This is a genomic window from Sulfitobacter sp. W074 (assembly GCF_025142275.1).
GTDB classification, from domain to species: Bacteria; Pseudomonadota; Alphaproteobacteria; order Rhodobacterales; family Rhodobacteraceae; genus Sulfitobacter; species Sulfitobacter profundi.
Genome location: NZ_CP081130.1, coordinates 2,694,709 through 2,808,974, shown reverse-complemented (window position 1 = coordinate 2,808,974; position 114,266 = coordinate 2,694,709). Strand labels below are relative to the sequence as shown.

The following is a 114,266-nucleotide window of genomic DNA, read 5'->3' as shown; positions in this document are numbered from 1 at the left end:
AACCTGTTCAGCGGGTCCAGCGGGTCGCTGCAAAACAATGAGGTCAGCTATTCCGAATTCGTCACCTCCGTACAGGATGGTGATGTCCGTAATGTGACATTGGATGGCGAGCAGGTTCGGTTCCGCAAGGCGGATGGCGCCGACTACCTGACGATCAAACCCGGCGATGCCGAGTTGACCCAGCTTTTGATCTCCAACGATATTCCGGTCAAAGCGCGTCCGCAGCAACAGTCTGGTTTCCAGACTTTCCTGATGTCGCTTCTGCCCATCGCGCTGCTGATCGGTGTGTGGATCTACTTCATGAACCGCATGCAGGGCGGCGGCAAAGGCGGGGCGATGGGCTTTGGCAAATCCAAGGCCAAGATGCTGACCGAAAAGCAGGGCCGCGTGACCTTTGACGACGTGGCGGGCATCGATGAGGCCAAGGAAGAGCTTGAGGAAATCGTCGAATTCCTGCGCAACCCGCAGAAATTCTCGCGCCTTGGCGGCAAGATCCCCAAAGGCGCGTTGCTGGTGGGCCCTCCGGGCACCGGTAAGACGCTGCTGGCCCGCGCCATCGCGGGTGAGGCGGGCGTGCCCTTCTTCACTATCTCCGGCTCCGACTTTGTCGAGATGTTCGTCGGTGTCGGTGCATCCCGTGTGCGCGACATGTTCGAACAGGCCAAGAAAAACGCCCCCTGTATCGTCTTCATCGACGAGATTGACGCCGTCGGTCGTCACAGGGGTGCAGGCTATGGCGGCGGCAATGACGAGCGTGAGCAGACCTTGAACCAGCTTCTGGTCGAGATGGACGGTTTTGAGAGCAACGAAGGTGTCATCATCCTCGCCGCGACCAACCGCCGTGACGTGCTTGACCCGGCGCTGCTGCGTCCGGGCCGTTTTGACCGTCAGGTCACGGTGCCCAACCCCGACATCAAAGGTCGCGAAAAGATCCTCTCGGTTCACGCGCGCAAGACCCCGCTGGGGCCGGATGTTGACCTGCGCATTATCGCGCGCGGCACGCCGGGCTTTTCGGGCGCGGACTTGGCGAACCTCGTGAACGAGGCAGCACTTATGGCTGCCCGTGTCGGTCGCCGTTTCGTCACCATGGTCGATTTCGAACAGGCCAAGGACAAGGTGATGATGGGCCCAGAGCGCCGCTCGATGGTGATGACCGCCGAGCAGAAGGAAATGACCGCTTACCACGAAGCTGGTCACGCGCTGGTCGGCATGACGCTGCCCAAATGCGACCCGGTCTACAAAGCCACGATCATCCCGCGCGGCGGCGCGCTTGGCATGGTGATGAGCCTGCCTGAGATCGACCGGCTGAACATGTTCAAGGACGAATGCCACCAGCGTTTGGCCATGGCCATGGCCGGCAAGGCGGCGGAAATCCACAAGTACGGCCCCGATTCCGTGTCCAACGGCCCGGCGGGCGACATCCAGCAGGCCTCTGCGCTGGCGCGCGCGATGGTGCTGCAATGGGGCATGTCCGATAAGGTCGGCAACATCGACTATTCCGAAGCCGCGCAGGGCTATCAGGGCAATACCGCTGGGTTCTCCGTCTCGGCCAACACCAAGGAGTTGGTTGAAAAAGAGGTGCAGCAGTTCATCCAAGACGGCTATGACCACGCGATGAAGATCATCTCAGAGAAAGAGGTGGAGTTCGAGCGTCTGGCCCAAGGTCTGCTGGAATATGAGACCCTCACCGGCGATGAGATCAAACGTGTCATGGATGGTCTGCCGCCAGCCGAAGACTCCGACGACGACAACTCCGACGCGGGCAGCGCACCCAGCGTCACCGCGATCCCCAAGGCGAAGGGCAAGAAAACCCCGCCGAAGGATGGCGGAATGGAGCCTGAACCTTCGGTGTGATCCGGCCTGCGACCCTATGAAAGACCCCGCTTCGGCGGGGTTTTTTCGTTTTGGGCTGACCCTTGGGCAATGGGCGGAAATTCCCCTATCGCTTCACAGCCGCTACCGCGTTAGACAGGGGTGGAATTCCTAACCTGCCGGGGTATTATGCGCCGCATCCTCTCTGCCCTTGCCGTTCTCTTTGCGCTTACCGGCGGTCCGGCTTGGGCCGATCCGCAGACCTACACCGTGGCATTGGGCGGGCGTCAGTTGGGCACGTTGCAGTTCAACGGCCAAAGCCGGAACGCCGCGTTCTTGCTGTCTCTCAACAACGCCCCTTTCGGCATCAAGAACGGCAGCTTCAACGCGGTCACCCAGTCTAACGGGAACACGGCCAGCTATCTGGGTGCGAACCGGGGGAGCGAGACGCGCGATATCGCGATTGACCGGACGGCGGGGCGGGTCACTTCGGTTGAAATTACGCCGTCTTCGGAAATGACGGAAATGTCGGATGCCAAAGCGGTGCCGCCCGGCGTCCTTTTCCCGCCTGAGCTTTTTGCCGCCCTTGCCACTGGCAATAGCTGCCCCTCTCCGCTGGCGCTCTACGATGGCCGCCGCGTGGTCCAAGTCGCGACCCAAGAGGTCCGTGAGGAAGGCCCTGCCGTGCATTGCGATATGTCTTACCGCGTTGTCATGGGGCCGGGCTATGTCTCTCCCTTTTATCTAAAATCCTTCGGGATGGCGCTTGTCTATACCGCGGGCACCCTCACCAAGGCCTCATTGAGCGGTGGCGGATTTAAGGTGCATTTGATCCGACAGTGAGCCTAGGGTTCAGCAGTCACCCAAACCACCCCGAAGGACCGCATGATGCCCGAGCTACGCAAGACAGACCATGTCGCCGAAATCACTTGGCTGGGTATGGTCCCTCAGGATCGCGAAAACATCCGCTCGGTCGCGATGGATCAGGCGCGTGCGACCTATGCAGGCTTCGAGGGGGATTTCCACGCCGGGCTGACCCGTCCGGCCTGCGTCCGCGTGCGCAACCTGCATCCTAAGGGCACGGAAATTCGCAATACCCGCCAGTTGTCTATCCTCTCGGCCGAAGAGATGGCGCAGATTGCCGCCGCCATGGACCTGCCTGAGCTTGACCCGACCCTGCTGGGCGCGTCGATTATCCTCAAAGGCATCCCGGACTTTACGCTCGTCCCGCCCGGATCGCGGCTGCAAAACGCACATGGCGCCACCTTGGTGGTGGATATTGAAAATGGCCCCTGCAATCTGCCCGCGCGTGAGATTGAGGTTGACGCCCCCGGCCATGGCAAGGGCTTCAAACCCGCCGCGCAGGGCAAACGCGGCGTGACCGCTTGGGTCGAGCGGGAAGGGCCGCTGGCCGTGGGCAACAGGTTGACGCTTTTCGTGCCGAACCAGCCCGTCTGGCCGCACCTCGGCTGACCGCGCGCCGTTTCGCGATGCTTGAGTGTCGGAAACACGGCCCCCCGTCGGGGTCTTGTCGCGCTATGGCTAAGGAATAAAAATCGCCACCAACGGCAACAGGGGAATCTCATGGCTTTCAAAACCGACATTCAAATCGCCCGCGAAGCGGCGAAACGCCCTATCCAAGAGATCGGCGAAAAGCTGGGCATCTCCAGCGACGACCTGCTGCCCTATGGCCATGACAAGGCAAAGGTAAGCCAGACGTTCATCGATTCCGTCCAAGACCGGCCGAACGGCAAGTTGATCCTCGTCACCGCGATCAACCCCACGCCAGCGGGAGAGGGCAAGACCACCACCACTGTTGGGCTTGGTGATGGATTGAACCGGATCGGCAAGAAGGCAGCGGTCTGCATCCGCGAAGCCTCCCTCGGGCCGAACTTTGGGATGAAGGGCGGGGCGGCAGGCGGCGGCTATGCCCAGATCGTGCCGATGGAAGAGATGAACCTGCATTTCACCGGCGACTTTCATGCCATCACCAGCGCTCATAACCTGCTGGCGGCGATGATCGACAACCACATCTACTGGGGCAACGAGCTTGAGATCGACACCCGCCGCGTCGTTTGGCGGCGCGTGGTCGACATGAACGACCGCGCCCTGCGCCAGATCACCGCATCCTTGGGCGGCGTGCCCAACGGTTTCCCGCGCGAGACGGGGTTCGACATCACCGTCGCCTCCGAGGTCATGGCGATCCTCTGCCTTTCCAAGAACCTCAGCGATCTGCAAGAGCGCCTTGGCGCGATGATCGTGGCCTACCGCCGCGACCGCAGCCCGGTCTATGCCCGCGACCTCAAGGCGGATGGGGCCATGACGGTGCTCTTGAAAGATGCGATGCAGCCCAACCTCGTCCAAACGCTGGAGAACAACCCGGCCTTCGTGCATGGCGGCCCATTTGCCAATATCGCGCACGGCTGCAACTCGGTCATCGCCACGACCACAGCGCTGAAACTGGCGGATTACGTGGTGACAGAGGCGGGCTTTGGTGCCGATCTCGGGGCCGAAAAATTCATGAACATCAAGTGCCGCAAGGCGGGGCTCGCGCCATCGGTGGTCGTGGTTGTGGCCACGGTGCGGGCGATGAAGATGAACGGCGGCGTGGCGAAAGCGGACCTTGGGGCGGAAAATGTAGAGGCGGTGCAAAAAGGCTGCGCCAACCTCGGCCGCCATATCGAGAACGTAAAATCCTTTGGCGTGCCCGTGGTCGTGGCGATCAACCATTTCGTCACCGACACCGACGCCGAAGTCGCCACGGTCAAGGACTATGTCGCGGCCCAAGGGGCGGAGGCGATCCTGTCGCGCCATTGGGAGTTGGGTTCCGAAGGCTCTGCCGATCTTGCCACCCGCGTGGCCGAGATTGCCGATGGTGATCACGCGAACTTTGCCCCGCTCTATGCCGACGAGATGCCGCTTTTCGAAAAGATCGAGACCATCGCCAAACGCATCTACCGCGCCGACGAGGTGCTGGCCGATCAAAAGGTGCGCAATCAGTTAAAAGACTGGGAGGCACAGGGCTATGGCGATCTGCCGGTCTGTATGGCCAAGACCCAGTACAGCTTCTCGACCGATCCCGACCTGCGCGGCGCGCCCACAGGCTTCAGCGTGCCAATCCGCGAGGTGCGGCTTTCGGCGGGGGCGGGGTTCGTCGTCGTGATCTGCGGAGAGATCATGACCATGCCGGGCCTGCCTCGGGTGCCTTCTGCGGAGGCAATTAAGCTCAACGCCGATGGCGATGTGGAGGGATTGTTCTAAGGCGGGTTGCAATGCCCCGCCGTCGCGGTGATGTAGGGCGTGTTCAACGTGCAGCGAGCGAAAGTGAGACGGATATGACAGCGACAATCATCGACGGCAAAGCCTTTGCAGCAACGGTGCGTGACAAGGTGGCGGGCCATGTCGCCCGGCTGACGACGGATCACGGCATCACGCCGGGCCTTGCCGTGGTGCTGGTGGGGGAAGACCCGGCAAGCCAAGTCTACGTCCGCTCCAAGGGCAAAATGACCCGCGAGGTCGGCATGAAATCGGTCGAACACAAGCTGCCCGCGACTGTGGATCAGGACGACCTGCTCAAGCTGATCGACGCGCTGAACAACGACCCCGAGATACACGGCATTCTCGTACAACTTCCGCTTCCGGATCATCTTGATGAAGCCCGCGTGGTCAACGCCGTCTCGCCCGCCAAGGACGTGGACGGTTTCCACATCTCCAACGTCGGGCTGCTGGGCACGGGGCAGAAAAGCATGGTGCCCTGCACCCCGCTTGGCTGCCTGATGATGCTCCGGGACCACCATGGCGATCTGTCGGGGATGAACGCGGTGGTTGTCGGCCGCTCAAACATCGTGGGCAAACCGATGGCGCAGTTGCTCTTGGGGGATAGCTGCACCGTGACCATCGCGCACAGCCGCACCCGCGACTTGCCAGAAGTGGTGCGCCGCGCCGATATCGTCGTCGCCGCCGTTGGCCGCCCCGAGATGGTGCCGGGCGATTGGATCAAAGAGGGCGCCACGGTGATCGACGTGGGCATCAACCGGATTGAGACTGGCGAAAAGACCAAACTGGTCGGCGACGTGGATTTCGACAGTGCCAGCCAACGCGCCGGGGCCATCACACCCGTGCCGGGTGGCGTTGGGCCGATGACCATCGCCTGCCTGTTGGCCAATACGGTCACCGCCTGCTGCCGCGCCAACGGGTTGGAAGAACCTGAAGGGCTGACCGCCTAAGAGGCAGACACAGGCACGATGGTGCCCTGCAGGATGGCGATGAGCTTGGCCGCGCCATCCGTCTCCGCATGCACCTCTGCGGTTACGACACAAAGCCGCCGGCCCGGTTTTACCACCCGGCCCGTGGCAATCAGCCGGTCCCCACGGGCGGGGGCCAGCAGGTTGATCTTGATCTCAGACGTGACAACATCAACCTCCTGCGGCAGCATGCTCAACGCTGCATAACCGGCGGCGGAATCGCCGATGGAAAATGTCAGCCCCGCATGGCCAAAACCCTGCTGCTGCATCGCGCCGGGCAGGACCGGTGCCGTGACCCGGACCAAACCGGGCTGCACGTCGATAATCTCCGCCCCCAAGGTTTGCATCATGGTCTGCTTGGCAAAGCTCTCCCGCACCCGGCGTTCAATCTGGTCCATCATCGCGCCTTTCCGGGCATGGGGATCGCCACTGGTTGCGCGCCTGTCAGCACCGCGCAGGCTTCCGGCCCCATCAAATCACAAAGCACCCGCGACTGGCTGCGCAGCCCGCCGGTATAGGTGCCATATGCAGGCAGGATCAGCCGCTTGCTGTCAAACAGAAAGGCCGGACGCGAGATGCTGCGGCCCCGCGCACGGATCGATGCCTTAGGATGATAATGCCCCGACACCTCGCCCCGGACCTCGCTCGCGGCGATATGCCGAAAGGTCAGCGGGCCGAGCGCTATCTCTCCCAAATGCGTGCCGCCCAAGCCTACGGGGCCGGGATCATGATTGCCCTCAATCCAATCCCACCGCCGTCCGGCTTGCAGGCCCAGTATCCACAACCGCTCTTCCTCTGGCAGCGCTCGCGCCGCGCCAAGGTCGTCGAAACTATCGCCAAGGCAGATCACATGCCGCGCCTGCGTAAAGGACAGATCCGCCGCCAGTCGTTTCAACGTATCGCGGGTCTCATAAGGCGGCAGGGCCGACCCGCCGCGCCGCGCGATCCGCTCAGACTTGCCCAGATGCAGGTCGCTTACGCATAGCAAATCCCGGTCGCGCCACAAAAGCGCGCCAGAGCCAAGCGCGGTCAGCGCCGCGCCGGCGAATGAAAAATCAAGGCTGTTCATCCTTTGTTCATCTGAGATCGCCGCCGATTTGGCAAGGGGATAAACGCGATTGTCAGAAGACCGGAAACGGCAGCGCAGCGGTATTTAAGAAAGGATGAAAGGTAGAAAACGCGCCTCGCAGCCGGGCGTTAACCTGACCGGAGACGCGCCTTCATCCTTTGCGGTCATCGGCTCAGCAGCCTGTACCGCGGGATCAAGATGCGCCGCGTGGGTTAAAGAACTCTTAATATCTTCATCCTTTTTCAAATACCTTGCAGAACCTTTCCGCCTGCGGCACCTCGGTGTTCAACGCCCATCTCGCCAAGGCGGCTGATCCGAGGGCGGCGGAGTGAGCTGCGCGAGGCCGGAGGCTTCCATCAGTCTTTCGGCCTCTTCCGCCAGCATGCGTTCCTGTCCGGCGCCTTCGACAGGCACACGGCCCATTTCCAGAAACAGCGGTGCGGCGAGCGGGCTTACGCGAGTCAGTTTGCGGTGCGTGATGCGCCCGGCGATGCGGCCCAGCATCTCTTCGATCCTGCCAAAATCCACCAGACCGCTCAAGGCTTCCTCACGGGTGATGTCGAGCATCAGATGGTCCGGTTCATAGCGTTGTAATGTGTCGTAGAGGATGTCGCTGGAGAAGGTCGTCTGTCGCCCGGATTTGCGTGCTTGGGGGCTGTTGCGTTCGATCAGCCCGGCGATGGTCGCCGCGGCCCGGAAGGTACGTTTCATCACGGCATTGCCCGCAAGCCAACTGTCGAGACCCTCGTGCAGCACGCTGGGGTCGAGCAGCGGCGCGGGGTCGTCGACGGGGGAGAGGCCCCAGATGAGCGTGGCATAGTCTGTTGCTACAAAGCCCAAGGGGCGCAGGCCAAGGTCTTCCATGCGTTTGGTCAGCAGGAGGCCTAGCGTTTGCTGACCGTTGCGGCCGGCAAAACCGTAGAAGACCGTTTGTTCGGCAAAGTCATGGGGGAAGCTTTCGACCAGCAGCGTGCCGGGTTGTGGTAATTGGCTGACCTCACGTTGCAAGGTCAGCCATTCGGCGGTGTGGCGCGGCAATTCGGGCCAACTGTCTTGCGTGAACATCTGTTGCACGCGGGCCGAAAGCTGGGTGGAGGTGGCGAATTTCGTGCCGCCGAAGGTGGCCACCTTGGGCTTTTTTGCGGCGTTGCGGCTGACTTCGACAACGGTTTCGCGCAGGCCTTCGTAGCGCACGATTTGGCCGCCGATCAGAAAGGTGTCGCCTTTGGTGAGCGTTGCGGCAAAGCCTTCTTCGATCTCGCCCAGCGGTTTGCCGCCGCGGTTGCGTTTCATGCGAACCTTCAGCTTATCGGTATCTTGAATCGTGCCGATGTTCATGCGGATGCGTTGGGCGGCGCGCGGGTCACGCAGTTGCCACTGGCCATCGGAGCGTTGCAGCAGACGTTGCCAGCGGTCGTAGGCGCGCAGGGCATAGCCGCCGGTGGCACAGAAATCGAGGCAGGCGTCGAAGTCGGCGCGGGACAGGGCGGCGTAGGCCCCGGCGGAGCGGACCTGCGCGAAGAGGTCGTCAGCGTCAAAGGGGCCTGCGCAGGCGGCGATGAGAATATGTTGGCACAGCACATCGCGCGGGCCGGGGCCGCGCGGGTGGCCGTCGAGCGCGCCTTCGAGGACAGCCTCTAGCGCGGCCACGCATTCGACCACTTCAAAGCGGTTGGCAGGCACCAAAAGTGCCTTGGAGGGCGCGTTGTAGCGGTGGTTGGCGCGGCCGATGCGTTGGACCAGCCGCTTTACGTTTTTGGGGGCGCCGATCTGGATGATGAGGTCGACGTCGCCCCAGTCGATGCCAAGATCAAGCGTGCCGGTGCAGACGATGGCGCGCAGATCGCCGCGCACCATGGCGGCTTCGACCTTTTCGCGTTGGGCGCGATCCAAGCTCCCGTGGTGGATCGCGATCGGCAGGGCGTCTTCATTGGCGAGCCAGAGTTTGTGAAAGAAAAGCTCGGCCTGCGCGCGGGTGTTGTGGAAGATCAGCGTGGTCTTGTGTTGGCGCACTTGCTCAAGCACCGCTGGAATTGAATAGGCAGCACCGCCCCCGGCCCAAGGCGGGGCTTCCTCGGTGTGTAGCATCTGGATGTCGGGGGCGGGGCCCGGATCGGCCAGCAGCACTTCGCAAGGGTCCGGGTGGCGGGCCATGAGATGGGCGATGGCCGAAGGGTCTTCGACCGTGGCCGAGAGGCCCACCCGTTTGAGGCCGGGGCAGAGGGCTTGAAGACGGGTCAGTGCCAGCATCAACTGGTCGCCGCGTTTGCTTTCGGCGAGGGCGTGGATTTCATCGATCACCACGCGTTTGAGACCGCGAAAGGTGCGGGCGGCGTCCTCGTAGGAAGTCAGCAGAGCGAGGCTTTCGGGGGTGGTCAGCAGGATATGCGGCGGGTCGGCGCGCTGGCGGCGGCGGCGCGATTGCGGGGTGTCGCCGGTGCGATCCTCGATGCGGATGGGCAGGCGCATCTCGTCCACCGGGCGGGTCAGGTTGCGTTTGATATCCGCAGCCAGCGCTTTGAGGGGGGAGATGTAGAGCGTGTGCATCCCCTCGTGCTCTTGCTCGGCCAGATCAACGAGGGTGGGCAGAAAACCGGCCAGCGTTTTACCGCCGCCTGTGGGGGCGATGAGCAGCAGGGCGGGGGCCGCGGCACGGTCCAGCATTTCCTGCTGGTGCGGGTGCAGGGACCAGCCGTTCTGGGCGAACCAATCGGCGAATTTGGGGGGTAGGGCGCGCATGAATGCCAATGTAGTATCGGCAGGCCGTGGGGCCAGCGGCCAGGGCTATTTAACGATCACCTCATCGCGGACGAACATATTGGCCCATGCACGGTCCACCAGATCGGGGTTCATCTGATAGGGGATGCCTTCGAAATCGCAAATGGCGATCATCTGGTCGATCAGGAAGTTCGGCTGATAGTTCGCATAGACGTTGTCGATGGTCGGGTATTTCACCTTGAGTAGATGGATCAGCGTCGCTTCATCCAGTGGCATGCCGCGTTTGCGGGCGACCATGGCAAAGATCTTGAGGAAGTTCTCTTGGTCCGGCCCGTCGATTTTGATCTTGAAGAAAATACGCCGTAGGGCCGCTTGATCAAAAATCTCATTCGGGTGGAAGTTGGTTGAGAAAATCACCAGCGTGTCGAAGGGCACCTCGAATTTCTCACCCGATTGCAGGGCGAGGATGTCTTTGCTTTCCTCAAGCGGCACGATCCAGCGGTTGATGATGCTTTGCGGTGGCTCTTGCTGACGGCCAAGGTCATCGACGATAAAGATGCCGCCGGTGGCTTTGAGTTGCAGAGGGGCCTGATAGGTTCGGGCCGTGGGGTTGTAGACCAGATCGAGCATGTCGAGCGTCAGCTCACCGCCGGTGATGACCGTCGGGCGTTCGCAGCAGACATAGCGAGCGTCATAGCGGGTGATGCGGCGCAGGGAGGTGGGGTCTTGGACCTCTGCCTCGGCGGAAGAATGCACGATCGGATCATAGACGGTGATGACCTGGCCCGCGTATTCAATGGCGCGGGGGACATAGACCTTATCACCAAGCGCGTCGCGGATCCCGTTGGAAATGCTTGATTTTCCGTTTCCCGGCGGGCCGTACATCAGGATCGACCGCCCGGCAGAGACGGCGGGGCCAAGGTGGTCCAGCAGGCTGTCGGGCAGCACCAGATGGCCCATGGCCCCGGTGAGCTGATCGCGGGTGATTTGCAGGTTGCGCACGGATTGGCGTTTGACCTGCTCGCGGTAAACCTCAAGCGGGACGGGCATGGCACCGAAATATTCCGATTGCGCCAGCGCATCCAAGGCGCGCGCTTTGCCAGCGTCGGTCAGTTGATAGCCCATTTCATTGCCGCTGGTGGCGCTGAGCGTGCCTGTCGCCTCTAGCAGGCGCTGTCCGCGGGCTTGGTCGACCATTTCTTGCGTGACTTGGGTCGGCAGGCAGAGCGCTTGGGCCAGATCGCTGACCATTTCGACGTTCTTGCGAAAGATCGTTTTCAGAAGGATGTCGCGCATCATCACGATGGGCAGTTTCATATCCTCCAACCGCTTGGGGGGCGGCGGGGCAAGCACTGTGCTGGTCGGGGCGTTCATCAATGGCTTCCTTGGCAAAGCATGCGGCGGTGCGGCTTGTCGGTCAGACTGCAGGGTAAATCTTGAATATGGCGTGAATGTGGACGCTTATTCCGCAATAAAAGAAAGTTGCGGCGGGCAGGGCGCGTTCAGACCCCGTAGCGCGCCCCCAGAATGAGATAGAGCCCCAGCGTGGTGCCAAGGGCGAGGCCCATGGGGAATTTCTTGGTTTCCTGCCAGCTTTGCCAATCGGGCGCGAGGCGGCGCAGGGGGGTGTATTTCACCCCGCGGTGCGTGGCAGCGGCGGCCAGAAGGGTGGCCATGAAAAGCATCATCAGCAGGCGCAGATCACCCATGGCGATAAAGGGCGCGGCAGCCGCGGCGAATTTGGCATCTCCGGCGCCCATGACGCCAGCGGCGTTCAGCACGATGCCAATGACCAAGACGATCACGAGGCTCAGCAAGCGCCAGAGATAGGTTTCAAAGGGCAGCAGGAACAGACCCAACACCACGAAGATCGCGATGAGCACCAAGACCGCCTGATTGGTAATGCGCATCTGCTTCATGTCGGTGAAGGCGACATAGAGGCAGATCGGCAGGACGAAGGGCAGAAACCACAGGGCCGCCGTGGCAGAGATCGCCATGGCTCAGCCGTTTTCCAACGCGCGCAAAGACCGGACGGCGGCTTCGAAGTGCTGGGGATGGGTGTCGATCGCTTCGCGCAGCAGGCCCTTGCCTGTCTCCACATCGCCGCGTTTGATCGCCGACAGGGCCATCGTGTGCAAAAGCTGGGCGCGTTCGGACTGCTCCATCGGCATGACGGGCAGGGTGTAATCGCGCTGTGCGGCGCGGGCCATGATGAGGTTGTTCTTGGCGGTGAAAAGCGTGTTGTCCTGACGGATCGCCTCGCCAAACAGACGCTCGGCTTCGGGGTAATCGCCGCGGGTCAGTTTGGAGTAGCCCCAGTTGTTCATCACGGCGGCAGGGGTCGTGGTCAGGCCAACGGCGATTTCATAGAAACTGTCGGCGCGGCTCCACTGTTCTTTGCTGTCGGCAACCATGGCTTCGAGCCGGTAGCGGGCGAATGTCTCATGGGTGGGGGGGATGCTGTTGAGGACCGTCTCAGCCCGCGCCCAGTTGCCCGAGCGGATCAGCGCATCGGCCAATTGCACACTGTCTTCGGGCGTGGCGCCCTTCATCTTGGTGACCTTGTCCCATGCGCCCACAGCTTCGGTGGAGCGTTTGGCCCGCACGAGCGATGCGGCAAGCCCGCGCTGGTGGTCGATCCGGTCGGGGCTTTCCTTGACGGAACGCGCAAAGTAACTCACCGCCTCATTGGGGTCGGCCACGGTAAGCATCACGTCGGAGAGGTTGGTTTCATCCACCACATTGACGTCCTTGAAGGCCCGCTCAACGGTGGCGTTCGCATCTTTTTCACCGCAGCCAGCAAGGGCGGTGACGCCTGCCATGCAGACGGCCAGAATGATTGGATGGCGCATTTTGCGTCCTTTTACTGCTCTGCCGGGTCATGGTGTCGGACGGATCAGGTAATCCCCGCTGCCGCGCCGCACCAATTTGTAATTATCTTCATTGACTTCTGTTATAACAGATTTTTCCGTTTTTGCGAGCGCCAAGCGCAGATTGTCCCGGATTGCGTCACTTTCGCCATTATCGAGGGCATAGGCTTTGCGGAAAATCTGCTCGGCCTCGGCGGTCTGGCCGCTTTCCATCAGCACAACGCCAAGGTTGTTCCAGACTTCCGGCTCGGCAGCGTCCTTCTCAACCGCGCGGCGCAGCAAGGTTTCGGCCTGACCCAAACGCCCCAGCCCGAGGTTGGCACTGCCCAAAGCCGAGAGGACTTCCCCCGTTAGCCCGTGATCCAGCGCGGCGCGGTTGAAGGATTTGATGGCCAGTTCATACTGTCCCGCCGCGATAAGCCTGTGGCCCACTTCGATGCCGTCGACGGCCTCTGCGCGCGGGTTCACGCCGGGCGCATAGAGGCTTTCGGGCTTCTGATCCCCGCGCAACGCGGAAAAGCCGCCTGTTGAACAGGCGGCCAGAGCAAGGCCCAAGATCGGCCCGATGAAAACGGCGCGGGCGAGGCTGCGCCGAATTTTCTCCGTCATTAATTCCCCATCTGACCCAATTTCGAGATGCCATGCGCCGAGGGGCCGACCAGAATGATCAACAGCGGCGGTACGGTAAGGCCCATAGTGGCAAGGGTCATCTTGGTTGGCAACTTGTTTGCCGCTTCCTCGGCCCGCATCACACGTTTGTCGCGCATCTCTTCGGCATAGACGCGCAGGGCGTCTGCGATGGAGGTGCCAAAGGCCGCCGATTGGATCAGCACGGTCACGAAAGAAGAGACATCCTGCACGCCGCAACGCTCGCCCATGTCGTGGAGCACCGACACCTTGTCCTTGCCGGCCTTCATCTCATAGGCGACCATCTCGAACTCTTCAGACAGGGCCCGGTAGGAGGCGCGCAGTTCACGGGCGACGCGGACGATACATTGATCCAGCGATTGCCCCGCCTCGACGCAGACCAGCATCATATCCAGCGCGTCGGGAAAGCCGCGGGTGATCTCTTCTTTGCGGGAATCGACACGGCGTTTGACCCAGTATTTGGGCAGGTAATACCCAATCGCACCGGGGCCGATGGCCCACATCATGGTCTGCTGCGTGGTCATCCCTTCGCCGCCGCCCAAGACATTGGTGTAGATCAGGCCGCCCACCAGCCCGAGCATCCCAAGGGCAAACTGCGCGAAGTAGTAGAGCCGCACCGCATCGCGCGACCGATAACCCGCCTGACGCAGCATCAATTGTTTGGCGCTGAGTTCGGCCACGTCTTCGGGCTCAAGAAACTTGGCGAACTTTTGCAACTGCGCGTTCTGGTCGGACTGGCGCAGCTTCTCGCGCGCGCTATCGCCCGTGGGGGCCGTGCTGGTGCGTTTGAGCTTGGTCAGCGGGTCTTCGGGCTGGCGCAGCATCAGCATTAGCGTGATCGCCACCAAGGTGACGCCCAAAGTACCGACGATGATGATCAGGCCCATCGGCCCCAAGGCTTGGTTGATCTGATCGTTAAGCTGATTGAGAAATTCCATCATCGGCCTCTCAGACTTTGATATTGGTAAGGATGCGCATCACGAAGAGGTTCAGCACAAGGAAGATGCCCACAAGGAAACAGGCAGGAATGAAGTAGGGGTGATCGCGCACTTCGTCGTAGTAATGCGGATCGCCAAGGTTGATCACCACCAGCGCGGCCAGCGGGAAGCCTGAGAGGAACTTGCCCGACCATTTCGCCTCGGCCGTGATCGCTTTGACACGGCGGAACAGACGGAAGCGGGCGCGGATCACCTTGGCCAGACCGGCGAGGATCTCGGCCAAGTTGCCGCCCGATTGCTGTTGAATGGTCACCGCCACGGCCAGAAAGCGCAAATCCTGCATGTCGAGCCGTTCGGCCATATCCTTGAGCGCCTCGCCCAGATCACGGCCATAGGCGGCTTCATCCGCGATCACCCCGAATTCGGAGGCGAGCGGGTCTTGGATTTCCTTCGACACGATCGAGATCGCGTTGGAGAACGGGTGGCCCACCCGCAGGCTGCGGACCATCAGCTCAACCGCATCGGGAAGCTGCTCTTCGATCATCGCCATGCGTTTGCCCGCTTTATGGGACACCCAAAAGAACACCGCGCCGACGCCCATGCCGACGGACATCATGGCCCGCACCGGCACCGATGTATCGGTGCCGATGGTCAGCCCCAGAAAGGCCAAGACGGCCAAACCGGCCATAATCATCAAAAGTTGCTGCGGCGTGAAGGCAATCGCGGCCTTCTGCGCACGTTCTGACAGCAGGGAATAGAGCGGGATCGACTTGGCGTTCATATGCTGCTGCATTTCCTTGCGCAGCTTGTCGAGCACCTCTTCGCGGCGGGCCCCTTTCTCGAGCATTTCCAACCGTCGGTTCACGCGGCTGTTAAGGCTGATGGATTTGCCGAATGCGACAAGGTACAGCCCTTCGACCAGCACCAAGACGCCAATAAAGATCAGACCATAGATGATTGGTTCGGCACTCATTGCATCAATCCTTACTGGGCCGCCACGGGTTCATAGATGGAGGCGGGCAGGTCATAGCCCCACATGCGGAACCGCTCGGAGAAGTGGCTGCGCACGCCGGTGGCGGTGAAATGGCCGATGATCTTGTTCTCGGGCGTCAGGCCCACGCGCTGGAACCGGAAAATCTCTTGCATCGAGATCACCTCGCCTTCCATGCCCGTGATCTCGGTGATCGAGGTCATACGGCGCGAGCCGTCTTGCAAGCGGCTGGCCTGCACGATCAGGTTCACAGCCGAGGAAATCTGGCTGCGCATGGCTTTGAGCGGCATTTCGATCCCGGCCATGGCGATCATGTTTTCCAAACGGCTGACGCCATCGCGGGCCGAGTTGGCGTGGATCGTGGTCATGGAACCGTCGTGGCCGGTGTTCATCGCCTGTAGCATGTCGATCACCTCCTCGCCGCGCGTCTCGCCAACGATGATCCGGTCTGGACGCATCCGAAGGGCGTTTTTCAGACAGTCGCGGGGAGAGACTTCGCCCTTGCCTTCGACGTTGGGCGGGCGGCTTTCCATCCGGCCCACATGGGTCTGCTGGAGTTGGAGTTCGGCGGTGTCTTCGATGGTCAGGATGCGTTCGTCGTTGGCAATGAACGACGACAGCGCGTTGAGCGTGGTGGTTTTACCCGAACCCGTACCGCCCGAAACGATGATGTTCAGGCGTGTCGCCACGGCGGCCTGCAAATAGGCGGCCATCTCTTCCGAGAAGGCCCCGAAATTCACCAGATCGTCGATGCCCAGCTTGTCTTTCTTGAACTTACGAATGGATACCAAGGAGCCGTCTACCGCGACGGGGGGCACCATGGCGTTGAAACGCGAGCCGTCTTTCAGACGCGCATCGACGTAGGGGTTGCTTTCATCCACGCGCCGACCCACTGCCGAGACGATCTTGTCGATGATCCGCAGCAGGTGCTTTTCATCCTTGAACGTCACGTCGGTCAACTGCAGCTTGCCGTCCCGCTCGACGAAAATCTGCTGCGGGCCGTTCACCAGAATATCGTTGACGCTTTCGTCTTTCAGCAGCGTCTCAAGGGGGCCAAGGCCGGTCACCTCGTCATAAAGCTCGGAGTTCAGCGTCATGCGGTCTTCGCGGTTGAGCACGATGCTCTTTTCCGAGAGAACCTCGACGGCGATATCGTTGATTTCCTGCCGCAAATCGGCCTCGGAGGCATGTTCCAGCGCGGCGAGGTTGAGGTTGTCTAACAGGGCGCGGTGCAGTTCGAGCTTGATCTCACTCATCCGCTGCTTGCGCTTGACCTCGCGATCCTCGGGCGAAGCGGCGGCGGGTTTGACGGCCCGGCGCATCGAAACCGGTTTGGCCGCCTCGGCAGGGGCGGGTGTGGCGGGGGCCGCAGGGGCGGGCTCGACCTTTTTGACAGGCTTGGCCTCTCGGACCGGAGCAGCGGCTTTCGGGGTCGCGGGGGCTGGTTTTTTGTATTTGGAGAACATCGGTACGCTCTTTCGCTAGGGGCTTAGGCCGCTTTGGCCTGCTCGCCCTTGAGATCGTGGATGGAGCTTGCCAGCTTGGCGATTTCGCGCCGCAGGGGGCTTTTCGGGGCTGAGTTGGCCAGCGGCAGCCCGTGGTCATTGGCCTGCGTCACCGCTTTGCCGCCATCGGGCAGCTGCACGTCAATTGAGATGCTGAGCGATTCGGCCATCCGCTTGACCCGGCTCTTGGCGCTGAGATCGGTGAATTTGGGCGCGCGGTTCATCACATAGCGCAGCTTTTCAAAGGGCAGTTCCTCGGATTGCAGCGCCCGTTTGAAACGCAGGGCGTTCTGGGCCGAGCGCATGTCGAGTTCCAGCATCGCAAAGTAGACATGCGCGCTGGTCAGCACGGTCTCGGACCACTGCACCAGCGTCGAAGGCATGTCGACGATGACATAGTCGAACTGGTTGCGGGCCATGTTGAGGATGCGGTCGATGTCTTCGTTGGTGACGATATCAAGCGGCAGCATCTCAGCCGGGGCGGTCAGCACATGCAGCTTGTCCTCGAAGGTTTGCAACGCTTGGCCAAAGATTTCCTCGTCCATGGATTCCGTGTCGGACATCATCTCATAGACGGCTTCGCGCCGTTGCAGATCAAGGAAGGTCGCGACAGAGCCGTATTGCAGGTCGAAATCCAGCAGGCAGACCGAGGGCGGATTTTTCTTGTCCGCATTGGCCAGTTCCCACGCAAGGTTCACGGCTAGGGTCGTGGCCCCGGTGCCACCAGCCAGCCCATGCACCACGATCAGGGCGCCATCCCTTTGCGCGCCGGCCTTCAGTTGCGGGGCGCTGGCCTCGGCTGCGGGGGCAGGGGCCGCGTTCTCTCCGGCGCGGACGCGGGCGATGGCCTGGGCCAACTCGCCTTCGGGCAGCGGATAGGGAACGAATTCATCCGCACCCTGACGCAGCAGCGAATGCAGCGCGGCGGGAGTCATGTCTTCGGCGATCAGAATCACCCGGATGTCGCGGGCCTTGGCCTGCGTGATGATCTCAGTCATCAAAACGAGGTTGTCTTCGTCGGTCTCATCCATGGCGAGGGCGACAAATTCCATCGCCTCAGCCTCGGGCTGGCCAAAGAACGCCAGCGCTTCGGCGAATCCCAGATCGCCCCAGCTTTCGCCCAGAGTGGCCTCCATGTCTTCGATCAAGAGGTCGAAGTTCTGTACATCGCGGCTGATTGTGCAGGCAACGATCGGCGCTGCTTCGGGGTGGGGCATAGTGCTGCTCATGACCTTTTGTCCTTTACATCAACGGTTTGGCCGGAGGGCGGCGATATTCTGTCGCCGCGATCGCTCTGACCTCTGCCTCATGCGCGGCCCTTGAGCCGGGCACATTTATCCTTCTGTGTCGAATATCACCCCCAACTGGGGCGAGATTGGGGCCAAAAAGCCTCTATTGTTGGGTATCTTGAAACGATCTGCCCATTCACGCCCGATTGACCATGGACGGGCTGGGACGAAAACCCCCCGCGGCCCGAAGGTGCGGGGGGATATTCTCATGTCGAAAGAGGGGCTTGCCCTACTCTCCGCCACCACCTGCGACGGTGGCACTGGCGCTCAGTTGCGAGGGGGGCACGGCGCTGGCCACATACTCGCGGTAGATGATCTGCGCATATTTGCCATCCAGCAGCATCGGGTGGCCGTGCACAAAGCCGCTGACCTCGGTCACGGTGCGGCGATTGCGGCGCTCGCGGCCTTGGGTCACGATCAGAGGCTGCGTTTCACCAAAGGAAACAACGGCTTCCAACCGGCTGGGGTTGATTCCCAAAGTCGAGAGATAGCGCACTACGGCCTGCGCGCGGCGCAGCCCCAAAGCGCGGTTATAGGCCTGCGAGCCGACCAGATCGGTGTGGCCGTAAACGCGGAAGCGAATCTCGGGGAACTGGCGAATCCATCCAGCCTGTTGGCGCAGGATCGCCTGCGCATTGGCGTCCAACCGGTCGGAGTTAAAGGCGAAAGTCACGGTAGAGCGGACCTCGCTGGCAAAGCGGTTCGCCAGATCAAAGGTTACACGCTTTTCGCCTGTCATGACCTGACGGTTGTGCAGCGTGGCATTGCCGAACTGACCGGTGTCCACGATCGACCCTGCCTCGCGGTAGAACTGCGTATAGACCGGATCATTGCTGGGGGAGCAGGCGGCGAGCCCGGCGAGGGCCGCGGTGCTAGCGATCAACGTGATATGTCTGCGTGTCATCGGATCAATCCAGTACATAACCGTAGGAGCCGCGGAAGTCCTGTTTGGCGACCTCGCCCGCAGCGCCTCGGCTCGGGGTGCGGGTGCCGTCCGCCGTGCGCCCGTGAAAGAACAGGTCTTTCTCGGACGGCGGTTTGATGCGGTCCGTGGGCAGCACCAGCGCCTCGCCACGGGTTGGCGTGACCAAATGCGCAGTGACGATGATGACCAGTTCCGTCTGGCTGCGCTGATAATCCGCTGACCGGAACAGCGCGCCCAGCACCGGCACATCGCCGATCCACGGCAGTTGCCGCGTGCTGTCGGTGAAGTCGTCGGTCAGAAGGCCCGCGATGGCAAAGCTCTCACCGTCGCGCATCTCGACCGTGGTCGAGGTTTCGCGGCGGGTGAAGGCGGAAATCTCAATGCCGTTGCCCAATGAGATGCTGTTACTCGCGTCGATGGCCGAAACGGCGGCGTTCATTTCAAGGTTGATGATATCCTTGTCCACGACGCGCGGGATAAAGGCGAGCTCTACGCCGAAGGGTTTGAATTCCACCGAAACGGTATCACTGGTCTGGGCCACGGGGATGGGATATTCGCCCCCGGCGAGGAACTTGGCCTCTTGCCCCGAAAGCGCCACGAGGTTCGGCTCGGCCAGGAACCGCACGACGCCCTTTTCTTCCAGTGCTTCCAACAGGATGCCCACTTGGGTCGAGCCTGCGTTGAAGCCGAAAAGCACCGCGCCCGCGTTCTGGTTCGCCGATGGGATCGACCCGCCGAGCGAGGTCGCGACCCCGCCCGAAGTATTCGTGCCGCCTGTGCCCGCACTGAAGTTGGACCCGCCATTGATGGCCAGCGAAGAGCCGAGCGATTTCGACACGTTGCGCTGCATCTCTGCAAAGCGGACTTTCATCATGACCTGCTGAATCCCGCCGACGCTCATCAGATTGCTGACCCGCTCGGGTGCATAGCGTTCGGCCAGATCGAGCGCGCGTTGCAGCCGCTGGGTCGACGAAACGATGCCCGAGAGCACGATGCCGTCATTGGCGGTGCGCACTTCGATCTTCTCACCCGGTAGGATTTGGCGCAGACGTTCTTTGAATTCAGACACATCCGCTGCGACGCGGACATCGACATTGGTGATCAACTGCCCCCCGGCGTCGAGCAGCGTCAGCGTGGTCAGACCCGGAGATTTGCCCAGCACATAGATCGTGCGGTCAGACAAAGATGAGATATCCGCGATGCCGGGGTTGGCAATGCTAAGCTCCGCGAAGGGGATGTCGCTTTCCACCACCACAGCGCGGTTCATCGGAACGTCGAGGCTGGAATTGGTGCCGCGTTTCACGACGCGCAGCGTGTCGGCGCCAGCTGAACTGGGCAGGGTCAATGCCATCGGCATCACGCCCAGTGTCAGCCCCAACAGGGCCGCTTTTAGAAATCTATCGATTTTCATGTGACCTGCCTTTTTGATCACGCCTCGGGATGGGTCTTTTCGCCCTCGTTTGGCAGCACTCTGCGGCAATTCAAATTTTATTGCAAGAATCAAGCTCTTCGCGGGCGCTGTGCATGTGGGCTATTCGCAACATAACAGAGAATGGAAAAGACGCCGCAGGGGGACTGCGGCGTCTTTTTTAGCTTAGCAAGAGGTTGTTATCGGATCAGTTTGTGCAGGGGATCGGCAGTTCGACCACTTCGGCCCCGCGGCGGGTGCGGATCGTGCAAACCTTTTCTTTGGCAACCTCTGCGATGGTTTCCTGCGCTTCGATGCCCAGAAGCGAGCGTTGGTCGACTTCGATAGCCTCGGCCACGGTGTCGTCATTCGTACCGACCAGAGCAAGGGACAGACGGCCGGTTGATTGCGCTTGGGCAAGGGCGGCGACCTGTTGGGGGTTCACGGCCACGGTCACGGTCTTGGCGATTGAGGCTTCGCCCATCACCAGCGCATCTGCGCTTTGGTCGATGGCGATCAGCTGCACGGCCGATTCGATCAGTTTGGTTACATCGCCGTTGCTGGATTGGTTGCCCACGTTCACGCGGCCTGTCCAATAGACATCCACCCGGTCGCCGGGACGCAGGAAGCCCGACACGCCGCTGGAAACGTCGACTTTGAGGGCAAAGGCGCGCATGCCACGTGCCAGACGCGAGGTCAGACCGGAATCTTCGCCCGGCTCGGTCACCTTCACGGCCATGATCGCTTCATCTTTCTCAATGTTGCGCAGCACGATGCGTTGATCTTTGGTGTTTTCCGGAAACAGCACGGTTTCCTCAAAGAATGTGCCCTCGGGGATGGCATTCTCGGGCCATTTGACGGCGCGCACATCTTCGCGGGTGAGGGGCTGACCGTATTTCAGGGGCTTGTCGGCCACCCAAACGGTTTTGGTTGGCACCACTTGCGCCAGCGCAGCTTGGGCCTGCGCATTCGCGGTTTGATACTGTGAAATCCGGTCTTTCGCCAGATAAACGGCCCCGCCGGCAAGCGCTATGCCTACCAAAAGAACCAATCCGAATACGGCTCGCATGTCATCACCTCTTTGCTATGGAAGCGAGTCTCGGCCCGCTTTGATCACCTCGGCAGATTAGCCGCCGAATATGGCGAGATTTGGTCGCCACGGCGGCGATGCGATGACGCTTGCCGTGGTGCGTCTTTGCGGCGCCGTTGTCTTAAGCGGTCAGCTGGACCCGGATGTATTCGACAAGCCCGTCAAGGCTGTCGGAGAATATGCCCAGCACCAAGATTGCTAGGCCCACCAGTCCGGCGGTCAGGACAACCCAATCAACGCTGACAGCGCCGTTTTGGTCACAGAAGAATTTCTTGAATTGGCTGCGCATGCGTATCTCCGCTTGCTGAGCGTTAGGTATGCAAAAGGACCGCCTCCCAGGTTGGGAGGCGGTCCCAATTGTTCGTAGAGCCGGCTAGCTCTGATCCGCTTAGTTGGCCGCTGGTGTGCGATCAGAGGTGGTTTCAAAGGCAGTGATATCTGCAGCGATATTGCCCGACATTGTCTCTACGTTGTCACCGATTGTGTTGAAAGCAACCACGGCCAGGCCAACGATCGCTGCGGTCAGAACGACCCAGTCAACTGTCACGGCACCGTCTTCGTCTTTGCGGAAGTTTTTGATAAAGTTCATCATGTCATGTCCCTCCAAGGATCACTGAGTAAAAGGTCTTAACCTCGCCGTCCGGTTTGCCTCGTTCTCTCATTGAGGCTGTCCGACTTGGTATGACCCTATATAGCCGTCTGATTGGGGCGCGAATTTGGCAGCAACTGCGCCTTTTTCAGACCGTTCGCTTTTTTCTTGCAAAAACTTCCTAACTCTCTGTTTAAATGGAGTTTAATTCTTCTACCTGACCTTCTTGCTCCGCTTTCCCGTCGCCTGAAAGGGCAATTGCGGCGAAATCGCCATGATCCCCGCCTCAAACGCTGGTCCGATTCCACGATTCGTGAGATATTGCCGAACAAAGGCGCGTCAGACGCAAGGTAGAGCAGGCATGTATCGTATATTGGCATTCTCGCTGGCCACGGCCCTTATGGCCCCTGCCGTTGCGGCAGAGGGCCCGAAATCCTTTCCTGAGTTTTCCGCCAAACGGGTCGGCCCGCCCAAGACGGGGGCCAAACGCATCACCGTGCAAATTGACCCGGCCGCACGCGCAGCCGCTGCGGCAAAGGTCGACACAGGCCCCGCAGTGGCCGCCACGCCAAGCGGCGCGATTGCGCCTTTGAGTGCGGGGCAGTTTGATTGGTTCTGGGATAAGGTCTCTCCCGCGGCGGACCGCGGCGGGGCGGGGCGGTTGGCGCCTGCGATGGCGGCGCTTTCAACGGGCAAGGTGCCCGCGCCGCGCCTGCAGCACCTGCAAGATATCGCACGCAGCAATGGGGTGGACATCCTGCGCGCCACGGTCGGCACGAATGTCTCTCCGGCGCTGGTATTGGCGGTGATCAGCGTGGAATCGGCGGGACGTACCGATGCGGTAAGCCGGGCCGGGGCGGCTGGACTGATGCAATTGATGCCCGATACCGCTGCCCGCTTTGGCGTGGGCGACAGTATGGTCGCGGCCGAGAATATCTCAGGCGGGGTCAAATACCTTAATTGGCTGATGGGGGAGTTCGACCGCGATCCGATTCTCGTACTGGCGGGCTATAACGCGGGGGAGGGGTCGGTGCGCAAACATGCGGGCGTGCCGCCTTTTGCTGAGACGCGCGACTACGTGCCCAAGGTGCTGGCCGCTTTTCAAGTCGCGCAGGGGCTTTGCCTGACACCGCCGGAACTGATCAGCGATGGCTGCGTCTTTGCCGCGATGAACTGATCGCGAAAGCCGTGCCCCCGGCGGATGCCGCCGAGGGGTGCCGCCGGGGTGGTTGTTAAACGATGGTCGCTTGGGTCGCGGCGCGCAGCTCGTCCTCGGTCACGCCATCGGCGCATTCGACGATCTTCAGACCGCCTTCGACCACGTCGAGCACGCCAAGGTTGGTGATGATCCGGTCGACCACGCCCTTGCCGGTCAGCGGCAGGGTGCATTCCTTCAGCACCTTTGACTCGCCCGCTTTGTTCTGGTGGTCCATCACCACGATGACCCGTTTGACGCCGGCGACAAGGTCCATCGCGCCGCCCATGCCTTTGACCAGTTTGCCGGGGATCATCCAGTTCGCCAGATCGCCGTTCTCGGCCACTTCCATGGCACCGAGGATCGCCGCCGCGATCTTGCCGCCGCGGATCATGCCAAAGGACATGGCGCTGTCGAAATAGGCGGTGCGGCTGAGCTCGGTGATGGTCTGTTTCCCAGCGTTGATAAGGTCGGGGTCTTCTTCGCCCTCAAAAGGGAAAGGGCCCATGCCCAGCATGCCATTTTCCGACTGCAGGGTGATGTCCTTGTCGCCAACGTAGTTCGCCACCAGCGTCGGAATCCCGATGCCGAGGTTCACATACATGCCGTCTTCGAGTTCCTCTGCGGCCCGCGCCGCCATCTGATCTCTATCCCAAGGCATTATGCTTCCTCCCGCTTGCGTGTCGTGACCTTTTCGATGCGCTTTTCGTGATCGCCTTGGATGATGCGATGCACGTAGATGCCCGGCAGGTGGATTTTATCGGGGTCGAGGCTGCCACGCGGGACGATCTCTTCGACCTCGACGATGCAGACCTTACCGCACATGGCGGCAGGCGGGTTAAAGTTGCGCGCGGTCTTGCGGAACATCAGGTTGCCAGTGTCGTCGGCTTTCCAAGCCTTCACGATCGACAGATCGGCAAAGATGCCCTCTTCGAGGATGTAATCCTCACCCCGGAATTGTTTGACCTCTTTGCCCTCGGCGATCTGGGTGCCGACACCGGTCTTGGTGTAAAAGCCCGGGATGCCCGCGCCACCGGCGCGCATGCGCTCGGCCAAGGTGCCTTGGGGGTTGAACTCCAACTCCAACTCACCGGAGAGGTACTGGCGCATGAACTCGGCGTTCTCGCCCACGTAGGAGGAGATCATCTTTTTCACCTGCCGCGATTGCAGCAAAATGCCGATGCCGAAATCATCGACGCCCGCGTTGTTAGACGCAAAGGTGAGGTCTTTGGCCCCGTTTTCCTTGATCGCCTGCAACAGCAATTCCGGAATGCCGCAGAGGCCAAAGCCCCCCGCGGCGATCAGCATGCCGTCCGATAGAACGCCTTCCAGCGCTTCGGCGGCGGATCCATAGATTTTGTTCACGGGCGACCTCCCTCTGGTTTCGTTGCGCCATATGTGACCCTGCGTTGTCGCAGTGTCAATTACGTGGTGCTACGCAGGGAGGCCGCCCAGAAGGGTCAGATGATACGCACTTGCGTGCCGACGGGGCACATGCCGAAAAGCTCTTCGATCTTCTCGTTATAGAGACCAATACAACCGTCCGAGGACCGTCGCCCGATCTTGCGCGTGTCATGGGTGCCGTGGATGATATAGGCGGGCCAGCTGAGATACATCGCATGGGTGCCAAGCGGGTTATCGGGGCCGGGCGGCATGTATTTGTAGTGCGGGAAGCGTTCCATCATCGACGCGGTCGGGGTCCAATCCGGGCCCTCTTTCTTGCGCACGATCTCGGTGTAGCCGCGCTTTGTGAGCTCTTCGGTGGCGGGCACGGAAGTAGGGTAAACCTTATAGGTCTGGCCGTCGGCGCTCCAATAATGCAGGGCGCGGCTGATGGTATCGGCCACGATAGCGCCTTTGCCGAGGCTGTCGAAATGGTCTTGCCAGCGCTGCGTGGCAAAGCTCGACGCGTTGCGTGAAACAGGGGCTTCGTTGGAAAATTCGCGGGCCGCTTGGCCGAATTCCTGCGCGCGCAGGATCTGCGGGGTGAGCAACGCGGCACCGCTTGCGGCGATCACGCCACGTCGGCTGAATTTAATGCCTGACATCTATCTGCCTTTCATATTGGTCTTGCCGGCTCCCTGATCGGAAAATCGAAGGGAGATGGCAAATCACATATTCATGATGTTGGATGTAAACGCCGCCCACAGGCGGAACCGCGCCGATCCCCGGCGCGGCCGCTGTGGTCTGGCGGCGTAATTACGCGCTGTCGGCCTTTTTCGCCGCCGGCTTCTTCGCGGCGGGTTTCTTGGCCGGAGCCTTTTTGGCGGGCGCTTTCTTGGCTGCCGCCTTCTTTGCCGCGGGTTTTTTGGCCGCGGCTTTCTTCGCCGGTGCCTTCTTGGTCGCCGCCTTGCGTTTGGCGGGGGACTTGGCGAGCTTCTCTTCGATCAACTCGACCGCGCGTTCCATGGTCAGGTCTGCCGGTTCGATCTCTTTCGGGATCGTCGCGTTGACCTTTTCCCACTTCACGTAAGGCCCGTATTTGCCTTCCATGACATTGACCGCGCCGCCCATATCCGGGTGCTCGCCCATCTCGCGGATCGGTTTTGCGGCCTTGCCACGGCCACCACGGCTGGCAACCTTCTCGGCCAAAAGCTGCACCGCGCGGTTCATGCCGACGGTCCAAACCTCATCGATGCCCTCAAGGTTGGCATTGGTGCCGCCCCGGTCCGAGGTGCTTTCGGCATGTTTGATGTAAGGCCCGTAGCGGCCAATGTTGGCCCAGACCATCACGCCGTCCTCGGGGTGGGGGCCGATCTCCCGCGGGAGGGAGAGCAGCATCACGCCCTGTTCCAAAGTCAAATCCTCGGGCACCCAATCCTTGGGGATCGACTGGCGCGGCGGTTTTTTGTTTTCTTCGGTCACCGGCCCGCGCTGGACGTAAGGCCCGAAACGGCCCTTGAAAACGCGGATTTCGTCGCCCTGATCCTCACCCAAAAGCTTGCCATCAGGCGGAATGGCCGAGGCTTCGGCCTCCGGATCGGGCGGGCCAAAGGGGCGTGTGTAACGGCATTCGGGGTAGTTCGAGCAGCCGATAAAGGCGCCGCCCGAACGGGCCGTGCGCATCGACAGGCGGCCAATTTCGCAATTGGGGCAAAGCCGGGGGTCGCCACCGTCTTCGGTCGGCGGGAAAAGATGGGGCTCGAGCACCTCATTGATCTTTTCCAAGACCTCGGTGATGCGCAACTCGGATGTTTCTGCAATCGCCGCCGAGAAATCACGCCAGAAGCGACGCAGCACTTCCTTATAGGCGGCATCGCCCGCGCTGACCTTATCAAGCTGGTCTTCGAGATCGGCGGTGAAATCATAGCCGATGTAGCGGCGGAAGTAGTTTTCGAGAAATGCGGTGACCAGCCGGCCCTTATCCTCGGGGATCAGACGGTTGCCGTCCTTGCGAACATATTCGCGGTCCTGAATCGTGGTGACGATGCTGGCATAGGTCGAGGGGCGGCCGATGCCGAGCTCTTCCATGCGTTTAACCAGCGTGGCTTCGGTATAGCGCGGCGGCGGCTGGGTGAAATGCTGCTCCGGGGTGACGGCGCGTTTGTCCATCGCGTCGCCTTGGCTGATCTGCGGCAGACGCTTGTCGTCCTCGTCGACCACATCATCACGGCCTTCTTCATAGACCCGCAAGAACCCGTCGAACAGCACGACCTGACCATTGGCGCGCAGGCCAACCTGACCGTCATCGCTGCCGACCTCAACCGTGGTGCGCTCCAGCCGGGCGCTTTCCATCTGGCAGGCCAGCGTGCGTTTCCAAATCAGGTCATAAAGCTTCGCCTGATCGGCATCGAGCTTCAGTGTCTTCGCGTCTTTGGTCATATCCGTGGGGCGGATACATTCGTGCGCTTCCTGAGCGTTTTTCGCTTTGTTTTTATAGATGCGCGGCTCTTTCGGCACGTAATCCGCGCCGAAACGGTCAGCGATCGCATCACGCGCCATGCTCACCGCTTCGGGCGCCATGTCGATGCCGTCGGTCCGCATGTAGGTGATGTGCCCGGCCTCATAGAGGCGCTGCGCGGTCGACATGGTCTGGCGCGCGCCCATGGAGAATTTGCGGCTGGCTTCCTGCTGCAAGGTCGAGGTCATAAATGGTGCCGAGGGGTTGCGGCTGGCCGGTTTCGCCTCGACGTTCATCACTTTCAGCGCGCGGCTGGTGATCGCCTGCACGGCCATCTCGGCCTGCGTGGCATCGGCCAGATCGAAGCGATCCAGCTTTTTGCCCGCAAGAGAAACGAGGCGCGTTTCGAATTCTTGGCCGCGCGGCGTGGCGAGCAGGGCCTTCACCGACCAGTATTCACGGGCGCGGAAGGCTTCGATCTCCATCTCGCGCTCAACGATCAGGCGCAGGGTGACCGATTGCACACGTCCGGCGGACTTCGCACCGGGCAGTTTGCGCCAAAGCACGGGAGAGAGGTTGAACCCTACCAGATAGTCCAGCGCGCGGCGCGCGAGATAGGCCTCGACCAGCGGCATATCGACCTGACGCGGGTTCTGCATCGCCTCGGTCACGGCCTTTTTAGTGATCTGGTTAAAGACGACGCGGCTAACGGGCGTGTCTTTCTTGATCGACTTGCGCTTGGTCAGCGCCTCTTGCAGGTGCCAGCTGATCGCCTCGCCTTCGCGGTCGGGGTCAGTCGCGAGGATCAGTGCGTTGTCTTTGGCCAGCGCGTCGGCGATGGCTTTGACGTGTTTCTTGCTGTCAGAGGCGACTTCCCATTTCATGTCGAAATCGGCGTCGGTGTCGACCGATCCGTCCTTTGGCGGCAAGTCCCGGACGTGGCCGTAAGAGGCGAGAACGGTGTAATCGTCGCCCAGATATTTGTTGATCGTTTTGGCCTTGGCTGGGGATTCGACAACGACGACGGGCATAAATACAGGCACCTTAGATCAAAAATGAGGGCGGCTTTGCGCTGTCTCATGTGGGATGGCGGGGGTGTTTGTCAATGCGGCTGCTGCGGATGAGGGGTTTGGCGCGCAGCGGTTTGGCAGGGCAGATGGGCCGTATTGCCGCTATTAGCGGGCGGCTTTCGGCAGCGCCTTGGTCGGGGGCGTTGCTCGCGAGGTGCCACGGCGCAACTCTGCTCAGGCCGGGACGAAATGTGCGACGCCGTCAGGCGGAACGGCTTAGCAACCGCCCGGCTGACGCTGAATTTCCCCCTCCATCTCAAGATCAAGCAGGGCAGGGGCCACGTCACTGCTGGGCACTTGCAGATCGCGGATCAACTGATCCTCTGCGACCGGGCGGGGCCGAGGCGGGCGAGGATTTGCGCATGGAGCTTTGCGACGGGGCCGCGGTTTGGCGGAGGCGTTTTTGCCCGAAGTGGGGGCGGGCGGGCTTGCGTCGGGGTATTTCGGAGCCCGGTGTGGCCAGCTCCGGCAAAAACCTCCAACACGTCAGCGGCGGAGCGGACCAGCACTGCGCCGTCGCGGATCAGCATGTTGCAGCCCGCCGCGCGCGCGTCCATCGGGTGGCCGGGCACCGCCAGCACGTCGCGCCCCTGATCCAATGCATCGCGTGCGGTGATCAAGCTGCCCGAGCGGGCCGCTGCCTCAACCACCACGGTTGCCCGGCTCAGGCCAGAGATGATGCGGTTGCGGCGTGGGAAATGCCGCGCCATCGGTTGCAGCCCCATTGGTTTGCTCTGACAGGCGCAGCCCCTGCGCTGCGATCTGTTCCGCCAGTTCTGCATTCTCGCTTGGGTATATAATGTCGACCCCGCCCGCCTGCACGGCGATGGTGCCATGGGCAAGCGCGGCGGAATGGGCAGCGGCGTCGATGCCCCGCGCAAGGCCGGAGACGACGACAAACCCAGCCTCCCCAAGCTCCGCCGCGAGGGTGCGTGCCATGCGAAGCCCAAGCGAAGAGGCATTCCGCGCACCGACCAATGAAATCATAGGCCGGTTGAGGAGGGATGGGTCACCGATCACCCCAAAAAAGGGCGGGCATCGTCGAGATCATTCAATAGGTCGGGTAGGGCGCCTGTCCATGAACCAGCAGCCGCGCCCCGGCGGTGCGGGCGGCATTGAGTTCGGCCTGAACAACCCCTTCGGGGCAAATGCGATAGTTCGAAATGCCTGCGGCCTGCGCCACTTCGGGCAAGGCGTTCAGCGCATTGATCGCAGAGCCATGTTCATCCAGCAGACGCCGGTAGGTGGAAATGCCCACCCTGCGTGAGCGCAACAGACGAAGCCGGGCAAACTGTTCATCTTCCTGGGTGGGTGGGAGTGGGGGGTGAGTGGAAGAAGGATGTAGGTCCTTGTCAGTCATCCCGAAGCTCCGTCCGTTGCAGAATCAGGTATAGGATTTAGTGCTTAACAACCTATGAATTTTCTCCAACCCATTCGATTCAACTCAGACGTGTCGTCAGGTCGCGGCCCCGCCCACGGTCAGCCCGCCGATCATCAGGGTCGGCTGGCCCACGCCCACCGGCACCCATTGGCCCTGCTTGCCGCAGTTGCCCATTCCGGGGTCCAGCGTCGGGTCATTGCCAATGGCGCGGATCTGCTGCAGCGCCGTGGCTCCGTCGCCGATCAGCGTGGCCCCTTTGACCGGCGCGCCGAATCTTGCCGTTTTGCACGCGGTAGGCCTCGGTGCAGGAAAATACGAACTTGCCGTTGGTGATATCGACCTGACCGGCCGCCAAATCCGATGGCATAAATCCCATCTTTGAGGTCGGCCACGATGTCCTCCGGTGCCGCATCGCCGCCTAGCATATAGGTGTTGGTCATGCGCGGCATCGGGATATGGGCATAGGATTGCCGCCGTCCGTTCCCGGTTGAGGCTCCGCCCATCAGCCGCCCGTTCTGACGGTCCTGCATATAGCCCACCAGCACGCCATCCTCGATCAACACATTGCGCGCCGAGGGGGTGCCTCGTCATCGACCGAGATCGAGCCGCGCCGGTCGGGGATCGTGCATCGTCCAGCACGGTCACGCCCTTTGCCGCGATCTGTTGGCCCATCAGCCCGGCAAAGGCGCTGGAGCCCTTGCGGTTAAAATCGCCCTCAAGCCCGTGTCCGTGGCTTCGTGCAGCAGGATGCCGGGCCAAGCCGGGGCCAAGCACCACGTCCATCACGCCACGCCGGAGCAGGGACGGCCTCTAGGTTCACGCAGGCGATGCGCAGAGGGCTTCGCGGACCTTGGCCTGCCAGTCGTCGGGCGCGAGCATGCCATCAAAGCCCAATCCGCCCGCAGCCGCCGACACCGCCACTTTCCGCGGCGACCGTCTTGCTCCACGATGACCGAGACATTGACCCGTGTCATCGGGCGCACGTCGCGCACTGAATGCCCTCAGGGCGGAGGATCTCGACACTCCTGAATGCTGGGCCGCGATTGTCGCACTACACCTGCACCACGCGGGAATCGAGGCTGCGGGCATAGGCGTCGATCTCGCGCAGGGTATCGACCTTGACCGGAAAGGCATGGCCCGCGATCGGGTCTTCGTCCGTATAAACCGCTTGTTGCTGGCCTGCGGGGCATCGCCCACGTGCCGCCGCCATCGCCCACCGCCAGCCGCGCCGTCTCCGCCGCGCGGCGCAGGGACGCCTCGCTGAGTTCGGTGGAATGGGCGTAGCCTGCCACCTCACCGCGCACGGCGCGCAGGCCAAAAGCCCTCGGCGGCATCGTAGCTGGCGGTTTTGAGGCGTCCGTCGTCGAACACCAGCGCCTCTGAGCGGCGGCGTTCGAGGAAACAATTCCCCGTCATCGGCACCGGCCACGGCCTCGCGCAGCACGCTCAGAGCGGTTTCTCGGTCCAGATCGGCTCGAAGGGGGTGAAATGCGCGCGGCTCATTGGGGGTATCCTTGCTTGCTGTCACAAAAACTGTCTCGCGCGGCTCTATGACGCAAGCATGTGACTTTATCTTGTAGGCAGAATATGATTGTAAGCATCCAGGATTACAACGGCACCGGGTCGCAGCAGCGGTTTTGGGGTGCCTTATCGGCTTCTTAATGGTCACAAGATCAGGACGACATATGAAAACATCTACTCCCCCTTTCCGGTCTTTGACCAGCCTTGCCGCCCTGCCTGCATTGGCACAGGACAGCCTGCGCATTGACGGGCTTGATGTCATCGGCAGACCTGTTGACGGCGAGACAGGCTTTCAACCCGCTGTGACGCGGGTGGCGCAGGATATTCACGATCTGGATTACCTGATTCTCGTGATCATCACGCTGATCACCATTTTCGTGACCGGTCTGATCATCTGGGTCATGATCCGTTACAACAAAAAGCGGAACCCGAACCCCTCGTCCTTCACGCACCACACCCCGATCGAGATCGCTTGGACGATCCTGCCGATTCTGGTCCTTGTGCTGATCGGTGCCTATTCGCTGCCGATCCTGTTCCGCCAGCAGGAAATCCCCGAAGCTGACATCACCATCAAGGCCATCGGCAACCAGTGGTACTGGACCTATGAATATGTCGACGAAGAGATTGCCTTTGACAGCTACATGATCGGTGCTCCGGCCACGCTGGGTGACGGCGACGAAGATGTGACCCCCTTCGTGTTGAACGACGCGATGGTCGCCAAGCTCGAAGACGAAGGCTATGCCCGCGAAGACTTCCTGCTGGCCACCGACACATCGGTGGTGATCCCCGTGGGCAAGACCATCGTCGTGCAGGTCACGGCAAGCGACGTGATCCACTCTTGGACCATTCCCGCTTTCGGCGTGAAACAGGACGGCGTGCCGGGCCGTTTGGCGGAACTGTGGTTCACCGCCGAACAGGAAGGCGTCTACTTCGGTCAGTGTTCCGAGCTTTGCGGTCAGGCCCACGCCTATATGCCGATCACCGTCAAAGTCGTCTCGGAAGAGGCCTATGCGGAATGGCTTGGCAACGCCAAGGCGGAATATGCTGGCATCGAGCAGCCGCTGACCGTCGCCTCTAAGTAAGCCAGTGCCACGGGGCAGGGCGCAGGCCCGTGTTTACCCTTGGAAGGTTCGGGATGACTGACATCACCAATACGCCAACACGTGAATACGACGCGCAGCTGGGGGATTACTTCGCCCTGCTGAAACCGCGCGTCATGTCGCTTGTCGTCTTCACGGCCTTCGTGGGGCTGTTGGCCGCACCGGTCTCGGTCAATCCCGTCATCGGCTTTTGCGCGATCTTGTTCATTGCCATCGGCGGCGGCGCCTCGGGCGCGCTCAACATGTGGTGGGATGCCGATATCGACGCGGTGATGCGCCGCACGCGCGGGCGTCCGATCCCGTCGGGCCGGGTCCAACCCGGAGAGGCGCTGACCCTCGGTGTGGCGCTGTCGGGTCTGTCGGTGATGATGCTGGGTCTGGCGACCAACCTTCTGGCGGGGGGGATGCTGCTCTTTACCATCCTGTTCTACGCCGTGTTCTACACCATGTGGCTCAAGCGCTTGACGCCGCAGAACATTGTCATCGGCGGTGCCGCCGGGGCCTTCCCGCCGGTGATCGGCTGGGTCGCCGCCACGGGCAGCTTCTCGGTCGAGGCATGGTTGATGTTCGCACTGATCTTCATGTGGACCCCGCCGCATTTCTGGGCGCTGGCGCTCTTCATGCGCTCTGACTACGACGATGCCAAAGTGCCCATGCTGACCGTGACCCACGGCCGTCCGGCGACGCGGCTGCACATCTTCGTCTACACGGTTCTGCTGGCCGCGTTGGCCATTGGCACAGCCTTCACCGCCATCGGTGGCATCTTCTACTTCGCCGTGGCGCTGATCTTGAACGCCGCCTTCCTGCTGGGCGCTTACCGCATCTGGAAGCGGGACGAGGTTATGGCTGAGGGGGACGATTATGCCGAAGAGCGCAAGTTCTTCCGCCTGTCGCTGGCCTATCTCTTTTTGCACTTCGGGGCGATTCTGGGCGAAGCGGCCCTGCGCACCTTTGGATTGGGGGGCTGGTAATGGGCATCCGACCAGAACACGAGCTTCACGAACGCCGCCGGGGCCGCAACATCGGCGTGGGCCTGATGCTGGGTGCCTTCGTGGTGCTGATCATGGCGCTGACCTACGTCAAGATCACGCAAACGGATTTTGAACTGCCGGCCAATCAGCGTGAGGTGACCCAGTAATGGCGCTTTCCGGTCCTCAAAAAACAGTAATGCAAACCGTGAGTGTCGTGGTGCTGATGGGCGGTTTGGCTTGGGCATCTGTCCCTTTCTACGATTGGTTCTGCCGCGTGACAGGCTTCGGCGGGACGCCGGGGCAGGTATCGGAAGGCAGCGCGGATGTGCTCGACCAGACCGTCAAGGTCCGCTTTGACGGCTCGCTCAACGATGGCATGCCGTGGGAGTTCAAACCCGTGGTGCGTGAAATGGAAGTGCGGATCGGCGAGACCGGACTGGCCTTCTACGAAGCCTATAACCCCACCGACCACGCCGTCGCGGGGCAGGCCAGCTACAACGTGACCCCCTATACCGCCGGGCCGTTTTTCGAAAAGATCGACTGCTTTTGCTTTACCGAACAGGTGCTGGCACCGGGCGAGCGCGTGCAGATGCCGGTAAGCTTCTTCGTCGATCCGGAAATGGTCGAAGACCGCGATGGGAAGTTTGTACATACCATCACTCTGTCCTATACATTCTACGAAATTGACCTGCCCGAGGGCTATGCCGCCCTCGATCAGGACAGCGCCACAACAACGAATTAACGACCTGATTAAACAAAGGTGAGGGACCCGCAACCATGGCCCATGCAAAAAACCACGACTACCATATTCTCCCCCCCTCGACCTGGCCGCTTTTGGGGTCGGTAGGCGGATTTGCCATGCTGGCGGGCGCCGTCCTGTGGATGCACGGAATGACGCCCTTCGTCTTCTTGGGCGGGCTGGTCGCCACACTTTACGTCATGTTCGCATGGTGGTCCGAAGTGGTCTCTGAAAGCGAAGTGGGCGATCACACCGGTGTGGTGCGGATCGGCCTGCGCTATGGCTTCATCCTGTTCATCATGTCCGAAGTCATGTTCTTCGTCGCGTGGTTCTGGTCCTTCTTCAAACAGGCCCTTTACCCGATGTATGAGTATGTCGGCTCAGAGTACGTCCAGCCCGAAATCCACGCGGTTGACGCCTTTCACCTGCCGCTGATCAACACGCTGGTGCTGCTGCTGTCGGGCTGTGCCGTGACATGGGCCCACCACGCGCTGGCGCATGAGAACAACCGCAAGGACCTGATCTCGGGCCTGACCATCGCCGTGATCCTCGGCGTGCTCTTCACCGCGTTGCAGGCTTACGAATACTACGAACTGCTGGTCCATGACGATTGGACCTTCGGCGGCGATATGTATTTCTCCAGCTTCTTCATGGCGACCGGCTTCCACGGCTTCCACGTTGTGATCGGCACGATCTTCCTCTTCGTCTGCCTGCTGCGCGCCATGCGCGGCCACTTCACCCCCGAACGCCACGTCGGCTTCGAGGCGGCGGCGTGGTACTGGCACTTCGTTGACGTGGTCTGGCTGTTCCTCTTCTTTGCCGTCTACATGTGGGGCCAGCCCTAAACATAAGGCGGGGTTGCATCCGCGCCCCACACCCGTAAAACCCAAACGCGCGAAGCCCTCTTCGCGCGTTTGTCGTTTCAGCCAGAGAGATTCGAATGCGGCGCAGCCTGTTCTTCATCATCGTCGGCCTTGGCGGGGCAGCCATCCTCGTCGCACTCGGGGTCTGGCAGGTGCAGCGGCTGGCATGGAAAGAGGCGATCATCGCCGATATCAACGCCCGGATCACCGCCGCTCCGGTGGCCTTGCCCCGCGATCCTGACCCACAAGCCGACGCCTATCTGCCCGTCACGGTCAGCGGAGAGATCGGGGCCGAGGCGCTGCATGTGCTGGTCAGCCAGAAGCAGAAAGGCGCAGGCTACCGTGTCATCGCGCCCATGACCTTGGAGGGTAGCCGCCGCATCCTCGTCGACCTCGGCTTTACCGCCACAGCGAACAAAGACGCCATCGCCCCCGCGGGCAGCGCCACCCTGACCGGCAACTTGCAATGGCCCCAAGAGGTCGACAGTTTCACGCCCGAAGCCGACACCGAAAGCAACATCTGGTTCGCCCGGGATGTGGAGGTCATGGCTGACACGCTCAACACCGAGCCGCTCCTCGTCGTGGTCCGCGACGGCAGCGGGCCGGACCTCAAGATCACGCCGCTGCCCGTGGATACCGCCCGTATCCCCAACGATCACTTGCAATATGCGATCACCTGGTTTTCCCTCGCCGCCATCTGGCTGGCGATGACCGTTCTTTTCCTGCGCCGCCGCCGCGCCCCTGCAACGCCGAAAGTCGACTGACCCTATGCGCTATATCTCTACCCGTGGCACCGCCCCTGTCCTGTCCTTCGAAGAGGCGATGCTGACCGGCCTTGCCCGTGACGGCGGGCTCTATGTGCCCGAAACCATCCCGACGCTTACGCCTGAGCAAATCAACGCCATGCAGGGCCAAAGCTACGAAGAGGTCGCCTTTACGGTTATGCGCCCCTTCATCGGCGACACGTTTACCGACGACGAATTCCGCGCCATCATCGCCCGCGCCTACGAGGGTTTCGGCCACACCGCCCGCGCACCCCTGGTGCAACTGGCTCCGAACCACTTCCTGCTGGAACTCTTCCACGGCCCGACATTGGCGTTCAAAGACTTCGCCATGCAGTTGATCGGCCAGATGTTTCAGGCCGCTCTGGGTCGCAAGGGCGAGCGGGTGACCATCGTCGGCGCGACCTCGGGCGACACCGGCTCGGCCGCGATCGAAGCCTTCAAGGGGCTTGATAACGTCGATGTTTTCATCCTCTACCCGCATGGTCGGGTGTCTGACGTGCAGCGCCGCCAGATGACCACGCCAGCGGAGTCCAACGTCCACGCGCTGGCCATCGATGGCGATTTCGACGACTGCCAAGCGCGCCTGAAAGACATGTTCAACGATTTCGACTTCCGCGATTCCGTGCGGCTGGCAGGGGTGAACTCGATCAACTGGGGCAGGGTGCTGGCGCAGGTGGTTTACTACTTCACAGCCGCTACCAGCCTCGGCGCACCGGGCCGCGAAATCAGCTTCACCGTGCCCACCGGCAACTTCGGTGACATCTTTGCTGGCTACATCGCCAAACGCATGGGCCTGCCCATTGCCGATCTGGTCGTCGCCACCAACCAAAACGACATCCTGCACCGCTGTCTCTCAGGCCAAGGCTACCACAAAGGCGGCGTAACCCCCTCAATCAGCCCCTCGATGGACATCCAAGTCTCGTCCAATTTCGAACGCGCCCTTTTTGATGCATACGACCGCGACGCCGGGGCCGTGGCGCAACTGATGGACGAATTGGGGCAGGGCGGTTTCGATGTCTCCCAAGGCGCCATGCAGGCGCTGCAAGACACCTACCGCTCGGGCCGCGCCTCGGAAGAAGAAACCAGTGCCACCATCACCGACCGCCGCCGCACCACGGGCGAGCTGCTCTGCCCACATTCCGCCGTTGGCGTGAAAGTCGCAGATGAGCTGCGCGATCCGGCCACCCCGATGGTCACGCTGGCCACCGCGCATCCGGCCAAATTCCCCGACGCGGTGGAAGCCGCCACCGGCATTCGCCCGCCCCTGCCGCCGCGCATGGCGGACCTTTTCGACCGGGAAGAACGTTTCACCCGGCTGCCCAATGACCTCGACGCGCTGAAAGCGCATATCAAAGGAAACCTCCCCGCGTGAGCCTCCAACAGACCACATTGCCCAACGGCTTCCGGATCGTCACCGAACATATGGAGGGGCTCGCCTCCTCCGCCATCGGCGTCTGGGTGAACGCAGGCGCACGGCACGAAACGCCGCAGCAAAACGGCATCGCGCATTTCCTTGAACACATGGCCTTCAAGGGCACCGCCACCCGTTCGTCGCTGCAAATCGCCGAAGCGATCGAAGACGTGGGCGGCTATATCAACGCCTATACCTCGCGCGAAGTTACCGCCTATTACGCCCGCGTGCTGGAAAACGACGTGGCGCTTGGCCTCGATGTGATCGCCGACATCCTGCGCAATCCGGTGCTGGACCCCTCAGAAGTCGAAGTCGAACGTGGCGTGATCTTGCAAGAGATCGGCCAAGCGCTCGACACCCCCGACGACGTGATCTTTGACTGGCTCCAAGAGCAGGCCTATCCAGATCAACCCATCGGCCGCACCATCCTCGGCCCGTCCGAACGTGTCTCGGCCTTCTCGCGCGACGATCTGCAACGCTTCATCGCGGACCACTACGGCCCCGAGCAGATGATCCTCTCGGCTGCCGGTGCCGTGGACCACGACAAGATCGTAAAACTGGCCGAAAGCCTCTTTGGCGACATGCCCTCGAAAAAGCTCTACCAGATCGACAGCGCCCGTTTCGGCGGCGGCGAGTTCCGACAGGTCAAACAGCTTGAACAGGCCCATTTCGCCCTTGGCTTTGAAAGCCCCGGCTACCGCTCGGATGACATCTACATCGCCCAAATCTACGCCTCTGCCTTGGGCGGCGGCATGTCTTCGCGCCTGTTTCAAGAGATCCGCGAAAACCGCGGCCTCTGCTACACGATCTTTGCCCAAGCAGGCGCCTATGCCGACACCGGGATGACCACGATTTACGCCGGCACCAGCGCCGAGCAATTGCCCGAACTGGCAAACATCACCATTGACGAGATGAAGCGCGCGGCCTCTGACATGTCCCCCGCCGAAGTCGCCCGCGCCCGCGCCCAGATGAAAGCCGGGCTGCTGATGGGGCTGGAAAGCCCCTCGAACCGCGCCGAACGTCTGGCCCGCCTCATCCAAATCTGGGACCGCGTTCCGCCCCTCGAAGAGACCGTGGCCCAGATCGACGCCGTCACCACCGGCGATGTGCGCGATTTCGCCGAGCGCATGGCGACCCAAGCTCCGGCGGCATTGGCCCTCTACGGCCCGGTCGACAGCGCACCAACGCTCGACGAGCTTCACAGCAGACGCGCCGCCTGATGCTGCTGGGGCGACGCAAACTGCGGATCGAAACGGAACGGCTGACCCTGCGTCCGCCGATCCATGCCGATTTCCGCGCCTGGTCCGCCCTGCGCCGCGCCAGCAACGACTACCTGCGCCAGTGGGAGCCGACATGGGCCGAGGACCACTTGACCCGCAAGGCTTTCACCAACCGCGTCTACTGGGCGCAGCGCTCGGTGTCTTCGGGCAACGCCATGCCACTCTTCCTGATCCGCCGCAGCGATCAAAACCTCGTCGGCGCCATCACGCTCGACAACATCCGCCGCGGCCCCGCGCAATCCGGCACGCTCGGCTATTGGACGGGCGAACCCTTCGCCCGCCAAGGCTACATGCGCGAGGCGATAGAGGCGACGGTGCATCAGGCCTTCACCCGGCTTGACTTGTCTCGCATCGAAGCCGCCTGCCTGCCGGAAAACCAAGCCTCCCGCGGGTTGCTAGAGAAGGCTGGCTTTAAATATGAGGGCGTCGCGCAAAGCTATTTGCAAATCGATGGCCGCTGGCGGACCCATGTGCTCTATGCCTCCCTCCGTAAAGATCGGCGCGGCCGCACGGATGTCGGCTAGGTCTCCGGGCGCTGTCCGAAACGTCCCCCTGGTCCCGCAGGGTTCACACAGGGGGAACACTCCCCCATCCCCATCAAGCATCCGCACCGACTGTTCATACGCTTTGCCCTTGCATCCTCCTGCGCTGCGCAGGATCTAAGGACCATGACACTGAACCCCGCCGACACAGCCTTCACCGATACCCTGCGCGCACAACTGCCCGACGACGTGCTGCGCAAGCCCGAACAGCGCTACCTCGAAGAACCCCGAGGCCGCTACGCCGGGCAGGGCGGTGTGCTGGCCCTGCCGCGCAGCACCGAAGAGGTCGCCACCCTGATCCGCGCGGCCCATGCCGCCCGCGTGCCGGTGGTGCCCTATGGCGGCGGTACCGGCCTTGTCGGCGGGCAGATCAGCAGCGATGGCCCTGCACCGCTGATCCTCTCTCTTGAGCGCATGAACCGCATCCGTGCCGTGCTGCCCGAAGAGAACGTACTGGTCGCCGAAGCGGGCGTCATCCTCGCCGATGTCCAAGCCGCCGCCGAAGAGGCAAACCGCCTCTTCCCCCTGTCCCTCGCCGCCGAAGGGACGGCGCGCATCGGCGGCACACTCTCGACCAACGCAGGCGGCACCGGCGTGCTGCGCTACGGCAATGCCCGCGACCTTTGCCTCGGTCTCGAAGCCGTCCTGCCCGACGGCCAGATTTGGCACGGCCTCACGCGCCTACGCAAAAACAACACCGGCTACGATCTGCGCAACCTGTTGATCGGCGCCGAAGGCACGCTCGGCGTGATCACCGCCGCCGCCCTCAAACTCTACGCGCGCCCGGCCCGCAGTGGCACCGCGTTGATGGTCGTCGAAAGCCCAGCGGCGGCGCTGACGCTTCTCTCCCTCGCGCGGGACCACTTGGGCGAAATGATCAGCGCTTTCGAACTGATGCACCGCAGAGGTTTCGATTTCCTTTACGAAACCCTGCCCAACATCCGCCAACCCTTCGCCGAAACCCCGCAATGGAGCGTCTTGATCGACATCGGCACCCCCGGAGAGATCGATACCCACGCCGCGCTAGAGACACTCTTCGCCGCCGCCCTCGACGCAGGTCTCGTCTCGGACGGTCTCATCGCCCAAAACGCCCAGCAGGCCCAAGATTTCTGGACGATCCGCGAAACCATCCCAGAGGCCAACCGCCTGATCGGCTCGGTCTCCAGCCACGACATCTCGGTGCCCCTCGGCGCAATCCCCGAATTCATCACCCGCGCCACCAAAGCACTGAACGCCCTCGGCGATTTCCGCATCAACTGCTTCGGCCATGTCGGAGACGGCAACCTGCATTACAACGTCTTCCCCGCAAAGGGCAAAACCCGCGCCGATTACGAAGATCAACGCGATGATGTGAAAGGTCTGGTCCACGATCTCGTCCATGAACTCGGCGGGTCATTCAGCGCGGAACATGGCGTGGGCCGCGTCAAGGTCGATGACCTCGAACGCTACGGCGACCCCGCCAAGCTCGCCGCCATGCGGGCGATCAAAACGGCCCTCGACCCCAAGGGCATCATGAACCCCGGTGCCGTCCTACGCGGTTAAAGCCCGTCGAAAGCGCAAAGCGCATGGACCTCTTTGCCAAGCGCTTCCAAACGCTTGCGCCCGCCCAATTCGGGCAGATCAATGATAAAGGCGCAAGAGACGATCTCACCCCCCAAACGCTCAATCAGTTTGATCCCGGCCTCCGCCGTACCACCCGTGGCCAGCAGATCGTCCACAACCAAAACCTTCTCGCCCGGCTTGATCGCATCGTCATGCAGCTCAACAATGGCCTCGCCATATTCAAGCTTATATTCTTGACTGATCACCGTGCCGGGCAGCTTGCCCTTCTTGCGGATCGGCACAAAACCCACGCTCAATTGATGCGCAATCGCCCCGCCAAGGATGAAACCGCGCGCTTCCAACCCGACCACCTTGTCGATGTTGATCCCCGCATAGGGATGCAGCATCTGGTCGATCGCCATGCGAAACCCGCGCGGATCGGCAAAAAGCGTTGTCACGTCACGAAACATGATTCCCTCATGGGGGAAATCTACGATCGTGCGAATATAATCCTGAACCTGTTTCATGCCGCCCTTCCGCGTGTTTGACCGGACCCGTCTTAGCGCAACGCGCCGCCCGGGCGAACCCCCCATCTGCGCCCGCCGCACAACATCCAGAAAGGGGCGCCAACCCCCCTCCCTTCATCCTTTCTTAAATACCGTCCGCACTCAGCCAAGCAGGGCCGCTGCCCGCGGTCAAAGCATCCGCCCCGCCACCGCATCCAGCTTGGCCAGCAACTCCGGATCGCGCGCATCCGGCTGGGTCAGGATCGCAAACTCCAGCGCCCGGTCACAGCCATGCGGGCAGGGCGCGCGCTCGGCACCCAAAAGCGCGGGCAGCCGCGAAACCATGGCGCGGCCCTTGTCAGCATTACCCATCAGCGTGGCGATGATCTGCGTCACATCCACCTCGCCATGGTCGGGGTGCCAACTGTCGTAATCAGTGATCATCGCCACGCTCGCATAGCAAAGCTCGGCCTCGCGGGCGAGCTTTGCCTCGGGCATATTGGTCATGCCGATCACATCCGCGCCCCAGCTTTCGCGGTACATTTTCGATTCCGCCAATGTCGAGAACTGCGGCCCCTCCATTGCCAGATAGGTGCCGCCACGGTGCACGTTAATGCCCGCGTCCCGCGCGGCGGTCTCGCAGGCGTCGCTTAACCGCGGGCAGGTGGGATGGGCGACAGAGACATGGGCCACGCAGCCGGGGCCGAAAAAGCTTTTCTCGCGGGCCATGGTGCGGTCGATGAACTGATCGACGACCACGAAATCCCCCGGTGCCATCTCCTCGCGGAACGACCCGCAGGCGGAAACGCTGATCACATCCGTACAGCCCAATCGCTTGAGCGCGTCGATATTCGCGCGGTAGGGGACAGAGGTCGGCGTATGCACATGCCCCCGGCCATGGCGCGGCAGAAAGACCATGGCGACCCCGTTCAGCGTTCCGGTCAGCACCTGATCCGACGGCGCGCCCCAAGGAGTCTCAACCGTGACCCAATCGGCATCCTGAAGCCCGTCGATGTCGTAAATGCCGGAGCCGCCGATCACGGCGATTTTCGTATCTGTCATGGAGGGAGCCTGTGCCTTGGATGGTTGCCGGTAAGGCCCAAAGAACCTCATAGAATGCCACGGGGATCAAGTGTTTTTGCCACGAGACGCGACACGTCTGCGTCAGGGGGGGGGCGGTCCTGCGCCGCTTACTCGGTCCTCCAAAGTGTTTCTGCATTGCAGCAAACTCTGCCCGAGGGGAGGCAATACGCTTTTCTTCGCGGCGAAATTCCTCTAGATGCAGCCAAAAGCGCCCCGCATCCGCGGTCAGGGCGCTATATCCGTTTTCCGAAAGTCAAAGGACGCCCCCATGCGCGCCACGCTGCACAATTTTGCCAAGAACCTTGATGTGACCGATCTGCGTTGGATGCCGGATGACGGTTTCTCCATCGGGCGGCTGCGCATCGAATTGCTGTCGGGGCTGACCGTGGCGCTGGCCTTGGTGCCCGAAGCGGTGGCTTTTGCTTTTGTTGCCGGGGTACACCCTCTGGTCGGACTTTATGCTGCCTTCCTCGTTGGTCTCATCACCGCGCTGATCGGTGGTCGGCCGGGTATGATCTCGGGCGCCACAGGCGCGCTGGCGGTGGTCATGGTGGCCTTGGTGGCGCAGCATGGGGTTGAATACCTCTTTGCCACCGTGGTGCTGATGGGGCTTTTGCAGATCTTCGCAGGGGTCATGCAGTGGGGCAAGTTCATCCGGCTGGTGCCGCATCCGGTGATGCTGGGCTTCGTCAACGGTCTGGCGATCGTGATTTTCCTTGCCCAGATGAGCCAGTTCAAAGTGCCCGGCACCATGGTCGATACCGGCCACGGCATGGGCGGTGGCGAATGGCTTTCGGGCCAGCCGCTCTACCTGATGCTGGCGCTGGTGGCGGCAACCATGGCGATCATCTGGATCACCCCGCGCATCACCAAACTGATCCCCGCGCCGCTTGCGGGCATCGGGGTGATTGCCGCTCTGGTGATCGGTTTCGGCCTCGACGTGCCGCGGGTGGGCGATCTGGCTTCGATCCAAGGCGGCCTGCCGAGCCTGCATATCCCCATGGTGCCGCTCACTTGGGAAACCTTTGAGATCATCTTGCCCTATGCCGTGATCCTCGCCGCCATTGGCCTGATCGAAAGCTTGCTGACACTGAACCTTGTGGGTGATCTTACCGGCAAGCGCGGCGGCGCCAGCCAAGAGTGCATCGCCCAAGGTGTGGCCAACACGGTCACCGGTTTCTTCGGTGGCATGGGCGGCTGCGCGATGATCGGTCAGTCGATGATCAACGTGAAATCCGGTGGTCGCACCCGTGTTGCCGGGATCGCGGCGGCAGTGTTCTTGCTGCTTTTCATCCTCGTTGGTTCCTCGGTGATTGAACTTATCCCGCTTGCCGCCCTCGTTGGCGTGATGTTCATGGTGGTGATCGGCACCTTCGCTTGGAACTCGCTCACCATCCTGCGGAAAGTGCCGCTGATCGATGCCTTCGTCATCATTCTGGTGACGGTGGTGACCGTGATGGAAGACCTCGCCGTGGCGGTGGTCGTCGGCGTGATCGTCTCGGCGCTGGCCTATGCGTGGAACAACGCGCGCCGTATCCATGCGACCACGCGGGGGTCGGTGACCGAAGAGGGCGCCAAGGTCTATGAGATCCACGGCCCGCTGTTCTTCGGCTCGTCCGATGGCTTTGCCGAGCTGTTCGACGTGGAGAACGACCCCGAGGTGGTGATCGTCGATTTCGCCGACAGCCGGGTGGTGGATCAATCCGCGCTACAGGCGATCGAGGCGATAGCCGCGAAATACGAGGCGGCGGGCAAGCGTCTGCAGTTGCGTCACCTGAGCCGCGATTGTCACCGGTTGCTGACCAAGGCGGGGCATCTGATGGTCGATAGCGATGACGACCCTGATTATGAACTGGCGGTTGATTACGACGTGCGCACCGGGGTTCTGGGCGGGCACTGAATAGAAAACCCGGCATCATGAGGTGCCGGGTTTTTTCTAGCCTTACACGCTAGTCCAAATTCACTTGGATAAGATTGCCACCCCGGCCCGTGATCAAGCCACAAGTGCCGGTCCATCGCCTGCTCGCCCGTCACGCCAAAGCCATGCCGTCAATCATGGCGCATCTTTGGTGCGACCGGGTAGGCGATTTGGTGAGGCTTCGGCGGACTCCGCGAACGCACATCATGGCTGAGCCATAAAGGGCCAAAGGCGACGTTAGATCGCCCACCCGCGGGCAAGCGATGACGCTCGCATTGTTGGGCTGACCAGCGGCGACTGACGCCACCGGCCCCTCAGCCTTCAATCATCCGGCCGCTTCAGTTCGAACACATCCCGCACCACCGTGTAATCACGGTAGCCCAATCGCGACAGCGGCTGGAACCGGGTCACATCGAACCGCCCGTCCACCACACAATCATCGCGCATATGCACGCCCACGACCTCACCGAAAACCGCGAAGTTCGCCTCTCCCGGCAGTTGCACGATCTGCGTCAGCTTGCATTCGAGGCTGGCTGGCGCATTTGCAACCCGCGCACAGGCGATCTGCTCACATTCGGCCTTGTCGATCCCGGCGCGGGCGAATTCGTCCTCGCCATGGGGCAGGGTGGCCGAGGTCACGTTCATCACGTCGCGCGCTGCGTATTCCACCACATTCACGCAGAACACCCCGGTCTCGCGGATATTGGCCACGGAATCCTTGGTGCCATCCACATCATCCTTGGCGCTGGTCGAGGCAAACATCACCTGCGGTGGCACATAGGCCACGGCGTTGAAGAAAGAATAGGGTGCGAGGTTGTCGCGGCCCTGACCGTCACGGCTGGAGATCCAGCCGATGGGGCGGGGGCTGACGATGGCGTTGAACGGATTATGCGGCAGACCATGGCCGTCTTCGGGACGATAGAACATGAACACTCCTTGATGGTTTGCACCCATGGCTAGCCTCATGCTACGTCCAGCGCCACCCGCAATTGCTCCTGAAAGCCTCCGGCCTTGCATCAGACGCCCTACAAGATGACCCCGGAGGTGCCCGCCGACCATTGGGAGGTCGAAGCGCTCTATGACACCTGTTTTGCGCCGGGGCGCGAAGCGCTGTCGTCTTACCGGCTACGCGACGGCGTGCCGCCTGTGGCGGGGCTGAGCCATGTGGCGCGCGACAGTGCAGGCATTCTGGCGGGCGCGATCCGCTATTGGCCCGTGCGCATCGGCGCGGCGAACGCACTGTTGCTTGGCCCGGTGGCTGTGCACCCGACAAGGCAAGGCGAAGGGCTGGGCGCGGGGCTGATCGAAACCTCACTAGAGCAAGCGGCCCCGCTGGGGTGGGAACGTGTGATGCTGGTGGGCGACGCGCCTTATTACAACCGCTTCGGCTTTACCCTGCTGCAAGACGTAGAGATGCCCCCGCCCACGAACCCCGCGCGCATCTTGGGCCGCGCCTTGGCCGAGGGGGCTTGGGCCGGGGTCACCGGCAAGGTTCGCCGCTGGCACGATTGATTTTACCCCAGACCCGACCCACATTGAGCCTAAGCTCAAAGAGGGACGCCCATGCAGATCGAAAGCAACCTGCCCAGCACTATTGATGTCGACGCCCGGCTGGATGAAATCGCCCGCCGCTATAAACAGGCGGGCGGCGTGGGCATTCATGTGCTGAACCTCATCGGCGGCAGCGCGGATGGGTTGATCGACCGATTGCCGGGTGCAGTGCGCCGCAATCTCGAAGGGGCGACGATGAAGGCGCTCGGCCATGCCATGCAGGCCGCCCATTCCAGCCGCAGCTATGTGAAGGACCAGCAGGGCTGGCTGAACCAAGCGGTCTCAACCGCCATGGGGGCCGCTGGCGGGGCCGGGGGGCTGCCCACTGCATTGGCCGAACTGCCCGTGACCACAACGCTGCTTTTGCGTGTCATCCAAGGCGTGGCGGCAGAACATGGGTTTGATCCGGCGGCTGAGAATGTGCAGTTCGACTGCGTCCATGTCTTCACCGCTGCAGGGCCGTTGGCCGATGACGATAGTGCCGATCTGGGGTTTCTGACGGTCCGCATGGCGCTGACGGGCCGCGCGATGAACGCGGTGATCGCCCGCGTGGCCCCACGGCTGGCATTGGTGATGGGGCAAAAGCTAGCCGCGCAGGCGGTGCCGGTGCTGGGCGCTGTGGCCGGGGCGGCGACAAACTATGCCTATACCAGCTATTACCAAGACATGGCCCATGTGCATTTCGGCCTGCGCAGACTGGCGATAGAGGCGGATATCCCGCAAGAGGATCTGGTTGCCCGACTGCGACAGAAAATGGGTCGGACGCCGCCCAAGATCTGATCAGCGCCCGATACTGCCCGGCGCTACGGTGGTGGCCTTGATGATGGCGTAGCACCCCATCCCCTCGCGCAGATCAAGATCGCGCACTGCCCGCGCCGTGACGCGGGCAAGCAGGCGGTCACCGCCCGCGTCCAGCGCAATGGCAGCGCCCGGCCCGTCACCGGGGTGCACGGCATCCACCCGCACGGGCAGAATGTTAACCGAAGACAGCCCCTCGGGCCGCTGGCGCGACAAGATCACATCCTGCGCCAAGACCCGCAGCCGCACCCGCGTGCCTATCGGCGCTTGCACCCCCGGCAATTCCAGCTGCCCCGCTCGCACGGCGAGGGTCGAAAGCCCGTCTTCTGCATGGGCGATGACGTCAGCCTCCAGCACCGCACCCGCTTCGCGCACGCCCAGCAGGGGCACGGCGGCGGGGTCGGCCATGACATCAAACAGCGCGCCCTGCGCCTTTAGCCGCCCGTTTTGCAACAAGACCAGCCGATCGGCGAGCCGGGCAATCTCATCCACCGCGTGGCTGACGTAGAGGATCGGCAGGCCCAATCCCCCGTCGCGCAGGCGTTCGAGATAGGGCAAAATCTCTTGCTTGCGCGGGCCATCAAGGCTCGCCAACGGTTCGTCCATCAGCAGCAGGCGCGGATGGCAAAGCAGGGCGCGACCAAGGGCAACACGCTGCTTTTCTCCGCCCGACAGGGTCGCCGGGGCACGGACGAGCAAGGGTTCAAGCCCCAGAAGCGCCACGACATCCTCAAAGCCCGCACCTTGGCTGCCACGCGGGGCATAGCGCGCGCCGAAGGTCAGGTTCTTGCGCACATCAAGATGCGGAAAAAGCCGCGCATCCTGAAAGACATAGCCCAGCCTGCGGCGATGTGGCGGCACCCAGATGCCGCGCTGCGTATCCAAGAGCACCTCACCCTCCAACACCACGCGGCCGACATCAGGGCGCAGCAATCCGGCAAGCGCGTTGATCACGGTCGTCTTGCCCGCACCCGAGCGGCCAAAAAGCGCGGTGATGCCCCCTTCGGTGGTGAAAGACAGGTCTAGATCGAAGCCGTCGAACCGATGGCGCAGCGTGACCTCCAGCATCAGCGCGCCCCGGCGATGCGTCTGGCGACCCGCCGGGCCAAAGCTTCGGAAAGCAGCACGGCGGCCAGCGCCACCAGCCCGGCCAGCGCCGCCATGGTCAGCGCGCGGCTCTCACCGCCCGGCACCTGCAATGCCGTCCAAATCGCGCTCGGCAGGGTTTGGGTCTGGCCGGGGATATTGGCAACGAAGGTGATCGTGGCACCGAATTCGCCCATCGCCTTGGCAAAGCCCATCACCGCCCCGGCAAGGATGCCGGGAAAGATCAGTGGAAGGGTGACGCGGCAGAACACGCTGATGCGCGGCGCGCCAAGCGTGGCGGCGGCGGCCTCGATCCGTGGGTCAACGGCTTCGATCGCCAGCCGCATGGCGCGGACCATCAGCGGAAAGCTCATGATCAGAGCAGCCAGCACTGCGCCGGTCCAATGGAAGGCAAGGCCGATGCCGAAACTCTCCAACAGACGACCCATGGGGGCGTTGCGGCCAAAGCTCAACAGCAGCAGATAGCCCGTCACCACTGGCGGCAGAACCAGTGGCAGATGGACCAACGCGCTCAACACGCCCTTGCCGCGAAACTCCTTCCGGGCGAGGATCCACGCAACCCAAAGCGCCAGCGGCAGAGAGCAGAGCATCGCCACAGTCGCCACCCGCAGCGACAACAAGAGCGCGGCCCAAGCGGCAGCGTCAAGATCCATGATCGGCCCGAAGGAAACCATGATCCTCAAGGATCGTCTGCGCCTTTTGCGTGATCAGGAAATCGACCAGCGCGGTGCCTTCCGGCGTCAGGGCAGCGGCGGGATAGGTGATGGGGGCATGGGTATCGGCAGGCACCTCATAGACGATCTGCACGTCCTCCTCGGCATGGGCGTCACTGGCATAGACCACGCCAAAAGGCGTATCACCGCGCGCGACCAAAGCCAGTGCGGCGCGGACATTGTCGGTCTCGGCCAATTGGCTTTGCAGGCTCTCCCATAGACCCTCATGGGTCAGCCATTCGCGGGCATAGCTGCCTGCGGGCACCGCATCGCGTTGGCCCATGGCGAGCCGCCCCATGCGGCCCAGCCGGGCGGGCAGGTCGGCAGGCTGGGACAGCGCGGCGGTGCCACGGGGGGCGATCAGCACCAAGTGGTTGCGGGCGACGATCTGGGCCTTCTTTGCGGTGCTAACCCCTTGATCTGACAGCCAATCCATCCAATCGGTGTTCGCGAGAAGGACGACATCGGCAGGCGCTCCGGCAGCGACCTGACGCGCCATCGTGCCCGAACCGCCGTAGGCCACGACCAATGGCGCGGGGAACGCTTCTGCGATCTCCTCCAGCGCGCCGCGTAGGCTGGCGGCGGCAAAGACGGTCAGCGGAGCCTCGGCCCGAAGGGGGAGGGCAAGGCCGCAGAGCAGGGTCAGAAGGGCGCAAAATCTTATCATTTTGGTAGTATCTTTGATGCATTGAAGGGGGGCAAGTGCATATGGCCAGACAAGGATTGCCGCGCTAGGGTGAAGGCGAAAACAACCAGCCAGAGGGCGCGGCTGCGACGGATGACGACACAGGCACCGATATCGCTGAACGGCGGACAAAAGGACGATCTGCGCATTCAATTTGCAGCACTTTGCTGGCGTCGTAAACGTGGCAAGTTGCAGATCTTGCTGATTACCTCGCGCGGCAGCAAGCGTTGGATCATTCCCAAGGGCTGGCCGATGGACGGTAAAACCCCCGCCGCTTCGGCTCTGGTCGAGGCATGGGAGGAAGGCGGCGTCGTGGGGCAGGTGCGCGGGCAATGTCTGGGCGTTTATAGCTATGCCAAAACCGGGGAGGATGGGGCAGTGCCCTGTTTGGCGATGCTTTACCCGGTGAAGGTCAAGACATTGGCGAAACAGTTCCCCGAGAAGGGACAGCGCAAGCGGCTGTGGTGCTCGCGCCGGAAAGCTGCGCGGTTGGTGGATGCGCCCGATCTGGCGCGGCTGATCCGCGATTTCGATCCGTGCAGCGGCGGTCTGGCGGGCTGATTGCGCGACAATGGCACGTGCGGGCCGATCCCGCCTGTCTTGACCTCGTTCCTGCGGCAGCCCATTTAGAGCAGAGAGTTCAAGGACCGGGCGAATGATCCGTTATGCGTTGAAATGCGAGGCCGGACATGGCTTCGACAGTTGGTTCCAATCGGCGGCAGCCTTTGACAGCCTCGCCCGCGGCGGCCATCTGAGCTGTGCCGTCTGTGGGTCGGCCGAGGTGCGTAAATCGCTGATGGCCCCGCGGGTCACCTCGGGCGAGTGCGCCCCCGAAGCGGTCGAGAAACCGCAGCCCGCCGAGAAACCCGCGCCGGTCCTGTCCAATCCGGCGAGCGATGTGGAAAAAGCGCTGACCGCGCTGCGCAACAAGGTCGAGGCGACCTCGGACTATGTCGGCAAGAATTTCGTTCGGGAAGCGCGCGACATGCACGCGGGGCGCACGCCCGAACGCGCGATCTATGGCGAAGCGCGGCTGGATCAGGCCCGCGCCTTGATCGAAGAAGGCGTCCCGCTGATGCCCCTGCCGTTCAAACCCAAACGCCAACTTTCCTGAAGGCGCATTCTCGCAAAGGCGCATTCTGGTAAAGGCCGATTCTGATAAAGGACCCTCCATGACCATTGTGATCACAGGCGCGAGCCGCGGCATCGGCGCGACGCTGACCGCACAGTATAAAGATGCAGGCGAAGAGGTGATCGGCACCGCCCGCGGCGCGGGGGCGGAGGCCGTGTTGGATGTGACCGACCCGACAAGCCACGCCGCTTTTGCCGCAAGCCTCGCGGACCGTCCGCTGGACTTGCTGATCTGCAATGCAGGCGTCTATCTGGACAAGGGCGATGATCTGGATGCGGGCTTCGGGCCTGATCTCTGGGCGCAGAGTTTCGGGACCAATGTGACCGGGGTTTTTCTGACGGTGCAATCGCTCCTGCCGAACCTGCGTGCGGCAAAGAGCGCGAAAATTGCGATTAACGCCTCGCAGATGGGGTCGCAGACGCGGGCACCGGGGGGCAGCTATATCTACCGCGCCTCCAAGGCGGCGGCGATCAATCTGGGGCGCAATTTGGCGGTGGACCTGAAGCCAGAGGGCATCGCGGTGGGGATTTACCACCCCGGCTGGGTGCGCACTGATATGGGTGGTGATCAGGGCGAAATCAGCGTGGCGGAGTCTGCCCAAGGTCTTGCCCAGCGGATCGCTGCGCTTGATCTGGCGCGGACGGGCGCGTTTGAGACATGGGATGGCCGGGCGCATCCGTTCTAGGGCACTCGACATAACGTCATGTTAAATAGGCTTGCCCTTGCCGTGCCGTGGGCTTAGACCGCGCTGGACTGTTGCGCGGGGGACAATATGCCTGTTCTGGTTATGAAATTCGGTGGGACTTCGGTCGCCACTTTGGACCGTATCCGCCGCGCGGCAAAGCGCGTCGGCGTTGAGGTGGCCAAAGGCTATGACGTGATCGTCATCGTTTCGGCCATGTCGGGCGAGACGAACAAGCTGGTGGGCTTTGTCAACGAGACTTCGCCGCTTTATGACGCGCGCGAATATGATGCGATCGTGTCGAGTGGCGAGAATGTCACCGCCGGGCTGATGGCGCTGACCTTGCAGGAAATGGACGTGCCCGCGCGGTCTTGGCAGGGTTGGCAGGTGCCGGTGCGTACCACCGATGCCCATTCCGCCGCGCGGATTGAGGAAATTCCAACAGACAACATCACCGCCAAATTCGGCGAAGGCATGAAGGTTGCCGTGGTCGCAGGCTTTCAGGGCATCAGCCCGCAGGGCCGGATCACCACGCTGGGCCGGGGTGGGTCTGACACGACCGCCGTGGCCTTTGCCGCTGCTTTTGATGCTGAGCGCTGCGATATCTATACCGACGTGGACGGCGTTTACACGACCGACCCGCGGGTCGAATCCAAGGCACGCAAACTTGACAAGATTTCCTTTGAAGAGATGCTGGAACTGGCCTCTCTCGGGGCGAAGGTTTTGCAAACCCGGTCGGTCGAGCTGGCGATGCGCTACAAGGTTAAACTGCGCGTGCTGAGCAGTTTCGAAGAACAATCTGACGATGCCGGGACGCTCGTCTGCGATGAGGAGGAAATCATGGAAAGCAATGTGGTGGCCGGGGTCGCGTTTTCCCGTGATGAGGCAAAGATGACCTTGGTGTCCGTGGCGGACCGCCCCGGCATCGCGGCGACGATCTTTACCGCGCTCAGCGAAGGTGGCGTGAACGTCGACATGATCGTCCAAAACATCGCCGAAGAAGGCCGCACCGATATGACGTGGTCTTGCCCCGTCGATCAGGTGATCCGCGCCGAAAAGGCCATGGAGAAAGCCCATGAAGAGGGCATCATCAACTATCAAGAGTTGATCGCCGACAAGGGTGTGGCCAAGGTTTCCGTGGTGGGCATCGGCATGCGCAGCCACACCGGCGTGGCCGCTAAGATGTTCAAAGTCCTCTCGGATGAGGGGATCAACATCAAGGTTATCACCACCTCTGAGATCAAGATCAGCGTGTTGATTGACCGCAAGTATATGGAGCTGGCCGTGCAGGCGCTTCATGATGCTTTCGAGCTTGATAAAGCCGCTTAAGCATCTGCGATCAAATGGGTTTTACGCGATGTCGCGCCTCGCGTAAAACTGCAGCATCCCGCCGATATGCTGGCAGAGGATGCAGGGTATGTCGCGAATAGCATTTCTATCCTTGCGCGAGTGCGCTAAACCCTGCTCCAGAGGGACAGGGACCAGATCATATGGCCGAACGGGTTGAAACAGAAAGCCGCAAGCTGCTGGGGCGGCTGCGTGATGCGATGGCCAGTGATGTGGCGGGGCAAGCGCGGCTCGATAAGATCACCCAGTTGATCGCCAACTCCATGGGCTGCGAAGTCTGCTCGATCTATCTGTTTCGCGACGAAGACACGCTTGAGCTTTGTGCCACCGAAGGTCTGAACGAGGCGGCGGTGCATGAAACCCGTATGAAACTGGGTGAAGGTCTGGTGGGGCGCGTGGCTAAGCGCCGCACGGTGATCAATACGCCCGATGCGCCGCAGGCTGCCGGTTTCCGTTTCATGCCAGAGACGGGGGAGGAGATTTATTCTTCGTTCCTTGGCGTGCCGATTCAACGCCTGGGCGAGACGCTGGGCGTCTTGGTGGTGCAGTCGAAACAGGCACGCGAATTCTCGGCAGATGAGGTCTACGCGCTTGAGGTCGTGGCCATGGTGCTGGCCGAAATGGCCGAGCTTGGTGCCTTTGTCGGCGAGGGCGCGGCGATGTCGGCGCGCCACAGCCAGCCGGTTCTGCTGCGCGGCACCGTGGGGCAAGAGGGCGTGGCCGAGGGCCATGTCTGGCTGCATGAGCCGCGGGTGGTGGTATCCAACCCCATCGCCGATGACCCGGAGCGCGAGACGGAGCGTTTGACCGAAGCGGTCGAGCAATTGCGCGTCAGCGTTGACCAATTGTTAAGCCTTACCGCCGACAAAGAGCAGCAACAGGTGCTTGAAGCCTACCGCATGTTCGCCAATTCCAAAGGCTGGATGCGGCGCATGGTGGAGGATATTCAAAGCGGGCTGAGCGCCGAGGCTGCGGTCGAGAAAGAACAATCCATGGCCCGCGCCCGTCTGGGGCAGGTCAATGACGCTTATCTGCGGGAGCGACTTTCGGATCTGGATGATCTGTCGAACCGTTTGCTGCGTCATCTGACGGGGCAGGGAAGTGATACCGGGGCCGAGATGCCCGTCGATCCGATCCTTGTGGCGCGCAACATCGGCCCGGCGGAATTGCTGGACTATGGGCGGACGCTGCGCGGCATCGTGTTGGAGGGCGGCTCTGTCGGGTCACACGCGGCTATTGTGGCGCGGGCGCTGGCGATTCCGCTGATCGTTCACGCGAGCCGCATCACCAATGATGCGCTGAATGGCGATCACATCATGGTTGATGGGGAACAGGGCGTGGTGCATTTGCGGCCCGACGATACCGTGGCCACGGCCTTTCGTGACAAGATCGCGATGCAGGCGGCGGCGCAGGAGCGCTATGCCTCGATCCGCGATAAACCGGCTGAGACGAAATGCGGGCGGATCATCAGCCTGCAGATGAACGCGGGGTTGATGGCCGATCTGCCCTCGCTCGAAGGGTCGGGGGCCGAGGGCGTGGGGCTGTTCCGCACCGAATTGCAGTTTCTGGTGCGCAACCAGATGCCCCGCCGGACCGAGCTTGCGGCGCTTTACGCGCGCGTGCTTGATGCCGCGCATGGCCGCCGGGTGGTGTTTCGCACGCTCGACATCGGCTCGGACAAGGTGCTGCCCTATATGAAGCCTCATGATGAGCCGAACCCGGCTTTGGGCTGGCGCGCGATCCGGGTGGGCCTGGACAAACCCGGTGTCATGCGCATGCAGTTGCAAGCCCTGATCCGCGCCGCTGCGGGCCGCCCGCTGGCGGTGATGTTTCCCTTTATCGCCCAGTTCGAGGAATTCCGCGCCGCCCGCGCCGAGGTCGACAAGGCAATGGAGCGCGAGCGTATCTTGGGCCATGTGTTGCCCGAAAAGCTGGAAGTCGGCGCCATGCTTGAGACGCCCAGCCTCGCCTTTGCGCCAAAGAAGTTCTTTGAAGAGGTTGAGTTCCTGTCGATCGGGGGCAACGATCTGAAACAGTTCTTTTTCGCCGCTGACCGTGAGAACGAGCGGGTGCGGCGGCGGTATGACACGCTGAACGTCTCTTTCCTGACCTTTCTTGAGGGCATTGTGGAGCGCTGTGCGCAAACCGATACGGCACTGTCTTTCTGCGGTGAGGATGCGGGCCGCCCGGTCGAGGCGTTGTGTTTCGCGGCTATCGGGCTCAAGACCCTGTCGATGCGCCCGGCCTCAATCGGGCCGGTCAAAAGCCTGCTGCGGCGCTGCAACCTTGATGACGTGCGCGAGGTTATCCACGCGGCGCGCGAGCGGGGTGAGATGTCGGTAAGAGGCGCGGTGATGGACTACGTGCGTCAGCAGCACCAGCATTGAGGCCCGCAGCTATTTGCCGTGATAGTCGCGAAACCAGGCGACGAAACGCGCGATGCCTTCGTGAATATCGGTTTGCGGGCGATAGCCGGTAAGCCGGTGTAGCAGCGTTGCATCGGCCCATGTGGCGGGGGCGTCGCCCATCTGCATGCCCATATAGTTGCGCACCGCCCGCTTGCCGAGCGCGGCTTCGATCGCTTCGACGAAATCAAGCAAGCGGACCTTTTCGGAATTGCCGATATTCACCACCCGGTAGGGCGCTGCAGGAGAGAGCGAATCCCATTCCGGCGGCGGCGCTGCGCTGCCCGGTTGGGGCGGAACGCAGTCCATCAGCAGACGGATGCCGCGCACCAGATCATCGACACAGGTGAAATCGCGGTACATCTCTCCGTGATTGTAGATATCGATCGGGCGCCCGTCGAGGATCGCATCGACGAATTTGCTCAAGGCTAGGTCGGGGCGCCCCCAAGGCCCGTAAACGGTGAAAAAGCGAAACATCGTCGTCGGCAGGTTCCACAGATGGGCATAGGCATGGGCCATCCCCTCATTCGCCTTTTTCGTGGCGGCGTAGATCGACAGGGGCCGGTCGGTGGCCCCGGTTTCGCCAAAGGGCATATCGATATTGGCCCCGTAGATCGAAGAGGATGAGGCCATGAGCAGATGTTTGACCTCCAGCCGCCGCGCGGCTTCCATTACGTTGAAAGTGCCGGTGATATTGGCTTCGAGAAAGGCGCGGGGATGGTCGATGCTGTGGCGCACGCCCGCTTGCGCCGCGAGGTGGACGATCATGTCTGGCTGAAAGTCATCGGCCAGCGCATCGAAGGTCTCGCGGTCTTCCAGCAGCGCCTCTTTGGTCGTGAAATGCTCATGCTGAAGCAGCATCGCGTGGCGGCGTTGTTTCAAGGCGACGTCGTAGTAGTCGGTCATCCCGTCATAGCCCTGCACCCGCGCGCCCTCGGCCAGCAGCAGGCGGGCAAGGTGAAAGCCGATGAAGCCGCCCGTGCCGGTGACCAGTATCCTCTGCGTGCTGTCCATTCTGGCATCCTCGCGCATGCGGCATGCCGCGCCCATTGAGCCTGCGGCTTGAGTTGCCTTTTCCATGTCCTGATCAAGGTTGGGATGTGAATGCTGAAAATTTGGTTAAATTTGGCATAGAAACGGCAAAGCACTTGCTGGCGGGGCGTCAATCAAGCCCCGGCAAGGCAAAACGGTTCGCGGGCTGCGCGATCAGAGGGCGAGGGGTCGCGCGAAGATTTACATCAATGCCCGCGCTGAAACGTGATCTGACCGTCCATAATGGCGGTGATCGCATCTACGTCGGTAATCGTCTCGGCGGGCCATCGGGTCAGATCATGGCTCAGAACGGCAATGTCGGCGTCCATGCCTTCTTTCAGCCGTCCGCGTGTATTCTCGGCAAACTCCGCCCAAGCGTTGTCGAGGGTATAGCTTGCGAGGGTATCTTGGAGGGTCTGGGTCTGATCCGGCCAATCGCCGCCGAGGTCCAGCGGCGCGATGGCCGCCTTGAGCGTGGACATCACATCCACCGGGATGACCGGCCAATCGGTTGAGAAGATCACCCGGGCCCCGGTGTCACGAATGGTTTGCCACGCATAGGCCCCTTCGATCTGCTCGGGGCGGATATAGTCCCCGACGCCAGAGGGCGGAAAGACATGGCCCCGAGGCGCGTGGCCGGGCTGGAGGGAGGCGACGATGCCCAGATCGGCGAGCCGGGGAATGTCATCCGGGTGGATCACTTCGATATGTTCGATCCGGTGGCGGCTGTCGCGTTTTCCATTCGCCTTTTGGGCGGCCTCATAGGCGTCGATCGTTCGGCGCACGGCGGCGTCTCCGATGGCATGAACGGCGATCTGAAACCCCAGCCGATCCGCTTCGACGCAGGCGGCGACGAAATGCTCTTGGGTGAAAACCTCACCGCCGCAATTGCCATTTCTGCCCATCTCCCCCGGATAGGGCTGCAGCATCAGTGCGGTCCCGCTTTCGATCACCCCGTCGATGAACATTTTGACGTGACTACAGCGGACCTTATCCCCTTGAAAGTCATCGCGCAGGGCAGGGGCTTCGCGGGTCAGACGCGCGACAGTGTCCGTGCCTTTGAGGTGAAAGGGCACATGGCAGCGGCAGAGCAGGCGGCCCTCGGCTTCCAACTCAGACAGAAGCTCAAGCTGATAGCGGTTGCCATCCATCAGATGCAGACCGGTGATGCCCTGCGCGGCGCAATGGGCCAGCCCGCGTGCGATAACGTCCTTGTCCATCGCGCGCTGCGCAGGTGTGGCGGGCGGCTCGGGGTCGCGACCGGCGGTAAGGCCCAACATATCGCGGCCGCCATAGCGGGTGAGCGATAGGATCGGGCTATAGGCGCCGGGCTCAAGCAACTCCCCATTGGCGAGCCCATCTTCCCCCATCACGATTTCAGAGCCTGCGTCGACCTTGCCGCCTTGCAAGAGCCCTGCCGCCTTCAGCGCGGCGGTGTTGGCCCAGACCGTGTGATGGTCGGGGGCGAACATGGCGAGCGGGCGGTCGGGCAGGATGGCATCAAGGTCATGCCGGGTGAGGGTCTTGCCGGTGCCCAAAATGCCGTAGTCTGCCATGACGCAGAACAGCATTTTATCGTCTGGGTTTGCCTCGGCATAGGGCAGGATCGCGCGGCGCATCTCCTCCAGCCCGGTGAGGCCATAGAGGTTGAGATATTCCAGTTCGACGGACCCGCCAAAGAGATGCACGTGGCTGTCGATAAAGCCCGGCAGCACCGTGCCGCCCTGCGCATCGATCACCTTGGTGTCTGGGCCGATCAGCACCGTGATCTGAGCATCCGATCCGACCGCCGAGATCTTATTACCGGTGATGGCCAAAGCGCTGGCTTGGGGCTGATCCGGGTCAAAAGTGATCAGCGCCCCGTTGTGGATGACAATATCTGCCGGCATGGTCTTAGGGTCCTTATTGCGATGCGCGCCCCGACCGATGGCCGGGACGCAATGTGTTTATCGAACAAAGCGCGCGTTATTTCTGAAGGTCGGTCCAGATCGCGGTATATAGCTTTTGCGCCTCGGGCGGGCAGACCTTGGCGACATAGGCGGCGCTTTTCAGGTCTTCGGGCACAACCACTTCGGGGGCGGACTTCATGTCTTCTGGCATGAACGCATCGGAGCCTTTGATGCCGTTGGCGTAGCGGGCGAACTCGGACAGCATCGCGGCGTTCTCCGGGTCCATGATGAAGTTGAGGAAGGTCTTGGCTTCTTCGACGTTCTGCGCGTCCGCCAAAATTGCGGCATTGTCCATCCAGACTGGATAGCCCTCTTGCGGGTAGCCGAAGGCGATGTCGGGGTTCTGGTTGCGCGCTCGGAAGGATGCGCCGTTCCAGTTCACCCCGGCGGCGAGGTCACCCTTGGCGTATTTCTCGATATTGCCGTAGTCCATCGACAACCAATTGGGCTTGGCCTCGCGCAGAATGTCGCGGACTTTTTTCAGCATTTCCTTGTCGGCTGTGCATTGCTCACCGCCCGCAAAGTGGATCGCCATGCCCATCACGTCATTCATCTCGGGCACCACATTGATCTTGCCCTTCAGCTCTTCTGGCGGGTCAAAGATCACGGCGGCGGTATTGATGTCGCCATCATAGACCGCGGTGTTCACCGTCACCCCGACGGTCCCCCACTGCCATGGCACGGTGTAATTGCGGCCCGGATCGAATTCCACATCGACCCACTGCGGGTCCATGTTCTTGAAGTTCTCCATCTCGTTGGGCTTGCTTTCCATCAGCAGCCCTTCGCCCACGAAAATCGGGACATAGGTGCCCGAGGGCACGACGATGTCAAAGCCGTGACCGCCCGCTTTGATCTTGGCCAGTGCCGTATCGTTGCTGTCATAGTCCGTGATGGTGACCTTGATGCCGGTCTCTTTCTCGAACTTTTCGATCATGTCGGGGCTGGTGTAGTTGCCCCAGTTGTAGATGTTCAACTCGCCTTCGGCCATGGCAGGCCCCGCGAGGATGAGCGTGAGTGCCGTCAGTGTCTTTTTCATGTCTAGCTCCCGTTGGTTAATTATTTTTTGACTTTGCTGAGCAGGGTATAGGCGATCACCATCGTCACCGAGATCATCAACAGAACAGTTGAAATCGCATTGATCTCAGGTGTCACCACCCGCCGTAGTTGGCCCAGCATATAGGTCGGCAGGGTGTCCTGCCCGGCGGATTTCACAAATTCGGTAATGACCACGTCATCAAGGCTGATGACAAAGGCCAGCATCGCCCCGGCGAGGATGCCCGGCCAAAGCTGGGGCAGGGTCACATGGCGGAAAACCTGAAACGGCGTGCCATAGAGATCCGCCCCCGCCTGTTCGAGGGTCAGGTCCATGCCCTGCAGCCGCGCTCTGATCGGCAGATAGGCGAAGGGAATGCAGAATGCGGAATGCGCGATGATCAGATACATCAGCCCAGTATAGCCCGTCACGACCTTGATCGAGGCAAAGAAGATCAGCAGCGCCACTGCCGTGACAATCTCGGGCACCATGAGCGGCTGGTGGATCAGCGCAAAGACCGTGGTCTGCCCCCGAAACTTGCCTGTGCGGGTGGTGCCGAGGGCTGCAAGCACAGCGACACTGGTTGAGATGGCCGCGGCAGAGACCGCGATGATAAGGCTGCGCACCGTGGCCTCTTGGACCATTTCGTTGTCCCAAGCCGAGGCGTACCAGCGCCACGAAAACCCCTCCCAGATCGCGATGGAGGTGCCCGCGTTGAAGGAATAGACCACCAGCAGGATGATCGGCATGTAGAGCATGAAAAAACACGCCATCGCGATGCTGGAAAAGCCCGTAAGCTTGCGAATGTCGAACCCGCGATTAGCCATGCTGCACCTCCTCATTCCCCGCCGCGCGGACATAGGCCAGCAGTGCCACCATCACGATAGCCAGCAGGGTGATCGACAGCGCCGCGCCCAAGGGCCAGTTGCGCCCCTGTCCGAATTGCAATTCGATCAGATTGCCGATCATTAATTGATTGCCACCGCCCATGACGCGCGGCGTGACATAGGCCCCAAGCGAGGGCACCAGCACAAGGATCGACCCCGCGATCACCCCCGGTTTCACCAGCGGCAAGATCACCCGGCGCAGCACGTGAAAGCGGGTGGCGTAAAGGTCATAGCCTGCTTCGACGAGCCGGAAATCCAACCGCTCAAGCGAGGCATAGATCGGCAGAACCATCAGCGGCAGATAGACATAGACCATGCCCAAAATGATCGAAAACTCGGTGAAAAGCATCTGGATCGGCTCATCAATGATACCAAGCGCGATGAGGATTGAGTTCACGGTGCCCTCGTTGCGGATCAATTCCAGAATGGCGAAGGTGCGGATCAGCAGGTTCGTCCAAAAGGGGATGATGATCAGCAACATCCAGAATTCGCGCTGCTTTTTCGGCCGTGTGGCGATGAAGTAAGCCGTGGGGAAACCAAAGAACAAACAGGCGAGCGTTGTCAGGATCGACAATTTGAGCGACCGCCAGAAGATGCTGAGATGGGCATCCGACCAGCCCAATGTGTCGTCGAAAATATCGCGCTGCATCAGCACGCCAAACCACGCATCGGTCGAGAAATCCCAGACCACCCCGCCATAGTCGCCGGGGGTGAGGAAGGAATAGAACAGCGTGATCAGCAGCGGCCCGCTGGCGGCAAAGATCAGGATGATCAGCGCGGGCGTCAGCAGCAGCCAGCGGTTTCGGGCGGCGCGTTTTGCAACGGTGTTTGAAAGCTCTGCCATGGGTCAGTCCCTCAGAACCTGAGCGGCACCGGCGGGGAAGGACACCCCAACCCGATCGCCCGTCACATAGGAATGCGTGACCGTGGGGCCATTTTGCTGGCGCAGTACAAATTCGCTGCCATCGTCGAGGCCGACGTGAAAATGCGTATCGGTCCCGAAATAGACCACCTCGCGCAGGCTCCCGGCCAAGAGGCCATCAGCTTCGGAGGTTAATTCCGCATGTTCCGGTCGCAGGGCCAGCGTGACCCGGCCCGTGGCGGCTTCATTCGCATGGGCCTGCACAAGCTTGCCTGAAGGCAGACGCAACTGAGCGCTCTCCCCCTCGCGGCCAATGATTTCAGCCGGTAAGAAGTTGGTATCGCCGATGAAATCCGCCACGAACCGGTCTGCAGGACGGTCGTAAATCTCGCGTGGGCGTCCGACCTGACGCACCGCGCCGTTGGACATGACCGCGATGCGATCCGACATGGTCAGCGCCTCTTCTTGGTCGTGGGTCACGAAGATAAAGGTGATGCCGGTTTCGGTCTGAAGCCGTTTTAGCTCCAGTTGCATTTTCTTGCGCAGTTTGAAGTCCAAGGCGCTCAGCGGTTCGTCCAGCAGCAGGATCTTGGGCCGTGGCGCCAGAGCGCGGGCGAGGGCGACGCGCTGCTGTTGCCCGCCGGAGATCTGGCTGGTCTGCCGATCCGCCATCTGGGTCATCTGCACCAGTTCCATCATTTCTTCGACGGTCGAGTTGATCGCAGATTTGGGCGTGCCGAGCATTTGCAAGCCAAAGCCGATGTTTTCGGCCACGGTCATATGAGGAAACAGGGCGTAGTTTTGAAAGACGGTATTGATGGGGCGTTTGTAGGGGGGCAGCGCGAGCAGGCTTTCGCCGAACATGTCCAGCCTGCCGGATGTGGGATGCTCAAACCCCGCGATCAGTCGCAGCAAGGTCGTCTTGCCACAGCCCGAAGGACCCAGCAGCGTGAAGAATTCGTTGTCCTGAATTTCGAGGTCGATACTCGCGAGCGCTTCGACCGGCGGGTTGCCGGGATACACTTTGCGCAGCGCCTGTGCGGTGATTGCCTTGGTCATCTTTCCCCCTGATCGCCCAATTCGGTTCCTAGTTTTGAGCAAAGCTTGCCCTGCATGATTGCGCCAATAGTAATTGGTGAATATACCCCTTGTGGGGTAGTGTTCTTGAGATTTTGATCAGATTTTGGAGTATCTTTGGGCGATAGGCTGACAAATTTGGCGATTGAGCAATTGCGCGATGCGCTTCGGGCCGTCGGCAGCCCGGCTTTTTTCGAGGCCTATAAGACCTTTTTCAGCACCCGCATCGCCTTCGGCACCTTCTTGATGTTGCGCTTTGATGCGGACCAACCGCCCTTACTGCTGGATCACTGGATCGAGCCGGGCAAATTGATCGGGCGGCCTCTCGAAGACTATATGGAGAGCAGCTATGCCTTTGACCCCTTCTATCTGTATCGCAGCCTGCCGAAGGAGGGCGGGCTGTTTCGTTTGGCCGACATCGCGCCGGACCGTTTCTTTTCCAGCGAATATTATCTGCAATATTACCGGGGCACCGGGCTTTGTGACGAGGTTGGACTGCTCATCCCACTACAGGATGGCGGCGTTGCGCATCTGTCGCTGAGCAGGCGGGATGGGCAGGGGCCTTTTCGGCGCAGTGAGCTTCGCAGCATGGAAAGCTATGCGCCCTTGTTGCTGGAGCTTCTGGCGCAGCATTGCATTGCCGTGGCCCCGGCCCCCGTCGACCAGCCCGGAACGGCCCGCCCCCCGCTGTCCGATGCCATCAGAAGCCATGCTGCGGATCGCCTGAGCATCGGTCTAACCCTGCGGGAGGCGCAGATCGCGGGGTTGGTGCTGCAGGGCCATTCGAATGCCTCCGCTGCGAAACTGCTCGATATCGCGACGGAAACCTGCAAGGTCCATCGTCGGAACCTTTACCGCAAGCTCGTCATCTCAACACAGCGCGAACTCTTCGGCGTGTTCAAGCATCTGTTGTAGTTGGTCTTCGACCCGATGGCTCTGGGCGGGGCATTCGAAATGCGTGGGTTGAGCGGCGATGGTGGTACTTTGACATATCAGAATTCAAAGCGCGGATGCGCAACCAGTGACCCCGCAGGGCGGGCGTTCCACGTCTGCTAGGCCGATTGTCCAACCCTCACCTGTCCGCCAACGCCCCGAGCGGGGGTAGGGCGAGACACGCGAGGGCTGGGTTGATAGCTCAGACCCTGCCTTCCATCACTGTTGCGGAGGCGCGGGCATGGCTGCACGCAGGGCGTCTTCATCGACCCCCAAAGCCTCTGCGACCTTGGCCAGATCGGCGCCACGCCCGCCTGCGTCTTCCATGGCCTGTCGCAGGGTTTCGGCATCCACGTTGAGGGTCTCGGCAACCGCGTCAAAGTCTGGGCCTCCGCCCGGCCCGCCGGGACCACCGCCAGCATTCGCAGACCCGATGCCGTTTGCAGCATTGGTCGCGAAGTTGTCCTGCGCGACCACGCCTGCCAGACAGGCAGGCAGGTTCGGAAAGGTGTTGCCCGCGTGATAGTGATACTCGGCCTCTCCGTCCGTTTCGGTCAGGCCGACATGGCCGCCGCAGTCATCCAGATCATCGGGAAGGGAACCGTCGTGGTTCAGCGGGCCAAACATCGCGAACCCGTCAAAGCCATAGCCAAACTGTGCCGTCTGATCCTGAGCGACGTTCACACATTCCGCATCGACGCCTTCGGAATCATAGATCGCGTTCACATCCGTAGCGGTCGCATGCCAGTGGTACCAGCCGCCCGGGTCGACATGGCCGCCGCAGGTATCAAGCGCGGGCATATGCCCGGTTTCCAGCACCGAAGGGGCGTCGGCGAAGATCGGGACGCCGTCCAACCCGATGCCGACCTTTGCAACAGTGCCAAGGCTGGTCGGCTCATCCGCCATCACCGGGTTCGTCGGAATGAGGACCGTCATCTCGACATCGGGATCGACCGAACCTTGGATGCACTCATGCGCCTCGGTCGGCCCTTCGATGCGAATGTCGAAAGAATAGACCTCTCCGTCTGCGTTGAAGAAGGTGTAGCCCTGCGCGTCCAGCATCCGCAGGAAATCGCCGTCAATCCGGTAGAGCCCCGCTTCATCGCCGTCCCAGTGCCAAATGCCGCCCTTGTCCTCCAAGGTCGCCGGACAGAACGGACCGATCTCAAGGTCGTCGGGCAGATATTTCACCACATAGCGCGCGCATTGTGCAGTCTCTCCGGTCTCGAGCGTGCAATCCACGATCTCGGCGGGGCTGACCAGCGCGGCATCCGCCACCGAATGCGCGTCGGGGTGCGCAAACGCAGCTGCCGGTGTGAAAACTGCGCAGATTGCGCAGGAACGTAGAAATCTCATCGCTGGGTCTCCTGACTCGTTACTTGTGAGTGTTGTCGGACGCCAAGCCGGGCACCTTGCCGCCGAGGCGGTCTCGGAGGCGGCGATTGAGCGTGGCGTGCGCGGCGGCATCCTCCGCGCCCAGAGTCTCAGCGATCAGCGTGTCGATATCGCGCCAAGCGGCATGGACATCTGCCAGCAACGCGCGCCCGCGCGGTGTCAGTTCCACGATATTGCTGCGCACTTCGGTCGGATCGACTTTGCGGGTGATGATGTCTGCCGCGATCAGCCGCCCGGTCATGGTGCTCATGCTGGCGGGGGTGATGGCGAACTCACGGGCGAGGGTGATTTGCGAAACGGCGCCCATTCGGGCAAGTGCGTCGATCACGCGGGCCTGACGGGGCGATATGCCGATTTCGGAAAGCCGGTGGCGCAGCTTTTCCTCCACCAGAGTGGCTGCATGAAGCAGATAGTGTAATTTGACGGGGTCGAACTGCATACTAACAGTTAGTAGGCTAATTAACGGCGAAAGGCAAGATCGGGCATGGCCGAGCCGAAGATAGGAGCAGCTGACGTGAATGCCGCGCATGGGGAGTTTGGCCCACGGGTCGAGGGGAACCGACATTTTTCATCGGAACGGCAATATTTTTGCGACGGAATATTCTTCGTCCGCCGTTTGAGAAGAAGCACATGTATCGCAGGGACCTTTCCAACACCCAATTTCGCACCGCTCGCCACTGTTTAAATCGCTCAGCCACGCCTTCGTTCGAGGCCGGGTTGTTCTGACATGGGGGGCGGTTTGGCAAGGCCATGAAACTTTCCCCCACAGCGCCTTTCAGGAGCCTGAAGACTTTGAAAAGATTAATCTACGCCGTCGTCTCCATCGTCAGCATTGCAGGCGCATATGGCATCGCATTCGGCGTGCCCGATGAGGTTGCGCAGCTTTGGGGCGGCAGTGTCACCCAGACGGATGATGCGCCTCAGAACGCGCGGCCCGGGCGGCGCGGCGGGCAAGGACGGGCGACAACCGTTGTGCTGACGCCGCTGGAGGCGCGCGCATATACGCTCGTCCTGCGCACGGTGGGCAGCGCGGTGTCCCTTCGCCAGACGGAAGTGACCGCAACCGATGCGGGCGAGGTGGTCGAAACCGCGCTTGCCGCCAATACGATGGTGGAAAAGGGCGATGTCTTGCTGAAACTGGACGACCGCACCGAACGGCTGGCGCTAGAAATCGCCGAGGCCAACCGCGATCAGGCGCAGGACACCGTTACCCGCTATGAGGGGCTGCGCAGCAACGGCAGTTCCGTGGTCACCGACGTAAGCCTTTCCGAAGCGCGGGTCGCCTTGCGCTTGGCCGAAGCCAATGTGGGGCTGGCCCAAGTGGCGTTGGATGACCGCACGATCAAAGCGCCGATCTCTGGCCGTTTGGGGCTGAGCGATATTAGTCTGGGCGATCGCTTGTCGAGCGGGGAGGCCATCGTGACCATCGACGACACCACCCGCCTGCTTGCCACATTCGAAGTGCCAGAACGCTCCATCGGTCTTTTGGCCGAGGGCAAACCGGTTCTCGTCTCCACGCCCACCTATGCGGGGCGCATTTTCGAGGGGACGATCACCGCCTTTGACAGCCGTCTTGACAGCGTGACCCGCAGTGCGACGGTAGAGGCCGAGATCGAGAACCCCGAGGGGCTGCTGCTTGCCGGTATGACCTTTGCCATCCGCATGACCGAAGAGACCGACCCGCTGCCCGTCGTGCCCGCAACCGCCATCACATGGGACCGCAGCGGCGCGGGCATCTGGGTCGCCGATGGGGGCAGCACCGCCCGCGTCCCTGTCACCATCCGCTACCGCGAGGGTGATCAGGTCTGGGTCGAAACCGAAGCCCCCTTGGGCGCGCAGATCGTGGCCGAGGGCGCGGCGAAGCTGCGTGAAGGCGCGCAGGTTAGCGCCGCTGGCGCGCGCGGGGGGCCAGACGCATGAGTTTCGAGAAAAAAGCGCACAAGGCCGGTTTCGCGGATGTTTTCGTGGCGCGTCCCATCTTCGGGATCGTGCTGAACCTGCTGATCATCATCGCAGGGCTGGCGGCCTATACCAGTGTCGACATCCGCGAGATGCCAGATGTGGACCAGCCCGTGCTTTCTGTCAGAACCGACTACGATGGCGCCGTCCCCAGCACGGTAGACACCGAAGTGACACAAGTCCTCGAAGACGCGCTCAGCGCGCTTGATGGCATGTCCTATATCGAATCCACGTCAAGCATGGGGTCGAGCCGCATCACCATCGATCTCTCGGACGGCACCGACGTCAACGTCGCCGCCAATGAGGCGCGCGAGATCGTATCAGGGGCCTTGCGGTCCTTGCCCGACGACATCGAAGACCCCAGCGTCAGCAAAAGCGACAGCAATGCGGATGCGATCATTCGCCTTGCGCTGCTGGGCGATGCCAGCCTCGACACGCTGACCCAACTGGCGGAAGGGGCGGTCTATGAACGGCTTTCCCTGATCGATGGCATTGCCGAGGTGACCCTGCGCGGGGACCGTGCCAATGAGTTCCGCGTGGCGGTGAACATGCCGTCATTGCTGAGCCGGGGGCTGACCATCTTTGACGTCTCCACAGCACTCGCGCAGCTGCGCGACGACACCGCACTGGGCTCGCTTTCCAGCGAAACGCAGACTCTCTCGCTCAGGGTCGGCAGCAAGGATGTCACCGTTGAGACCATTAACCAACTGCCGATCAATGACACGACCCAAGTCGCCGATATCGCGTTTGTGCAATTGATCCCCGAAGACGCCAGCGTCTATACCCGTGTGAATGGGGAGACGGCGATTGGTCTTGATATCACCCGGCAATCTGTGGGCAACACGCTGGAGATCTCGCGCGATGTGGGCACCGCAGTCGAGGAATTGCAGGCGCAACTTCCCGAAAGCGTGCAACTGTTGGTCACCTCGAACGACGGTATCTTCATCGAAGGGTCGATCAACGAGGTCGTCAAATCCATCCTCATGGCGACCGGCATCGTGGTGGTCGTGATCTTTCTGTTCCTGCGCTCCCCACGGGCCACGCTGATCCCCGCGGTTACGATCCCCGTGGCTTTGATCGGGACGCTTGCCGCGATCTGGCTTACGGGGTTTTCGGTCAACACGATCAGCCTTCTGGCGCTGGTATTGGCGACGGGGATGGTTGTCGATGATGCTATCGTCGTGGTCGAGAATATCGTGCGCAAGCGCAAGTCCGGCATGGGGGCTTTCGCCGCCGCGGCTTCGGGCGCGAACGAGGTATTCTTCGCCGTGATCTCCACCACCGCCACGCTTGCCGCCGTTTTCATTCCGATTTCCTTCCTGCCGGGGCAGGCGGGGGGCGTCTTTTCTGAATTCGGCTTCGTGCTGGCCTTTGCCGTTACCCTGTCGTCGATCACGGCGCTCACCCTTGCGCCCGTCCTGTCGGCTCTCTTGGACCCGGGCAAAACCTTGGGCGACGCAGAAGCCGCCACGCCGGGCGCATTGGCGCGCGGCTTTGACCGGGTGATGGATTTCGCCATCCGCACGCCGCTGCTGGTTCTGTCGATCGCCATAGGCTTTGCCATGATCGCAATGGGGGCCGCGTTGACCCTGCCGTCCACCGTCACGCCAGAGGAAGACCGTGGCTTCTTTCTCGTACAGGCGCGCGGGGCATCGGACACGACGATCGATTACCTCGATACGCAGGTCGCGCTGGTCGAAAACATCCTCGCCCCGTATCGAGAGAGCGGGCAGATCGAGACCGTGCAAAGCATTATCGGCGTCGGCGGCGGCACCAGTGCGTTCATCGTCGTCCGCCTGCCGGATTGGGCCGAGCGCGACTTTACCCAGCAGGAGTTGATCGCGCAGATCAGTGGTCAGTTGTCCGCGGTCCCCGGCGTGCAGGTGAGCGCACGGTCGACCAACAGCCTTAACATTCGTGGCGCGGGTGGCGGGCTGAGTTTCGCGGTGACCGGCACCAATCTGGCTGAAATGACCGAAGCCGCCGACAGGCTCACGGCGGCGATGGCCCAGGATGCGACCTTTCTGAACCCGCAACTGTCCAACAACAGCGTGACCGCGCAATTGGAAGTCACGGTAGACGACAGCGCCGCTGGCGATGTGGGGCTCAACAGTTCCGATGTCTCCTCCCTCGTGCGCGCCATGGTTCAGGGCGATGTGGCAGTCAGCGTCTTTTCGGATGATGTCGAAGTGGATGTGAACGTCGTCCCCGGTGGCCCGCCGATTGACGATCCGTCTGACATCGCCTCCATGTCCATCCGCCTCGACAGTGGCGCCTATGTACCGCTGTCCGCGGTTGCCTCGCTCGAGACGGTGGTAAGCGACGCGCAGATCGAGCGTTTGGGCGGAGCGCTGTCCGTCGCAATGCAGGCGAACCTTGGCGAAGGTGTCGATCTGTCCACCGCGATGGACCGGGTGCTGACACTTTCCGAAGAGGTTTTGCCCGATGGGATGGGCATCACCTTCACCGGAGAGGCCGCGACACTCGACGGCTCCCAAAGCGGTATCTACATGGTTTTCGGCGTCGCGCTGATCGTGGTGCTTCTGGTGCTGGCCGCCCAGTTCGAGAGCTTTGCCAGTGCGGTGGTGATCATGATGACAGTGCCCTTCGGGATGGCTGCCGCATTGCTGGCGATATCGATGACGGGCGGATCGCTGAACTACTACAGCCAGATCGGCCTTGTGATGCTGATCGGGGTCATGGCCAAGAACGGTATTCTGATCGTCGAATTTGCCAATCAGCTGCGCGAAGCAGGCGAAGACATCGACAGCGCCATCCGAAGCGCGCTGCGCCTGCGCATCCGGCCCGTGATGATGACGATGGTGTCGACTGTTTTCGGAGGCCTGCCGCTGATCGTGACCTCTGGCGCGGGCGCGGAGGCCCGGATCGCCGTGGGCTGGGTGATCGTCGGCGGTTTGGGCTTTGCCACCGTGTTCACCTTGTTTCTCACGCCGATTTTCTACCGCTGGATCACGGTCTGGGGTGCAACCCCCGGAGGGTCTGCGCATAGATTGAAAGCCGAGGTGGAGGCGACCGCAAGCGTGTAGCGCGACGGCCTTTGCGTATCGGATGCTCTCCCCTGCGCAAAGGCTGGGAGCGGCTACAAGGTCCACGGCTCTTGCATAGCTGACGGCGAAAAACTGCCCCACGCCAGCGACGGGAATCTCTCTGGCAGACGTTAAATATGACGTAAGCAAAGAGGAGAGACCCAATGCAAAACCGGATGAAAAAATGCGCGACTGTCGTGCTATTGGCAGCCACCACAGTGGCTTTCGTGCCGATGACGGCAATGGCCGACAGAGCGGAGGCTCAACACAGCCGTGTTGATCGCGGCGCCAAGGTGAAGGTGGTGAAACAGCAGCGCCATCGGCATGCGGTTGGCCAGCGTCTCCGCAAGCAGGATGTCGTCGTCGTCAAGAACTGGCGCGCCCGCGGCCTTTCGCGCCCGGGCCGGAATGAAGTCTATGTCGTCGATGGCAATGATATTTACCTTGCGGCCGCAGCGACGTTGTTGGTCAAGGCCCTCGTAAACTGAGATGCGCCCTCCGGGCAGGGGTTGATCCGCGATTGAGGGCCGGTGTTAGGCTGGAACGCGGGTCAAACCTTTCCCGGCGCGGCGGCCTGCAAGAACCGCCGGAAGGATGGCACCAGAACGGTTGCTCAGGTCCCGCCCACCGTCGACGGACCTGAGCTTTGCCGCGCTTGATGCATGCAAACGGATGGGTTAGCGTTTTTCGAGAGGCACCAACACGCCGGTTTCTAGGGGGCATGGGATCGTGAAAGCACTGAGCCGAATCTCGACAAGGTCCACGCCCATCGAAGTGCTACGCGACGATATTCTGCAAATCTGCGGTGCGTTCGAGGTGGAACCCGCGCGCCGCGATGGGCCGTCTCATGGTCGGGCACGCAAGCGGGGGATGGGTGGCTTTGACGCCGCACTGGTCTCGCTCGACGCTCAGGAAGCAGCCCGGACCCAGACCTGCATTCGGCGCGATCCGGGCGAATATTTCTTTATGCTGGTACAGGATGTCGGCGAATGCGTGGTGCATCAAAGCGGCGCATCCACCCTCTTGCGGCCCGGTGACATGTTCATCGTCGACGCGACGCGCCCATCGAAATTTGTTTATGACGGGCAGTTGGCGCATCAAATTTCAGTGCATCTTCCGCGGGATGAGATGATCGGCAGGTTCGGCGCTATCTGTGATGGCGGTGTGGCGATTGACCGCAATGATCCGCTGTGGCTGGCGCTGCGGGCAGTGCTCTACAAGATGTTGCACTGCCCGCCCGAGGCAGGGTTACAGTTAAGCGAGGCGTTCTATGGGCTGATGGGGGCCTATTTCCACGAGCGGCGCAGCCAGACCTTGGATGCACGCGGGCAGGTCATGGAGCGCGCTCTGCAACTCATGACCCGCCACTACCGCGACCCTCAGTTCGGGCCGAGCGCTTTGGCGCTGCATTTGGGCGTATCGCTGCGCAGCCTGCAACGCTATTTCGAACCCTTGGGCGAAACGCCGGGTCAACGTCTGCTGCACCTGCGTTTGACCCAAGCGCACGCCGAACTCTCTCGCCGCGGGGGCAAAGAGGTCTCTGTCACCGACTGCGCCTATGGCTGCGGCTTTAACGATCTGTCGCATTTCTACCGTGCGTTCCGGCAGCGTTACGGCATGACCCCCGGTGCCGTTGTCGCAGAAGTCCGCAACGGTGGCGCGATCGTCCAATAGCGCTGTCGCGTTATCCCAAGATGCCCATCCGATCCGCGCCTAACCTCTTACCCGAGGAGGCGTTTCGGCACGGTGCCGGAACGGGATGACGGAGGACATCATGAAAGACACCATCGATAGCATCGGCCTGATCGCGGGCGGTACGCGGGTTGAAACGGGCGCGCGTTTCCCCGTGGCCAATCCCGGCACGGGCGGCCAAGCAGGCACGGCGCCGGATGCCGGTCAGGCAGAATTGGACCGGGCGGTTGCTGCGGCGAAGGCGGCTTTCCCAAGCTGGTCCGGCACTTCTGACGAAGAGCGCGCCGCCGCCTGCAATGCCGTGGCTGACACGCTCGAGGCGCATGCTGAGGAATTGGCGCAGTTGATTACTGCAGAACAGGGTAAACCCTTGGGTGGCATCGGTTCGCAATGGGAGTTGGGCGGCGCGGTCGCTTGGGCGCGCTATACCGCGAGCCTGTCGCTGCCGATGGAAGTGCTGCAAGACACACCCGAAGGCCGGGTCGAGATGTACCGCAAGCCGCTGGGCGTGGTGGGGTCGATCACCCCTTGGAACTTCCCCGTGCTGATCGCGGTCTGGCACATTTTGCCCGCGCTGCGCAGTGGCAATACGGTGGTCAGCAAACCGTCCCCGATGACACCGCTCGCGTCACTGCGCATGATTGAGTTGATGAACGAAATACTGCCAGCAGGCGTGGTTAATTCAGTGAGCGCCGCCGATGGTGCATTTAACATGGGCGCGGCCATGTCCGCGCATGAGGATATCGCCAAGATCGTCTTCACCGGCTCTTGCGGCACCGGCCAGAAGGTCATGCAATCCAGCGCCGAGACGATGAAGCGTCTGACCCTTGAGATGGGCGGCAATGACGCGGGCATCGTCCTGCCCGATGCCGATCCACAGGCGATTGCCGAAGGGCTTTTCTGGGGGGCGTTCATCAACAACGGTCAGACCTGCGCCGCGATGAAGCGGCTCTATGTTCACGACGATATCCACGATGCGGTCTGCGACGCACTGGTCGCCTATGCACGCAACATCAAAGTGGGCGAAGGCACGCAGGAGGACAGCGTTCTTGGCCCCGTGCAGAACCAAATGCAATTCGACAAACTCTCGCGTTTGGTGGCGCAGGCCAAAGAACGCGGGCAGGTTCTGCTGGGCGGAGAACCGGGCGAGGGGCTGTTCTACCCACCGACGATCATCGCCGGGATGCGCGCCGACGATCCGCTGGTCTACGAAGAGCAATTCGGCCCCGCGCTGCCGATCATCCGCTATAGTGATCTGGACGATGCGCTGGCGCAGGCCAATGCGCTGGACGTGGGCCTTGGTGGGTCTGTCTGGTCGTCAGACAAGGCGGCGGCCAAGGAGGTGGCGAAACGGATGGAATGCGGCTCGGTCTGGATCAACAGCCATGGCATGATTCAACCCAACGCGCCCTTCGGGGGCGTCAAGAAGTCAGGCTTCGGCGTCGAGTTCGGCGAAGAAGGGCTGAAAGAATACACCGACATTCAGGTAATTTTCGCCTGACGCTGGGAGGCGAGGGCGATCATTCGGTGTCCGCTATGGCGGGCACCTTCAAGAAAAACATGAAGGGAGACAGCATGTTACGTAAAATTATACTTGGCGGGGCCGCGGCCTTTGCCCTGACCAGCGGGGCGTCATTCGCGCACCCGCTTGATGGTTTTTCCGGTGAGGAATACCAAAAGATCAATGAAATCCTGCGCGCAGGCGATCTGGCCGGGGATGACACGCTCTATCCGCTGATCGAGTTGATCGAGCCGCCCAAGGCTGATGTGCTGGCATGGAGCGAGGGCGACACGCTCGACCGCCGCGCGATGGTGCATATGTCCAACGCCGACAACAGCGGTTTTGTTGAAACCATCGTAAACCTGACCACTGGAGAGATCGAAAGCAGCGCCCCCACCGAAGGCCAGCCGATGATCCTTTTCAACGAGTTCGCCAATGCTATGACCGCCGCACTAGAGCATCCCGACATGATCGCGGGGCTGGAGAAACGCGGGCTGACGCCGGATCAGGTGTTCTGCCTGCCGCTCACTGCGGGCAACTTCTTCTCTGACGAAGACGACGGCACGCGCTTGATGAAAGTGCCTTGCTATGTTTCGCCCGAAGGGTCGAATTTCTATGCCAAGCCGATTGAGAACATCTATGCTGTGGTCGATCTGCAAAGCGGCAAGGCGCTGCGTGTGATCGACGAAGGCAACGTAGCGATCCCCGAGGACGGCTGGGGCTACACCGGCGAGGAGATTGAGGCCCGGACCCCACAACGCGCCGCGACCAATCCCGCCGTGCTGACCCAAGAGGGCGGGCCGAACTTCACCTATGCCAATGGCGCGCTGGAATGGGATATGTGGCGCATGCGCCTGCGGGTCGACAAACGCCCCGGTCCGGTGCTGTCGAACATCGACGTGAAGGATGGCGAGGAGTGGCGCACGCTGCTCTATCAAGCGCATCTGTCCGAAGTTTTTGTGCCCTATATGGACCCAAGCGCTGGGCTCTATTGGCGGACCTATATGGACAGTGGGGAGTACGGCTTTGGCCTGTTCCTGACCCCGCTGGTGGCCGGGATCGACTGCCCCTCTTACGCGACCTTCCTGCCAGCAATGATCGCGGGCGACGATGGCCAGCCGCTGGAGATCCCCGACGCGGTCTGCATCTTTGAGCGCAACATCGGTGATCCGGCTTGGCGACACTTTGAGGTATTTGCCCAAGGCCCCGACCAATACACCCCCGCCGAAGGTCGGCCCGAGACGGAACTGGTCGTGCGTACGGCGTCAGAGGTTGGCAATTACGACTATCTGATCGACTACCGTTTCAAGCAGAACGGCCAGATGGAGATCAAGATCGGTGCCACGGGTCTCGATGGTGTGAAGGGTGCCGATGCGACGTCGATGGATGATCCTTCGGCAGCGCGAGAAACGGAGTATGGCACGCTGATCGCGCCCAATCTGGTAGCGGCGAACCATGACCACTACTTTAACTTCCGGCTCGACTTCGACATCGACCAACCCAGCAACCGCTTCATGACGATGGACATCGTCCCCGCCGAATTGGCCGAGGACAGCCCGCGCAGGTCCTTGTGGAAGGTTGAGCACAACATGCCCAGATCCGAGGCCGAGGCGACCTATCAGGTGTCTTCGTTCAAACCGCGCTACTTCATGCTGCAAAACCCCGACCGCAAAGGCCCGTTGGGGCACAAGCCGGGCTACATGATCCACCACGGCAGCGTCGCCTATGGGCCTTTCGACTTTGAGAACGACCCCCCGATGATCCGCAACGCCTATATCGAGAATTCGGTTTGGAACACGGTGCATGATCCTGAGGAACGATATGCGGGCGGTAAGTTTGCTTTGCAAAGCGACGGCTCAGACACGCTGGCGCAATGGGTCAAAGAAGACGCGCCATTACAGGATCAGGACATCGTGACGTGGTTCACGGCAGGCTTCCACCATGTGCCCCGCACCGAGGATTGGCCTGTGATGTCGACCGAATGGAAAACCGTGCATATCATGCCGCATAACTTTTTCCCGATGAACCCGGCGATCACGATCCGCGATCCTGAATAAGGACGCTTGAGAAAAGAGGGAGGCGAGAGGCACAAGGTCGCTCGCCTTTCTCAGCCGCAAGGTGAAGTTATTCCCTGCGCAGAAACAGCTCTACTAGAGCGCTGGCATCCAAGTCATGGCCAATACGGCGGGCAGCGCCGAAGAGCCGCCGCTAGACCCTACCGCGCAAAACCTAGTGTGGTATATCAACCTACCCTCGCATCGGGCACGGGGATCAGCAGGGTCAGTCGATCTGGGTTCATTTCGGCGATCACGATGGTGCCATCGTCCTGCACAGCCAATCCGTGACCATAGGTTGAAAAAGTACGGCAGCGGCCAATCAGCTCACCATTCGGGGCATATGCCGACAGGCGCGGGGTTTGGTCAGTGACCAGCAAGACGCCTTGGGATGTCAACGCCAGCGCCATTGGTTTGTGCAGGCCTTCGATCTGACCCAGCCAGATGCCTTCGGGGTCAAATAACTGAACGCGGTTGTTTTCGCGGTCCACCACGCAGAGCCTGCCTTGGCTGTCGAACAACAGGCAGTGCGGGGTCGAAAACGCGCCCGCTTCGGTCCCGGGATGTCCAAAGGTTTTGAGGTGGCGCAGCGCCGGGTCAAAGATATGAACGGCGCTGTTGCCATATCCGTCAGCGACATAATAGCGTCCGTCCGGACCTTGGGTGCAATCGCAGGGATGATTGAAGGGCCGCCCCAAGCCGGGATGCTCTGCGCAGTCCATACGGGCGGTTTCTTGTAAGGTGTCATCAAGCAGCACGACCTTGTGGCCATCCATGTCCGTGGCGGCGACTTGGCTGGCGGAGGTCGCGCGCAGGCCATGGCCGCAAACGAACTGCGGCAGATCAGCGGTTTCGCCCAACATTGCGCCGTCCAGCCCGAGCATGACCAATTCAGGCGCTTGCCGTCTGAGGACCACGATCCTGTCGCCTATGACCGCGACATCGGAAATACCCGATAGCATGGGATCGCTGACATGGGTCACACGGTAGCGCTGGGCGCCCAAGGCCACATAGGCAGAGGGGCGCTTGGCCGTTTCGCTCACAGCGCGCCCTGCAATGTTTCGGCCATATTGATCAACATCGCATCCCGTCCCGCAGACGCGGTCAGCATCAGCCCCGCGCCGGGGTGGCTGGTGATCGGCATGCTGACCGAACAGCCGTCTATTACATTCGCAAAGCTGGTGTTGCGCAGCGCCGGCAGATTGATGCGGTCATAGGTGGCATCCTCGCGCAGATCATCCAGCTTTGGCGGCATGATGGCCACGCTCGGCAGGGCGACCGGCGTGTCGCCAAACAGATGCGCCGCCCGTGCGATCAATGCTTCCCGCGCGGCTATCGTGCGGGCAAACTCGATCCCGGTGACACCATCCGCCCGCGCCATACGTGATGCCACACGCGGATCAAGCTCTGCGCGGGCGTCGTCGAAATGCGCCCCGTGATGGGCGCGGGATTCCACTGCCGAGAACTGCCAGACGGGCAGGGCGCGGTAGTCATCGAAGAAGTCGAGCGTTTGTCGACGTAGGCTCACGCCAGATGCCTGAAGCGCTTCGAGGGCGGCTTCGAAGGCTTGGGCAACCTCGGGGTCCAATTCGTCCATGCCGAAATTTTCCGGCACGATGACGGCACGCGGCGCGGCAGACGCGGCGAGCGGTTGGTCGCGTAGCACGTTCAAAACCGGGCGCAGCAGGCCGACTTCTCGGGTCAGTACGCCGACACTATCAAGCGAATGGGAAAGCGGCACCGCCCCCGCGCGGGAGATCGTCTGTGCCGTGGCCTTGAACCCGAAGAGCCCGCAAAAGGCCGCCGGGATACGCGCAGAGCCGCCAGTGTCTGTCCCAAGCGCGATGTCTGCCACGCCGCGCGCCACGGCAGAGGCACCGCCCGAGGTCGAGCCGCCCGCGATACAGCCTTCTCTCAAGGGGGTGAGGGGGGTGCCGTAATGTGGGTTCAGGCCGAGGCCGGAATAGGCAAACTCGGTCATATTGGCGTGGCCGATCAGCCCGGCGCCTGCGCTGCGCAGCCGCGCGACCGCCGCGGCATCCTTGGTGGCGGGCGACGTGCCTTTGCGGACCAGCGACCCCGCGTGGGTGACTTGGCCCCGCACGTCGAACAGGTCTTTGACCGCTACGTTCAGCCCCGACAGTGGCCCTTCGCCTTCGACCGGATCATCGAAGGTCCGGGTGAAATCGGGCGCGGCAGCGCGGGCGCGGGCCGCGTCGAGGAGGGATTGAGGGGTGTGTGTCATCAAATCAGCCTTTAAATCGTTTGTTCCACAAGCCACGTCGCGATGCCGGGGAATGCCGTCAGCAGGATCACGGCCAGCACCAAGATCATGAAATAGGGGATGATCATGCGGGTAATCTCAAAGATCGATTTACCAGTCAGGCTCTGGATCACAAACAGATTGAACCCCAGCGGCGGCGTGATCTGCGCCATTTCGACGACGATGATCAGATAGATCCCAAACCACACCGGATCGATCCCCACGGCAGCCACGGCGGGCATCACAACCGAAGTCGTCAGCACAACGATGGAGATCCCGTCGAGGAAACAACCAAGGAGCACGAAGAACACGGTCAGCACGGCGATCAAACCCGCAGCGCTCAGCCCGCTGGCGGAAATGAGTTCGGCCAGTTGCCCGGGCAAGCCAGAGAAGCTCATCGCGGAGGTGAGAAAGGCCGCGCCAAGCAGGATCAGCCCGATCATCGCAGAGGTGCGGGTGGCCCCCAAAAGCGAGGCGACGAAGGTCTCGGCGTTCAGCGACCGGCCAAAAGCCGCGATGATCAGCGCCCCGGCCACACCGATGGCGGCCGCCTCGGTTGCGGTGGCCACACCGGCATAGATCGAGCCGATGACCCCGATGATCAAGCCCACCACCGGCAGCAACATGCGCAGGCGGCGCAGGCGCTCACCCAAGGGCATGCGGGGTTCGGGGTCTGGCACGCCATCGGGGTTCATTTTTGCCCAGATCGCGATATAGCCCGAAAACAGCGCCATGAGCATCAGCCCCGGCACCACGCCCGCTATGAACAAGCGGTTCACGGACACTTGGGCCGCGACGCCATAGACGATCATCACGATCGACGGCGGGATCAACAGGCCTAGCGTGCCCGATCCAGCCAAGGAACCGATAGCAAGCCGGTCGGCATAGCCGCGCGATTTCAGCTCTGGCAGGGAAATGCGGCCAACGGTTGCGGTGGTGGCAGCCGAAGACCCCGAGACCGCCGCAAAGATACCGCAGCCCACGACGTTGACATGCGCCAAGCCGCCGGGCAGCCGCCCGACCCATGGGGCCAGACCAGAAAACAGGTCTTCGGCCAGACGTGTGCGGTAAAGAATTTCGCCCATCCAGATGAACAGTGGCAGCGCCGTCAAAGTCCAGCTGGCGGAATGGGCCCACATGGTGGTGCCGAGGATCGCATCGACCGGCGTAGAGGTGAACATCAAGAAGATCACGACGCCCGAGGCCATCAGCGCCACGCCAACCCAGATGCCCAAGCCCAAAAGCACAAGCAAGGTCACGACCAGAACGGCCGATTGCAGAAAAATATCCATGATTATTCGCCCCGACCTTGTTCGTTTGTATCGTCGCTCTCGACTGGCAGCCCGAGGATCAGGCGCAGGGTGCGCTCGGCAAAGGCCAGTGCAAACAGCACCGACCCCAGCACCATCGCGGATTGCGGCCACCACAGCGGGACGGCCACCACGCCTTGGCTGACTTCATTGTAGGTCCAGCTTTCGTGGACATAGCCAAAGATCGCCCAAGCGACCCAGCCCATCATCACGGCGGCAAAGGCCGCCGCCAGAATATCGGCGATATGACCCAGACGTTTCGGCATCAACTGCCGCAACGATGTGACGCGAATATGATCCCCCCGTATCAGCGTGGCCGGCAGCGCGAGGAAGATCGACGCACTCAGCCCCCATGCCGCGAAATCATCGGCTGAGGGGATTTGGCTTCCCATCAGGCGCAGGCCAATCTGCGACAGGATCAAGACCGCGATCCCCAGCAAGGACAGCGCGGCCAAGGCTCCGCAAAAGTTGAAGAGATGGCGGGTCAGCATCATGGCGGCGGGCTCCGAATAAGGGGGCGGGGAGGGGGCGAATACCCCGGTCTAGTAGAAAAGGCCCGGGCAAACGACTGCCCGGGCCTGCTGAGATCAGTTCATCGCGTCGACGATTTTCTGACCTTCTTCGCCAGCCTGTTCCAGCCATTCCGCGCGCATTGTCGCGGCGATGGTTTCAAAGTCGCTGGCCAGCCCTTCGGGGGTCGGCAGGACGTTCATGCCATTGTCGGCCATTGTGTTGGTTGCTTCGCCAGTGGCTTCCTCGGCCATCTCAAAGCCACGGGTTTCCGCCAGTTCAGCCGCTTCTTGCAGCGCGGTTTTCACCTCGTCAGACAGGCCGTCGTAGGCGCCTTTGTTCACGATCACCATGTTCTTGGGCAGGAAGGCCTGAACGTCATAGTAATGCGACACGAAGTCCCATGCTTGGCTGTCGACACCTGTCGAGGGCGAGGTGATCATGCCGTTGATGACCCCGGTCGAGAAGGCTTGGCTGATCTCGGAAGTGGCGATGGTGGCGGGAACGGCGCCCAAAAGCTCGGCCAGACGCGCGGTCGAGGGGTTGTAGGCGCGGAATTTGACGCCCTCGAAGGAGGCGGCATCGGTCACTTCCTGGTTCATGTAAACGCCCTGCGGCGGCCAGGGGGCGGCAAACAAAAGCACCAGACCATCTTCGGCCAGCTTTTCTTCGTAGATCGGGCGGGAAGCTTCCCAAAGAGCGCGGGCCTCGTCAAATGTCGTCGCCAAAAGCGGCACGGCATCGGCAGAGTAAACCGCGTCTTCGTTGCCAAGCGCTGAGATCAGAACTTCGCCGATGGGAACGATGCCGCGCTGCACGCCGCGCTTCAGTTCGGGGCGCTTGAGCAGGACCGAGTTCGACACAACGTCGATTTCCAGCGCGCCATCCGACAGGCGGGCCACGTCATCAGCGAAGGCGCGGATGTTCTGGGTCAGATAGTTGCCGTCGGGCGCATCGGCCGACATTTTCCACGTTTCGGCATGGGCAAGACCGGCTGTCAGGGCCGCGATCGCGGTTCCGATGAGAAGGTGTTTCATGTGTGGTATCTCCTGTTGGGGTGGTTTGTTGTTCTTGCCCTGCCGTATTGGCAGGTCAGGGTGGTTCACTCAGTCTTCCAATGCGGGCAGGTCTTGCGCGTCCAGCGACCACATCAGGCGGAAGGTTTCGGCCTCGCGCACCGCGCCGCCCAGCTTTTCGGTCAGTTGGCGCAGGGTCGCTTCGGCGATCGGCTCTGACGTCACATCCACCGCGATGCAAGGCGCCAGAACGCGCCCTTCGGTGTTTTCAGACGGCAGCGGGGTCGAAAGGGTTTCGTCGGGGATCATGTGATGCACGCGCAGCACACCCTCTTCGGCCATCAATTTACCAAGCACGTCGGCGACGGCGTCGCTCTCCATGGCATCTGGCACCAGTTCGATCAGCACCAGCGCGCCGCCCCAGCCAAAGCCGCCCTCTTGCGCGACCTGCATCACCCGACGGCGGGTGTTGGACATGCGCCCGAAGTTGGTGATCGACCATTGGGTCTGTTTGGTAAAGGCTTTGCGGTAGGCTTCAGAGGTGAAATCGGCAAGGTTGCTGGCGCGGTAGAGCGCGAGGTAGCGCCGTGCCGAGCCCGATACCGCCCGATAGCGCCGCGCGCCGGTGAAGCCCGGAATGCGAACGCGCTCTTCCATATGTTCCCGGTCATACCACTGGTTAAAGTCAGCCTCATGATCGGGGTCGATATCGCTCCAGACGAAAAGCTGTGCCTGATCGGTTGTACGGATATTGCTCATTCTGCATCCTGATCCTTGGACAAAGCTTTCCCGTCACGTGGCGGGGCACGGCCCGTCTCCGTCGAGGTGCGGTCAAGCTCTGTCGATTGTTGTTGGGGCACACTTGCCGAGATGGGGTCCAACGACAAACGGGATTATTCAGGGGGGGGTGATAGGGTTTTCCGATCAGGCCAATTCAGGCCGTGTCAGGTCTGCCGCTGATGACGCTCCGCACAGGCCCGCGCAAGATCGGCAATTGCCTTGTAGGTGGCTACGTCGGAACTGCGCCGCCAGATGCAATAGAGGGGGAGCGGCGGCAGTTGCGCATCGACATCAAGCTCATAGATTCCCGGCCCGGCCAAATCGCAGGCCAGCGGCAGGGTCGCGATGCCCAGCCCGCGCTGCGTCAACCGAGCAATCGCAGCCATCGAGGTGATGCAATGCACGATCGAAGGCCGCAGGCCGCGATCGCTGAAAAGCGCAAGAACATTGGCGTGCGGGCGTGAATTGCGGGTGAAGGTGATCAGCGGGCTGGTAACGACATCGGCGAGGGACAGTTTCTCGTCGCGCATCCCCTCGGGGCCGAACCATCCCATGGCCAGCGGCGGCAAGTCCGCGCAAACGCAGGTTTGGTCGTGGCGGTCATCTGTCGTCAGCAACATATCCAGCGCGCCGCGTTCAAAGGCCGCGGCGATGTTCGGCGTGGGCTCGACCGTCAGTTCAAGCTCCAGCCGGGGATAGCAGCGCGCCACTTCTTCGATCAGGTCACAAAGCCAAGTATGAACGACCGAAGACACCAACCCCAAACGCACCCGCCCCGCGGCAGTGGTGGGATCGGAGAGCGTGTTGCGCAAATTGCGCTCTGTCGCGAGCATCTCTTGCGCCTTATCGAGGATCATCGCCCCGGCCACCGTGATCCGGGTGGCGTGGAATTCACGGTCAAACAGGTCCACCTGAAGGTCCGTCTCAAGTGAGGAAATCCGACTGGACACCGTCGCTTGGCTGACATTCAACTGCTCGGCTGCCGCCCGGAAGCTTCCCAAGTTGGCGACCGTGACGAAGGTTTCTAAAAAGCGCGTGTTCACCAAGAACCTCTCTTTCTCTGTTTCGGTCGCGAAGAACGAGGGTAGGTTAAGCTGGCGGTAAAGTCACCTGTTCTCAATGGGCTTTTGGCCCGGGAAAGCGGCAGCGGAGCGCCTGTAGCGAGCGCTGCGTTCGAACGGTCCGGCATGGTTGGCAGCGCAGCTACATTGTGTTTCGTCTGGATGGCCCCACTGAAGCCCATTAAGTTCGTCCGGGGAAAGGGGCACTTCGGACACTATCTGATTTGCCCAACGGAGCCGGGGTTGGCCCGCGCTGGTTGGCCCTCTCTAACCGCAGGTGGATGACACGACTATGGGGAAAGAAGTCCAGACCGTCGCGGTCAAGCCGGACAAGGCGGTTGCAAGATTTACCTTGCGGTAGAAATCCGTGGTCGGACCAAAAGACCATTTCCCCACTGTCAGCAATAGAAGCAGTTGCAACACAATCGCGGCAAGCCAGGCTATCAGCAGCGCCCAGCGAAAAAGTGACAAGCCGAGCCAGGCGACCTCCGGCCAGCCAAGGGCGCAGCCGAGGCCGTGCAGCCCGTAGATCGCGCTGAAACTGGCCAGCCAGACCAGCAACGGCAGGAGAATGCGCAGCAACTCTCTCACGCGATCATCCCCGGCAGATGCGCCGCAAGCAGGATCAGCACCGTGATCGCTGCCAGATAGTCGGACCAGAGCGCCACAATGGCGAAACCCGCCCGACGCTGAGGCGACGTGAAACCACGCCGGACCTGCAGGATCAGAAAGCCCTGCATCAGCCCGACGAGCAGTGCATGGGCCAGCCCATAGGCGCCGAGGATCAGGAGCGTTGCGGCATAGGCATGGCCGTCCGGGGGCGGCAGGCGCAGCAGCAGGGCCCCGAACACCACCGCCGTGGCAACCGTCGCCAGCAACGCCGGAGCAAGGGCGACCATAGGGGCGGTGCCCGCGCGGTTGCGGCGGGCGCTCAGGTGCTGGGCCAAGGCGGCGGCGAGCGCTGCACCGATGCCGAAGGCAAGCTCGACCCAAGAGGGGGCGAGCCATTGGGCTGGGGGCCAGCCGGGCGCGACGGTCCAGAGGAAGGCATAGCCGAAAAGGAGGGAGCCGAAGAAGGTCGCATTGGCCACCAGCAGAAAAGTCGAGCCCCACCAGCCCGGCGATTTGTCGCCCTCACTTGCCAGCGGCAAGACCGCGCCGCGTCCAACCTTTTGCGGACCTTGATCGCCGCGCGCGCTCAATTGCCAGACCCAGACCAGCGCCAAGGCCGCCACGCCGGCGAGTGCCAGCGGGGTGAGCCAAAAGAGCTTGAGCAGGATCGACAGGAAGAACCCGCCCGTCACCGCCGCCATCAGGATCGGCAGCCGTGTGTTGCCGGGATAGATGACCAGCGCTTCGGGGCGACCGCTGGCGGCATCGACCATCAAGGTCTCGCGCCGGGCCACCTCGGGCGCGCCGAGGTAACCTTCGCCCTTGGCCAACCGGTTGGCCAGATCTGGCGTGTCGTAAAGCGGGGCACGCGCGCCCACCATCGGCAGGCTGGCGAAGTTATAGGAGGCGGGTGGCGACATGCCGGCCCATTCCAAGGTACCGGCCCGCCACGGGTTGCGCGGGCCGCGCACCGCGACGAAGCTGTGGATGATGATGTCGACCAGCACCATCGCAAGGCCGATCGCCATGACGAAACTGCTGACCGAAGAGATGAAGTTAATGACCCCCCAGCCAGTCTCGGCGTCATAGGTCTCGATCCGGCGGCGCTGGCCCAGCAGGCCGACCCAATGCATCGCCAGAAAGGTGCCGTGAAAGCCTAGGAAGATCAGCGCGAACGCCAGTTCGCCAAGCCGGAACAGCCGCTTGCGTCCGCTCACCAGCGGCAGCCAGTAGTAGATCCCCGCCAGCATCGGAAAGACGAAACCGCCGAACAGCACATAGTGCAGGTGCGCGGTGATAAAGGCCGTGTCATGGGCCTGCCAGTCAAAAGGCACCACGGCCACCATCACGCCGGTCAGCCCGCCGATGATGAAGGTGACAAAGAACCCGAGGATGTGCAGCATCGGCATGTGCAACTCGGGCCGCCCCTTCCACATGGTGCCGATCCAGGCAAAGACCTGCACCCCCGTCGGCACCGCCACCAGCGTCGAGGCCGCCGAGAAGAACGCCAGTCCCATATGCGGAATGCCGGTGGTGAACATATGGTGCACCCAAAGCCCGAAGCTGAGGAACGCCAGCGCCAAAGCGCTCGCGACGATCCAGCCGTAGCCCAGCAGCGTCGTGCGCGCCATCACGGGGATCACGGTCGAGATCACCCCGGCGGCGGGCAAGAAAATGATATAGACCTCCGGGTGGCCGAACAGCCAGAACAGGTGCTGCCAAAGCAGGCTGTCGCCGCCCAGATCGGCTTGGAAGAACGGCAGGCCGAAGGCGCGCTCAACCTCAAGCAGCACCGAGCCGAGGATCAGCGGCGGAAATCCGGTAAGGATCATCAGCGAAGTGACCAGCGCGTACCAAGCAAATATCGGCATCTTGTCGAGCGACATGCCGGGCGCGCGGTATTTCAGGATCGAGACTGTGAATTCGACGGCGGCGCAGATCGCGGAAATCTCGACGAAAGTGATGCCGATCAGCCAGAAATCGGTGTTGATGCCGGGCGAATGCAGCGGACCGGTCAGCGGCGGATACATGAACCAGCCGCCATCGGGCGCGATGCCGAAGAACAGCGCCACCAGCAGCATCGCGCCGCCGAAGGCATAGCACCAGTAGCCGTAAGCGGTGAGCCGCGGGAAGGCGAGGTCGCGGGTGCCCAGCATCTTGGGCAGCAGATAGATCGCCAGCCCCTCGAAGGCGGGAATGGCGAAGAGGAACATCATGATCGTGCCATGCATGGTGAAGAACTGTGCAAAGGCACCGGCGTCCACGAAGGCGGAATCGGGCGTCGCGAGTTGCGCGCGGATGAGCATCGCTAACACACCACCGACGAGGAAGAAGAAGAAGGCAGTGACAAGAAACATCCGCCCGAGGTCGGAATGGTTTACGCTGCTGGTCCAGCCCTTCCAGCCCGGCTCTGAGGCCCAGATCGTATCCAGCTTGCGGTGACGGCGCAGCGCGTTCATGGCGTCTCCTTCGCGGTAAAGGCGGCCCAGCCCGCCGGGTCATGGGCCTCGACCGAGAAGGTATGGCGGCTGTAGCCCTCGCCGTTGTACTCGGCGGTCAGGCCCCGGTAGGTGCCGGGGGCATCGGCCTCGATCCGCAGCACGTTGACATGACCGGGAATGGCGTCCAGCTTTCCAGCCAGACGCGGCACCCAAAAGCTGTGCACCACATCCCGGCTGGTGATCGCCACATCGACGGGCCGCCCGGCGGGGATGTGCAGCAGGTTCTCGGTGACATGGCCGGGGCGGTCGTCATAGGAAAAGCGCCAGGCCCATTGCCGGGCCTCGGCCTCGACCCGCACCACATCCGCCGCGGCGCGGGGCATCAGCCGCTCGCCGGTGACCAGACCATAGGCCAGCAGGGCCGCGAGGACCGCGATGGAGAAACATAGGCCCAAACCGATGATCCAGACCTTTTCATCCCGCGTGGCATTCTCCGCCTGCCGGGGTGTCCTGAAAGCGCCGATCACCAGCGCCGCCAACAGCGCGAGGATCAGCCCCGCGCCGATGAACATCACCCACCAGAGCGTCGCGATGGCGCGCGCCGCCGGACCCGCCGGATCGACCACCGACAGATCGCCGCTGCAACCAATCAGCACACCGCACGTTGTCCCTGCAATCACCCCCCGAAGGAGCCTGCCCCGATGAGCGAGCAAAGCAATGAGACGGGCGAGGACCGGTTGATCGACCCGATCGCCTCTCAGCCCGGCTATGAAGAGACCGAGACCCGCATCGCGCTTGAGGGCCACCCGATCCACGCCATGAGCGTGGCCTTTCCCATCGCGCTGTCCTTCTGCTTGCTGGGGGCCGATCTGCTCTATTGGTGGACCGGCGATGTCTTTTGGGCGCGGGCGGCCCTCTGGGCGGCGGGGACGGCGTTCTTCTTTGGCGTGCTGGCGGGATTTTCCGGCGCTGCTGAACTCTTGCTGGTGAGCGGCATCCGCTCCCGCGCTGCCGCTTGGACCCATGCGATCATCGCCGTGACCTTGCTGTCGGTCTTGGGCGCGAATTGGGGCCACCGGCTCTATGGTTATGAGGCGGCGGTGCTGCCTTACGGCATCCTCCTGTCGGGGCTGGGCGCGGTGATGGTGGGGTTCACGGGTTGGCATGGGGGCAAATTGGTCTTTGATTATCGTTTGGGCACGTCGAAGGGCAATTGACCGCCCCGCGGTTCAAGCAGCCAGCCGGGCAGGGGGAAGTCCCAGAGGTCGGGCTTGCCTAAAACCAGCATGAGGATCGCGATGACGGGGAGGCCGACGGCAGTGATCGGCAGATAGGATCGGGGCAGGCGGTGTTTCTCTGGCTTCTCGGCCACCTGCACCACCAGATGCCCAATCCAAGCATGGGCGGCGGCAAGCGCCGTGACAAACAGCAGCTTGGCATAGAGCCAGGGGACGAATGCCTCGCGAAAGAAGATCAGCCATGTGCCTGCCACCACCGCCACGACGGCAGCGGGGGTGACGAGGATGGCATAGGTCGTATGAGTGGCGCGGCGGATGCGACTGTATTCTGCCGCCGTGCCAGCGGGATCATGGCGCGACAGCATCAGGGGCAGGGCAAGCAGCCCGGCACACCACAGGATAAGCGCGGCGATATGCACGCCTTTGAAGAGCGTGATGAGAACCGGGAACCAGCCGCTCACGCGCTGCCCGCCCGCAGGGTCGCCCATCCGCGCCGTGCCACGGCCCCGGCGACGACCGCATAGGGCAGTCCCGCGGGCACCCACATCAGGATGCCGCCAAGCTGCTGGTCGGCCAGCGGCGAGAAGCCCCAGTCCATGGGGGCAACGGCATGGGCGGCATAAAGCGCTTCGGGCGCGAAGGTCAGGATCGCCCCCAAAAGACCCATCTGCGCAAAACCGGCGATGAGCAGGGTCAGCGCTTCGACAGGTGTGCGGCCGGGGGCAAACACTGCGCGCCAGAACCATAAGGCAGCGCCGAGCAGGCTAATCTGCATCAGCCAGTACACCCCGACATGCGAGAGCGCGAGGTCATAGGCCACCGGCAGATGCCAGCCCCAAAGCACCACGGTCGAGACCGCGAAGGCCGCCATCGCACCACCCGCCCGCCGCGAGGGCCATGCGCGGGCCAGCAGCGGCGCAGCCACGGCGACGAGCAGCACGTGATGCACCACCCGCGCCGAAAACAGAGCCGAGGAAAGCGCACAGAGGGGCGAGACGAAGGCCAGCACCAGAACGCCCACGGCAGCCAATCCGTGGCAGCTGCGCGCGCGCAGGACAACGAAGAAGAGCAGGGACAGAGCGGCGAGAAGGAGCGGATCGAAGTTCCAGCGAAACCAAAAATCCTCCGGCCCCGGTGCCGGTCCACAATAGGTTCGGATCCAAGCATCGCTGAGCAAGGTCTATTTTCCCTTCGGTCGTTCCTTAAGAGGAACGCTGCGCGCGGGCACATCGTTCCAAACGAATTGAGGCGCGGTTGGGTTTCCCCTCAGCCCGATCAATTTTCCTTGACCCCCGGTAAAAGCGATCCAGCTTCTACCACTGGGCGCATTACGCCCCGAGGCTACACGCATCACTTGGAGGGGTCACTTGTCTTTTCCGACGCGCCGCAAAATTCTGAAATCCTTGCTGTTCGGCGGCACCGCCATCGCCGCCCCTTCGGCTGTCTTCGGCGCGATCTATGGCCGGGGCGAGGGGATGCCTTGGGAGCCCCTGAAGGGCCAGCCGCCGTATTACGGCACCAATGAGGATCGGTTCTTTACCCCCGATGAACGCGAGGCCGTCGCCGCGATCTGCGCGCGGCTGATCCCGTCGGATGGGGACGGGCCGGGGGCGGTTGAGGCTGATGTGATCACCTTCCTCGACCGGCAAATGGCGGGGTTCTATGGCCGTGGGCAGCATTGGTACATGAAGGGCCCCTTCCGCGAAGGCACGGCAACCCAAGGCTATCAAAGCGAGCACCCCCCGGCAGAGCTTTACCGTCACGCGCTTGCTGAACTCGACGGCTATTGCCGCGCACAGCAGGACGCCGGTTTTGCCGCGCTGAGCGCGGCGCAACAGGACGAGATCCTCAAAGGTATGGACGACGAGGAAATCACCTTCGACCCGGTCTCGGCCAAGGCGTTCTTTGACCTGATCCTGAAAAACACCATCGAAGGCTATTTCGCCGATCCGATCTACGGCGGCAACCGGGACATGGTGGCGTGGCACTACGTCGGCTTCCCCGGCACCCGCTATGATTACCGCGATTTCGTGGGCCACAACGGCGCGCGCATTGATCTGCCGCCGGTCAGCCTAATGGGCCGTCCCGGCTGGAACAGCTCTGAATAAGACACGAGGTGACACGATGACGAAGCAGCTTCCAAAGGTCGACGTGGTTCTGGTCGGTTTCGGCTGGACCGGGGCGATCTACGCCGAGAAGCTGACCGCCGCCGGGATGGAGGTGCTGGCGCTGGAACGCGGCCCGTGGCGCGACACGCCCAAGGATTTCGCCACCACCTTCGCGCAGGACGAACTGCGCTATTACTGGCGCCACGGCATGTTCCAGGAAGCCTCGCAGTCCACCGTCACTTTCCGCAACAACGGCGCACAGACGGCGCTGCCGATGCGGCACTGGGGGTCCTTCCTGCCGGGCAACGGAGTGGGCGGCTCGGGCGTGCATTGGAACGGCCAGACCTACCGGTTCCTGCCGTCGGATTTTGTCGCGAAAAGCCATAACGAGGAACGCTATGGCCCGCTGCCGGAGGGGATGACGGTGCAGGACTACGGCGTCACCTATGACGAGTTGGAGCCGCATTTCGACTATTTCGAGAAGATCTGCGGTATCTGCGGCACAGCGGGCAACCTGCGGGGCGACATCCGTAAGGGCGGCAACCCTTTCGAGGGGCCGCGCAGCGATGACTACCCCAATCCGCCGATGCAGATGACCTTTTCGCAGGACCGGTTCGAGGCTTCGGCGCGGGATATGGGGTTGAACCCTTTCCCCGTGCCCTCGGCCAATATGTCGCGCGCCTATGTCAATCCGCTGGGGATGCAGCTGGCGCCCTGCACCTATTGTGGCTTTTGCGAGAAACACGGCTGCGGCAACTATTCCAAATCCTCGCCGCAGACCACGATTATCCCGGTCTTGATGAAGCGGGAGAATTTCACCCTACGCACGGATTCCGAAGTGCTCTCGGTCGAGAAATCCCCCGATGGCACCCGCGCCACGGGGGTCACCTACATCGATACCAGTGGCGAGGAATTCTTCCAACCCGCCGAGGTCGTGGTGCTCTGTGCTTACCCGCTGGAGAACACCCGGCTGATGCTCTTGTCCGACATCGGCACGCCATATGATCCGCAGACCGGTGGAGGCGTGGTGGGCAAGAACTACTGCTATCAGGTGATGTCCGGCGCGACGGTCTTTTACGATGAGGAATATACCAACGGCTTTGTCGGCGCGGGCGCGCTCGGCATGGCGGTGGATGAATACAACGGCGACAATTTCGACCATTCCGGGCTGGGCTTTATCGGGGGCGGCTATATCGCCTGCTATACCACCAACGCCCGGCCCATCGAAAGCCATCCGGTGCCTGAGGGCGTGCCGGGCTGGGGCAGTGAATGGAAACAGTCGGTCCGGGCCAATTTCCTCAAGACCACCAACGTGGGCGTGCACGGCGCCTCGATGGCGCATCGCAGCAATTACCTCGATCTTGATCCCACCTATACCGACCGACATGGCAGGCCGCTCTTGCGCATGACCTATGATTTCACGCTGAACGACCGCCGGCTGACTGCCCATCTCACCCCGGTGGCCGAAGAGATTGCCCGAGGCATGGGCGGCCGTGAAGTCAACGTGGCCGAGCGCAAGGGATCCTACGACTCGATGCCCTATCAAACCACTCATAACACCGGCGGCACGATCATGGGGACCGACCCGCAGACCAGCGTCTGCAACCGCTATTGCCAGAGTTGGGACCTGCACAACCTCTTCGTCGCCGGGGCAGGGCTGTTTCCCCAAAACGCGGGCTACAACCCGACCGGCACCGTGGCGGCGCTGGCCTATTGGTCGGTCGCAGCGATCATCGATCAATATATGGCCGACCCCGGCCCGCTGGTGCAGGCATGAAGCGGCTGGCCCTGATCACCGCCCTCTGCGGCGCGAGCCTTGTCCCGGCGCAGGCGCAGGAGCTTGCCTCCTCCGAAGTGGAGCGGGGCCGCTACCTGACGCAGGCGGGCGACTGCAAAGCCTGCCACACGGATATCGACAACGACGGCATTCCCTTTGCCGGGGGCAGGGCGCTGAAGACGCCCTTCGGCACGATCTATTCCGCCAACCTCACCCCGGATGACGAGACCGGGCTGGGCCGCTGGTCGCGCGAGGATTTCTACAATGCGTTGAACGAGGGGATCGACGACGAGGGTCGGCACCTCTACCCCGCGATGCCCTATCCCTATTTCACCCTGATGACCCGGCAGCAGACCGATGCGATCTTTGCCTATCTGCAATCGCTCGAACCGGTGCATGTGGAGGAAGAGGAAAACGATCTGCCGTTTCCGCTTAACATCCGCATGTCGGTGAGCGGCTGGAAGCTGTTGTTCTTCGAGGACGAGGAATTTGTGACCGACCCGGACCGCTCCGAGGCATGGAACCGTGGCCGTTTCCTCGTCGATGGGCCGCTGCACTGTGGCGGCTGTCACACCGGCAAGAACATCCTCGGTGCCAGCAAAGATGATGAATACCTGCGCGGCGGTACGCTGGAGAATTGGTTCGCCCCGAACATCCGCGGCGGTGAGAATGGCGGCATTGCGCATTGGAGCGAGGACGACATCTTCGAGTTCCTGAAATACGGACGCGCCAAACACACCGCCCCGATGCAGCGCATGGGGGAGGTTGTTTCGATCTCGACCCAGTTTCTGGAAGAGAAAGACCTGCGGTCCGTCGCCACCTATCTCAAAACCCTCGACGACACGGCGCGCGCGTCGGAAGAGGCCCCCGAGACGGCGCGAATGGAGGCCGGGGAAGGGCTTTACTTCGACAATTGCGCCGCCTGCCACGTGGCCGATGCCTCGGGCGTGCCCTATTTCTTCGCCCCGCTCAGCACGTCGAACAAACTACACGCCAAGGATCCTTCGACAGCGATCCGTGTCATCCTCGGCGGCGCCCGCGCCCAGCCGACCGAAACGATCCCCAGCATGCTGGCCATGCCACCCTTCGCGTGGAAACTCACCGACGCGCAGATCGCCGACTTGCTGACCTACCTGCGCAATACCGGGGACCGTCAGAGCGGCGCGGTCTCTGCTGAGGCCGTGGCCGAGATGCGCGAATATCTAGCTGAGGAATATTGAGGGTGACCCGATGAGAAATGCCGAGCCGTCGCTTGTCGCGACATTGAGCCTTGCGCTGTGCTTCTCGCGCGCGGCGATGGCGGAACCGCTCTATCTTGGCGAAGTGGAATACAATACCGATGACCGCGCTGTCATGGTTGCGATCGTAGAGCATTGTGCTGGCCTGCAGGCAGAGGTTGAGGCAGCAAAAATCGCCGGGCTTTCAAGAGATGATGAGGAGGGCAATAAGGAAGCTGGTACAGGACAGCCAAAGCCTTTCGCCAGCTCCCCCGGCATTGCAGTAGACCGCCTTGCTTCAGGTAACGGGACGGGCGAACTGCCGGACCTCTCTCACGTAGCTGCGAGGGACTGTGTCGCGGCCGGCATCACATATTAGGGGAAAGACGCCATTTTTTTTGGGGGGCTCGCCTGCAGACGTTAAGGGCCGCTTTCGGCTAACTCAGCGTCCCCAAAGGGGCAAAAACAACCGGGTATACATAAAAATAAAATGGAGGCGAGTACCGGAATCGAACCGGTGTACACGGATTTGCAATCCGCTGCGTAACCACTCCGCCAACTCGCCGACCGGTGGTTGGCGCACTGCTAACGGATCACGAGGAAGGCCGCAAGACCCATATGCGTGTGAAAATGCGGTCAGGGCGTTGCCGCTGGCCCGGCAATGTGGCACATCACTCTTCAGACACCCTGAACGAATGAGTTTAGCTGATGAGTGATTTCGCCGCCCGCCGCGTAACCATGGTAGATACGCAGGTCCGCCCTTCGGATGTGACCAAGTTTCCAATCATCGACGCGATGTTGACCGTGCAGCGCGAAGACTTCGTGCCAGCCGCGCAGCGCGAGGCCGCCTATCTGGGTGAGAACCTCGATCTCGGTCAGGACCGGGTGCTGCTTGATCCGCGAACATTGGCCAAGATGCTCGATCACCTCGACATCACGAACGACGAACTGGTGCTCGATATCGGCTGCGCCATGGGCTACTCCAGCGCCGTGATCGCCCATATGGCCGAGGCCGTCGTCGCCGTCGAAGAAGATGAGGCGATGGCCGCCGAGGCGCAGGAGGCGCTTGCGCAGGCCGGAGCGGACAATGTGATCGTGCATGTCGCCCCGCTGACCGAAGGCGCGCCGCAGCATGGTCCCTATGACGTTGTGATCATTCAAGGGGCGGTGGGCGACGTGCCCGAAGCCTTGTTGGAGCAGGTGAAAGAGGGCGGGCGTATTGCTTGCCTCTTTATGGATCGGGGTCTGGGCGAAGTGCGCGTGGGCTATAAGCGCGGGGGGCAGGTGTCCTGGCGGCCCGAATTTAACGCCGGTGCGCCGGTGCTGCGTGGCTTTGAACGTCAGGCAGAATTCCAGCTGTAAGCAAGATGATGGCGCGCTGATCCGTATCGCGCGCCGCATCGCTTTCAGGGTAGGGGCACCCGTCCCGATTGGCCTATGGGCCGGTCTAAAAGGTCTAAAAAAGCCATTCAGGGGCATTGAGCCATGAGCGCGAATAGTTTCACGAAAACCCTTAAACGTTTTGCCATCGCAGTGCCGGTGAGCCTTGTTTTGGCGAGCGGCGCTGCCCTGCCGCGGCTGGCCTCGGCGGAAACATTGGCCGACGCGCTGGTGGGGGCCTATGAGCATTCAGGTCTGCTTAACCAGAACCGCGCGCTGCTGCGCGCCGCCGATGAGGATGTGGCCACGGCGAAGTCGGCGCTGAAACCTGTGCTACAGTGGGCGGCGGGGCTTACACAAAGCTTCGGCACCGCGCGCAGCTCTTCGCTGCTGCCGGCCCAGTCGACGGAAAGCCTCCAGGCGTCGATCAGCCTGATTGGTGAGCTGTTGCTCTATGATTTCGGCGCAAGTGCCTATCGGATCGAAGGCGCGAAAGAGACCGTGCTGGCCACCCGTCAGGCCTTGGTGAACCTAGAGCAGCAGGTGCTTTTGCGCGCGGTAGCGGCCTATATGGGCGTGATCGAAGCCTCGGAAACGGTTGAGCTGCGCAACAACAACTTGCGGCTGCTGACCCAAGAACTGCGCGCCGCGCGGGATCGTTTCGACGTGGGCGAGGTTACCCGCACCGATGTGGCCTTGGCCGAAGCGCAGCTTGCCGATGCCCGCAGCGGGCTGGCCGGGGCCGAAGGCACCCTGCTGCGCGCGGTCGAGGAATATCGCAACGCGGTGGGCCATGCGCCCGGCAACCTCAGCCAACCGCCGAGCCTGCCGAATATCGGGGGTGATCTCGCTTCGGCCAAGGCCTTGGCCGTGCGCACCCATCCGTCGATCATCGCCGCACAGCATCAGGTGGCGGCTGCCGATCTTGGCGTCGAAGCCAATGAGGCGGCCATGGCCCCTCGGATCACGTTGAACGGTCAATATGGCCTGAACGAGACCTTCGACAGTGAGGCCTATACCCGCAGCGGCAGCGTCGGGGTGCAGGTTGGGCAGACCATCTATCAGGGCGGGGCGTTGTCCTCGGCCGTGCGCAGTTCGATGGCGCAGCGTGACGCACAGCGCGCGAACCTGCATGTCGTCCGCCATGATGTAGAGCAGGAAGTGGGCAACGCCTATGCCACGCTGGCCTCGGCGCGCGCGCAGTTGGAGGCCTCTGACAGGCAGATTCGTGCGGCGCGTATCGCTTTCCGCGGCATCCGCGAAGAAGCCACCCTCGGCGCGCGCACCACATTGGATGTGCTGGATGCCGAACAATCGCTGCTGGATGCGGAATCGACCCGCGTGTCGGCCCGCGCCAACCTTTATGTGGCGGCCTATTCCGTGTTGGCGGCCACGGGGCGGCTGACCGCGCAGGACCTGAAGCTGCCGGTGCAGATCTATGACGCGGGGGCCTATTACAACCTTGTTAAGGACGCCCCTGCTAAATACTCCAAAGAGGGCCAAGCGCTGGATCGCGTGCTGCGCGCGTTGCAAAAAGACTGACATTCCGCACGGTCGTTTGGCATTTTGCACCGCCCCATTGTGAGAATCCTCCCGCGCGGTTAAGCTATCCGCGAGGCAAGAGTGGTAGAGAAATATGTCCGAACCCGTCACAAACGCGGAGGTGGAAGACGTGCTGTCGTCGATTCGCCGATTGGTGTCTGAAGACAAACGTCCCCTGCAAACGTCCAACCCTACGCCGGTGCCCAGCCCCGTTGAGGCGCCCGGTCCTGTAACTGACGCCGAGGCTCAGGCTGCTGCCCCCCAGCAGCAGGACGAGGGGGCAGAGTTCAAAAGCATGCGCTCGACGGCGGCGGATAGGATTACGTCGGAGGACTTCACCCCGCATCTGTCGCTGCGTGCCACCACTGCCAGCCCAGCACGCCCTGATTCCGATGATGAGACCAGCGAGCTGCCCAAGACCACGCCGCAGCCGCTGAGCCTTACCCAAGCCATGCAGACCGAAGAGGATGACAGTGCCGACGAGACAGAGCGTCCCTTCGTTTCCGCCCGCCATCCTGCCACCCCCCCAGCCGACAAAACGCTAAGCGCGTCGAGCGACCGTTTGGTGCTGACCCCGGCGCTCAGGGTGGCCACCTCGGATGGCAAAGACCGCCCGCAGCCCGCCGCCGTTGATCCCGCCAAGGTCTCGCCTTTGGACTATGACATGCTGCATGACGATCCCAGTGATCTGCATGCCGAAGACTACGGCACCCCCGCTTCTGAACCCGTGTCAGACGCCGCGGCGGAGGTTGAGGCCAAGGCGCGGACCGTCTCCGAGGCGGTGGCCAAGGCCACGGGCGCCAGCCGCAGCGACAAGCTGGCCGCGTTGGAGACAGCCATCGGCAAGATCTCTGACGATTGGGACCCCGACGCCCCCGGCGACAACGACTATTCCGGTACAGAGCCCCCGGCGATGGAGTGGAAAGACGATGCGGAGCTAGAGGCGCCAGAGGCACCGATCGCCGACACGGCAACGGTAGAGGCCGAAAAACCGGCCCCGCGCCGCCCGCAGCCCTCGACACCGCAGGTCGAAGAACAGGTGCGCCGTTTTGCCGACAGCGGCCCGCGTGTCGCCGATCCGGCGGCGACCGCACCGGAATTCGGCTATACCGTCTCTGCGCAAGATGAAGCCGTGGCGGGCGATGACCAGTTCCTTGACGAAGAGGCGCTGCGCGATCTGGTGACAGAGATCGTCCGCGCCGAGTTGCAAGGCGCTTTGGGCGAACGGATCACCCGCAATGTGCGCAAACTGGTGCGCCGCGAGATCCACCGCGCCCTCACGGCACAAGACCTCGAATAGGCCAAGGGGCGGCACCTGCTGGCCATCCCCTGACAAGATGACGCTGCGCGACCCGCCGCGCGCGGCCTTGCGCGATATGCGCCGCCGTTTACATTAAGGCCAACAGGGCGGAAGGATCACCGATGGAATTGACGGTTAACGGCACGGTCCACGAAGTGGACGTGGAAGACGACATGCCGCTCCTGTGGGTCTTGCGCGACGAGTTGGGAATCACCGGGCCGAAATACGGCTGCGGCATCGCGCAATGCGGTGCTTGCACCGTGCACGTCGATGGGCTGGCCGTGCGGTCTTGCCAATTGCGGGCGGCGGATGTGAACGGCAATGTCACCACCATCGAAGGCTTGGGCACGCCGGAAGCGCTGCATGTGGTGCAGGCGGCATGGGTGGAGCATCAGGTCGCGCAATGTGGCTACTGCCAATCCGGACAGATCATGCAAGCAGCCTCGTTTCTTGAGTTGAACCCCGAGCCGACGGACGATCAGATCGACGCCGCGATGAGCGGCAACCTCTGCCGCTGCGGCACCTATCCGCGCATCCGCGCTGCGGTCCACAGCGCCGCCGCGCGTTTGCGGGGGGCCTGAATATGTCGCGCCTGCGCACCATCACCCGCCGGAGCTTTATCGTCGGCTCTGCGGCCATTGCCGGGGGTGTCGCCTTTGGCACCTATCTTTATAAACGTGACCTGAAGAACCCGCTGCTTGAGGGGCTTGCCCCCGGCGCGGCGGCGATCACACCCTACGTCAAAATCGACGCAAGCGGTGTCACCTTGATCACCCCGCGCGCCGATGTGGGGCAGGGGGCATATTCTATCCAAGCTCATATGATTGCTGAGGAATTGGACGTCGATCTTAATGCGGTTCAGATCACGCCCGGCCCTCCTTCGCCGGTCTATTACAACGGCGTGGTGGGGGTTGAGGCGATGCCGATCGCCGCGACCTCAGAGACGCTGCTCGCGCGGACCGGGCGCGGGGCGTCGGATGTGGCGGGGAAACTGCTGGGCCTGCAACTGACCGGCGGCAGCTCTACCGTGCCGGATATGTATGACCGCTTGCGCATGGCCGGGGCTGTGGCACGTGAAACGCTCTTGGCCGCCGCCGTAGCGCAGACAGGTCTAGAGCGGAGCCAGCTTAAGACCGAAGCGGGCGCCGTGGTGCTGCCCGATGGGATGCGCTTGGCCTATCAGGACCTAGCCGCCGCAGCAGCAGAGATTGATCCGGTGACCGAGGTCGCGCTGCGCGATCCCAGCGACTGGCGGCATTTGGGCAAGGCGCAAATGCGCACCGATATCGTGCCGAAATCCACCGGCACCCAGACCTATGGCATCGACATGGCGATGGAAGGGATGCTCCATGCTACGACCCGCACCAACCCGGCGCAGGGCGGAAAGATCATGGGATTTGATGCGGGCCACGCCGAAAAGATGCGCGGTGTGAAGGCGGTGTTGCCGATCACCGGCGGCGTCGCGGTGGTTGCAGACAATACATGGCGGGCCTTTCAAGCCGCGCAGGCGGTGGAATGCGATTGGGGGCCGTCGCCCTATACCGGCGATACGGCAGAGCAGTTCAAAGCGGTCGCGGCCTCCTTTACCGAAGACCGCCAAGACAGCCGGTTCCGCGATGACGGCGACGTGCCCGCCGCCCTTGCCGACGGCGATGTGCTGGAGGCCGAGTACCGCATTCCCTACCTCGCCCACGCCCCGCTAGAGCCGATGAGCGTCGTGGTGAAGCTTGAGAAGAGCCGCGTCGACATTTGGACCGGCACGCAGATTCCGCGTTTCATGCAGGCCAATGTCGCCGCGCTGACTGGCATCGACGCCGAGAACGTGCATATCCATGTGCTGATGTCAGGCGGCAGTTTCGGGCGGCGGTTGGAGGATGACTATACCCTGCGCGCCATCGAAGTGGCGATGCAAATGCCCGGCACGCCGATCAAGATGGTCTGGTCGCGCGAAGAGGATTTCACCCATGACTTCCCCCGCCCGCTGGCTATGGCTCGGGCGCGTGGCAAGGTCTCGGATGGGCAGATCGCGGCCTATGATCTGGCCATCGCCGCGCCATCTACCGCAGAGTCGCAGATGGCGCGGTTGAACCAGCCGGTTTTTGGCCCCGACATCGCCATCGTGGCGGGCGCGTGGGATCAGCCCTTCGCGATCCCCGATTACCGCGTCACCGGCCACCGGGTGCCGGCGATGGTGCCGGTCAGTTCGTGGCGGTCGGTCGGGGCGTCGGGCAATGGGTTTCTGCACGAAAGCTTCATGGATGAGATGTGCCATGCCGCAGGCGTCGATCCGTTGGAGGAACGGTTGCGGCTTTGCACCCATGCGCCCTCCCGCGGGGTTTTGGAGGCCGTGGGCGAGATGTCGGATTGGGGCGCGGACCTTGGGCCGGGGCGGGGCCGGGGGCTGGCGTTTTGCCTGTCCTTCGGCGTGCCGGTGGCCGAGGTGGTCGAGGTCAGCCAAACCGAAGCGGGCCTCAAGATTGACCGCGTTTTCGTGGCCGCCGAAGTGGGCCGCGTGTTGGACCCGGTGAACTTTGAGGCGCAGCTTTCCGGGGCGGTGATTTGGGGCTTGGGCCATGCGATGAACTGCGAGCTTACCTATCGCGACGGGGTGCCGCAGCAGGATAACTATCACCTCTACGAAGGGCTGCGGCTGTACCAGACGCCCAAGATCGAGGTGCGCGGGCTAGAGAATGGCGGCAAACTGCGCGGCATCGGTGAGCCGGGTGTGCCACCTGCCGCGCCTGCGCTGGCCAATGCGATCTTTGCCGCCACGGGTCAGCGTATTCGTGAACTCCCCCTCTCCAAATCCGTGGATTTCGCATGAAGTACCTCCTGACCTGTGCCGCGCTGATGCTGGCCGCCCCCGCAGTAGCGCAGGATGCGCCAGACCGGGCGGAGGGGCTGGCCGCGTGGGACCGGATTTTTACCGTTACCGCGCATCCGCGCTGCACCAACTGCCATGTGGGCGAAGAGGGGCAGCCGATGTGGCAGGCATTGGGCTATGGGCCAGAGGCGGTGCATGGCATGAACGTGCGCGCGGGCGAGAGCCGGATCGGGGCCGAGAGCATTCCTTGCGACGCCTGCCACGTCACCTCTGCCGCCGCCAATACCGTGCCCTACGCCCCGCCGCATATCGACGATGCATGGCGGCTGCCTCCGGTGGAATTGGCGTGGCTCGGCAAGACCTCGGCAGAGGTCTGCACCCAGTTGCGCGACCCTGAAACCAACGACGGGCATGACATTGCCTCATTGGTCGATCACCTGCAAAACTCGGCTTTCGTGAACTGGGGTTTCGCCCCCGGTGCGGGGCGGTCGGTGCCCAAAGGGTCGCTTGATGCGCTGGTGCATGATGTGACGGTCTGGGGCGCTGCGGGCACGCCCTGCGAAGGGGATTGAGGGTTAATCGCTCATCGCGCGGGCCAGTCTGCGAATGCGCAGCGCGCGGTTTAACTCGCCGCCAAAGATCAGCACCAGTGCGGCGAGATACATGAAATACAGCGCCGCGATGATCCCCGCCATGCCCGCGTAATAGCTGGCATAGGTGCCAAAGCTGCGCAGGTAGGACGAAAAGAGCATCGCCAGCAGGGTCCATGCAACGGCGGTTGCCACCACCCCGGGCCAGATGTTGTTAAACTTGGTGCGCCGGGCGGGCAGGATCACATGGGCGGCAAAAAGCGCGACCAACAGGATCGTGGCCGAGGCCGGAAAGCGGACAAGGCCGACAGTCACCGACCCCGGATCAAACCCCGGCATCAGCATATGCAGCCAAGACCCGGCACGCGGGGCCAGCACCAAAAGGTATCCCACGATCACAAGGATCAGGCTTGCCAGCAGCACCATGGCCACCTGCACCGCATAGATCGTGAAGACCGAGCGCGTCTCGCGCAGCCCATAGGCGCGGTTCAGGCCGATGCGGACCCCATCGACCCCGCCCACAGCAAACCAGACGGTCAGCAAGATACCCACGCTCAGCAGATCGCCGCGCGGCACCGTCATGACCTTTTCCACCTCTGACACGATGGGTTCGATCAGGGCAGGGGGGACAATGGCGATCAGGAAGTGGATCAAGTCATCGGCCATCGACCGATCGCCGACAAAGGCGGTGAGCGAACTGGTGAAGATCAGGAACGGAAAAATCGCCAGCAACGCGCGAAAGGCCACGTTTCCGGCCATACCAAAGGCGTCATCGCTCCACAGGCGCAGCACCGCTTCGTACAGAACTGCGCGCGCGACCCGCAGCCCGGTGCCGTGAAACAGGTCCTCGGGGTTCTCGCTGAGAACACCGTGGGTCAACACGACTTCGCGCTTTTGGTCCTGAGCCGATCTGGCGTCCATGCCAATGCCTCGTTTTCATCCCATGAGGCTAAGCTAGTGCCCGATGGCCCGGGCTGCCACCTTGATGACGGGCCACTGGCAAGAGCAGGCTCATGCGATTGATCTTGCCAAAGGGTGATCGCTCCACTTGACGCTCGCAGAGCGATAAAATAGGAGGGAGGCCGTAGCGCGGGCGTTGTGTAATGGTAAGACCTCAGCCTTCCAAGCTGATGATGCGGGTTCGATTCCCGCCGCCCGCTCCACTCTTTCCCCAGACCTGTTTTGACCGCCGCCACCGCGCGGGATAGTTGCGCCTGCTGCGCTCATCAGGGGCGGCAGATTGTCCTTATGACGGCGGTCCTGCTTGACCCGGCCCAGCCCCCGCGCCATGACCGATGTGGAAAGACAAAGGAAAGCCCATGGCCCGCACCCCAGCCCCCGCACAGTCCGCCAAAGATGAACGCGAAAAGTCGCGGCGGATCGGCGCTCTGGCGGCGTTGATGCCTTTCATGGCCCCTTACCGCGTGCTCATGGCCGCCGCCGGGGCAGCGCTGTTGCTGACCGCGATGATCTCACTGACGCTGCCCCTGGCCGTGCGCCGGGTGATCGACAATTTCGGCACCGGGGAGAGCGAATTGCTCGACCTTTATTTCGTTGCCGCCTTGCTGATCGCGGCGCTGCTCGCCGTGGGCACCGGGCTGCGCTATGCGCTGGTGACGCGCTTGGGCGAACGGGTGGTGGCCGATATCCGGCGCGCGGTTTTTGACCGCGTGGTGGGCATGAGCCCTTCGTTTTATGAGCGCATCATGACCGGCGAAGTGCTGAGCCGGATCACCACCGACACGACGCTGATCCTGTCGGTGATCGGCTCTTCGGTCTCAATCGCACTGCGGAACCTGTTGATCTTTGTCGGGGGCTTGGGGCTGATGCTGCTGACCTCGGCCAAGCTCACTGGGCTGGTGCTGCTGATCGTGCCTGCGGTGGTGATCCCGATCCTGACGCTGGGCCGCCGCCTGCGGGTGCTGAGCCGAGAGAACCAAGACTGGATCGCGGCGAGTTCGGGCAATGCCTCTGAAACGCTGGGCGCGGTGCAAACGGTGCAGGCTTTCACCCATGAGGCCGCAAGCCGGGGCCAATTCGCGCAGATGACCGAAGCCTCTTTCGATGCCGCGCAGCGCCGGATCAAGACCCGCGCCGCGATGACGATGATCGTGATTTTTCTGGTCTTCGCGGGCGTGGTGGGCGTGCTGTGGATCGGCGCGCGGGATGTGCGCGCCGATGTGATGAGCGCGGGCGCGCTGGTGCAATTCGTGATCTATGCGGTCATGGTCGCGGGCGCGGTCGCCGCCCTGTCCGAGATCTGGGGCGAGTTGCAGCGCGCAGCGGGTGCCACGGAGCGGCTGGTTGATCTGCTCCAGACCGAGGACACGGTGCAAGACCCGGCGCCCGAGGGGCAGACCACCCTGCCGCAGCCCGTGGCGGGCAAAATCGCCTTTGAGAACGTGCAATTCACCTATCCCGCCCGGCCCGATGTGGCGGCGTTGGATGGCATCGATCTCGAGATCAATCCGGGTGAGACGGTGGCCTTTGTCGGCCCCTCGGGCGCGGGGAAGACGACAATCATTCAGATGATCTTGCGCTTTTATGACCCGCAGTCGGGGCGGATCACGCTGGATGGTGTGGACCTGCGCGATGTGGCGCGGGATCACTTCCGCCGTGCTATTGCGCTGGTGCCGCAAGACCCGGTGATCTTTGCCGCAACGGCGGCCGAGAATATCCGCTTTGGACGGCCCGATGCCAGTGACGCAGAGGTTGAGGAGGCCGCCCGCGCCGCAGCGGCGCATGATTTCATCACGGCATTGCCCGAGGGCTATGACAGCTATCTGGGCGAGCGTGGCGTGATGCTGTCTGGCGGACAGAAACAGCGCATCGCCATCGCCCGCGCCATCCTGCGCGACGCGCCGGTTCTGTTGCTGGATGAGGCGACCTCTGCGCTGGATTCGGAAAGCGAAGGGCTTGTGCAGGCTGCTGTGGACCGTCTGAGTGCCGACCGCACCACGTTGATCGTGGCGCACCGTCTGGCCACTGTGAAAAAGGCAGACCGCATCGTGGTGATGGAGGCGGGGCGCATCGCCGCCATCGGCACCCATGACGAACTGGTGGCCAGCGACGGGCTATATGCGCGTCTGGCGCGGCTGCAATTCACCGATGGGGCCGTCGCCGCAGCCTAAGGCAAGCTTGAACCACGCAACCCCGGCGTTACGTCACCCTAGTGTGACGTTGCGTTTGTTGCCGCCGATTGCTTGCGAAACGGCGCGTTTCACCGCAATCTGGCGCGAGGAGAATAAGCCGGAACACCGGCATAGGGGAGGAGACACCATGACATTCGCCGGGATCGAAGACCGCAATGCCATCGCGGCGGAAATGCCGTGGGAAGACCGCGACGTGGCCAAGACGCTCTACGGAATGCTGAGCAATACGACCGCGAAATTCCCCAACCACAACGCCGTCAGCTATCAGATATTCTCAGGCCCCAAAGACAAGGCCGAAACGCTGAGCTGGAAAGAGTTGCATGGCCGTGTGACGCAGGCCGCGAACCTGTTCCGCAGCCTGGGCGTGGGCGAGAAAGACGTGGTGGCCTATGTGCTGCCGAACTGTAACGAGACGACGATTACCCTGCTGGGCGGTGCCGTGGCCGGGATCGTCAGCCCGATCAACCCGCTGCTGGATGCCGAACAAATCGGCGCGATCCTGCGCGAGGTCGGCGCATCGGTCGTCGTTACCCTGCGGCCTTTCCCCAAAACGGATGTGGCCCAAAAGACCGCCGAGGCGGTGCGCCTTGCGCCCAAGGTGCATACGGTGCTCGAAGTTGATCTGGTCCGCTATTTGACCCCACCGAAAAGCTGGATCGTCCCGCTGGTGCGGCCCAAGGGGATGGTGAACAATCAGGCGAAATACCTCAACTTCAACGCCGAAATCGCCAAACAGAACACTTCGCTCAACTTTGAGGATGTGCAAGAAGACCGCGTTGCCTGCTATTTCCACACCGGCGGCACCACCGGCATGCCCAAAGTCGCGCAGCACAAGTATTCCGGGCTGATCTACAACGGTTGGCTGGGCCATCGCCTGCTGTTCAGCGAGCAGGACAATATCATGTGTCCGCTGCCGCTGTTCCACGTCTTTGCCTGCCACGTCATCCTGATGGCCGCCGTGTCTTCGGGCGCGCATGTGGTCTTTCCGACGCCGCAGGGCTATCGCGGGGACGGGGTCTTTGACAACTTCTGGAAGCTGGTCGAGCGGTGGAAGATCACCTTTATCATCACCGTGCCCACGGCGATTTCTGCCAAGATGCAGCGCCCGATCGATGCGGATGTCAGCACCGTAAAGACCGCCTTCTCCGGCTCGGCCCCGCTGCCGCTTGAACTCTTCCGCCGCTTTGAAAAGGCCACAGGCGTCACGCTGGTCGAAGGCTACGGCCTGACCGAGGCCACCTGCCTTGTGTCCTGTAACCCGACGGATGGCCCCAAAAAGGTCGGCTCCATCGGCATCGCATTCCCCTATTCGGATGTGCGCATCATCAAGGGCACGGCAGACGGGCCGATTGACGCGGAAACGGATGAGATCGGCGAGATCTGCGTGTCGAACCCCGGTGTCTTTGCGGGCCATACCTATGTCGAAGAAGACAAGAACAAAGACCTCTTCTACCACGGCAAATACCTGCGCACTGGCGATCTGGGCCGGATTGACGCAGATGGCTACATCTGGATCACGGGCCGCGCCAAAGACCTGATCATCCGCGGCGGTCACAACATCGACCCCGCCGAGATCGAAGAGGCGCTGCTGGGCCATGAGGCCGTCGCTTTTGCCGGTGCCATCGGCCAGCCCGACCCCCATGCAGGCGAGGTGCCCTGCGCCTTTGTCGAACTGGTGGAGGGCGCCAAGGTCACCGAAGAGGAACTGCTCGCCTTTGCGCGCGAGCATGTCGCCGAACGTGCTGCCCAGCCAAAGCACCTCAAGATCATGGATGAGTTGCCCAAGACCGCCGTGGGCAAGATCTTCAAGCCCGACCTGCGCAAGGATGCGATCACGCGGGTCTATAATGGCAGCCTTGAGAAGGCGGGCTGTGCCGCGCGGGTGACCGACGTGATAGACGACAAAAAGCGCGGGTTGGTGGCTCAGGTCACCATGCATGACGCCACGCATGACGACGTGTCGAAAGTGCTCAGCGTCTATACGCGTCCTTGGGAACCTGTGAGCTAAACGACTCAAACGGGTAGGGCGGCCTAGATCGCCCCCATTCCCCAAATTCCCCGATTGCAGCCCCGCTGCGTTGCGCCGATGCACATTTCCTGTGTATCGGCGCAAAAATTTTAGGCTGTTTACTTGTAGTTAGCCCCCGGCCTTTCGCGACAGGCATAGCGCCTATGCAAATTCTGCGGGTTCAAAATAGGGTCAGAGCGTACTACTTCTGCATTGCAGCATTGATAATGCACTTGCAGCATTCTGAAAGGAGTTGCGCTTATGACGATGGCAATCTCACGTGGCACCACCCTGAGCTCCGCGCTCGATGGGCTTCATCACACCTATGACGGCATGCGCCGTCGTGTGGCCCAGATCAAGGCCCGGCGCGCAGCTTACAACCGAACTTTCACAGAACTTAACGTACTGAGTGATCGCGAACTGTCGGACATCGGCATCGCGCGGTACGACATCCGGCGTGTTGCGTCGGAAGAACTTTCGAAGGAACAGACCTATGAAGTATGACAACACCCTATCCGCCCCTCACGGTTTCTCCCTGCGTGACGCGACCGCTCCGGTATTCGGTGCGCTTGGCACCGCTGCTGGCAAAGTCGGCACCCTGCTGGCGAGTGGCGTCACCCAAATGCAGATTTCGCGTATGCAGTCCGTCCTCAACAGCATGAGCGACGCACAGCTTGAGCGCGCGGGCATCGACCGCAACCAGATCCCGCAGCACGCCCAAGCGCTGGTGACAGAAGAATACGACGGTCTGTAAGCCGCAGCGCTTATGACCTTCAGCAATCAATGTCGCGCCCTGCGCGCTGCATTGTCAGGTGCCGGACCCCGCTCCTCCTTCCCGGGTTGATCTGACACCGCATATTAACGGTCCTCCTCCTCCCGGACCCGTTATACCGACCGGCAAGCTTACCTCCTCCCAAGCTTGCCGGTCCATGCTTTCTACCCCAATATCAAGGCGCTGCGCTGTCGAGCCAGAGGGTCACCGGCCCGTCATTGACCAGCGCCACCGACATGTCGGCGCCGAACCGTCCCATCTGAACTGGAATGTCCAGAGCGGCGAGGCTGCGGGCGAAATGCGCGTAAAGCGCCTCGGCCATGTCCGGCTTTGCCGCGCCGGAAAAGCCGGGGCGATTACCGCGCGAGGTATCGGCGGCGAGGGTGAATTGGCTCACCACCAAGGCCGCGCCGCCGGTTTGCGCAAGGCTCAGGTTCATCTTGCCGCCTTCATCCTTGAAAAGCCGGAGTTTAGAGATTTTCAGGGCGAGTTTCTCGGCGGTTTCTTCGGTGTCTTCGGGCATGGCGCAGACAAGGATCAGCAGGCCGGGGCCGATCTCTCCGATGATGTCACCCTCGACCGTGACCGACGCCTCGGTCACCCGTTGCAGCAATGCGCGCATGTCAGTCTTTCCAATCGATAATCTCTGAGGGGGCCGCCCGTTCGGTGCGAAAGCCATTGGCCGGATGCTTGGCATCGGCATAGCCGAATGAGATCGCGCAGAGCACCAGCCGATCCTCGGGCAGATCAAGCACCTCACGCACCAAAGGCGCATAGGCGGCGATGGCGGCCTGCGGGATGCTGGCCACGCCAAGCGCTGTCGCGGCGAGGGTGAAGGCCGTGACGAAGCCGCCGCAGTCCATCGCACCATAGGGGCCAAGCTCGCTCGGGGCGGTCACGATGGCCACATGCGGCGCGTCAAAAAGCGCGTAGTTGCGCAGCATCTGTGCCTTGCGCGCGTCGCGGTCGGATTTCGCGATGCCCACCGCGTCGTAGAGTTGGAAGCCACAGGTGCGGCGACGCTCGGCATAGGCGCCCGAATAGCCTGTAGGCCACGGCAGGTCCGGCTCCACCGGGGTATTCGCGCTTGCGGCCTCAAGCAGTGCGGCGCGAAAGGCGTCGGTGCCCGCGCCGCGCGTTACGGTCACCTGCCATGGCTGCGCATTGCACCATGAGGGCACGTGACGCGCGGCGCTGACGATCTGGGTGATGGTCTCCTCGGGCAGTGGGTCAGAGAGAAAGGCGCGACAGGAGTAGCGGGCCTGCAAGAGGTCGGTGAATTGGTCGTAGGTCTGGGTCATTGCTGGGCCATGAAATAGCCGACGATGGCGGCGGCGATCAGCCCCAGCACCACGGCGAAAGTGATTTTGATCGCGGAATAGGGCCGTTCGCCCTGCACCTTGCCGGAGTGGCCATTCACCACAAAGCGATAGGTCTTGCCGCGGTATTTATACGCGGCCAGCCAGACCGGCAGCAGGATATGTTTGAAGGTCACATCGCTGATCTGCGTGTTGATGTCATGCACCCGCTGGCGGTCCCCGCCGATGTCGAATTTCACGTCCCGTTCAATCACCCGGTCCATATGGGCGCGGGCCTGAACAAAGCCTTCCTCCAGCGTGACGCCGTAAGCCTCGGCCCGGAAACCGGCGAGGTATTCCGGCGCATAGGGCTCCAGCGCCGAGAGGTCCCAAGGGTGCAGCGCATCGGTGTGTTTCTTGGGCAAAGAACGCGAGGCAAGCACCAACACATCGTCAAAGAACCGCGCAACCCGGCCCGACGCCGCCCGCCAGCGGATTTTCGGCACCTGTTGCTGCACCCGTTTTCCATCGCGCATAACGGTGCGCGTGACGTAATAGACTGTGCCCCGCTCCCCGCGATAGCTGGAGGCGGTCTGCGCGTCATAGGTCCAGAACGGCACGTAAATGCCCTGCATCCGGCGGCCCTTGCGGGCATATTGCTGCAGGCCATTGGGCGCGAACCAAAGACCGCCGAGCCAGTCTTTCATGGCATCGCGGGCGCTTTCTTCGGGCAGGGCAAAGGGCAGCACGGCGCGGGGTTTGATATGGCGGTTGGTGCCGGTGTCGATCACCACGGGCGTGGCGCAGAAGGGGCATTCGGCGGCGTGTTTGCCGGGCTCGAATTCCACCTGCGCCGCGCAATTGGGGCAGGTGGTGACGCGGGTCTCTTCCATTTCGGCAGCGGGCAGGGCGGATTGCAAGCCTGCGCGGAAATCTTGCTCGGCGATGGCATGGGCGTGGCGGCCCGTGCCGTCGATAGGCTCCACATTGCCGCAGTGATCGCAGATCAGCAGCGACTGCGCCGGATCAAAGCGCATGTCAGAGCCGCAGGTGTCACAGGGGAAACGGTGCTCTTCTAGCGGGGCGGCGGGGGGCAGATCGGTGGCGGACATAAGGGGTGCTTTGCAAGGTCAATCGCGGCGGTGCGGATGGGGGGGCCGCAGCCCTAGAGGGGGCCACGGGGGGCAGGCCGTCTGCGCGCAAAGGTGTTATCCCTCGCGCCAGCGGATCAGGCCGGGGGTGGCGGCGGTGGCATCACGGTAAAGAGCTGCGCCAGCTCGGCCACATCCTCGGCCCGCTGCCAACCATCTTGGCCCGGCGTCCAGACCAGAGCATCGCGCCCGAGGCTGCCTTCGGTCACTTTGCGGCCCATCGCGGCCTTGGAAAAGGGCCCGGAGGTCGCGCCATCTTTGGCGATATGCCAGACCTTTTCGACCGGCGGCGGGGGCGGCGGCACGGGGGCCGCAGCGGTGGGGACAGGGCGCGCGCCCCAAGGGCCGGCCTGTGCGCTGGCGGCCTGCGCCATGCTCATGCCCAGACCCGCACCGAGGCCGGTTTGCATCGCCGCCCCGCCCGCGCCATCGCGGCCAAGCGCCTCAGCCGCTTGGAACTGCATGTATTCGTTAAGGTTTCCGACCACGCCCATGGAGGTGCGTTTGTCCATCACCGCCTCTACCGCGGGCGGGAGGGAAATGTTCTCGATGTAGAGCTCGGGCATCGCCAGCCCGTATTCGGCAATCTGCGCGGCAATATCCTTGCCGACCAATTGGCCCAGTTCGCGCGTGTTGGCGGCCATGTCGAGCACCGGGATACCAGAGGAGGCCAGCGTGCGGGAAAAGGCCTGCACGATGATGTTGCGGATTTGGTAAGAGATTTCATCCATGGTGAATTCACCATCGGTGCCGACAATCTCGGTCAGGAACTTCGCTGGGTCGCTCACGCGGACGGAGTAGGTGCCATAGGCGCGCAGGCGCACGGGGCCGAACTCAGGATCGCGGGCGATGATCGGGTTCTTGGTGCCCCATTTCAGATCGTTGAACCGGGTGGTGTTGACGAAATAGATCTCGGACTTGAACGGGCTTTTGAAGCCATGATCCCAATGCTGAAGCGAGGTCATGATAGGCATGTTGTTGGTCTCAAGCAAATAGAGACCGGGGGTGAAGACATCCGCCAACTGCCCCTCATGCACAAAGACCGCCGCTTGCCCCTCGCGCACCGTCAGCTTGGCGCCGTATTTGATCTCATGGCCCTCACGCTCGAACCGCCAAACCATGGTGTCGCGGGTGTCGTCGGTCCAGTGAATGACGTCGATGAACTGGCCGGAGAGGAAATCGAAAATGCCCATGGGGATGGTCCTTATTCTTTCGTCGTAAAGCTGCGTTACACCGGCCCGTCCGTCAACTCGCGTGCGATGATCCGGGTGATCGGGTTGACCTGCTCTGCTGTCATGCCGGGGCGCAGACGCTTGTCATAGAGCATCTTGAGCAGGAGTTCGTCGTGTTTGGTCAGCAAGGCGAATTCGTCGTCATCGTTAAAGATCGACGGGCGTGCGGCGGGGCTGTCATTGGCCAGACCCAAGCCTTGGGCCAGTTCTTCGTGGATGCACGACAGCCGCAGCAACCCGGGGTTTTCCGAGCGGATCACCGCCACGGCGGCGGTATAGACATTCGGGTTGTCGCCTGCGGCATAGGCGGCCACGGCGCAATAGGTGTCGCGGCGCATGTTGCGCATCGCACGGAGCGACGATGGGCTAACGCCCGCGACCTTTTCCGCAGCATGGGTCAAAGCATCGACCCGGTCATCTTCAGAAGCCACAACCACTATGAAATTAGGCGTACCTGTCGTTGAGATCGGATGCCCCGTAACCCGGGCAAGGCGTCGCGCGAAAGCCTTGATGTTGGTGGTGTCAGAGCGGCGTTGCGACGGGGGGATGCTATCACCAAAGATGATCTGCATGTGCACAGGCCCTTCCCAGCGGCGCAGGGGGCTGGCCCCACCGTGGCCGGAAAAATTGCCGTCATATTCGTTATAAAGGGCGATCTGCTCAAAGTTGCGGACCAGCATTTCGCTGGTAAAGGGCGTGTCATCACCGCCGCCGTCTTGGCGCAGCAAATCCTGGCTCAACTGCGCCTTCTCGACCTGATGCAAATAGCTGCGCAGCATGGCGCTTTTTTGCGAAGTGGGTTTGGCCACCACAGCCGGAGAGGGGGGCTTTGCCGCAGGGCGGGCCTGCGGCTTGGCGACCTGTTGCAAGACGGGCGCGGGTTCGGCGCAGGCCAGCAATAGCATGCTCAGCGCCAGCGCCCCCCCGGCGCGCAGTTTTCTGCGCAGACGTTCTTGCATTACCTGTTCCCTCACGTCGGTCTTAGCTTGGCACCGCGTTGCCTGTGGTGTCGCCCAAGCCCGTTTCGCGGGCCTTGGCGGCGGCCAGTGTGTCGCGCAGACGGCCTTCCATTTCCTGCAACTCCTTCTCGGCATTGGCGCGTTTTGCCTTGCCTTCATCGGCGATTTGCAGGGATTCTTCGATGGTGCCGATCAGGTCTTCGTTGGCCTGTTTCACCGCTTCGATGTCGAAGACGCCGCGCTCCATTTCCTGACGGATCACCTTGTTGCTGTCACGCAGGTTCTTGGCGTTGGAGGTGAGCAATTCGTTGGTCAGGTCATTCGCCTCGCGCACCGCATTGGCCGCGTCACCGCTGCGCTGGATGGTGACGGCTTGGGCCAGTTGCGTTTCCCACAGCGGTACGGTGTTCACCAAGGTCGAGTTGATCTTGGTCACGAGGCTTTTGTCGTTCTCCTGCACCAGACGGATCGAAGGCAGGGATTGCATGGTGACCTGACGTGTCAGTTTCAGATCATGCACCCGACGCTCCAGATCATCGCGGGCGGCACGCAGATCACGGAGTTCCTGCGCCCGCATCACCTGATCGTCTTCGTTCGCCTTATCCAGCGCGGTCTGTTTGGCGGGGATGGTCTTGTGATCCAACTCTTCGATCTTGGCCTCACCGGCCGAGATATAAAGCGCCAGCTCGTCGTAGAATTGCAGCGTCTTTTCATAAAGCAGGTCGAGCGATTTGATGTCTTTCAACAGCGTATGCTCATGCGCCAGCAGGTTGTCGGTGATCCGGTCGATCTGGCCTTGCACCTCTTCGAAGCGCGCGGTGAATTTGGCGAATGGGGTGGCGCGGCCCAGCAGTTTTTCCCACCAGCTTTGTTTGCGCCGCACGTCCAACTCAGAGACCGAGAAGCCGCGGATCGCGCTGACCATGGTGCGCAGGCTATCGCCCGCGGGGCCGACATCCTTGTTGCGCACATCGGCCAGCATGGATTGGCTGATTTCTTGCAACTCGGCCTGCGCGGCAGAGCCGAAACTGACGATGGACTGCGTATCGGTCACGTCGATCTCGGCCATACGCTTTTGGATTTCCGCGCTCTGTGCTGCATCGGCTTTGGCCAATGGCACGATGGCATTGGCATCCGCCGGTTCGGGCAAAACGGTTGCGTTCACTTCTTCCACCAACCCTTGCGATTGGGCAGCTTTTTCACGGAGGGCATCGGTCATCACTGATCTTCCTTGGTATTTGCAGGGGCGGGCTGTTCCAGTCGGACCCCCTCGCGGGAGAGGCGTTCACGCAGCACGTCGATTTCCACGTTCAGATCGCTGCGGTCGTCCAGCAGGGACTTCGCTGTGCGGGCGGCAAAGTTCTGATCCAGATCGTCGAGCAAAGCGAGGTAGTCGTTGCGGGCTTGCGCGTCTTGGTTGCGGGCATAGAGGTCGGCGAATTTCACCGTCGCATCATGCGCGCCGCGCAGATAGACGACAAGGTATTTGCGGGCGGCGGTCAGGTCGCGGGGGTCTTCTTCGACGGTGCGGATCAAATGGCGGGCGGTTTCTTGGAACTCGGCCAGCCGTGCTTCGGCGCGCCGGTCGCCTGCACGCAAGATCGCTTGGCTCATGCCCGAGAGCAGCTTTTCGGCCTCATCTACCACGCGGGCGACGCGGTCTTGCTGGAAGGTGTCGATCCCCTCCATGCCTTTGTTCTGCAAGGGATCAATGCCAAATGCCGCAAGGTGTAGGGCCGTGGCCGCGAGGCCGTAGAGCAGGGCTGCGATAAGGCTCGGGTCATTGCTGTATGCAGCAAGGGCCGCGCCAGCGCCCGCCAATACTGCGGCCAGAATTTTGCGCGGCAGGACCGGGCGGCGGGCAACTTTGCGTTCGTGGTATTCCGCCTCGGCCAGCAGTCCGTCGCGCAGTAGCCAGACGCCCGAAGCCAACAAAAACGCCCCGCCAAGGCCAAGGACCAGCGTGCCCGCGCCACCGATAAGCGAGGTTCCAGCCAGCAGGACCGGGGGCAAGAACATCAGGTTCACCCGCCCGCCCACCGGATCGACCCGCAGGCGGCGGGTCTTGCGCGGTGTGCTGCCGGGGGTGGCGTCCGTGTCTGGGCTATATTTGCCGCCAAAGCGCTGCGCCATGGATCAAAGCCCCCCGAGAAAACCGCCGGTCAGCCCAAGCAGCAAAACCAGCAACGCCCCAAAGGCGATTTTCTGAAAGGTCGTTGGCGCCATCATGTTTCCCCTCTCGCCGCCCCAGATCGGGCGCAGCGCCGTGCCGGCACTGTCAGCCGCGCGCCCCAAGAGCGAGGCCGCGCCGAGGATGATAACCACGAGCGCGGCCAAGGCCACCAAAAACATCACTATTCGCAACATATTGCCCTTTTCTGCCAGCGGTTTCGCGCTGATCTTGCCCTGCCGTTCTCTATTCAACGCACGCAGGTCGGCAGCGTTCCGGAAACGCGCAGGGCAACTTGGGGCAGCGCCGGTCAGCGGCGGGGTTTTGGCCCCCGGCCACCGGGCTTTGGCCCCGGTTTACCGCCCGGCTTCGCATTGGGGCGCCCTGCGGGACGCGCCCCCGGTTTACCACTGGGCCTGCCTTGGGCTGCCTTGCCACGCGGTGCATTCTTCGCCTTGCCGCCACCACGGCGGGGCGGCGGTTCGTCATCTTCGCCGGGTTGTACGGGCAGACCGGGCTGGCCCGCGCCCCCGAAGCCGCCGGGTTTGCGGCGTGGCGGGCGGCGCAGACCCGTGGGCTTTTTGACAGCGGTGCCGCTGGGGTCTTCCAACTCGAGCCCCAGTTGATCGCGCACGACCTTGCGACGCAGTTCTTCCACTTCGCCGATCTTCAGCTCGCCCAATTGGAACGGGCCGTAAGAGATGCGGATCAGTCGGTTCACAGTCAGGCCCACGGCCTCCATCGCGCGGCGAATCTCGCGGTTGCGGCCTTCGCGCAGGCCGATGGTCAGCCAAGCGTTCGCGCCTTGCTGGCGGTCCAATGTCACATCCATCGGCTGAAAATTTTCGCCCTCCACGGTGATGCCGCGGCGCAGAGGCTCCAGCATTTCATCCGTGGGGCGGCCATTCACCCGCGCGCGGTAGCGGCGCAGCCAGCCGGTGCTGGGCAGTTCCAGTTTGCGTTTCACGCCGCCATCGTTGGTCAGCAGCAAAAGCCCTTCGGAATTGAGGTCAAGCCGGCCTACGGTCATCACGCGGGGCATGTCCTCGGGTAGGGCATCAAAGATCGTTTCGCGGCCCTTCTCGTCAGAGTTTGTCGTCACCAGCCCGGTGGGCTTGTGATAAAGCCAGATGCGCGGCGGCTCGGGCGCGCCGACGGGGGTGTTGTCGACGGTGATCTTATCCTCAGGTGTGACGTTCAGCGCGGGCGAGGTGATCTGCTCTCCGTTCACGCGCACGCGGCCCGCTTCGATCATGCGCTCGGCCTCGCGGCGCGAGGCAATACCGGCGCGCGACAGCACCTTGGCGATGCGGTCGCCCTTGGATGTGCTGGCGTCAGCATCGGTGTCGGTGTTTTGCGGGCCGGAGCCGGAGGGGGGCGTTTTTGCGTTCATACACTGCGCTTACCCTGTTTCACGGGCTTGCGAAAGGGTGGCGTTTGCGGCCATGTGACGGAATGGAGTTTCGCTCATATATGGGTCAGGCGCTGGCCGAGGCCCGCGCCGCTGCCGCGCGTGGCGAGGTGCCGGTGGGGGCGGTTGTCGTCTCACCCGAAGGGCAGATCGTCGCGACGGCAGGCAACGAAACCCGCGCGCGCAACGATCCCACCGCCCATGCCGAGATGCTGGCCCTGCGTGCGGCCTGTGCGGCTGTTGGCTCAGAACGGCTGATCGGTCACGCGCTCTACGTCACGTTGGAGCCCTGCGCGATGTGCGCCGGGGCCATTGCTGCCGCGCGGCTGGAGCGCTTGTTTTATGGTGCGGCAGACCCCAAATCAGGCGGCGTAGCGCAGGGCGCGCGGGTGTTCTCGCATCCCCAGTGCCATCACGCACCGCAGGTCTTTGACGGCATCGCCGCGCGGGACTCAGAGCAGCTTTTAACTGCATTTTTCCAAGCCAAAAGAGGGGGGTAACCCATGGCAGGCAATAGGGATTTGGCGCAATTCGTGCGGGATGCGCTCAGTGCAGGCAAAAGCCGCGTTGAGATCGCCGCAGTGTTGGGCCAAGCGGGCTGGTCAGCGCAAGAGGTCAGCGACGCATTGGAAGGCTGGGCGGATGTGCCCTTTGCCCCGCCGGTGCCACGCCCGCGCCCCGTGGTCACGGCGCGGGATTTTTTCGTCTATGCGCTGATGTTCGGGGCGCTGCTTTTTGGCGCGGGGTATCTGGTGGGGCTGCTGCATGCTTTGATCGACCACTTCATCTCCTCAGAGGGCGGCGGGGCGACCTATCGCATCCGCTGGGCAATGGCGGTGCTGATCGTGACGCTGCCGCTGTACCTGTGGCTGGCCACCCGCGAAAACAGGCGGTTGGCCGCTGATCCGGCGCTGGCGCGCTCGGCCATTCGCAGTTGGATGACCTACGTGACCCTGCTTTTCGCCGCTGCGGTCCTGTTGGGCGATCTGGTAGCGGTGATCTATGCCTTCCTCAGTGGCGACCTGACAGTGCAATTCGCGTTGAAGGCGCTGGTGGTGGCGGGAATCGCCGGGGGCATCTTTGGCTATTACCGCCGCGATGGGCGGCAGGGGGCGACCGGGTGAACCGGCTGTTCTTTGGCGGTGCCGTGGCTGTGGTCTTGGCCGCGCTCCTTGCCGGTTTCGCCGTGGTCGGCGGGCCGGGTCATGCGCGCGCCGAAAGCCGTGACCAGACCCGTCTGGCAGACCTGCGGCACCTCGCCGATGCGCTTATTTGCGAGACTGCAGAGCAGGCGGCGTTCTCTCGCGCCTGTCGCAGCACAGAGCAGAGCCTCCACGATCCGCTGACCGGCGCCGCCTATGAGGTGGCGCGAGGGGCTGAGAGCCTCGCTGTCTGCGCGACTTTTGAGGTGCCTCAAGAGAAAACGGTCGCCTCTGGGCGGGAGCGGCTGCATTTCGACGGGGCGGTGGGGTGCCTGCGCTATCGGCGCGTCCCATCTTCGCGGCAATGGGTGGTGCAGGCGCCCTGAGCGGGAGAGGGGTGCGATTGACGGCCTGCCGCTGCCCGGCGGCTTAGGTCGGTTAAAGCGGCGCTAAGCTCGCCTTACCCGGCTCCACAACGCAAAAGGCCACGCGTAAACCGCGTGGCCTTTTGAAACCGTTCAAAGCAGGCGATCTTACTTGATCTTGCCTTCTTTGTATTCGACGTGCTTGCGCGCAACGGGGTCGTACTTTTTGATGACCATCTTCTCGGTCATGGTGCGTGCGTTCTTCTTGGTCACGTAGAAATGGCCTGTGCCCGCGGACGAGTTCAGGCGGATCTTGATCGTGGTTGGCTTCGCCATGTGTCTTCTCCTGCTGCACGGCCGCGCAGGCGTGCGTGAATTCTGAATTTCGGGTTCTAGTCAGACCCGCGCCCGAGTCAACCGCTATTTGCCCGTCCGGTGCCGAAAGACGCCGGTTTCGTCGAAAAACCTGCCTTTCGGACCTGAAAGGGCAGGAATATGCGCGGAAGGCCTATAAGCCGGATTTTGTACCTGTCCGAAAACAGGCGATGACCATTCCTCTGACTGCACCGTTGCCGATGCAGCTATAGCTGCCAACCCGGACCTGCTGGGGCAGAAGAGCCCCGCCTTTGACCCGAAGATCAACGGCGCGCGGTCCCTATTTGGCATTGCTCCCGGTGGGGCTTGCCGTGCCAGAGCTGTTGCCAGCCCCGCGGTGGGCTCTTACCCCACCGTTTCACCCTTACCCCTTGGGGGTTCCGGCAAGCCGGACCAAGGGGCGGTTTCATTTCTGTGGCGCTTTCCGTCGGGTTGCCCCGCCCGGGCGTTACCCGGCACCGTTTCTTCTTGGAGTCCGGACTTTCCTCTACGTCGCTTTTGCCCCGCAAAAGCGACGCCACGGATGTCACACATGCGTGTGACGGCAGTGGTCGTCGGTCATGCGACGCGAGACGAC

Annotated in this window: 109 protein-coding genes, 2 tRNA genes, 1 other RNA gene and 2 pseudogenes (2 of these 114 only partly in view); 50 read left to right on the top strand and 64 right to left on the bottom strand. The window is 62.2% G+C overall.

Going from position 1 to position 114,266, the window contains the following annotated elements:
• The 5 genes from ftsH to folD form a co-directional block, all read left to right on the top strand.
• On the top strand, positions 1-1,854 hold the 3' portion of the coding sequence (gene ftsH / locus K3762_RS13870; RefSeq protein ID WP_067942389.1) for an ATP-dependent zinc metalloprotease FtsH. Its footprint begins 63 nt before the window's first position; the window shows 1,854 of its 1,917 coding nt (coding positions 64-1,917); its start codon lies off the left edge, out of view; it ends in the stop codon at positions 1,852-1,854.
• A 147-nt stretch (positions 1,855-2,001) separates the two neighbouring features.
• Complete coding sequence (locus K3762_RS13865; protein ID WP_260010024.1) at positions 2,002-2,655, top strand: hypothetical protein; 654 nt, start codon at positions 2,002-2,004, stop codon at positions 2,653-2,655.
• 45 nt (positions 2,656-2,700) lie between these two features.
• A complete protein-coding gene (locus K3762_RS13860; protein ID WP_260010022.1) occupies positions 2,701-3,285 on the top strand; it encodes an MOSC domain-containing protein in 585 nt (194 codons plus the stop codon).
• Between the two features lie 111 nt (positions 3,286-3,396).
• On the top strand, positions 3,397-5,073 hold the full coding sequence (locus tag K3762_RS13855; protein ID WP_120351647.1) for a formate--tetrahydrofolate ligase: 1,677 nt from the start codon (positions 3,397-3,399) through the stop codon (positions 5,071-5,073).
• 74 nt (positions 5,074-5,147) lie between these two features.
• On the top strand, positions 5,148-6,038 hold the full coding sequence (gene folD / locus K3762_RS13850) for a bifunctional methylenetetrahydrofolate dehydrogenase/methenyltetrahydrofolate cyclohydrolase FolD (protein WP_120351646.1): 891 nt from the start codon (positions 5,148-5,150) through the stop codon (positions 6,036-6,038).
• On the opposite strand, the gene K3762_RS13845 is transcribed toward folD, so the two are convergent.
• The 16 genes from K3762_RS13845 to K3762_RS13770 form a co-directional block, all read right to left on the bottom strand.
• Positions 6,035-6,457 (bottom strand): PaaI family thioesterase, encoded by a 423-nt coding sequence (locus K3762_RS13845; protein WP_132444357.1) that lies wholly within the window; start codon positions 6,455-6,457, stop codon positions 6,035-6,037. The genes folD and K3762_RS13845 overlap by 4 nt on opposite strands.
• A complete protein-coding gene (gene pdeM, locus K3762_RS13840; RefSeq protein ID WP_132444358.1) occupies positions 6,454-7,125 on the bottom strand; it encodes a ligase-associated DNA damage response endonuclease PdeM in 672 nt (223 codons plus the stop codon). The genes K3762_RS13845 and pdeM overlap by 4 nt, the downstream gene beginning before the upstream one ends.
• A 285-nt stretch (positions 7,126-7,410) precedes the next feature.
• Positions 7,411-9,864 carry a ligase-associated DNA damage response DEXH box helicase gene (locus K3762_RS13835; RefSeq protein WP_132444359.1) on the bottom strand — a complete coding sequence of 818 codons (2,454 nt, stop codon included), beginning with the start codon at positions 9,862-9,864 and terminating at the stop codon, positions 7,411-7,413.
• A gap of 45 nt (positions 9,865-9,909) precedes the next feature.
• The gene (locus K3762_RS13830; RefSeq protein WP_132444360.1) at positions 9,910-11,217 is read right to left on the bottom strand and encodes an ATPase; all 1,308 of its coding nucleotides are present in this window, start codon (positions 11,215-11,217) and stop codon (positions 9,910-9,912) included.
• Between the two features lie 128 nt (positions 11,218-11,345).
• Positions 11,346-11,840 carry a prepilin peptidase gene (locus K3762_RS13825; RefSeq protein WP_067621963.1) on the bottom strand — a complete coding sequence of 165 codons (495 nt, stop codon included), beginning with the start codon at positions 11,838-11,840 and terminating at the stop codon, positions 11,346-11,348.
• Between the two features lie 3 nt (positions 11,841-11,843).
• Complete coding sequence (locus K3762_RS13820; RefSeq protein ID WP_067621966.1) at positions 11,844-12,695, bottom strand: lipopolysaccharide assembly protein LapB; 852 nt, start codon at positions 12,693-12,695, stop codon at positions 11,844-11,846.
• A gap of 27 nt (positions 12,696-12,722) precedes the next feature.
• Positions 12,723-13,322 carry a tetratricopeptide repeat protein gene (locus K3762_RS13815; RefSeq protein WP_201722006.1) on the bottom strand — a complete coding sequence of 200 codons (600 nt, stop codon included), beginning with the start codon at positions 13,320-13,322 and terminating at the stop codon, positions 12,723-12,725.
• Entirely contained in the window at positions 13,322-14,299 is a 978-nt protein-coding gene (locus K3762_RS13810) for a type II secretion system F family protein (protein ID WP_260010018.1), read from the bottom strand. Before K3762_RS13810 ends, K3762_RS13815 begins: the two co-directional genes overlap by 1 nt.
• A 10-nt stretch (positions 14,300-14,309) precedes the next feature.
• Positions 14,310-15,272 (bottom strand): type II secretion system F family protein, encoded by a 963-nt coding sequence (locus K3762_RS13805; protein ID WP_067621969.1) that lies wholly within the window; start codon positions 15,270-15,272, stop codon positions 14,310-14,312.
• An 11-nt stretch (positions 15,273-15,283) separates the two neighbouring features.
• Positions 15,284-16,756 (bottom strand): CpaF family protein, encoded by a 1,473-nt coding sequence (locus K3762_RS13800; RefSeq protein WP_260010015.1) that lies wholly within the window; start codon positions 16,754-16,756, stop codon positions 15,284-15,286.
• A 23-nt stretch (positions 16,757-16,779) separates the two neighbouring features.
• The gene (locus K3762_RS13795; RefSeq protein WP_260010013.1) at positions 16,780-18,024 is read right to left on the bottom strand and encodes an AAA family ATPase; all 1,245 of its coding nucleotides are present in this window, start codon (positions 18,022-18,024) and stop codon (positions 16,780-16,782) included.
• Between the two features lie 289 nt (positions 18,025-18,313).
• Positions 18,314-19,006, bottom strand: coding sequence for an OmpA family protein (locus tag K3762_RS13790; RefSeq protein WP_409202457.1), 693 nt, complete (start codon positions 19,004-19,006; stop codon positions 18,314-18,316).
• The gene (locus tag K3762_RS13785) at positions 18,993-20,420 is read right to left on the bottom strand and encodes a type II and III secretion system protein family protein (protein WP_260010009.1); all 1,428 of its coding nucleotides are present in this window, start codon (positions 20,418-20,420) and stop codon (positions 18,993-18,995) included. The genes K3762_RS13790 and K3762_RS13785 overlap by 14 nt, the downstream gene beginning before the upstream one ends.
• A gap of 205 nt (positions 20,421-20,625) precedes the next feature.
• A complete protein-coding gene (gene cpaB, locus K3762_RS13780) occupies positions 20,626-21,486 on the bottom strand; it encodes a Flp pilus assembly protein CpaB (RefSeq protein ID WP_067621983.1) in 861 nt (286 codons plus the stop codon).
• 142 nt (positions 21,487-21,628) lie between these two features.
• On the bottom strand, positions 21,629-21,796 hold the full coding sequence (locus K3762_RS13775; protein ID WP_162931870.1) for a hypothetical protein: 168 nt from the start codon (positions 21,794-21,796) through the stop codon (positions 21,629-21,631).
• Between the two features lie 99 nt (positions 21,797-21,895).
• Complete coding sequence (locus tag K3762_RS13770; RefSeq protein ID WP_120351637.1) at positions 21,896-22,099, bottom strand: Flp family type IVb pilin; 204 nt, start codon at positions 22,097-22,099, stop codon at positions 21,896-21,898.
• A gap of 358 nt (positions 22,100-22,457) precedes the next feature.
• Between K3762_RS13770 and K3762_RS13765 the strand changes: the two genes are divergently transcribed.
• A complete protein-coding gene (locus tag K3762_RS13765; RefSeq protein WP_132444365.1) occupies positions 22,458-23,273 on the top strand; it encodes a lytic transglycosylase domain-containing protein in 816 nt (271 codons plus the stop codon).
• 55 nt (positions 23,274-23,328) lie between these two features.
• On the opposite strand, the gene K3762_RS13760 is transcribed toward K3762_RS13765, so the two are convergent.
• The 9 genes and pseudogenes from K3762_RS13760 to tldD form a co-directional block, all read right to left on the bottom strand.
• Entirely contained in the window at positions 23,329-23,952 is a 624-nt protein-coding gene (locus K3762_RS13760) for a CoA transferase subunit B (protein WP_067621991.1), read from the bottom strand.
• On the bottom strand, positions 23,952-24,656 hold the full coding sequence (locus K3762_RS13755) for a CoA transferase subunit A (RefSeq protein WP_067935997.1): 705 nt from the start codon (positions 24,654-24,656) through the stop codon (positions 23,952-23,954). Before K3762_RS13755 ends, K3762_RS13760 begins: the two co-directional genes overlap by 1 nt.
• Before the next feature lie 95 nt (positions 24,657-24,751).
• Positions 24,752-25,339 carry a L,D-transpeptidase gene (locus tag K3762_RS13750; RefSeq protein ID WP_067935999.1) on the bottom strand — a complete coding sequence of 196 codons (588 nt, stop codon included), beginning with the start codon at positions 25,337-25,339 and terminating at the stop codon, positions 24,752-24,754.
• A 151-nt stretch (positions 25,340-25,490) separates the two neighbouring features.
• The gene (gene topA, locus K3762_RS13745; RefSeq protein WP_260010005.1) at positions 25,491-28,163 is read right to left on the bottom strand and encodes a type I DNA topoisomerase; all 2,673 of its coding nucleotides are present in this window, start codon (positions 28,161-28,163) and stop codon (positions 25,491-25,493) included.
• Between the two features lie 255 nt (positions 28,164-28,418).
• Positions 28,419-28,517 (bottom strand): hypothetical protein, encoded by a 99-nt coding sequence (locus K3762_RS13740; RefSeq protein ID WP_260010003.1) that lies wholly within the window; start codon positions 28,515-28,517, stop codon positions 28,419-28,421.
• Positions 28,514-28,984 (bottom strand): DNA-protecting protein DprA, encoded by a 471-nt coding sequence (locus K3762_RS13735; protein ID WP_260010001.1) that lies wholly within the window; start codon positions 28,982-28,984, stop codon positions 28,514-28,516. The genes K3762_RS13740 and K3762_RS13735 overlap by 4 nt, the downstream gene beginning before the upstream one ends.
• A 76-nt stretch (positions 28,985-29,060) precedes the next feature.
• Positions 29,061-29,189 (bottom strand): annotated as a pseudogene (locus K3762_RS13730) (DNA-processing protein DprA); the annotation flags it as partial.
• A gap of 64 nt (positions 29,190-29,253) precedes the next feature.
• Positions 29,254-29,475 carry a hypothetical protein gene (locus K3762_RS13725; protein ID WP_260009999.1) on the bottom strand — a complete coding sequence of 74 codons (222 nt, stop codon included), beginning with the start codon at positions 29,473-29,475 and terminating at the stop codon, positions 29,254-29,256.
• Positions 29,476-29,658: 183 nt separating this feature from the next.
• A pseudogene (gene tldD / locus K3762_RS13720) lies at positions 29,659-31,051 on the bottom strand (metalloprotease TldD).
• A gap of 217 nt (positions 31,052-31,268) precedes the next feature.
• Between tldD and coxB the strand changes: the two are divergent.
• From coxB to K3762_RS13670, 10 genes are all read left to right on the top strand, one after another.
• Entirely contained in the window at positions 31,269-32,186 is a 918-nt protein-coding gene (coxB, locus tag K3762_RS13715) for a cytochrome c oxidase subunit II (RefSeq protein WP_260009997.1), read from the top strand.
• A 53-nt stretch (positions 32,187-32,239) separates the two neighbouring features.
• Positions 32,240-33,175 carry a heme o synthase gene (gene cyoE / locus K3762_RS13710; protein WP_067939903.1) on the top strand — a complete coding sequence of 312 codons (936 nt, stop codon included), beginning with the start codon at positions 32,240-32,242 and terminating at the stop codon, positions 33,173-33,175.
• On the top strand, positions 33,175-33,342 hold the full coding sequence (locus K3762_RS13705; RefSeq protein WP_120351631.1) for a cytochrome C oxidase assembly protein: 168 nt from the start codon (positions 33,175-33,177) through the stop codon (positions 33,340-33,342). The genes cyoE and K3762_RS13705 overlap by 1 nt, the downstream gene beginning before the upstream one ends.
• The gene (locus K3762_RS13700) at positions 33,342-33,917 is read left to right on the top strand and encodes a cytochrome c oxidase assembly protein (protein WP_132444369.1); all 576 of its coding nucleotides are present in this window, start codon (positions 33,342-33,344) and stop codon (positions 33,915-33,917) included. Before K3762_RS13705 ends, K3762_RS13700 begins: the two co-directional genes overlap by 1 nt.
• 35 nt (positions 33,918-33,952) lie before the next feature.
• Positions 33,953-34,759, top strand: coding sequence for a cytochrome c oxidase subunit 3 (locus K3762_RS13695; RefSeq protein ID WP_120351629.1), 807 nt, complete (start codon positions 33,953-33,955; stop codon positions 34,757-34,759).
• A gap of 95 nt (positions 34,760-34,854) precedes the next feature.
• Positions 34,855-35,541: an SURF1 family protein gene (locus K3762_RS13690; protein ID WP_260009993.1), complete on the top strand. Its 687-nt coding sequence runs from the start codon at positions 34,855-34,857 to the stop codon at positions 35,539-35,541.
• Between the two features lie 4 nt (positions 35,542-35,545).
• Complete coding sequence (thrC, locus tag K3762_RS13685) at positions 35,546-36,934, top strand: threonine synthase (RefSeq protein ID WP_120351627.1); 1,389 nt, start codon at positions 35,546-35,548, stop codon at positions 36,932-36,934.
• Positions 36,931-38,193: a pitrilysin family protein gene (locus K3762_RS13680; protein WP_120351626.1), complete on the top strand. Its 1,263-nt coding sequence runs from the start codon at positions 36,931-36,933 to the stop codon at positions 38,191-38,193. The genes thrC and K3762_RS13680 overlap by 4 nt, the downstream gene beginning before the upstream one ends.
• Positions 38,193-38,777: a GNAT family N-acetyltransferase gene (locus K3762_RS13675; protein ID WP_260009990.1), complete on the top strand. Its 585-nt coding sequence runs from the start codon at positions 38,193-38,195 to the stop codon at positions 38,775-38,777. The genes K3762_RS13680 and K3762_RS13675 overlap by 1 nt, the downstream gene beginning before the upstream one ends.
• A gap of 144 nt (positions 38,778-38,921) precedes the next feature.
• Positions 38,922-40,337, top strand: coding sequence for an FAD-binding oxidoreductase (locus K3762_RS13670; RefSeq protein ID WP_132444372.1), 1,416 nt, complete (start codon positions 38,922-38,924; stop codon positions 40,335-40,337).
• Here K3762_RS13670 and K3762_RS13665 read toward each other — a convergent pair.
• Entirely contained in the window at positions 40,334-40,864 is a 531-nt protein-coding gene (locus tag K3762_RS13665; protein ID WP_067939895.1) for an adenine phosphoribosyltransferase, read from the bottom strand. The two genes, K3762_RS13670 and K3762_RS13665, sit on opposite strands and share 4 nt — an antisense overlap.
• 168 nt (positions 40,865-41,032) lie before the next feature.
• Positions 41,033-41,905, bottom strand: coding sequence for an S-methyl-5'-thioadenosine phosphorylase (locus tag K3762_RS13660; protein ID WP_120351624.1), 873 nt, complete (start codon positions 41,903-41,905; stop codon positions 41,033-41,035).
• Positions 41,906-42,194: 289 nt separating this feature from the next.
• Between K3762_RS13660 and K3762_RS13655 the strand changes: the two genes are divergently transcribed.
• Positions 42,195-43,826 (top strand): SulP family inorganic anion transporter, encoded by a 1,632-nt coding sequence (locus K3762_RS13655; RefSeq protein WP_132444373.1) that lies wholly within the window; start codon positions 42,195-42,197, stop codon positions 43,824-43,826.
• Positions 43,827-44,165: 339 nt separating this feature from the next.
• On the opposite strand, the gene K3762_RS13650 is transcribed toward K3762_RS13655, so the two are convergent.
• On the bottom strand, positions 44,166-44,771 hold the full coding sequence (locus K3762_RS13650; protein ID WP_132444374.1) for a flavin reductase family protein: 606 nt from the start codon (positions 44,769-44,771) through the stop codon (positions 44,166-44,168).
• 105 nt (positions 44,772-44,876) lie between these two features.
• Here K3762_RS13650 and K3762_RS13645 point away from each other — a divergent pair, with 105 nt between their 5' ends.
• Entirely contained in the window at positions 44,877-45,356 is a 480-nt protein-coding gene (locus K3762_RS13645) for a GNAT family N-acetyltransferase (protein ID WP_132444434.1), read from the top strand.
• Positions 45,357-45,407: 51 nt separating this feature from the next.
• Positions 45,408-46,175, top strand: a complete 768-nt coding sequence (locus tag K3762_RS13640) for an EcsC family protein (RefSeq protein ID WP_132444375.1) — start codon at positions 45,408-45,410, stop codon at positions 46,173-46,175.
• Here K3762_RS13640 and modC read toward each other — a convergent pair whose 3' ends face one another.
• Genes modC through modA form a run of 3 tightly spaced genes read right to left on the bottom strand, consistent with a single transcriptional unit; the run spans position 46,176 to position 48,680 of the window.
• Positions 46,176-47,261, bottom strand: coding sequence for a molybdenum ABC transporter ATP-binding protein (gene modC / locus K3762_RS13635; RefSeq protein WP_386282399.1), 1,086 nt, complete (start codon positions 47,259-47,261; stop codon positions 46,176-46,178).
• The gene (modB, locus tag K3762_RS13630; protein ID WP_132444377.1) at positions 47,261-47,953 is read right to left on the bottom strand and encodes a molybdate ABC transporter permease subunit; all 693 of its coding nucleotides are present in this window, start codon (positions 47,951-47,953) and stop codon (positions 47,261-47,263) included. Before modB ends, modC begins: the two co-directional genes overlap by 1 nt.
• Complete coding sequence (gene modA, locus K3762_RS13625; protein ID WP_260009984.1) at positions 47,943-48,680, bottom strand: molybdate ABC transporter substrate-binding protein; 738 nt, start codon at positions 48,678-48,680, stop codon at positions 47,943-47,945. The genes modB and modA overlap by 11 nt, the downstream gene beginning before the upstream one ends.
• 111 nt (positions 48,681-48,791) lie before the next feature.
• Between modA and K3762_RS13620 the strand changes: the two genes are divergently transcribed.
• The 5 genes from K3762_RS13620 to ptsP all read left to right on the top strand — a co-directional run bounded on the left by K3762_RS13620 (position 48,792) and on the right by ptsP (position 54,246).
• Entirely contained in the window at positions 48,792-49,259 is a 468-nt protein-coding gene (locus K3762_RS13620) for an NUDIX hydrolase (RefSeq protein ID WP_260012824.1), read from the top strand.
• 94 nt (positions 49,260-49,353) lie between these two features.
• Positions 49,354-49,812: a DUF1178 family protein gene (locus tag K3762_RS13615; RefSeq protein WP_120351617.1), complete on the top strand. Its 459-nt coding sequence runs from the start codon at positions 49,354-49,356 to the stop codon at positions 49,810-49,812.
• Between the two features lie 58 nt (positions 49,813-49,870).
• Complete coding sequence (locus K3762_RS13610; RefSeq protein ID WP_260009981.1) at positions 49,871-50,515, top strand: SDR family NAD(P)-dependent oxidoreductase; 645 nt, start codon at positions 49,871-49,873, stop codon at positions 50,513-50,515.
• 87 nt (positions 50,516-50,602) lie between these two features.
• On the top strand, positions 50,603-51,841 hold the full coding sequence (locus K3762_RS13605) for an aspartate kinase (protein WP_132444380.1): 1,239 nt from the start codon (positions 50,603-50,605) through the stop codon (positions 51,839-51,841).
• A 161-nt stretch (positions 51,842-52,002) separates the two neighbouring features.
• Positions 52,003-54,246: a phosphoenolpyruvate--protein phosphotransferase gene (gene ptsP, locus K3762_RS13600; RefSeq protein ID WP_132444381.1), complete on the top strand. Its 2,244-nt coding sequence runs from the start codon at positions 52,003-52,005 to the stop codon at positions 54,244-54,246.
• Positions 54,247-54,255: 9 nt separating this feature from the next.
• On the opposite strand, the gene K3762_RS13595 is transcribed toward ptsP, so the two are convergent.
• The 6 genes from K3762_RS13595 to K3762_RS13570 all read right to left on the bottom strand — a co-directional run bounded on the left by K3762_RS13595 (position 54,256) and on the right by K3762_RS13570 (position 61,086).
• Positions 54,256-55,278 (bottom strand): SDR family NAD(P)-dependent oxidoreductase, encoded by a 1,023-nt coding sequence (locus tag K3762_RS13595; RefSeq protein WP_260009969.1) that lies wholly within the window; start codon positions 55,276-55,278, stop codon positions 54,256-54,258.
• A 224-nt stretch (positions 55,279-55,502) separates the two neighbouring features.
• Positions 55,503-57,185 carry an amidohydrolase gene (locus K3762_RS13590; protein WP_260009967.1) on the bottom strand — a complete coding sequence of 561 codons (1,683 nt, stop codon included), beginning with the start codon at positions 57,183-57,185 and terminating at the stop codon, positions 55,503-55,505.
• Between the two features lie 76 nt (positions 57,186-57,261).
• Positions 57,262-58,281, bottom strand: coding sequence for an extracellular solute-binding protein (locus K3762_RS13585; protein WP_132444384.1), 1,020 nt, complete (start codon positions 58,279-58,281; stop codon positions 57,262-57,264).
• A gap of 20 nt (positions 58,282-58,301) precedes the next feature.
• Positions 58,302-59,105 carry an ABC transporter permease gene (locus K3762_RS13580; protein WP_067626923.1) on the bottom strand — a complete coding sequence of 268 codons (804 nt, stop codon included), beginning with the start codon at positions 59,103-59,105 and terminating at the stop codon, positions 58,302-58,304.
• Positions 59,098-60,009, bottom strand: a complete 912-nt coding sequence (locus tag K3762_RS13575; RefSeq protein WP_067626922.1) for an ABC transporter permease — start codon at positions 60,007-60,009, stop codon at positions 59,098-59,100. The genes K3762_RS13580 and K3762_RS13575 overlap by 8 nt, the downstream gene beginning before the upstream one ends.
• A 3-nt stretch (positions 60,010-60,012) precedes the next feature.
• Positions 60,013-61,086 carry an ABC transporter ATP-binding protein gene (locus tag K3762_RS13570; protein ID WP_120351610.1) on the bottom strand — a complete coding sequence of 358 codons (1,074 nt, stop codon included), beginning with the start codon at positions 61,084-61,086 and terminating at the stop codon, positions 60,013-60,015.
• Positions 61,087-61,221: 135 nt separating this feature from the next.
• On the opposite strand from K3762_RS13570, the gene K3762_RS13565 reads away from it, so the two are divergent.
• The gene (locus K3762_RS13565) at positions 61,222-62,019 is read left to right on the top strand and encodes a LuxR C-terminal-related transcriptional regulator (protein ID WP_132444386.1); all 798 of its coding nucleotides are present in this window, start codon (positions 61,222-61,224) and stop codon (positions 62,017-62,019) included.
• A gap of 237 nt (positions 62,020-62,256) precedes the next feature.
• Here K3762_RS13565 and K3762_RS13560 read toward each other — a convergent pair whose 3' ends face one another.
• Together K3762_RS13560 and K3762_RS13555 are read right to left on the bottom strand one after the other, a co-directional pair.
• A complete protein-coding gene (locus tag K3762_RS13560) occupies positions 62,257-63,393 on the bottom strand; it encodes a YHYH protein (RefSeq protein ID WP_165935554.1) in 1,137 nt (378 codons plus the stop codon).
• Between the two features lie 19 nt (positions 63,394-63,412).
• Positions 63,413-63,871 (bottom strand): MarR family winged helix-turn-helix transcriptional regulator, encoded by a 459-nt coding sequence (locus tag K3762_RS13555; RefSeq protein ID WP_165935555.1) that lies wholly within the window; start codon positions 63,869-63,871, stop codon positions 63,413-63,415.
• A 353-nt stretch (positions 63,872-64,224) separates the two neighbouring features.
• Here K3762_RS13555 and K3762_RS13550 point away from each other — a divergent pair, with 353 nt between their 5' ends.
• From K3762_RS13550 to K3762_RS13525, 6 genes are all read left to right on the top strand, one after another.
• A complete protein-coding gene (locus K3762_RS13550; RefSeq protein ID WP_260009956.1) occupies positions 64,225-65,352 on the top strand; it encodes an efflux RND transporter periplasmic adaptor subunit in 1,128 nt (375 codons plus the stop codon).
• On the top strand, positions 65,349-68,438 hold the full coding sequence (locus K3762_RS13545) for an efflux RND transporter permease subunit (RefSeq protein WP_260009954.1): 3,090 nt from the start codon (positions 65,349-65,351) through the stop codon (positions 68,436-68,438). Before K3762_RS13550 ends, K3762_RS13545 begins: the two co-directional genes overlap by 4 nt.
• Positions 68,439-68,602: 164 nt before the next feature.
• On the top strand, positions 68,603-68,926 hold the full coding sequence (locus tag K3762_RS13540) for an RcnB family protein (RefSeq protein ID WP_132444391.1): 324 nt from the start codon (positions 68,603-68,605) through the stop codon (positions 68,924-68,926).
• Between the two features lie 241 nt (positions 68,927-69,167).
• Positions 69,168-70,112, top strand: coding sequence for a helix-turn-helix domain-containing protein (locus K3762_RS13535; RefSeq protein ID WP_132444392.1), 945 nt, complete (start codon positions 69,168-69,170; stop codon positions 70,110-70,112).
• Positions 70,113-70,212: 100 nt separating this feature from the next.
• On the top strand, positions 70,213-71,631 hold the full coding sequence (locus K3762_RS13530) for an aldehyde dehydrogenase family protein (protein WP_260009951.1): 1,419 nt from the start codon (positions 70,213-70,215) through the stop codon (positions 71,629-71,631).
• Between the two features lie 74 nt (positions 71,632-71,705).
• A complete protein-coding gene (locus K3762_RS13525; protein ID WP_260009950.1) occupies positions 71,706-73,688 on the top strand; it encodes a tyramine oxidase in 1,983 nt (660 codons plus the stop codon).
• Between the two features lie 185 nt (positions 73,689-73,873).
• Here the strand turns inward: K3762_RS13525 and K3762_RS13520 are convergent, their stop codons facing one another.
• From K3762_RS13520 to K3762_RS13475, 10 genes are all read right to left on the bottom strand, one after another.
• Positions 73,874-74,728: a hypothetical protein gene (locus K3762_RS13520; protein WP_260009948.1), complete on the bottom strand. Its 855-nt coding sequence runs from the start codon at positions 74,726-74,728 to the stop codon at positions 73,874-73,876.
• The gene (locus tag K3762_RS13515) at positions 74,725-75,930 is read right to left on the bottom strand and encodes an amidase family protein (protein WP_260009946.1); all 1,206 of its coding nucleotides are present in this window, start codon (positions 75,928-75,930) and stop codon (positions 74,725-74,727) included. The genes K3762_RS13520 and K3762_RS13515 overlap by 4 nt, the downstream gene beginning before the upstream one ends.
• Before the next feature lie 11 nt (positions 75,931-75,941).
• A complete protein-coding gene (locus tag K3762_RS13510) occupies positions 75,942-77,240 on the bottom strand; it encodes a TRAP transporter large permease (protein WP_120351600.1) in 1,299 nt (432 codons plus the stop codon).
• 2 nt (positions 77,241-77,242) lie between these two features.
• Positions 77,243-77,752, bottom strand: coding sequence for a TRAP transporter small permease (locus K3762_RS13505; protein WP_132444396.1), 510 nt, complete (start codon positions 77,750-77,752; stop codon positions 77,243-77,245).
• Between the two features lie 93 nt (positions 77,753-77,845).
• On the bottom strand, positions 77,846-78,805 hold the full coding sequence (locus tag K3762_RS13500; RefSeq protein ID WP_120351599.1) for a TRAP transporter substrate-binding protein: 960 nt from the start codon (positions 78,803-78,805) through the stop codon (positions 77,846-77,848).
• A 69-nt stretch (positions 78,806-78,874) separates the two neighbouring features.
• Complete coding sequence (locus K3762_RS13495) at positions 78,875-79,543, bottom strand: DUF4286 family protein (protein ID WP_067627080.1); 669 nt, start codon at positions 79,541-79,543, stop codon at positions 78,875-78,877.
• 185 nt (positions 79,544-79,728) lie between these two features.
• Positions 79,729-80,607 (bottom strand): LysR family transcriptional regulator, encoded by an 879-nt coding sequence (locus K3762_RS13490; RefSeq protein WP_067627078.1) that lies wholly within the window; start codon positions 80,605-80,607, stop codon positions 79,729-79,731.
• Between the two features lie 285 nt (positions 80,608-80,892).
• Positions 80,893-81,216: a hypothetical protein gene (locus K3762_RS13485; RefSeq protein ID WP_067941179.1), complete on the bottom strand. Its 324-nt coding sequence runs from the start codon at positions 81,214-81,216 to the stop codon at positions 80,893-80,895.
• Positions 81,213-83,696 carry a cytochrome c oxidase subunit I gene (gene ctaD / locus K3762_RS13480; RefSeq protein WP_132444398.1) on the bottom strand — a complete coding sequence of 828 codons (2,484 nt, stop codon included), beginning with the start codon at positions 83,694-83,696 and terminating at the stop codon, positions 81,213-81,215. The genes K3762_RS13485 and ctaD overlap by 4 nt, the downstream gene beginning before the upstream one ends.
• Positions 83,693-84,334: a cytochrome c oxidase subunit II gene (locus tag K3762_RS13475; RefSeq protein ID WP_240791576.1), complete on the bottom strand. Its 642-nt coding sequence runs from the start codon at positions 84,332-84,334 to the stop codon at positions 83,693-83,695. The genes ctaD and K3762_RS13475 overlap by 4 nt, the downstream gene beginning before the upstream one ends.
• 45 nt (positions 84,335-84,379) lie before the next feature.
• On the opposite strand from K3762_RS13475, the gene K3762_RS13470 reads away from it, so the two are divergent.
• Entirely contained in the window at positions 84,380-84,895 is a 516-nt protein-coding gene (locus tag K3762_RS13470; protein WP_132444399.1) for a DUF2231 domain-containing protein, read from the top strand.
• On the opposite strand, the gene K3762_RS13465 is transcribed toward K3762_RS13470, so the two are convergent.
• Positions 84,865-85,377 (bottom strand): CopD family protein, encoded by a 513-nt coding sequence (locus K3762_RS13465; RefSeq protein ID WP_240791577.1) that lies wholly within the window; start codon positions 85,375-85,377, stop codon positions 84,865-84,867. The two genes, K3762_RS13470 and K3762_RS13465, sit on opposite strands and share 31 nt — an antisense overlap.
• Positions 85,374-86,093 (bottom strand): cytochrome c oxidase assembly protein, encoded by a 720-nt coding sequence (locus K3762_RS13460; RefSeq protein WP_240791578.1) that lies wholly within the window; start codon positions 86,091-86,093, stop codon positions 85,374-85,376. The genes K3762_RS13465 and K3762_RS13460 overlap by 4 nt, the downstream gene beginning before the upstream one ends.
• Before the next feature lie 190 nt (positions 86,094-86,283).
• On the opposite strand from K3762_RS13460, the gene K3762_RS13455 reads away from it, so the two are divergent.
• From K3762_RS13455 to K3762_RS13440, 4 genes are read left to right on the top strand one after another with little or no spacing between them, the layout of a single operon-like run.
• Complete coding sequence (locus K3762_RS13455) at positions 86,284-87,024, top strand: gluconate 2-dehydrogenase subunit 3 family protein (protein WP_132444401.1); 741 nt, start codon at positions 86,284-86,286, stop codon at positions 87,022-87,024.
• Between the two features lie 16 nt (positions 87,025-87,040).
• Positions 87,041-88,801: a GMC family oxidoreductase gene (locus K3762_RS13450; protein ID WP_132444402.1), complete on the top strand. Its 1,761-nt coding sequence runs from the start codon at positions 87,041-87,043 to the stop codon at positions 88,799-88,801.
• Entirely contained in the window at positions 88,798-90,021 is a 1,224-nt protein-coding gene (locus K3762_RS13445) for a cytochrome c (protein ID WP_132444403.1), read from the top strand. Before K3762_RS13450 ends, K3762_RS13445 begins: the two co-directional genes overlap by 4 nt.
• A gap of 10 nt (positions 90,022-90,031) precedes the next feature.
• Positions 90,032-90,397: a hypothetical protein gene (locus K3762_RS13440; RefSeq protein ID WP_132444404.1), complete on the top strand. Its 366-nt coding sequence runs from the start codon at positions 90,032-90,034 to the stop codon at positions 90,395-90,397.
• 112 nt (positions 90,398-90,509) lie between these two features.
• Here the strand turns inward: K3762_RS13440 and K3762_RS13435 are convergent.
• Positions 90,510-90,583: transfer RNA gene (locus K3762_RS13435), tRNA-Cys, on the bottom strand.
• A gap of 143 nt (positions 90,584-90,726) precedes the next feature.
• Between K3762_RS13435 and K3762_RS13430 the strand changes: the two genes are divergently transcribed.
• The 6 genes from K3762_RS13430 to K3762_RS13405 all read left to right on the top strand — a co-directional run bounded on the left by K3762_RS13430 (position 90,727) and on the right by K3762_RS13405 (position 97,636).
• A complete protein-coding gene (locus K3762_RS13430) occupies positions 90,727-91,380 on the top strand; it encodes a protein-L-isoaspartate O-methyltransferase (protein ID WP_067935417.1) in 654 nt (217 codons plus the stop codon).
• A 123-nt stretch (positions 91,381-91,503) separates the two neighbouring features.
• Positions 91,504-92,940, top strand: a complete 1,437-nt coding sequence (locus tag K3762_RS13425) for a TolC family outer membrane protein (RefSeq protein WP_132444405.1) — start codon at positions 91,504-91,506, stop codon at positions 92,938-92,940.
• Between the two features lie 94 nt (positions 92,941-93,034).
• On the top strand, positions 93,035-94,240 hold the full coding sequence (locus K3762_RS13420; RefSeq protein ID WP_132444406.1) for a hypothetical protein: 1,206 nt from the start codon (positions 93,035-93,037) through the stop codon (positions 94,238-94,240).
• A 122-nt stretch (positions 94,241-94,362) separates the two neighbouring features.
• Positions 94,363-94,821 (top strand): (2Fe-2S)-binding protein, encoded by a 459-nt coding sequence (locus K3762_RS13415; RefSeq protein ID WP_067935422.1) that lies wholly within the window; start codon positions 94,363-94,365, stop codon positions 94,819-94,821.
• A 2-nt stretch (positions 94,822-94,823) separates the two neighbouring features.
• Complete coding sequence (locus K3762_RS13410) at positions 94,824-97,064, top strand: xanthine dehydrogenase family protein molybdopterin-binding subunit (RefSeq protein ID WP_260009928.1); 2,241 nt, start codon at positions 94,824-94,826, stop codon at positions 97,062-97,064.
• Positions 97,061-97,636, top strand: coding sequence for a hypothetical protein (locus tag K3762_RS13405; RefSeq protein WP_260009926.1), 576 nt, complete (start codon positions 97,061-97,063; stop codon positions 97,634-97,636). The genes K3762_RS13410 and K3762_RS13405 overlap by 4 nt, the downstream gene beginning before the upstream one ends.
• A 3-nt stretch (positions 97,637-97,639) precedes the next feature.
• On the opposite strand, the gene K3762_RS13400 is transcribed toward K3762_RS13405, so the two are convergent.
• Complete coding sequence (locus tag K3762_RS13400) at positions 97,640-98,575, bottom strand: YihY/virulence factor BrkB family protein (protein WP_260009924.1); 936 nt, start codon at positions 98,573-98,575, stop codon at positions 97,640-97,642.
• 168 nt (positions 98,576-98,743) lie between these two features.
• On the opposite strand from K3762_RS13400, the gene K3762_RS13395 reads away from it, so the two are divergent.
• The 5 genes from K3762_RS13395 (at position 98,744) to K3762_RS13375 (ending at position 103,568) form a co-directional block, all read left to right on the top strand.
• Positions 98,744-98,817, top strand: a tRNA-Gly gene (locus K3762_RS13395).
• Positions 98,818-98,973: 156 nt separating this feature from the next.
• Entirely contained in the window at positions 98,974-100,785 is a 1,812-nt protein-coding gene (locus tag K3762_RS13390; RefSeq protein WP_260009914.1) for an ABC transporter transmembrane domain-containing protein, read from the top strand.
• A gap of 148 nt (positions 100,786-100,933) precedes the next feature.
• Positions 100,934-102,814, top strand: a complete 1,881-nt coding sequence (locus K3762_RS13385; protein ID WP_120351581.1) for an acyl-CoA synthetase — start codon at positions 100,934-100,936, stop codon at positions 102,812-102,814.
• Positions 102,815-103,075: 261 nt separating this feature from the next.
• Positions 103,076-103,318 carry a DUF1127 domain-containing protein gene (locus K3762_RS13380; RefSeq protein ID WP_067626693.1) on the top strand — a complete coding sequence of 81 codons (243 nt, stop codon included), beginning with the start codon at positions 103,076-103,078 and terminating at the stop codon, positions 103,316-103,318.
• Positions 103,308-103,568 (top strand): hypothetical protein, encoded by a 261-nt coding sequence (locus K3762_RS13375; protein WP_260009912.1) that lies wholly within the window; start codon positions 103,308-103,310, stop codon positions 103,566-103,568. Before K3762_RS13380 ends, K3762_RS13375 begins: the two co-directional genes overlap by 11 nt.
• A 193-nt stretch (positions 103,569-103,761) precedes the next feature.
• On the opposite strand, the gene dtd is transcribed toward K3762_RS13375, so the two are convergent.
• From dtd to K3762_RS13330, 9 genes are all read right to left on the bottom strand, one after another.
• Positions 103,762-104,208 carry a D-aminoacyl-tRNA deacylase gene (gene dtd, locus K3762_RS13370; RefSeq protein WP_132444411.1) on the bottom strand — a complete coding sequence of 149 codons (447 nt, stop codon included), beginning with the start codon at positions 104,206-104,208 and terminating at the stop codon, positions 103,762-103,764.
• A 1-nt stretch (position 104,209) separates the two neighbouring features.
• Positions 104,210-104,887: a nitroreductase gene (locus K3762_RS13365; protein WP_067935444.1), complete on the bottom strand. Its 678-nt coding sequence runs from the start codon at positions 104,885-104,887 to the stop codon at positions 104,210-104,212.
• Complete coding sequence (locus tag K3762_RS13360) at positions 104,884-105,996, bottom strand: TFIIB-type zinc finger domain-containing protein (RefSeq protein WP_132444412.1); 1,113 nt, start codon at positions 105,994-105,996, stop codon at positions 104,884-104,886. Before K3762_RS13360 ends, K3762_RS13365 begins: the two co-directional genes overlap by 4 nt.
• A 116-nt stretch (positions 105,997-106,112) precedes the next feature.
• Complete coding sequence (locus K3762_RS13355) at positions 106,113-107,228, bottom strand: SPFH domain-containing protein (protein WP_260009910.1); 1,116 nt, start codon at positions 107,226-107,228, stop codon at positions 106,113-106,115.
• A 35-nt stretch (positions 107,229-107,263) separates the two neighbouring features.
• Positions 107,264-108,226: a DUF2927 domain-containing protein gene (locus K3762_RS13350; RefSeq protein ID WP_120351576.1), complete on the bottom strand. Its 963-nt coding sequence runs from the start codon at positions 108,224-108,226 to the stop codon at positions 107,264-107,266.
• A gap of 22 nt (positions 108,227-108,248) precedes the next feature.
• Positions 108,249-109,445 (bottom strand): toxic anion resistance protein, encoded by a 1,197-nt coding sequence (locus tag K3762_RS13345; RefSeq protein ID WP_120351575.1) that lies wholly within the window; start codon positions 109,443-109,445, stop codon positions 108,249-108,251.
• Positions 109,445-110,359: a 5-bromo-4-chloroindolyl phosphate hydrolysis family protein gene (locus tag K3762_RS13340; protein ID WP_260009907.1), complete on the bottom strand. Its 915-nt coding sequence runs from the start codon at positions 110,357-110,359 to the stop codon at positions 109,445-109,447. The genes K3762_RS13345 and K3762_RS13340 overlap by 1 nt, the downstream gene beginning before the upstream one ends.
• A gap of 3 nt (positions 110,360-110,362) precedes the next feature.
• Complete coding sequence (locus tag K3762_RS13335) at positions 110,363-110,593, bottom strand: hypothetical protein (RefSeq protein ID WP_260009905.1); 231 nt, start codon at positions 110,591-110,593, stop codon at positions 110,363-110,365.
• A gap of 113 nt (positions 110,594-110,706) precedes the next feature.
• Positions 110,707-111,789 carry a pseudouridine synthase gene (locus K3762_RS13330; protein WP_260009903.1) on the bottom strand — a complete coding sequence of 361 codons (1,083 nt, stop codon included), beginning with the start codon at positions 111,787-111,789 and terminating at the stop codon, positions 110,707-110,709.
• 62 nt (positions 111,790-111,851) lie between these two features.
• Here K3762_RS13330 and K3762_RS13325 point away from each other — a divergent pair, with 62 nt between their 5' ends.
• Genes K3762_RS13325 through K3762_RS13315 form a run of 3 tightly spaced genes read left to right on the top strand, consistent with a single transcriptional unit; the run spans position 111,852 to position 113,335 of the window.
• Positions 111,852-112,307, top strand: coding sequence for a nucleoside deaminase (locus K3762_RS13325; RefSeq protein ID WP_120351572.1), 456 nt, complete (start codon positions 111,852-111,854; stop codon positions 112,305-112,307).
• 3 nt (positions 112,308-112,310) lie between these two features.
• Positions 112,311-112,931: a DUF5671 domain-containing protein gene (locus tag K3762_RS13320; RefSeq protein WP_132444415.1), complete on the top strand. Its 621-nt coding sequence runs from the start codon at positions 112,311-112,313 to the stop codon at positions 112,929-112,931.
• The gene (locus K3762_RS13315; RefSeq protein ID WP_132444416.1) at positions 112,928-113,335 is read left to right on the top strand and encodes a hypothetical protein; all 408 of its coding nucleotides are present in this window, start codon (positions 112,928-112,930) and stop codon (positions 113,333-113,335) included. Before K3762_RS13320 ends, K3762_RS13315 begins: the two co-directional genes overlap by 4 nt.
• Before the next feature lie 147 nt (positions 113,336-113,482).
• Here K3762_RS13315 and rpmG read toward each other — a convergent pair whose 3' ends face one another.
• Both rpmG and rnpB read right to left on the bottom strand, forming a co-directional pair.
• Entirely contained in the window at positions 113,483-113,650 is a 168-nt protein-coding gene (gene rpmG / locus K3762_RS13310; RefSeq protein WP_007119221.1) for a 50S ribosomal protein L33, read from the bottom strand.
• 159 nt (positions 113,651-113,809) lie between these two features.
• Positions 113,810-114,266, bottom strand: an RNA gene (gene rnpB, locus K3762_RS13305) — RNase P RNA component class A (it continues 23 nt past the right edge of the window).

Bases quoted from the DNA above. Each gene is read 5' to 3' on its own strand.
- K3762_RS13865 (WP_260010024.1), top strand. From the start codon at position 2,002: ATGCGCCGCATCCTCTCTGCCCTTGCCGTTCTCTTTGCGCTTACCGGC.
- K3762_RS13860 (WP_260010022.1), top strand. From the start codon at position 2,701: ATGCCCGAGCTACGCAAGACAGACCATGTCGCCGAAATCACTTGGCTG.
- K3762_RS13855 (WP_120351647.1), top strand. From the start codon at position 3,397: ATGGCTTTCAAAACCGACATTCAAATCGCCCGCGAAGCGGCGAAACGC.
- folD (WP_120351646.1), top strand. From the start codon at position 5,148: ATGACAGCGACAATCATCGACGGCAAAGCCTTTGCAGCAACGGTGCGT.
- K3762_RS13845 (WP_132444357.1), bottom strand. From the start codon at position 6,457: ATGATGGACCAGATTGAACGCCGGGTGCGGGAGAGCTTTGCCAAGCAG.
- pdeM (WP_132444358.1), bottom strand. From the start codon at position 7,125: ATGAACAGCCTTGATTTTTCATTCGCCGGCGCGGCGCTGACCGCGCTT.
- K3762_RS13835 (WP_132444359.1), bottom strand. From the start codon at position 9,864: ATGCGCGCCCTACCCCCCAAATTCGCCGATTGGTTCGCCCAGAACGGC.
- K3762_RS13830 (WP_132444360.1), bottom strand. From the start codon at position 11,217: ATGAACGCCCCGACCAGCACAGTGCTTGCCCCGCCGCCCCCCAAGCGG.
- K3762_RS13825 (WP_067621963.1), bottom strand. From the start codon at position 11,840: ATGGCGATCTCTGCCACGGCGGCCCTGTGGTTTCTGCCCTTCGTCCTG.
- K3762_RS13820 (WP_067621966.1), bottom strand. From the start codon at position 12,695: ATGCGCCATCCAATCATTCTGGCCGTCTGCATGGCAGGCGTCACCGCC.
- K3762_RS13815 (WP_201722006.1), bottom strand. From the start codon at position 13,322: ATGACGGAGAAAATTCGGCGCAGCCTCGCCCGCGCCGTTTTCATCGGG.
- K3762_RS13810 (WP_260010018.1), bottom strand. From the start codon at position 14,299: ATGGAATTTCTCAATCAGCTTAACGATCAGATCAACCAAGCCTTGGGG.
- K3762_RS13805 (WP_067621969.1), bottom strand. From the start codon at position 15,272: ATGAGTGCCGAACCAATCATCTATGGTCTGATCTTTATTGGCGTCTTG.
- K3762_RS13800 (WP_260010015.1), bottom strand. From the start codon at position 16,756: ATGTTCTCCAAATACAAAAAACCAGCCCCCGCGACCCCGAAAGCCGCT.
- K3762_RS13795 (WP_260010013.1), bottom strand. From the start codon at position 18,024: ATGAGCAGCACTATGCCCCACCCCGAAGCAGCGCCGATCGTTGCCTGC.
- K3762_RS13790 (WP_409202457.1), bottom strand. From the start codon at position 19,006: ATGTACTGGATTGATCCGATGACACGCAGACATATCACGTTGATCGCT.
- K3762_RS13785 (WP_260010009.1), bottom strand. From the start codon at position 20,420: ATGAAAATCGATAGATTTCTAAAAGCGGCCCTGTTGGGGCTGACACTG.
- cpaB (WP_067621983.1), bottom strand. From the start codon at position 21,486: ATGCGAGCCGTATTCGGATTGGTTCTTTTGGTAGGCATAGCGCTTGCC.
- K3762_RS13775 (WP_162931870.1), bottom strand. From the start codon at position 21,796: ATGCGCAGCCAATTCAAGAAATTCTTCTGTGACCAAAACGGCGCTGTC.
- K3762_RS13770 (WP_120351637.1), bottom strand. From the start codon at position 22,099: ATGATGAACTTTATCAAAAACTTCCGCAAAGACGAAGACGGTGCCGTG.
- K3762_RS13765 (WP_132444365.1), top strand. From the start codon at position 22,458: ATGTATCGTATATTGGCATTCTCGCTGGCCACGGCCCTTATGGCCCCT.
- K3762_RS13760 (WP_067621991.1), bottom strand. From the start codon at position 23,952: ATGCCTTGGGATAGAGATCAGATGGCGGCGCGGGCCGCAGAGGAACTC.
- K3762_RS13750 (WP_067935999.1), bottom strand. From the start codon at position 25,339: ATGTCAGGCATTAAATTCAGCCGACGTGGCGTGATCGCCGCAAGCGGT.
- topA (WP_260010005.1), bottom strand. From the start codon at position 28,163: ATGCCCGTCGTCGTTGTCGAATCCCCAGCCAAGGCCAAAACGATCAAC.
- K3762_RS13735 (WP_260010001.1), bottom strand. From the start codon at position 28,984: ATGCAGAACTGGCGGAACAGATCGCAGCGCAGGGGCTGCGCCTGTCAG.
- coxB (WP_260009997.1), top strand. From the start codon at position 31,269: ATGAAAACATCTACTCCCCCTTTCCGGTCTTTGACCAGCCTTGCCGCC.
- cyoE (WP_067939903.1), top strand. From the start codon at position 32,240: ATGACTGACATCACCAATACGCCAACACGTGAATACGACGCGCAGCTG.
- K3762_RS13705 (WP_120351631.1), top strand. From the start codon at position 33,175: ATGGGCATCCGACCAGAACACGAGCTTCACGAACGCCGCCGGGGCCGC.
- K3762_RS13700 (WP_132444369.1), top strand. From the start codon at position 33,342: ATGGCGCTTTCCGGTCCTCAAAAAACAGTAATGCAAACCGTGAGTGTC.
- K3762_RS13695 (WP_120351629.1), top strand. From the start codon at position 33,953: ATGGCCCATGCAAAAAACCACGACTACCATATTCTCCCCCCCTCGACC.
- K3762_RS13690 (WP_260009993.1), top strand. From the start codon at position 34,855: ATGCGGCGCAGCCTGTTCTTCATCATCGTCGGCCTTGGCGGGGCAGCC.
- thrC (WP_120351627.1), top strand. From the start codon at position 35,546: ATGCGCTATATCTCTACCCGTGGCACCGCCCCTGTCCTGTCCTTCGAA.
- K3762_RS13675 (WP_260009990.1), top strand. From the start codon at position 38,193: ATGCTGCTGGGGCGACGCAAACTGCGGATCGAAACGGAACGGCTGACC.
- K3762_RS13670 (WP_132444372.1), top strand. From the start codon at position 38,922: ATGACACTGAACCCCGCCGACACAGCCTTCACCGATACCCTGCGCGCA.
- K3762_RS13665 (WP_067939895.1), bottom strand. From the start codon at position 40,864: ATGAAACAGGTTCAGGATTATATTCGCACGATCGTAGATTTCCCCCAT.
- K3762_RS13660 (WP_120351624.1), bottom strand. From the start codon at position 41,905: ATGACAGATACGAAAATCGCCGTGATCGGCGGCTCCGGCATTTACGAC.
- K3762_RS13655 (WP_132444373.1), top strand. From the start codon at position 42,195: ATGCGCGCCACGCTGCACAATTTTGCCAAGAACCTTGATGTGACCGAT.
- K3762_RS13650 (WP_132444374.1), bottom strand. From the start codon at position 44,771: ATGTTCTATCGTCCCGAAGACGGCCATGGTCTGCCGCATAATCCGTTC.
- K3762_RS13645 (WP_132444434.1), top strand. From the start codon at position 44,877: ATGACCCCGGAGGTGCCCGCCGACCATTGGGAGGTCGAAGCGCTCTAT.
- K3762_RS13640 (WP_132444375.1), top strand. From the start codon at position 45,408: ATGCAGATCGAAAGCAACCTGCCCAGCACTATTGATGTCGACGCCCGG.
- modC (WP_386282399.1), bottom strand. From the start codon at position 47,261: ATGCTGGAGGTCACGCTGCGCCATCGGTTCGACGGCTTCGATCTAGAC.
- modB (WP_132444377.1), bottom strand. From the start codon at position 47,953: ATGGATCTTGACGCTGCCGCTTGGGCCGCGCTCTTGTTGTCGCTGCGG.
- modA (WP_260009984.1), bottom strand. From the start codon at position 48,680: ATGATAAGATTTTGCGCCCTTCTGACCCTGCTCTGCGGCCTTGCCCTC.
- K3762_RS13620 (WP_260012824.1), top strand. From the start codon at position 48,792: ATGACGACACAGGCACCGATATCGCTGAACGGCGGACAAAAGGACGAT.
- K3762_RS13615 (WP_120351617.1), top strand. From the start codon at position 49,354: ATGATCCGTTATGCGTTGAAATGCGAGGCCGGACATGGCTTCGACAGT.
- K3762_RS13610 (WP_260009981.1), top strand. From the start codon at position 49,871: ATGACCATTGTGATCACAGGCGCGAGCCGCGGCATCGGCGCGACGCTG.
- K3762_RS13605 (WP_132444380.1), top strand. From the start codon at position 50,603: ATGCCTGTTCTGGTTATGAAATTCGGTGGGACTTCGGTCGCCACTTTG.
- ptsP (WP_132444381.1), top strand. From the start codon at position 52,003: ATGGCCGAACGGGTTGAAACAGAAAGCCGCAAGCTGCTGGGGCGGCTG.
- K3762_RS13595 (WP_260009969.1), bottom strand. From the start codon at position 55,278: ATGGACAGCACGCAGAGGATACTGGTCACCGGCACGGGCGGCTTCATC.
- K3762_RS13590 (WP_260009967.1), bottom strand. From the start codon at position 57,185: ATGCCGGCAGATATTGTCATCCACAACGGGGCGCTGATCACTTTTGAC.
- K3762_RS13585 (WP_132444384.1), bottom strand. From the start codon at position 58,281: ATGAAAAAGACACTGACGGCACTCACGCTCATCCTCGCGGGGCCTGCC.
- K3762_RS13580 (WP_067626923.1), bottom strand. From the start codon at position 59,105: ATGGCTAATCGCGGGTTCGACATTCGCAAGCTTACGGGCTTTTCCAGC.
- K3762_RS13575 (WP_067626922.1), bottom strand. From the start codon at position 60,009: ATGGCAGAGCTTTCAAACACCGTTGCAAAACGCGCCGCCCGAAACCGC.
- K3762_RS13570 (WP_120351610.1), bottom strand. From the start codon at position 61,086: ATGACCAAGGCAATCACCGCACAGGCGCTGCGCAAAGTGTATCCCGGC.
- K3762_RS13560 (WP_165935554.1), bottom strand. From the start codon at position 63,393: ATGAGATTTCTACGTTCCTGCGCAATCTGCGCAGTTTTCACACCGGCA.
- K3762_RS13555 (WP_165935555.1), bottom strand. From the start codon at position 63,871: ATGCAGTTCGACCCCGTCAAATTACACTATCTGCTTCATGCAGCCACT.
- K3762_RS13545 (WP_260009954.1), top strand. From the start codon at position 65,349: ATGAGTTTCGAGAAAAAAGCGCACAAGGCCGGTTTCGCGGATGTTTTC.
- K3762_RS13540 (WP_132444391.1), top strand. From the start codon at position 68,603: ATGCAAAACCGGATGAAAAAATGCGCGACTGTCGTGCTATTGGCAGCC.
- K3762_RS13530 (WP_260009951.1), top strand. From the start codon at position 70,213: ATGAAAGACACCATCGATAGCATCGGCCTGATCGCGGGCGGTACGCGG.
- K3762_RS13525 (WP_260009950.1), top strand. From the start codon at position 71,706: ATGTTACGTAAAATTATACTTGGCGGGGCCGCGGCCTTTGCCCTGACC.
- K3762_RS13515 (WP_260009946.1), bottom strand. From the start codon at position 75,930: ATGACACACACCCCTCAATCCCTCCTCGACGCGGCCCGCGCCCGCGCT.
- K3762_RS13510 (WP_120351600.1), bottom strand. From the start codon at position 77,240: ATGGATATTTTTCTGCAATCGGCCGTTCTGGTCGTGACCTTGCTTGTG.
- K3762_RS13505 (WP_132444396.1), bottom strand. From the start codon at position 77,752: ATGATGCTGACCCGCCATCTCTTCAACTTTTGCGGAGCCTTGGCCGCG.
- K3762_RS13500 (WP_120351599.1), bottom strand. From the start codon at position 78,805: ATGAAACACCTTCTCATCGGAACCGCGATCGCGGCCCTGACAGCCGGT.
- K3762_RS13495 (WP_067627080.1), bottom strand. From the start codon at position 79,543: ATGAGCAATATCCGTACAACCGATCAGGCACAGCTTTTCGTCTGGAGC.
- ctaD (WP_132444398.1), bottom strand. From the start codon at position 83,696: ATGAACGCGCTGCGCCGTCACCGCAAGCTGGATACGATCTGGGCCTCA.
- K3762_RS13470 (WP_132444399.1), top strand. From the start codon at position 84,380: ATGAGCGAGCAAAGCAATGAGACGGGCGAGGACCGGTTGATCGACCCG.
- K3762_RS13450 (WP_132444402.1), top strand. From the start codon at position 87,041: ATGACGAAGCAGCTTCCAAAGGTCGACGTGGTTCTGGTCGGTTTCGGC.
- K3762_RS13445 (WP_132444403.1), top strand. From the start codon at position 88,798: ATGAAGCGGCTGGCCCTGATCACCGCCCTCTGCGGCGCGAGCCTTGTC.
- K3762_RS13440 (WP_132444404.1), top strand. From the start codon at position 90,032: ATGAGAAATGCCGAGCCGTCGCTTGTCGCGACATTGAGCCTTGCGCTG.
- K3762_RS13430 (WP_067935417.1), top strand. From the start codon at position 90,727: ATGAGTGATTTCGCCGCCCGCCGCGTAACCATGGTAGATACGCAGGTC.
- K3762_RS13425 (WP_132444405.1), top strand. From the start codon at position 91,504: ATGAGCGCGAATAGTTTCACGAAAACCCTTAAACGTTTTGCCATCGCA.
- K3762_RS13420 (WP_132444406.1), top strand. From the start codon at position 93,035: ATGTCCGAACCCGTCACAAACGCGGAGGTGGAAGACGTGCTGTCGTCG.
- K3762_RS13415 (WP_067935422.1), top strand. From the start codon at position 94,363: ATGGAATTGACGGTTAACGGCACGGTCCACGAAGTGGACGTGGAAGAC.
- K3762_RS13410 (WP_260009928.1), top strand. From the start codon at position 94,824: ATGTCGCGCCTGCGCACCATCACCCGCCGGAGCTTTATCGTCGGCTCT.
- K3762_RS13405 (WP_260009926.1), top strand. From the start codon at position 97,061: ATGAAGTACCTCCTGACCTGTGCCGCGCTGATGCTGGCCGCCCCCGCA.
- K3762_RS13400 (WP_260009924.1), bottom strand. From the start codon at position 98,575: ATGGACGCCAGATCGGCTCAGGACCAAAAGCGCGAAGTCGTGTTGACC.
- K3762_RS13390 (WP_260009914.1), top strand. From the start codon at position 98,974: ATGGCCCGCACCCCAGCCCCCGCACAGTCCGCCAAAGATGAACGCGAA.
- K3762_RS13385 (WP_120351581.1), top strand. From the start codon at position 100,934: ATGACATTCGCCGGGATCGAAGACCGCAATGCCATCGCGGCGGAAATG.
- K3762_RS13380 (WP_067626693.1), top strand. From the start codon at position 103,076: ATGACGATGGCAATCTCACGTGGCACCACCCTGAGCTCCGCGCTCGAT.
- K3762_RS13375 (WP_260009912.1), top strand. From the start codon at position 103,308: ATGAAGTATGACAACACCCTATCCGCCCCTCACGGTTTCTCCCTGCGT.
- dtd (WP_132444411.1), bottom strand. From the start codon at position 104,208: ATGCGCGCATTGCTGCAACGGGTGACCGAGGCGTCGGTCACGGTCGAG.
- K3762_RS13365 (WP_067935444.1), bottom strand. From the start codon at position 104,887: ATGACCCAGACCTACGACCAATTCACCGACCTCTTGCAGGCCCGCTAC.
- K3762_RS13360 (WP_132444412.1), bottom strand. From the start codon at position 105,996: ATGTCCGCCACCGATCTGCCCCCCGCCGCCCCGCTAGAAGAGCACCGT.
- K3762_RS13355 (WP_260009910.1), bottom strand. From the start codon at position 107,228: ATGGGCATTTTCGATTTCCTCTCCGGCCAGTTCATCGACGTCATTCAC.
- K3762_RS13350 (WP_120351576.1), bottom strand. From the start codon at position 108,226: ATGCAAGAACGTCTGCGCAGAAAACTGCGCGCCGGGGGGGCGCTGGCG.
- K3762_RS13345 (WP_120351575.1), bottom strand. From the start codon at position 109,445: ATGACCGATGCCCTCCGTGAAAAAGCTGCCCAATCGCAAGGGTTGGTG.
- K3762_RS13340 (WP_260009907.1), bottom strand. From the start codon at position 110,359: ATGGCGCAGCGCTTTGGCGGCAAATATAGCCCAGACACGGACGCCACC.
- K3762_RS13335 (WP_260009905.1), bottom strand. From the start codon at position 110,593: ATGTTGCGAATAGTGATGTTTTTGGTGGCCTTGGCCGCGCTCGTGGTT.
- K3762_RS13330 (WP_260009903.1), bottom strand. From the start codon at position 111,789: ATGAACGCAAAAACGCCCCCCTCCGGCTCCGGCCCGCAAAACACCGAC.
- K3762_RS13325 (WP_120351572.1), top strand. From the start codon at position 111,852: ATGGAGTTTCGCTCATATATGGGTCAGGCGCTGGCCGAGGCCCGCGCC.
- K3762_RS13320 (WP_132444415.1), top strand. From the start codon at position 112,311: ATGGCAGGCAATAGGGATTTGGCGCAATTCGTGCGGGATGCGCTCAGT.
- rpmG (WP_007119221.1), bottom strand. From the start codon at position 113,650: ATGGCGAAGCCAACCACGATCAAGATCCGCCTGAACTCGTCCGCGGGC.